Source organism: Marinoscillum furvescens DSM 4134 (assembly GCF_003386095.1).
Taxonomy (GTDB): Bacteria; Bacteroidota; Bacteroidia; order Cytophagales; family Cyclobacteriaceae; genus Marinoscillum; species Marinoscillum furvescens.
In genome coordinates, this window is the sequence record NZ_QREG01000016.1 from 1 (window position 1) to 115,343 (window position 115,343).

The 115,343-nt window shown below is 45.6% G+C and carries 65 protein-coding genes (1 of these 65 running past the window's edge); 19 read left to right on the forward strand and 46 right to left on the reverse strand.

The window, feature by feature from the left end:
• Positions 1-234 precede the first annotated feature (234 nt).
• Positions 235-2,487: a carbohydrate binding domain-containing protein gene (locus C7460_RS15885; protein ID WP_115869114.1), complete on the reverse strand. Its 2,253-nt coding sequence runs from the start codon at positions 2,485-2,487 to the stop codon at positions 235-237.
• 307 nt (positions 2,488-2,794) lie between these two features.
• Positions 2,795-3,958 carry a hypothetical protein gene (locus tag C7460_RS15890; RefSeq protein ID WP_115869115.1) on the reverse strand — a complete coding sequence of 388 codons (1,164 nt, stop codon included), beginning with the start codon at positions 3,956-3,958 and terminating at the stop codon, positions 2,795-2,797.
• Positions 3,959-4,093: 135 nt separating this feature from the next.
• On the opposite strand from C7460_RS15890, the gene C7460_RS15895 reads away from it, so the two are divergent.
• From C7460_RS15895 to C7460_RS15905, 3 genes are all read left to right on the forward strand, one after another.
• Entirely contained in the window at positions 4,094-6,931 is a 2,838-nt protein-coding gene (locus C7460_RS15895) for a glycoside hydrolase family 2 protein (protein WP_115869116.1), read from the forward strand.
• A gap of 133 nt (positions 6,932-7,064) precedes the next feature.
• Positions 7,065-8,258, forward strand: a complete 1,194-nt coding sequence (locus C7460_RS15900) for an HYR domain-containing protein (protein WP_245986404.1) — start codon at positions 7,065-7,067, stop codon at positions 8,256-8,258.
• A 1,339-nt stretch (positions 8,259-9,597) separates the two neighbouring features.
• Positions 9,598-12,714 (forward strand): right-handed parallel beta-helix repeat-containing protein, encoded by a 3,117-nt coding sequence (locus tag C7460_RS15905; protein WP_115869118.1) that lies wholly within the window; start codon positions 9,598-9,600, stop codon positions 12,712-12,714.
• Positions 12,715-12,807: 93 nt separating this feature from the next.
• Here C7460_RS15905 and C7460_RS15910 read toward each other — a convergent pair whose 3' ends face one another.
• Positions 12,808-15,015, reverse strand: a complete 2,208-nt coding sequence (locus C7460_RS15910; protein WP_170148040.1) for a T9SS type A sorting domain-containing protein — start codon at positions 15,013-15,015, stop codon at positions 12,808-12,810.
• Between the two features lie 46 nt (positions 15,016-15,061).
• On the opposite strand from C7460_RS15910, the gene C7460_RS24095 reads away from it, so the two are divergent.
• Both C7460_RS24095 and C7460_RS15915 read left to right on the forward strand, forming a co-directional pair.
• Positions 15,062-15,211, forward strand: a complete 150-nt coding sequence (locus C7460_RS24095; protein WP_221409546.1) for a hypothetical protein — start codon at positions 15,062-15,064, stop codon at positions 15,209-15,211.
• Between the two features lie 149 nt (positions 15,212-15,360).
• Positions 15,361-15,948, forward strand: a complete 588-nt coding sequence (locus C7460_RS15915) for a Crp/Fnr family transcriptional regulator (protein ID WP_115869120.1) — start codon at positions 15,361-15,363, stop codon at positions 15,946-15,948.
• A 401-nt stretch (positions 15,949-16,349) separates the two neighbouring features.
• Here the strand turns inward: C7460_RS15915 and C7460_RS15920 are convergent, their stop codons facing one another.
• Positions 16,350-20,474 carry an Ig-like domain-containing protein gene (locus C7460_RS15920; protein ID WP_221409547.1) on the reverse strand — a complete coding sequence of 1,375 codons (4,125 nt, stop codon included), beginning with the start codon at positions 20,472-20,474 and terminating at the stop codon, positions 16,350-16,352.
• 366 nt (positions 20,475-20,840) lie between these two features.
• On the opposite strand from C7460_RS15920, the gene C7460_RS15925 reads away from it, so the two are divergent.
• The 3 genes from C7460_RS15925 to C7460_RS15935 are packed head-to-tail and all read left to right on the forward strand — an operon-like array spanning position 20,841 to position 22,946.
• Positions 20,841-21,335 (forward strand): GlcG/HbpS family heme-binding protein, encoded by a 495-nt coding sequence (locus tag C7460_RS15925; protein WP_115869122.1) that lies wholly within the window; start codon positions 20,841-20,843, stop codon positions 21,333-21,335.
• Between the two features lie 4 nt (positions 21,336-21,339).
• On the forward strand, positions 21,340-22,527 hold the full coding sequence (locus tag C7460_RS15930; RefSeq protein ID WP_115869123.1) for a lactonase family protein: 1,188 nt from the start codon (positions 21,340-21,342) through the stop codon (positions 22,525-22,527).
• 26 nt (positions 22,528-22,553) lie between these two features.
• Positions 22,554-22,946, forward strand: coding sequence for a Dabb family protein (locus C7460_RS15935; protein ID WP_115869124.1), 393 nt, complete (start codon positions 22,554-22,556; stop codon positions 22,944-22,946).
• Positions 22,947-22,980: 34 nt separating this feature from the next.
• On the opposite strand, the gene C7460_RS15940 is transcribed toward C7460_RS15935, so the two are convergent.
• The 21 genes from C7460_RS15940 to C7460_RS16040 all read right to left on the reverse strand — a co-directional run bounded on the left by C7460_RS15940 (position 22,981) and on the right by C7460_RS16040 (position 63,426).
• Positions 22,981-24,249 carry a glycoside hydrolase family 117 protein gene (locus tag C7460_RS15940; protein WP_115869125.1) on the reverse strand — a complete coding sequence of 423 codons (1,269 nt, stop codon included), beginning with the start codon at positions 24,247-24,249 and terminating at the stop codon, positions 22,981-22,983.
• Positions 24,250-24,256: 7 nt separating this feature from the next.
• A complete protein-coding gene (locus tag C7460_RS15945; protein WP_115869126.1) occupies positions 24,257-25,057 on the reverse strand; it encodes a glycoside hydrolase family 16 protein in 801 nt (266 codons plus the stop codon).
• A 12-nt stretch (positions 25,058-25,069) separates the two neighbouring features.
• Complete coding sequence (locus tag C7460_RS15950; protein WP_115869127.1) at positions 25,070-26,446, reverse strand: family 16 glycosylhydrolase; 1,377 nt, start codon at positions 26,444-26,446, stop codon at positions 25,070-25,072.
• Complete coding sequence (locus C7460_RS15955) at positions 26,434-28,149, reverse strand: glycoside hydrolase family 2 protein (RefSeq protein WP_115869128.1); 1,716 nt, start codon at positions 28,147-28,149, stop codon at positions 26,434-26,436. The genes C7460_RS15950 and C7460_RS15955 overlap by 13 nt, the downstream gene beginning before the upstream one ends.
• On the reverse strand, positions 28,142-29,575 hold the full coding sequence (locus C7460_RS15960) for a sulfatase family protein (RefSeq protein WP_115869129.1): 1,434 nt from the start codon (positions 29,573-29,575) through the stop codon (positions 28,142-28,144). The genes C7460_RS15955 and C7460_RS15960 overlap by 8 nt, the downstream gene beginning before the upstream one ends.
• On the reverse strand, positions 29,565-30,692 hold the full coding sequence (locus C7460_RS15965) for a glycoside hydrolase family protein (protein ID WP_115869130.1): 1,128 nt from the start codon (positions 30,690-30,692) through the stop codon (positions 29,565-29,567). The genes C7460_RS15960 and C7460_RS15965 overlap by 11 nt, the downstream gene beginning before the upstream one ends.
• 28 nt (positions 30,693-30,720) lie before the next feature.
• Complete coding sequence (locus tag C7460_RS15970) at positions 30,721-31,851, reverse strand: glycoside hydrolase family protein (protein WP_221409548.1); 1,131 nt, start codon at positions 31,849-31,851, stop codon at positions 30,721-30,723.
• A gap of 6 nt (positions 31,852-31,857) precedes the next feature.
• Entirely contained in the window at positions 31,858-35,061 is a 3,204-nt protein-coding gene (locus tag C7460_RS15975) for a glycoside hydrolase family 2 TIM barrel-domain containing protein (protein ID WP_170148041.1), read from the reverse strand.
• A gap of 11 nt (positions 35,062-35,072) precedes the next feature.
• Positions 35,073-37,352 carry an FAD-dependent oxidoreductase gene (locus C7460_RS15980; protein WP_115869132.1) on the reverse strand — a complete coding sequence of 760 codons (2,280 nt, stop codon included), beginning with the start codon at positions 37,350-37,352 and terminating at the stop codon, positions 35,073-35,075.
• A gap of 3 nt (positions 37,353-37,355) precedes the next feature.
• On the reverse strand, positions 37,356-38,999 hold the full coding sequence (locus C7460_RS15985; RefSeq protein WP_115869133.1) for a sodium:solute symporter family protein: 1,644 nt from the start codon (positions 38,997-38,999) through the stop codon (positions 37,356-37,358).
• Positions 39,000-39,276: 277 nt separating this feature from the next.
• A complete protein-coding gene (locus C7460_RS15990; RefSeq protein WP_147302982.1) occupies positions 39,277-41,466 on the reverse strand; it encodes a glycosyl hydrolase family 95 catalytic domain-containing protein in 2,190 nt (729 codons plus the stop codon).
• Positions 41,467-41,591: 125 nt separating this feature from the next.
• The gene (locus C7460_RS15995; protein ID WP_115869135.1) at positions 41,592-43,577 is read right to left on the reverse strand and encodes a glycoside hydrolase family 97 protein; all 1,986 of its coding nucleotides are present in this window, start codon (positions 43,575-43,577) and stop codon (positions 41,592-41,594) included.
• A gap of 219 nt (positions 43,578-43,796) precedes the next feature.
• Positions 43,797-47,330, reverse strand: a complete 3,534-nt coding sequence (locus C7460_RS16000; protein WP_115869136.1) for an Ig-like domain-containing protein — start codon at positions 47,328-47,330, stop codon at positions 43,797-43,799.
• 132 nt (positions 47,331-47,462) lie between these two features.
• The gene (locus C7460_RS16005) at positions 47,463-47,933 is read right to left on the reverse strand and encodes a hypothetical protein (RefSeq protein WP_115869137.1); all 471 of its coding nucleotides are present in this window, start codon (positions 47,931-47,933) and stop codon (positions 47,463-47,465) included.
• Positions 47,934-47,960: 27 nt separating this feature from the next.
• Positions 47,961-50,669, reverse strand: coding sequence for a CBM96 family carbohydrate-binding protein (locus C7460_RS16010; RefSeq protein ID WP_115869138.1), 2,709 nt, complete (start codon positions 50,667-50,669; stop codon positions 47,961-47,963).
• A 34-nt stretch (positions 50,670-50,703) separates the two neighbouring features.
• On the reverse strand, positions 50,704-52,410 hold the full coding sequence (locus C7460_RS16015) for an IPT/TIG domain-containing protein (protein WP_115869139.1): 1,707 nt from the start codon (positions 52,408-52,410) through the stop codon (positions 50,704-50,706).
• A 38-nt stretch (positions 52,411-52,448) separates the two neighbouring features.
• Positions 52,449-54,227 (reverse strand): RagB/SusD family nutrient uptake outer membrane protein, encoded by a 1,779-nt coding sequence (locus tag C7460_RS16020; RefSeq protein ID WP_115869140.1) that lies wholly within the window; start codon positions 54,225-54,227, stop codon positions 52,449-52,451.
• A gap of 20 nt (positions 54,228-54,247) precedes the next feature.
• The gene (locus C7460_RS16025) at positions 54,248-57,409 is read right to left on the reverse strand and encodes a SusC/RagA family TonB-linked outer membrane protein (protein WP_115869141.1); all 3,162 of its coding nucleotides are present in this window, start codon (positions 57,407-57,409) and stop codon (positions 54,248-54,250) included.
• A 541-nt stretch (positions 57,410-57,950) separates the two neighbouring features.
• Entirely contained in the window at positions 57,951-58,160 is a 210-nt protein-coding gene (locus C7460_RS16030) for a hypothetical protein (protein ID WP_147302983.1), read from the reverse strand.
• 51 nt (positions 58,161-58,211) lie between these two features.
• Positions 58,212-59,090 (reverse strand): alpha/beta hydrolase, encoded by an 879-nt coding sequence (locus C7460_RS16035; RefSeq protein WP_115869143.1) that lies wholly within the window; start codon positions 59,088-59,090, stop codon positions 58,212-58,214.
• 157 nt (positions 59,091-59,247) lie between these two features.
• Complete coding sequence (locus C7460_RS16040; protein WP_115869144.1) at positions 59,248-63,426, reverse strand: hybrid sensor histidine kinase/response regulator transcription factor; 4,179 nt, start codon at positions 63,424-63,426, stop codon at positions 59,248-59,250.
• Positions 63,427-63,757: 331 nt separating this feature from the next.
• Between C7460_RS16040 and C7460_RS16045 the strand changes: the two genes are divergently transcribed.
• The 3 genes from C7460_RS16045 (at position 63,758) to C7460_RS16055 (ending at position 74,763) form a co-directional block, all read left to right on the forward strand.
• A complete protein-coding gene (locus C7460_RS16045; protein ID WP_115869145.1) occupies positions 63,758-66,208 on the forward strand; it encodes an Ig-like domain-containing protein in 2,451 nt (816 codons plus the stop codon).
• Between the two features lie 63 nt (positions 66,209-66,271).
• Entirely contained in the window at positions 66,272-70,276 is a 4,005-nt protein-coding gene (locus tag C7460_RS16050) for an FG-GAP-like repeat-containing protein (RefSeq protein ID WP_115869146.1), read from the forward strand.
• A 281-nt stretch (positions 70,277-70,557) separates the two neighbouring features.
• Positions 70,558-74,763, forward strand: a complete 4,206-nt coding sequence (locus C7460_RS16055; RefSeq protein ID WP_115869147.1) for a CBM96 family carbohydrate-binding protein — start codon at positions 70,558-70,560, stop codon at positions 74,761-74,763.
• Positions 74,764-74,843: 80 nt separating this feature from the next.
• Here C7460_RS16055 and C7460_RS16060 read toward each other — a convergent pair whose 3' ends face one another.
• Positions 74,844-76,475 carry a tetratricopeptide repeat protein gene (locus C7460_RS16060; RefSeq protein WP_115869148.1) on the reverse strand — a complete coding sequence of 544 codons (1,632 nt, stop codon included), beginning with the start codon at positions 76,473-76,475 and terminating at the stop codon, positions 74,844-74,846.
• Between the two features lie 203 nt (positions 76,476-76,678).
• On the opposite strand from C7460_RS16060, the gene C7460_RS23815 reads away from it, so the two are divergent.
• Together C7460_RS23815 and C7460_RS16070 are read left to right on the forward strand one after the other, a co-directional pair.
• Positions 76,679-79,945 (forward strand): Ig-like domain-containing protein, encoded by a 3,267-nt coding sequence (locus C7460_RS23815; protein WP_170148042.1) that lies wholly within the window; start codon positions 76,679-76,681, stop codon positions 79,943-79,945.
• A 274-nt stretch (positions 79,946-80,219) separates the two neighbouring features.
• Positions 80,220-81,233 carry a LacI family DNA-binding transcriptional regulator gene (locus C7460_RS16070; protein ID WP_115869149.1) on the forward strand — a complete coding sequence of 338 codons (1,014 nt, stop codon included), beginning with the start codon at positions 80,220-80,222 and terminating at the stop codon, positions 81,231-81,233.
• Between the two features lie 19 nt (positions 81,234-81,252).
• Here the strand turns inward: C7460_RS16070 and C7460_RS16075 are convergent, their stop codons facing one another.
• The 4 genes from C7460_RS16075 to C7460_RS16090 form a co-directional block, all read right to left on the reverse strand.
• Entirely contained in the window at positions 81,253-82,572 is a 1,320-nt protein-coding gene (locus C7460_RS16075) for a Gfo/Idh/MocA family protein (RefSeq protein ID WP_115869150.1), read from the reverse strand.
• 11 nt (positions 82,573-82,583) lie between these two features.
• The gene (locus C7460_RS16080) at positions 82,584-83,930 is read right to left on the reverse strand and encodes a 3-keto-disaccharide hydrolase (RefSeq protein ID WP_115869151.1); all 1,347 of its coding nucleotides are present in this window, start codon (positions 83,928-83,930) and stop codon (positions 82,584-82,586) included.
• Positions 83,931-84,024: 94 nt separating this feature from the next.
• A complete protein-coding gene (locus tag C7460_RS16085) occupies positions 84,025-85,155 on the reverse strand; it encodes a glycoside hydrolase family 88/105 protein (protein WP_245986405.1) in 1,131 nt (376 codons plus the stop codon).
• A 5-nt stretch (positions 85,156-85,160) separates the two neighbouring features.
• Complete coding sequence (locus C7460_RS16090) at positions 85,161-86,513, reverse strand: BNR-4 repeat-containing protein (protein WP_115869152.1); 1,353 nt, start codon at positions 86,511-86,513, stop codon at positions 85,161-85,163.
• Between the two features lie 221 nt (positions 86,514-86,734).
• On the opposite strand from C7460_RS16090, the gene C7460_RS16095 reads away from it, so the two are divergent.
• Complete coding sequence (locus C7460_RS16095; protein WP_115869153.1) at positions 86,735-87,895, forward strand: hypothetical protein; 1,161 nt, start codon at positions 86,735-86,737, stop codon at positions 87,893-87,895.
• Here C7460_RS16095 and C7460_RS16100 read toward each other — a convergent pair.
• Complete coding sequence (locus C7460_RS16100; RefSeq protein ID WP_115869154.1) at positions 87,892-88,119, reverse strand: hypothetical protein; 228 nt, start codon at positions 88,117-88,119, stop codon at positions 87,892-87,894. The two genes, C7460_RS16095 and C7460_RS16100, sit on opposite strands and share 4 nt — an antisense overlap.
• A 271-nt stretch (positions 88,120-88,390) precedes the next feature.
• On the opposite strand from C7460_RS16100, the gene C7460_RS16105 reads away from it, so the two are divergent.
• The 3 genes from C7460_RS16105 (at position 88,391) to C7460_RS16115 (ending at position 89,956) form a co-directional block, all read left to right on the forward strand.
• Entirely contained in the window at positions 88,391-88,972 is a 582-nt protein-coding gene (locus C7460_RS16105; protein WP_147302984.1) for a hypothetical protein, read from the forward strand.
• Positions 88,973-89,322: 350 nt separating this feature from the next.
• Positions 89,323-89,670, forward strand: coding sequence for a type II toxin-antitoxin system RelE/ParE family toxin (locus C7460_RS16110; RefSeq protein ID WP_115869156.1), 348 nt, complete (start codon positions 89,323-89,325; stop codon positions 89,668-89,670).
• Positions 89,657-89,956 carry a helix-turn-helix domain-containing protein gene (locus C7460_RS16115; RefSeq protein ID WP_115869157.1) on the forward strand — a complete coding sequence of 100 codons (300 nt, stop codon included), beginning with the start codon at positions 89,657-89,659 and terminating at the stop codon, positions 89,954-89,956. Before C7460_RS16110 ends, C7460_RS16115 begins: the two co-directional genes overlap by 14 nt.
• Before the next feature lie 805 nt (positions 89,957-90,761).
• On the opposite strand, the gene C7460_RS16120 is transcribed toward C7460_RS16115, so the two are convergent.
• Positions 90,762-92,267 (reverse strand): sulfatase-like hydrolase/transferase, encoded by a 1,506-nt coding sequence (locus C7460_RS16120; protein WP_115869158.1) that lies wholly within the window; start codon positions 92,265-92,267, stop codon positions 90,762-90,764.
• Between the two features lie 171 nt (positions 92,268-92,438).
• Here C7460_RS16120 and C7460_RS16125 point away from each other — a divergent pair, with 171 nt between their 5' ends.
• On the forward strand, positions 92,439-93,134 hold the full coding sequence (locus tag C7460_RS16125; RefSeq protein ID WP_147302985.1) for a hypothetical protein: 696 nt from the start codon (positions 92,439-92,441) through the stop codon (positions 93,132-93,134).
• A gap of 164 nt (positions 93,135-93,298) precedes the next feature.
• Here the strand turns inward: C7460_RS16125 and C7460_RS16130 are convergent, their stop codons facing one another.
• The 4 genes from C7460_RS16130 to C7460_RS16145 all read right to left on the reverse strand — a co-directional run bounded on the left by C7460_RS16130 (position 93,299) and on the right by C7460_RS16145 (position 100,368).
• On the reverse strand, positions 93,299-95,461 hold the full coding sequence (locus C7460_RS16130; protein WP_170148043.1) for a right-handed parallel beta-helix repeat-containing protein: 2,163 nt from the start codon (positions 95,459-95,461) through the stop codon (positions 93,299-93,301).
• Between the two features lie 195 nt (positions 95,462-95,656).
• Positions 95,657-97,165 carry an alpha-L-fucosidase gene (locus C7460_RS16135; RefSeq protein ID WP_115869161.1) on the reverse strand — a complete coding sequence of 503 codons (1,509 nt, stop codon included), beginning with the start codon at positions 97,163-97,165 and terminating at the stop codon, positions 95,657-95,659.
• 45 nt (positions 97,166-97,210) lie between these two features.
• Positions 97,211-98,077 carry a LamG domain-containing protein gene (locus C7460_RS16140; RefSeq protein WP_115869162.1) on the reverse strand — a complete coding sequence of 289 codons (867 nt, stop codon included), beginning with the start codon at positions 98,075-98,077 and terminating at the stop codon, positions 97,211-97,213.
• 122 nt (positions 98,078-98,199) lie between these two features.
• On the reverse strand, positions 98,200-100,368 hold the full coding sequence (locus tag C7460_RS16145; protein WP_115869163.1) for a T9SS type A sorting domain-containing protein: 2,169 nt from the start codon (positions 100,366-100,368) through the stop codon (positions 98,200-98,202).
• Between the two features lie 193 nt (positions 100,369-100,561).
• Here C7460_RS16145 and C7460_RS16150 point away from each other — a divergent pair, with 193 nt between their 5' ends.
• Complete coding sequence (locus C7460_RS16150; RefSeq protein ID WP_115869164.1) at positions 100,562-101,965, forward strand: sulfatase-like hydrolase/transferase; 1,404 nt, start codon at positions 100,562-100,564, stop codon at positions 101,963-101,965.
• A gap of 3 nt (positions 101,966-101,968) precedes the next feature.
• On the opposite strand, the gene C7460_RS16155 is transcribed toward C7460_RS16150, so the two are convergent.
• The 10 genes from C7460_RS16155 to C7460_RS16195 form a co-directional block, all read right to left on the reverse strand.
• Entirely contained in the window at positions 101,969-103,180 is a 1,212-nt protein-coding gene (locus tag C7460_RS16155) for a hypothetical protein (RefSeq protein WP_115869165.1), read from the reverse strand.
• Between the two features lie 114 nt (positions 103,181-103,294).
• A complete protein-coding gene (locus tag C7460_RS16160; RefSeq protein ID WP_115869166.1) occupies positions 103,295-105,145 on the reverse strand; it encodes a sulfatase family protein in 1,851 nt (616 codons plus the stop codon).
• Between the two features lie 7 nt (positions 105,146-105,152).
• Positions 105,153-107,477, reverse strand: coding sequence for a sulfatase-like hydrolase/transferase (locus C7460_RS16165; RefSeq protein ID WP_221409549.1), 2,325 nt, complete (start codon positions 107,475-107,477; stop codon positions 105,153-105,155).
• Positions 107,478-107,541: 64 nt separating this feature from the next.
• On the reverse strand, positions 107,542-109,014 hold the full coding sequence (locus C7460_RS16170) for an alpha-L-fucosidase (protein WP_115869168.1): 1,473 nt from the start codon (positions 109,012-109,014) through the stop codon (positions 107,542-107,544).
• Between the two features lie 83 nt (positions 109,015-109,097).
• Positions 109,098-111,470 carry a hypothetical protein gene (locus C7460_RS16175; protein ID WP_115869169.1) on the reverse strand — a complete coding sequence of 791 codons (2,373 nt, stop codon included), beginning with the start codon at positions 111,468-111,470 and terminating at the stop codon, positions 109,098-109,100.
• On the reverse strand, positions 111,467-112,255 hold the full coding sequence (gene budA, locus C7460_RS16180; RefSeq protein WP_170148044.1) for an acetolactate decarboxylase: 789 nt from the start codon (positions 112,253-112,255) through the stop codon (positions 111,467-111,469). Before budA ends, C7460_RS16175 begins: the two co-directional genes overlap by 4 nt.
• A 77-nt stretch (positions 112,256-112,332) precedes the next feature.
• Positions 112,333-113,739 carry a sulfatase family protein gene (locus C7460_RS16185; RefSeq protein WP_115869171.1) on the reverse strand — a complete coding sequence of 469 codons (1,407 nt, stop codon included), beginning with the start codon at positions 113,737-113,739 and terminating at the stop codon, positions 112,333-112,335.
• 1 nt (position 113,740) lies between these two features.
• Complete coding sequence (locus C7460_RS16190) at positions 113,741-115,039, reverse strand: sulfatase-like hydrolase/transferase (RefSeq protein ID WP_115869172.1); 1,299 nt, start codon at positions 115,037-115,039, stop codon at positions 113,741-113,743.
• Entirely contained in the window at positions 115,024-115,155 is a 132-nt protein-coding gene (locus tag C7460_RS24410) for a hypothetical protein (protein ID WP_262511857.1), read from the reverse strand. Before C7460_RS24410 ends, C7460_RS16190 begins: the two co-directional genes overlap by 16 nt.
• A 7-nt stretch (positions 115,156-115,162) precedes the next feature.
• Positions 115,163-115,343 carry the 3' portion of a sulfatase-like hydrolase/transferase gene (locus C7460_RS16195; protein ID WP_115869173.1) on the reverse strand. It continues 1,490 nt past the right edge of the window, so only the last 181 of its 1,671 coding nucleotides appear in the window; its start codon lies off the right edge, out of view; its stop codon occupies positions 115,163-115,165.

Here is a 115,343-nt window from a genome sequence, read left to right on the forward strand (position 1 = left end):
TTTGCCTTAAGCTTCCTTTGGATTCCCAATTACTCAGGACACCCTTGCCTTCAGCTAACGATTCCACTCCATCTGGGCTCGTTCGGGACTTGGTTTAAAAAAAAAACTCAACCTCACCCTAGAGGTAGAGGAAAGTGTGCATGGCACACATAAAAAAGCCCGGAACAGCTCCGGGCCTTAAATTCATGAATTGAGCAAGATGATCAATCCTGGGTGACAAAACCGCTTCTAGCTTTACTCTACATGTAGTTTCAAGCTTTGAATGCCATTTTCAGTCTGAACTTGAATCAGATACATCCCTCTTGAACCAAACGTATTATAAGGAACTATTAAACTTCCAGAAGCGCTTTGGCTAAATATCATCGTGCCCGAAAGGTTGAATATTCTAATTTCAGAAATCACGTTTTCTGGAAGCAAAATCTTAGCATGTTGACCTGACAATGGGTTAGGAAAAGCACTAACTTCAGAAACCATGATCTCTTGATCAGTTTTTCCCTCATCCCCCAATCGCGCACTTGAACCTTCCACCACGCTGAAATCATCTCCATAAGCTACGTTTCCAGCAGTAGCCACATAGAAGAAAATCTTCGCAGTGGTGTTCGAAGACCCTGTGGTAAACGTTACACTTGATTGAGTATATGATAATGAAGTAATCGTATTGCTTATTTCACTTCCTCCGTACTCTTTCACACCTAAACCCACCGAACTTCCGCTCTGTACTTTAGCATTGGCTGAGTAAGTATAGGTAGTATTTGGTGTTAAGCCAGTGATCACCTGAACATGACTTCCTGCCCCGTCTACCTTTACCCCATAGGTACCGCTAGCTGCGTTAGTAACTACCGTCCTGGTACCAAACCCTGTCCATGATGTTAAATCTCCAGTTTCTAGGCCTGGATTTTCTACGAAATTTGTTGGAGTCGAATTCCCTGAGACAACATCGAACAGCGTGGACTTATAGTCAATATTTGATCCGAAATTCCCACCTACCGGACGTATAGCTACTCCAAGTTTGTAATCGTTCGCTACCGCCCAAGCGGTAGATTGAGAAAGTGTCAAGGTTACCGACCCTGAACCAGCTGATACAGTTTGTTTATCGTTAGTAAGCCAGGTTCCGGACGGATCATTTACGATGGCCACCACTTCATTTTGGCTAGAAGATTGATAATTTACCGTAACGTCAAAACTTTCTCCAGTGACTACACTTGCAGGTGAGCTAGCGATTGTAATCGTCGTACTGCCTCCTGATCCACCCTGGCATGATGACGAATAAGGAGTAAATGAATTGCCATTGCCTTCAAACCGAACTTGCGAGCTTGATAAGCCTTCGTTGCAGTTCACGTCATTGTTGTTTCCTTTTATATCTACTGCGTAACCGGTGAATGTCGCATTGCTAAAATCATTGTCTTCAATGATGTTGTTGTCAGCAGCCGTAGAGATTCGGTCGAAATAGCCACTTCTGGCGACCCCAGTAAATACATTGTTTCTGATAATACAGTTGGAAGGTCCAGCAATCGGGGTGCCCTGGTCACTACCACCAGACCAGATATGATCTCCTCCGCTGTTGCTCTGATTGATTTGATTCCCTTCGATCAAAATATTCTCAACCAGTTGCTCCAGGTGGATGGGCTGGGCAAAGTTTTGAGCACCGGTAGTGCCCTTGAATATACAATTGGTAATAGACGCATTGATGCATTCCACAAAGCTGATCTGCCACTTATCTGTTTTTTCGAACGTACATCCGGTGATCAACGAACCTTTTAAGTCAGTGGCGATGTTGACATCATCATTTCCTCCATCGAATTCGATACTATTTGCCGCATTCAGCGTTCCGCCCCCTTTACCCGCGAACGTGCTATTTTTAATTGTAAAAGGATCGATTTCTGGAGCTGGTACCTGGTTCCACTTTCTATTGGCAATCATAATGTGGGGATAAGCATTGTCATAATCCGAGAAAAAATCGCATCCGTCCACATAGAGTCCATTTAGGATATTACCATATCCTGCAAATATGCCCTTGCTCTTGTGATTTTGGACATTTAAGTTGATGCATTTCAGGTCTTTGGAGGATCCGGGAATATTATTTTTACCAGTCCTGATGGCATGTTTCGCATTTCCATTGCAGTTTATGGTCAGGGCTTCAACAGTCACTCCGTCAGCATCAACCTGAATTAGCCCGTTCGGCAAAGAGCCTGTCGCTTTTACTATGGTACTGTTTTTTCCCGCTCCTTTGATCGTCACCGTTTTAGTAATCGTTATTTGATTTGTCGTATTGTAGGTCTGGGCTCCTAACAAAATGGTTCCGTTAGTTCCGGCCGCATTCTGCGCACTAGTGAACGCTGCAGCTAAGTTACCTGCGGTCCCATCCCAAAAGTCATTTAAGTTTACTGTTGCCGAATAAGACAAAGTGGAGGTCAAAAGACAAAATAGCACAAGAACAGCGGGTAAAAGCCCCCTCTGATTGCACTTTAGTGTATCATAATTTTTCATATGTGTATTGGTTTTGGTTAGATTTCAGAAAGCAAACTTGACTGTGACTAAACAGTATTGGGAATAATCTCCATTGTTGGATTCAGTTGTTTACAAAATGAAATTTATAAGTTTACACAAGGAGCTGTTGAGCAATCGTTTTCGCAGTTGGGATTAACGGGGAGTTAAGTCTGACCAATACTGCTCGTGGTGGCATTTGGAAGGTTTTAGCTATTCCTTTCACACAAAGGTTTTCACAGAGAAATTGGAGGGTCTATAGAGCTCAAAAAAGGAAGTAGCCTGAGGCAGATAAAGATAGGAGCACCTATCACAAGAGTGTTACGCAGATAGGAGTCAGCTCAAAATTGACACGCTCCCTACCATTCGCTCTAAATACAGCGACAAAATAATGTCCGTCATTCAGGTATCGATTGGTAAAGGACGCAATTGAATCTGGGTTGGTAAAATACTCGACAGTAGCCATCACCCCAATATCGTGATTGGAAAAAAAGTAAAACTGCTCGGTGCCATTTAGGCCGGGCATGCGCGCTACCACTGCATGGTCGGTATACGTGGCGTTGGTAGCAGTAAAAATAGTGGTATCTCCAAGTCCTCCAAGTCCTTCAATATTCTTGAGCATCAGCTTACCATTGGCTATTCTGACCTTACTTGTATGCTTGTGTAGCATCTCTGTAAATTTCTCTTGATTGTTTAATCGGCCCACGTAGATAGCATTTACTGACTTGATGTCGGCGTAAGAAGCACGGGAGGCATAGCGAATCTCAAATTCAGCATTTGCCTCTGTAAAGTACCTGGCGAGCGAATGGGTTGCGTGCTCAGCCATTCGAGTAGAATAATTGAAATCTACAGGCTCTATCTGCCCCTTTAGCTCAGGTTTGCGCTCTACCAACTCATAATATTCTTCCAGGGAGTTGATCTGGTAATCGCGCGTCCAACCATACCCTTGAGTAATGGTCTTGCCCGTCACCCCAAAAGCATCGCCTATGTAGAGGTTTGTCTGTTGATCATTCCTAAAAAATGGCTTCCAGATCGGTGGCTGATGTGCAGGCAGCACATCCACCAGGAGCATTGCTCCTAATACAACTACCAGCAGGTAGGGCAATATCCCATTGCGCTTTAACGCAACCGGGCTCCACCCTTTCTTACGGGAGTGTTGAAAGGTCACATCGTACTGACCTTTTTCAATCACCAACCTTACCGAGTCATCAGCACCTTCTGTCACATAATAATCGCCAAGCTTTTTTCGGAGGTTGTAAATATTGACTCGCACGCGAGGATTGCTCTTGTCTATGTCCGGTCGTCCATTGAAAAATTCTATATCGATTATCCCTTCTTTCAGTGACCTTTTGCCAATATGAGCTTCCACCAAATAGCGCAACAACCCGGAACTAGTCGGAGCGTTTTTGAAAACGGAACTACTGATAATCTTATCTACCAGGCTTCTTTTGGATTCATCTGACAACACACTCATATCCTCTTGTATCAATCAAAAACAGCCTTTTGAACGGTTATAACTACCGTTAAAGTGGGGTTAAAATCACCAACTAATAACTTCATCTTATTCATTTGTGCTGTTAATTTCATTTTTCAAAACCCAGGCTAAGCTATGCATCAATCTACACGAACATTCCTCCTTTTTGCCTTTGGGCTATTTCTTGGCCAACATACTATATTTTGTCAAATACACGATGCTCAAACGTTTAGGCATTACTTATCAGGCACTGGCAAAGACCACACGGTAAACTGGGAGTTTTTCTGTTCGGACGGCAGAAATAGCGGAAAGTGGTCCACGATTGCAGTACCCTCCTGCTGGGAATTGCAAGGGTATGGTCATTACAACTATGGCAAGGATCCGTTCGAAGAGCGCGTAAATGAATATGGGCTATATAAACATAGCTTTGAGGTACCTGCCGATTGGAAAAACAAAGTGGTGGAGATCACCTTCGAAGGGGTGATGACTGATGCGGAAGTAAGGATCAATGGACAACTTGCCGGCCCCATCCATCAGGGAGCTTTCTATGAGTTTAGCTATGACATCTCGGAATTACTCAGCTACGGAGCAGAAAATGTACTGGAAGTAAAAGTAAACAAGGCCTCAGCCAATGAGTCTATCAACCACGCCGAGCGACAAGCAGACTTTTGGATCTTTGGGGGCATCTACAGGCCGGTATACCTGGAGGTTTTGCCCAAACAACATATCAGTAGAGTAGCTATAGATGCCCAAGCCAGTGGGGAGCTAAATCTGGACATCTTCACTACAGCCAAATCTGCCAGGAGCGTACAGCTGAAACTGCAGGACCTCCACGGAAATGATCATCCGTATCTGAGTGTAGACAAAACGGAACAAACACCAACCAAATGGACTGTGTCAGCCACTGCCACAGGTATTAAAACCTGGGATGCAGAAAACCCCAACCTGTACCAGCTGGTGATCTCACTGCACGACAAAAAAGGCAATACCCTGCACACGACCACTGAGCGCATCGGGTTTAGATCGGTGGAAGTACGAGATGGAGATGGTATCTATGTAAATGGCCAGGCCATCCAATTCAAAGGAGTCAACAGGCATTCCTTTTACCCCTCTTCCGGACGAACGACATCAAAGGCGCTAAGTATAGCGCACGCCCTCATGATCAAAGACATGAACATGAACGCGGTGCGTATGTCACATTACCCCCCTGACGTGCATTTTTTAGACGTTTGCGACTCACTGGGACTGTTTGTGATCGATGAAGTGTGTACCTGGCACAGCCCTCATCTGGATACTGAGGTAGGCGAAAAAATAGTCAAAGAAACGGTAGTAAGAGATGTCAACCACCCTTCCATACTGCTGTGGGCCAATGGCAACGAAACAGGCTGGAACACGGAACTGGATGATGACTATGCCATCTGGGACATCCAACAGCGTGAAGTGATTCATCCCTGGAACATCTTCGGCAAGATGAACACCATGCACTATCCACAGTATCACGTCTTTGCCTATGATGCGTATGCCAAAGACAAGATCTACTTCCCTACGGAGTTTCTTCATGGCCTCTATGATGGAGGACACGGTGCCGGACTGGAAGATTACTGGCAGCAGATGTGGGACCTCCCCAATGGAGCTGGGGGTTTCTTGTGGGACTTTGCTGATGAGGCTGTGGTACGCACCGATCAGGACGGGCGCCTGGATACAGACGGAAACCATGCTGCAGATGGGATAGTGGGGCCATACGGCGAAAAAGAAGCCAGCTACTTTACCATCAAGGAGGTTTGGTCACCGATCTATATAGAAGACCGCTACATACGTGAAGGCTTTACCGGAATATTTCGGGTAGAAAACCGCTACCATTTCACCAACCTCTCCGAGTGTACCATGACTTCACAGTGGGTCAAGTACCCTGGTATAGCTACAGATAGCGAGTCACAGGTGCTGGTAGAGAGTCGGGTAAAACTTCCAGCACTGGAGCCTTTGGAAAAAGGAACATTCGAAGTTGACTTATCCCACAACTGGCAGGCTGCAGATGCACTACATCTGACGGCCACTGACAAGCACGGAATGGAGATATTCACTTGGACTTACCCGGTACAGATGCCAAAGGAGCTGAATACTGAATTGATCAGCCACGAAGCAAAGGGCAAGATAAAATCTAAAGTAAAAGGAGGCACTATCCTGGTGTTAGGAGACAATTTTCAATACACATTCTCCCATGAGACCGGCATTCTTTTGAAAGTAGAGAAAGACGGCAATGAAATCCCTTTTAACAATGGCCCCATCATATTGGAGCATACTGACCAAATAGAATCCCTGGAAGTGAACCCTACAAAAGATCAAGTGGAAATCAAAGTCGTCTATGAAATGACCGACAAGTCCCCTAACTGGGCGAGCCACAAAGAACTCAGCGCAGACATTATCCGCTGGACCGTCTATCCAGACGGATTGCTGGACCTGCATGTGGAGATCAAGGGCAAGAAAATAGTGGAAGGCTTCAAAGGCATTACCTTTTCCTATCCTGAAAGTGAAGTAGCAGGCATGAAATGGCTCGGAGACGGACCATACCGGGTGTGGCGAAACCGAATGAAAGGCACCCGATTTCAGGTGTGGGAAAACAACTACAACAACACGGTGACTGGAGAGTCTGGCTTCATTTACCCCGAGTTTAAAGGGTATTTTTCCAGCTTATACTGGGCACAGGTGAAAGGCAACAACGACAATGGCTTTACGGTCTACTGCCACTCGCCACACACTTTTTTGCGCATGCTTACACCTCAGCCACCCAGCAAAGACAACAAGGACCGAACAACCGTCAATTTCCCAGAAGGAGATATATCATTCCTGAAAAACATTCCGCCAATTGGTACAAAATTTCAAGATCCGATCACCATGGGTCCACAGGGTCATTCAGAAAACTATTTTGGAAATGACGATGATCCGATCGTGATCGAGTTGACTTTTGAATTTTAGCAATGCTGAAGGATCGAATGCGAATCCTGTTGTTACACCCCGTATTTAGCCATAGTTTACCACCCATACCTTTTAGTGTGCTGGCATTACTTTGTCAATATCACATCCGACTATCAAATAATATTCTATGAACATGAACCGACTCAGAAACATAAGCCTGCTGGCAACCATTCTCTTTACCATGACATGTACAGCATGTAAAGACGATGGAAATATGCCTGAAAAGGAACAGGAAATCACCGATGAAATCAGTCCGGAAATTAGCTGCCCGGAGGACATCATGCTCTCGATTGGCGCATTGGATGAGGAACCTACCGTGGATTACAACACTCCAGTAGGCACTGACAACAACGAAGGTGCTATTACGAAGCAAACTGCAGGATTAGCATCAGGAGAAATCTTTCCAGAAGGTACCACTACGAACACCTTTGTGGTCACTGACGCTTCAGGAAATACCAGTAGTTGCAGCTTTGATGTAACAGTAACCCGAGAAGCCACAGATGATGTCACGAAACCCTATGTATATGGCAACATCGCTCCGGAGGGAAAAAAGTGGGTTTTGGTAGAAAACCTATCTGACGAGTTTGACGGCCCTGAACTGGACGGTTCTAAATGGCACAACGACCCTGCTACCGATCCGTTTGGGTGGTATGGTAGACCTCCGGCGCTCTTTGATCCCGAAAATGTAGCTGTAGCCGATGGCAACCTCCGTGTGACCGTACTAGAATATGACCAACCGAAAACAGCTAAAGGAAAAAGCTGGACGCATGGCGGGGCCATTTTGAGATCAAGAGAAAAAGCCGTCCCTGGGCAGTTTTATGAGTGCCGCATGCAAGCCAACGCTACGGTGATGTCTTCTACTTTTTGGATTGCTTTTACCCAAAATTGTAACAACGGCCCCAAACGCAAACTGGAGCTGGACATACAAGAATGTGTGGGCAGAGTGCATGAGGGCACGCACTCCTGGGCTCAGAAATGGGACGCTACCTACCACTCCAACACCTGGAGGCATGCCCGCAGCTGTGATGTAGCAGAAAGTGAAAGTGCTCCTAAAAAGAAAGACCTGGAGGAGAAAAACCATTCCAGATTCTTTGTCTACGGATGCTGGTGGAAGTCTCCTACCGAGATCCTCTTCTACCTGGATGGTGAATACGTTTATACGATCACGCCACCAACGGATTTTGACCTGGAAGGGCACATTACCATGGCGATAGAGACCTATGACTGGAACCCAATAGATGAGAACAACATCCTAAAAACCGGCTCTGAAGACAAACGAACTACAAAATACGACTGGGTGCGCACCTGGAAGCTGGTGGACGAATAAAACGCAACCAACCTAGCTCCTTAAAACATTTTCAGGCTATCTCAATTTGATTTGAGGTAGCCTTTTTCATGCTACCTACAGCCAACTTTTACTCACTGCAGCCAACTTATGGCCGCTGCAATCGTCTGAAAGGGATATACAGCCGACTTTTTGATTCTACAGCCGTCTGAAGCCCGCTTACAACCAACTTTTCCATGCTGCAGCCGTCTTACGGCCGCTTACAAGCGTCTGAAAAGGATTTACAGCCGTCTTTTTCATGCTGCAAGCGTCTGAAGCCCGCTTACAGCCAACTTTTCCATTCTGCAGCCGTCTTACGGCCGCTGCAACCGTCTAAATCGCATTTACAGCCGTCTTTTTCATTCTACAGCCGTCTGAAGCCCGCTTACAACCAACTTTTCCATTCTGCAGCCGTCTTATGGCCACTTACATGCGTCTGAAAAGGATTTACAGCCATCTCACAGCCATTTACAAGCAACTGAGCGGCCATGACAGGCCTCTAAATGACACCAATGGCCATCTGATTAACGGCAATCTCTGGCTTTTGGGGAATTCAATCGACTTATAATTGTAAAATCAAACCTAAAGGGAGTTTACAACCATCAAATTCAAAAATACTTGCATCTAAAATGCTTCAATTTCTATCTGAAGCGAGACGACATCAGACTTTTTGTAAATTCTATCAACTTTCCACTGTAAAATTAAATCTACAGGCATTTTACAACCGTCAAATTTCAATTTACTAGTGGCCAGCCCTTAATTCAAGCTCCTAAAATTCCTTCACTTCAAATCTCAAGACCGACTACCACCGTCAAATTAAAATTCAGCTAACAAAATTGAATTTTACATGTATCTGATCGGCTTTTGCAACCGTCTTACGGTTTCTGCAGCCGTCTTACGGCCGCTTGCAGCCAACTTTTCGAGTTTGATGATGAGTGATTTCGTCTTGTTAACATTAGGTAACACCACCTAACACAGCTTAACATAAGATACATTACTCGCGAAATCAATTCCAGAAATAAGGTCTGTAGTGCCCAATAAGTGCTTTACCCGCCTAGACACACACTGAACCATGCGCTGAACACGATAGCTCCAATGCTGTGCTTCATTCGTCTATTTCATCGTCTATCTAATGACCCGTTTTACCCCCTGTCAGGCCGTTTTTGGCATCAGGGGTATATACTTTTCAATATCGGGTGTAGATCACAATCCTAATTATCACTTCATCAATAAAACATATATTGAATTAAACGTACTGCAATACATCGCGCAAAAAAGAGGGTGTATTTACAATTTTCACATTTTCAAAACCTAATTATTCTTTACCTAAACCAGACTAGAAATGATCAAACAAGCTTTTTCATTCATGTTGCTATCCATGCTGATCGCAACGGTATACGCCACAGACCTACACGTGGCTAAAAATGGCAATGACTCCAATAGCGGCAGTGCTGCAAGTCCCTATTTGACTATACAAAAAGCAGCTAACGTGGCCCAGGCCGGTGATGTGGTGATCATCCATGCCGGCACTTATCGCGAAACGGTCGAGCCGCTCAATAGCGGAAGCTCAGGCAGCCCGATAACATTCACTGCGGCGGCAGGCGAAAAAGTCATCGTTTCTGCCAATGAAGAAATCAACACCTGGACACTCGATGGCAATGGGATCTATCGGGCAAACGTCACGCTCCCGCTAGGCATAGAAGACAATGCGCTCTTTTATGATGGAGACATGATGGAGCTGGCCAGATGGCCAAACAATACAGACAATGACCCCTATACACCGGATGCCAATTACATTTCCGGTGGATCGGCTTCAAGCATCACGTACTCAGGTGTCCCAAACTATGACTGGTCTGATGGCTACATATGGTACCTGGGCGGGCATTCTGGAACAAGCTGGACGCGAAAAATTACGTCAGCCAGCACCTCTCAAGTCAATTTCACAGCCGTAGATATCAGCAAATGGCCCTTCAACCCGCACAACCCTACCATTACCAGAAATGGCCATAAGGGTATTTTCTACCTTTTCAACAGTAAGGACGCTTTGGATATCGAACGGGAGTATTATTACAATGCATCCACGCAAACTGTATATTTTAAAGCACCCGGTACGGTAAACCCTTCAGCGGGTGAATGTGAATACAGAGCAAGGCAGTATACCTTCAAGTTATCCACCAATCATATCGTGATCGATGGTATCCAAACTTTTGGCGGTATTGTTTTGGTCACCGGAAATCACAATACCATTAGAAATTCAACCATCCGGCATGGCATCCCTATTCTGGACGAGTTGGATAATACAGATGCACAAATCGGTAGAGGCTCCGTTACTGTGGAAGGATCGAATACGCTGATCGAAAGAAATCTGATCGAAAATGGCACTGCAAATGGCATATCCATGCTTACCGCATGGAAGGGCTCCACAAACATCGACATTCGTAACAACATCATCAGAAATTTCAACACCCTGGGTATACATGCCGAACCCATTCGAATCAATTGCCCGGGAGCTATTATTGAAAACAACACCATTTATAAGGGTGGTAGAAGCGGTATATATGTCAGTGGGAAAGACGCAGTAGTGGCCTACAATGATGTCTACGATGTAATGAAGATCAACGCGGATGGTGGGGTCTTTTACACGGTAGGGAATGCTGACCGTAAAAACTCAGAAATACATCACAACTGGTTTCATAGCTCTACTCCTGCGCCGCATGCCGGCTACAAGGTGGCGGGAATTTACCTGGACAATCACAGCAAGGGATATAAGGTATACAACAATGTGGTATATAATGTCTCCTGGACTGGGTTGCAAATCAACTGGGACAACTGGTTTCTGGAGTTTTACAACAACTCGATCTATACCGTATCGGAAGGTATGGGCCGCTGGGAAAACGGCTATACTATGGACAGTGTAGTGATTATAAATAACTACGCTAGTGCTGGTCCCTGGATTGGCACTGCTATTCATGCCAAAAACACCATCAATGCCAGTGACCCATTTACAAATCTTGCCAACTTTGACTTTGTGCCTGCCAGTGGCAGTTATCTGGTGGACGCAGGGACAACCATCCCTGGATATACCGATGGCTACTCTGGCTCCGCTCCCGACATTGGGGCCTATGAAAGAGGCGGAGTAAAATGGATCCCTGGAGCTGACTGGACACCGGCAGACGATACCCCTACCGGTACGGTCACTTTTGTAAACGCTCCTACCTCAGTAGTCACCGGAGCAGACCTTCTTGTAGAGGTGAATTACACCGCTTCTACCAGCCTGGAGGTAGTTGCAATCGTGGATTCGCCAACTGGTACCTGGCTAGCCAATGACATCAAAAACGTAGCTTACGGTTCTGGAACGATCACTTTAACCGTAAGTCAAGGTGCTGGCTGGTCGGTGGATAATGACTACAAACTCGGTATTGCCATTCGGCCCATAGGAGGAGACTTTAGCTCCAACATCGATTACCAGTCTACCCTTTTTGATGTGATAGCTACTCCATCGGATTCGTTAGCAATCACCAACGCTCCCTCCTCGGTGCAAACTGGTGACCCCCTGAATGTAACGGTCAGCTACTCGGCTGCATCATCGGCTGATCTCATCGTAGCGGTATTAGCCCCGGGGAGTGGCACCTGGCTTGCTAGTGAAAAGGTGACAATAAACCAGGGTACCGGTGACGCCAACTTTACGATCAACCAGTCGCCAGACTGGGCTGTAGCCGACGGGTATACCCTGCGTGCCCTGCTGCGTGATGTCAACGGAGACTGGACGACCAACAGATTCGTGGTAGACCAAAACCTGAATGTAACCAGTGCGACTTCTTTTGTTTCCTTCCAAAATCAGGGAAGTTTCAATTATATGAGCATACAGGACCCCAACAAAATGTCTGTAGTAGGTACAGTAGGCAACAACGAAAAATTTGAAATCATAGATGCGGGCGGAGGCCTGGTAGCCCTAAAGGGCAGTAACGGGCTCTATGTCAGCTCTGAAAATGGAACGAAAGAGCTGACTTGCACCCGCACCAGCATAGGAGGCTGGGAAAAATTCGAAATGGTAGACTATGGCAACGGAATCTATGCCTTAAAAGGAAACAACAATCAATATCTGAGGAACAACATGCTCTGCACAAGCCCAGGGGTGAGCACCTGGCAGCAGTGGCTGGTGACAGCCGAAAGCAGCCCGGCTAGAACTGCAACCTACAAACAAGCGATCGCCACTGAGCAGCTATCACTATTTCCTAACCCGCTGATTGGTGGCAACCTGACCATAAAAATTCCTGCCGACGAAGGGAAGTCATTTGATCTAGCCATTTTCGATCCTACAGGCAGACAAATCAATGCTTATTCAGGATTGAAAAATGACTTGATCCTTGACAAAAGTGACTTTAAACAGTCCGGAATATACCTGCTCCAGTTCCAGAGCGGGCAGCAACTTGAAATGATGAAATTGATTGTAAAATAAATGCCAGTACCAAAAAAGGAGAGGAAGCCATCGATGGCTTCCTCTCCTTTTTTACAATCAAAAACTCCTCGTATTCCGGGTTTAGATCACTCCTTACTTAGCTATCAGCACCTTTGTAGCCTGCACCTGGTCTCCGATCTGTGCTTTCAGAAAATACATACCAGCATCCAGCGATTGGGTGTTGATCACCAGCTCATCAAAAATCCCTGTTTGTTGATACACCAATTTGCCCTGAATATTCACCAGGTCAATTTGTGTAGCTCTGGTTTGGTCCATACCTGTCACTAAAAGCCTATCCTGAACGGGATTGGGCTGAATTTTAATATTGAGGCCCAAGCCATTAGTTTTCGTCACTACTTCCCGCAATTCTGCACTAAAATTAAACACCTGCATCGTCACCGTACTCACGTGGCCTCCCGCATCTGGAAACGTAACTTCTACCGTATTGTGCGCTTGAAGCACTGAGTACGGAATGGGGATTTCCAATACACCGAAAAAATTAGCTCTATCCTCTTGTCCCAAACCGCGGAAATTGTCTGGAACAGCAACCCTCGTACCATTCACCGTGATCGTTGGCTTCAGGGAGCGACCATGATCTCGCCCTACGCCTACACGCAGCACTGCTTCACCATGTGCGGCAAGCTCTACCTGATCTATCTTGAATGCTATAGGATCTTCGGCTGCAATTTCTTTTAGGTAGGTGTCTGCATAATACTTGGACTCTACCACCTCTTCGTCTATGTTGATCTCAGATGGATAAGTGAAAACCAAGACGTAAGAACCCTCGGGTGCAATCTCCAGAGCGTTATCAAACCCACTGCTATTGGTGACGTTCAGCAGCGGAGCGTCATTAGCAGTGGACCCATTCAAAAACAAATGGCGAACCTCTACATCCGTAGCTTCCTCTGATATTCCTGCCAGGTTTAGGTCCAATTCGTGATGCTCAACATCCAGATTGTGGATCATAACATACGCTTTATTGCCGTCTACATAAGCATCCACCATCATGTCAGGATTACTAGAATAGGTATCTACGCGGGTGCCGTCAATGTCTTTCAACAAGTCATACAGTAGGATGGCTTCCGTATAAATAAAATCCCCCGTGTAGCTTTCGGGTTCGTTTTCCCTTCTCATCATCCGCGACCCATGCACCGACGTGGGGCCCACACTCGGATTGTATTGCCATTCTGCCTTTAGCATAAAAAAAGGCATCGCATAGTTGATTTTGTCTGCACGCTCCATAAACTGCATCATCATAGCCACTGATGACTTTACCTTTAGCCAGTAGACATAAGGTAGGTGTCCTTGTTTGTTGTAATCGTGCGTTTGCGCATTGTATTCAGATATCATGGTGGGCTTCACCTCACCAAACTTTAGCATGCTGTATTGCTCTAGCATGTCCAGTGTGGCCTCCATGTTGCTTCCCTTTCGGTAAAGCGACTTCCCCCCAAAGCTGGGAAAATCATAGAGGTGGATGGTCCAAAAATCCATATCCTCCCCTGCCACATCTATAAAGTGCTTGTCGCGCTGGTGCCATCGCTGGAAATTGTTTTTGTCAAAATCAGGAAAAGCAGCACAGTATCCTCCCACCTGTACATCCGAGTGGAGCTTGTGGATTTCTCTGGCCACAGTACCGTGAAACTTAAAAATTTTGGTAAGGTCATGGGGTTGCTCGGCAGTGGTCACCAGGTCCCAAAGAGGCTCATTGGTCACTTCCACAAATTTGGGCTTCGGTTTACCCGTCACCCCACCTGTACCGTAAAACTCTTTGATATAATGAGCCAAAAACTCTCCTGAGGCCGTACCAAACGGCTCCTCTTCCGTGTCTGCTTGAGAAAATGCCCACCCTTTATTGGTGGTCTTTCCATCCGGGTAAAACGGGTGTACCTGTGTACAAAGGATTTGTTCGTCCTGATCTTCGTATGGATGGGCCCATGTGGCTCGGGCATAGCTATCCCTATTTTGCTTTCCGTAGGCAGCAATACTGGTAAGGTCTGCATACCCCGGCCTATTGGGATCTTCGGTGATGCTGTTTCTCAAGTACCAGGAAATAGTCCCTGTATTTCTACCGATGTGTACATCCCGGTCCCGCAACAAATCACCAATTACATTATCCATTTTGTTATTGGTATTCCAGTTGTTTTGATTGACCGTACTGTGAAAGTTGACAAACTTATGCCGGTCAAAGGATTCAATATTTCCAGTTCGGTGCTTGACATTTAGGTTGACATTTAATTTTACTTTCTGGGCCATAAGCTCCAGTGTCAATAGTACGAATACAGCGAGTAGCGAATATCTCATGTACATAAAGTTTAGGTTTTAAAATATACCCAAAAAGTGCCTCTCCATGGCAAATGGCAATGCATGCCGCCTGGTAGGTGAGGTCACCTATTGCATAGTTGGGATTTATTCGTTCGATAAAACTACCGACAAAGACACCGGAGATTGCAAGAGGCCCGAGACTTTACAACTAGACAAAAAATGGACAGTAGACTAAACAGTCACTTACATTGGACTAAAAGTCATTTCAGGTCGGGTGGAGTGCAGCACAGCCTTTCGCATTTTCGACATTCTATCACTTCAGGTTCATGTGCTTTTTTCTATCTTCCCGGCCGATACCCGTTCGTGATCCAATAAATTAGCGACATGTCTCACGCGCTTCTAAAAAATCATTTCAGCAAACATCTGGACCTGACTCAGGATGAACTCGAACAACTAGTAGCTCCCTATCAAATCAGGTCGATAGCAAAAGGTGAATACCTCTTGCGTAGAGGTGATATTTGCAGGTTTGAGGGATTTGTCACTAGCGGCTGCTTGAAAATAAGCACTACCGCCAGCAACGGAGAAGAAAAAGTAGTTTACTTCGCCGGTACCGATTGGTGGGTGATGGAGCTAGACAGTTTCACCAATCAAAAAGCATCTACGCTTGATATAAGGGCTATAGCCGACAGTACTTTGCTTTTGATATCGCATGCTCAGAAGGAGCAGTTGTACAAAGATGTACCCGTTGCTGAGCGACTTTTTCGGCTGATGACCCAAAAAGCTGTGGCGGCCTGGCAACGCCGGGTCGTTCACTACCATACCCTGACTGCCGAAGAACGCTACCTCCAATTTTTAGCTACCTATCCAGACTTAGCAAAACATATCACCAACAAGCAGCTGGCCAGCTACCTTGGCATTACTAAGGAGTTTTTAAGTGTCATTAGGAGGCGTATCTCCAGATCAGGTGATTAATTAGGGTTCACTTGTTTATTCCTTTTAACCCGGATTTGTCATTAGCCTTTCTACTACGGACTCAAATTACTTCAAAATCAGACATTTACCACTATGTTGGTTCGTCACCGTAATGTTGAATTATGCCTCCTCACCTAAATACCTGATTTTCTTGCACTTTAAGCCCTCGACACGAAAATCTAATGACAATTCCGGGTTTAAGTCCTCAAGCCGGACGGGACTAGCCGTCCGCGCTCTTAACTTTTTGGCTTGATCCAAAACCTAAGGAAAAAGATCAAGGACTGGCCGTCCGCGCTGTGAAATATCCTATCAATCAACTTTGAACAGGATCGCCTATACAGGTAATACCTACATCAAAGTGAAAGACGTGTAAAGCTCGGGCAAGGTCCTGTCGATCACACTCATTCCTTCACGAGCCTGACTGAAACCTCTTCTCCATCAGCCCTGATTTTTGCGACATATACGCCCGTTGCCAAATCGGCTATAGAGAAACTATGACCTCTAACCTTGCCTATGTCCTTTACCAGCAATCCTGAGACGCTATATACGCTGACCTCCACATACTCAGACGCCACTCCAGTGATGTTCACTCGATCTGATGACGGATTGGGGTAAACGCTGAACTGAGGATTTTCTGCAGACAACAAGGACTTCTCCTCGGTGGTAACCGTGACTTTCACTACATCCGTAAATGAACCGTCTACGGAAGCTACCCGAATTTCCGCCTCTCCTTTGGCAATTGACTTCACCAGCCCACTTTCGTTTACGGAAGCCACCGAAGGCTTAGAACTACTCCAGGTTACTTCCTGATTGGTTGCATTTTTAGGAAATACTGTAGCGGTAAGTTGTTTTTCTTCACGCTTATCTACGTCCAAAACAAAATCCTCCTCATTGATTTCCACCCCTGTGACAGCCACTTCCAAGACAACCAGGTGAACAAAATCCGAGTATCGGCCATCGGCTGAAGTAACCCATATTTTCACCGCTCCGGGAGCTACGGCTTTTACCATGCCTTTGTCAGATACCGTGGCTACGCTTTGGTTTCCACTTTTAAAAACGAAATCCCCTTCCCAATCATTGAGGCGTTCCACGGCCAGCTGTAGGGAGTCTCCATCATCCAGGCGAGAAGCACCCGGGGTGATTTTTAGTTTTCTGGCCTGCTGCCCTTCCGGGAAAAAGCCTTTATAAAAGCCACTACCCATTACGGACATCCACAGTCGTGTAGGGTCATGTAGGTCAAACTCCACCTGAGTGATGACATCTGGCTGTCCCAGGTTATGATTGCTCTTGGTCCAGGTCTGACCTCTATCCAAACTGATGTATACTCCTGGGTTTTTGGTAAGCTTGCTATTGGTTAATACCAGTAGGTTGTGATCAAAAGGTGATACGTCAAAATTATCAACGAAAGGCGCATCAAATAGCTGGTGCCAGGTAGCTCCATAGTCATCACTGTAAAAGAGGCCACCCCCATCTAGCCCTGCTGCACGTCTGCCACCTGTAGCATACATCCTTCCTGTATGGTCAAAGTGAACGTTGTTTATACCTTCCAGCTTGTCTGAAACCACGATTTCCTGCCAGGTTTCACCTCTGTCTGTAGAGTGAAAAAGCCCACCATTGGACTTCACCTCTGCATTCCACGGTGCGGCAACAAACAGTGATTTGCGAGCATCATCACGCGGATCAAACTCGATATCCCGTACCCATACTTTTTCGGGCATACCAGAGTTGGAAGGTGCAAATTTGCGACCTCCATCAGTAGATTTATGAAAGCCCCCTTCTTTGTCTTTGTCAGGTCCATCTGTACCACTTCCACCACCAGCACCAGCTACTTCTGTCACGCCAAAATACATGTATTCAGGGTTGATGGGGTCTATACGCAAATGATTGGTACGCATCCATTCCGAAGCCTCTGTAGCTTTGCCCCAATCCACGAACGTTTCACCCCCATCCGTGGACTTGTAGATTCGATCCAGGTGTTTCTGACGCATGGAGGTCGTGTATACTGTCTTTTCATCCCACGGATGTGTCACCACGGCAAACACACTTTCCTGGCTACCATCCAGGTATTTGACAGCTTGTTTCCCATTTTCACCATCGAGAGTGGTTTTCCATAGGTGATGCTCTCCAGAGCCTAAATACAACACCCCTTCGCCCAATCGTTTGTCCTGCCACAAGCATTGACCTGGTAGGTTACTGTTGCCATTCCCCATGATATTACCATTGGCCGTATAGGTTTCATCCACCTGCTCAAAGGATACGCCATCGTCTGTGCTCAGCAAGGTATTGTGGGCAAACAAGATCATAATATCTCCGCGGCTGTTTACCGCTGCGTACCTAAGCGAGCGTAAGGGATAGTTATTGCCCCACTGCTGTGTAAAAGGTGCGTGCCCCATGACCATATTGTCATGGTAGGGGTTGTCTCGCGATTCCCAATAGGCTTTATCAGCTTCCCATGCTGGCTGAAACTCCCTGGCTATATTCTTCCAGTGCTGGCCCCCATCTTTGGTCTGCCACAATCTTCCGGGTGTAATGGAATACTGAATTTGCGCATCATAAAACCCTACATACAGCACATCTTCCCTGCTTGGATCTACATTTAGCGAATTGAAATATTGCAGGGCATTTGTGGGTTTGGTCGGATACTGCGACTTGGCCTCTGCCGCGGTAATACCAAACCATTTGGCGATGTATTTATAGTAATTGTCAGCAACTCCTCCTGAGAGCTGATTGATATCCAGGTAGAGATCACCATTGATATTGATCCAGGTTTCACCATCGTCCTCAGACCTGAAAATACCGCCATCATTCCTTGTGCTATTCCCATCTGGATAGTAACGCACCTGATCAGCCACATACAACACAAACTTCCCTGAAGTAGCATTGTAGTAATAATCCATGTTCATGACGGTATTGTTGTCCAGGTTTCCCTCACCAATATCCGTCCAGGTAGCTCCTCCATCTACAGACTTGTACAGCCCATACTGCGAGCCCGCAAAAACCACATCAGGATTGGTCGGGTGTACGATAATACGAGCAAACTGTGCTTTGGCATGAATCCCATCAGAAAGTTCCTGCCAGGTTTGTCCGGCATCAGTAGTCTTCCAAATCACCCCCATGTTGTTGCTTTCCACACCTCTGGGATTGCTCGCGTTGGCGTCCTTGACAGATCCCCACAGGTGCTGCTGGCCTCTGCAATGATTTCCTGCTCCTACATACCAGGTATTGTCATCTGATGGATCTATGGCTACTGTAGATACTTTTCTATACCACGACCGGGTATCGTTGCCTTCTCCATCACCGTCATACCAGGGGCAGTGCTTGATGTTTTGCCACGACCTCCCCGTATCCCGGCTGACCCACAACCGTGAACTCTCAATGGCAATAGCAAAAGCTGCTGTTTTGGTGGAATAAAAGGCATCATATATTCTGAAAAATTCCCCAGAACCATCCACATCTTTTACTGTGGTCCAGGTCTTACCATTGTCTTCTGTCTGATAGGTATTGCCCATATCCGGGGAGGTGAGACAAACATCCGGAAGCAACGGGTGATACCGCAGGAAGTTCACAAAACCCGAATTACCCGGCCCAAACTGCTCCCACTCCACCTTGTTGCCGGACTCCATACGTTCAGTTTTCACCTGATCTTCAAACTCCTCCACATACGTTTTGGTAGTGAAACTCCATACATCCCCTGCTGTGACCGTCCCCAAACTGTCGATTTCATCTACGCGCCAGTAATAAGTCGTGCCATTTTCCAAAGTGGGTGGTAGGTATTGATTTTCTGAGGTTTCGCTTAAGACCTTATTCTGCGGAGACGTATTCGTCCCAAAATAGACATCATGCTTTACGGCACCTTTGCCGTTTTGCCAACTAACCCGGGTATTGGTAGGTACGCCAGTCGCAGTATGGACCGGACTCGGACCCCAGGATTTTGGAGATTCTACTACTCTTATCAGGCTGACATCATCGATATGCAGGTATGCACCCTCTGATATAAAAGGGATCACAATAAAAGGGACGATTCCATCCATTGCTTTTCCTGTAGAAAATTCTACCTCTACAAGCTTAAAGCCATCTTTGGCTCCAGCCAAAATGGGAACTTTCTCCTCATAGAATTTAGTGCTACCTGTGGCAGAAACTCCCTCATGGATTCTTACCGTAATCGACTCATTGGAACGATCTATATCTGTTTGATAATAGAAGGAAAATTTATATGTGCCATCTTCTAATGCCGGGAAGCTCTCTAACCGAAAGGTTGGTTCAAAACTGGTACTACCGTAATTTTTATAGACAATTTTTAGGGAGCGCTCACCACTATTTTTTACTGACTGGTCCGTTTCGAAACCAATGAACGGCCAGGCACGCCATAGCACACTGCCATTGTAGTAATAGTAGTCACTATTGGCTCCACTAATAGTCCCATTTTCCATACCCGGATCAGGCACAAAATTCGCCTGACTTGTTCCGTACAATGTTGATAGAATAAGGCAAATAAAAATGATCACTCGCATCTTTCTGGTTTTCACTAATCAAAATAGTATTCGTTCAGCTAAGTTAAAAATAGCATCTCCGAGCTATGGACGTATATTCTATCAGAAATGAGGGGCGTTTTCGATTAACCCTCATTAGCTCAATAATTCTCCAACAGGCTGAGTGCCGCATGCATCCTCAAAAGTTTATAACGTGTGGCCAGCTACCAGGGCATTACCAAGGGTTTCTTAAGCATAATTAGAAGCCGGATCACCAGGGTAGGCGATTAATTAAACTAGTTTAATTTTTTTGATCCGTCTTTCTAGCAATTTTGAGGTACAAAATTCAAGTCATGATATTGGCTTGGCCCAACCGAGCTAGAGATAACTATTTATAAAACAAACAATAACCAGTCACAACTCATGAAAGCTACCCTCTTCACCTGTATATTAGGTTTCTGGCTGTTGTTGGCAGTTCCTGGGTTCGGTCAAGACACCCTTAGTGGGCAACTTCCAGGAGATCTCACCGCGGTGCAAGCCAAAACGATTATTTCAGCCGCAGAGCAGCATGCCATGCAGTTGGGAATCACAGTAAACATCGCCATAGTAGATGCCGGAGCTAATCTGAAAGGATTTTTTAGGATGGATGGCTCTTATCTGGGCAGCATAGATGTAGCCATCAAAAAAGCGAAAACAGCTCGGTATTTCAACGCTGCTACAGGTGATCTGGGCAAGATCACCCAGCCAGGGGGCGATATCTATAATATCGAGCACTCTAATGGTGGGTTGATTACCTTTCCCGGAGGAGTACCTATCAAAAATGCCGACGGTGTGATCATAGGTGCTATTGGAATCAGTGGTGGTAGCATTGAGCAGGATGAGCAGATAGCCGCTGCTGCTGCAAAATCCATATTATAAGCATATGAACAAAATCATTACACTCCTTCTACTCCTAGTCTGCACGATTTACGCTCGCGCTCAGCCACAATTCGAACTTCAAGAAGTGTCTACTGTGGCCACCTCCTACAATACTGTCACATCCACCGTACACGATACAGGAGGGGGCATATTCCTATATACTGCCGGTGATGGAAACGAAATAGATGTATTTCAGGTAAACCAATCGGGAGTACTTGCCCTGATCAAAAGCTATGTGGTCACCGGAGGCGCCAAAACCGTCCGAGGCCTTACCACGGCCCAAGTGGAGGGTAAAGATTTCTTATTTGCGGGATTGAAGGGTGGAAATGCTGTAGAAGTTTTTGAGATCGCTAAAAATGGAACACTTAATAGTGTCTTTGTACTTCAAGACACGGATACCACCTATCTTGGCATTGTCATTACTTTGCAGGTAGTTCACATGCAGTCTGATTCGTACCTTTTTGTAGGCGGACTGGAAAAAACTCCGGGGCTCAGCGCATTCAAAATTCATGCGGATGGCCAGCTCACGCACATCCAGTCGCTAGCGGATACAGAAAAGATCTATACCGATGGGATCATTGGTATGTCCATCCATACCATAGCAGATAAAACATACCTCTTCACTGGAGGCTTTCAGGACAATGGACTGAGCAGCTGGAGGGTGTATGAAGATGGGCGGTTTGAAAACCTTTCTAATATTGGCGATGATCGCACCCTGTTTTTAAACGGCACCTACCCGGTGATTTCTGCTACCAAAAAAGGGTGGAACTATGTGATTGTAGGTCACAGACACCACAGCTACTACAAACCAACCCCCTGGGTGAAGGACCGGTATTCCTACTATTACCATGGTGATGCCGTGAGTGTATTTTGGGTGAACCCCAAAGGAGAACTCGTGCCCAGATCAGCTACTATTGATGATACCCAAACCCTCACAAAAGGGCAAACCCGACTGCACAAGCTATCCTATAATGATGAATACGACATCATAGCTGTTGCCACCAGAGATGATCAAAGTCTCCAGCTTTTTATGCTAAACGAAACCGGAAGGCTGATACCTGCGGGCAACATCATAACTGGCTTTCCCATCTACTATGGGCTTAGTGGCCAAAAAATTGGTGACGACTATTTCCTATTTGCCGGGTCTGTGGAAAACAACACCCTGAAAGCCTACCAACTAATTGAAAACTAACACCTTTTACTAATTCAGTTTTACCGATGAAATCTAATCAAGCAATATTCCTTAGTCTTATTTTTACTTGCATACTCCTTTTCTCTTGTGAAGCAGACAATAGTGAGCCCAAAGAAGTACTCCGCCATGTCGTGGCATTTACTTTCAAGGATAGCATCACTACAGAAAGGCAGCAACAGGCTATTACCGATTTCAAAGCCCTAAAAAATCAAATCCCAGGGATTCTATCGTTTGAAGGAGGCGAAGATGTAAGTGTAGAAGGCTTTACGAAAAACCTAACACATTGCTTTATCATCACTTTTGAAGATCAGGCTGCACGCGATGCCTACATCCCCCACTCCGCCCATCTGGAGCTGGTAAAAAAGAACAAGCCCCTGATGAACGATCTGTTGGTATTGGATTTCTGGGGGAAAGACTAAAAGGTATTAAATGCATCTAAATGAAAACTAAATATCACCTACCTTCCGGATGCTCTCGAAGATTGCCCAGTCCTTGCTTGAAGTACACTTCAGGCTTGTGCCACACACCCGTTTTCTTAAATCCTGGCTCATGATAATCGAGGCTCAGGTCACAGTCAAAGCGGGCGATGATCGAATGCTGCTTGCCTTTACTGCCTGCATTGATAAAATGGCTCAGTCCCCACCGGATGCCCCTACCTTCTTTGGTGTCTGTAAAGGCATCTGGCGTGTAGGGACCTGCAGCTATGGGTGGCAAAGAGATCACCGATGCAATCTCAAAATTCACCCCATCTGGAGCATACTGAATGGTTTCTCGTTCATTGCCGTCCTTGATGACTATGGTAGCTACGCCACTTTTGAAGGGAAAGTAAGTGGTCTCATGCCCGGAGGTCATCACTGGGTTTAACGGATGCTTCTCGAATGGACCTAAAGGATCTTCTGCTATGGCCAATCCATGGCCTACGGCATATTTGTCCCTGATATCGGGCCACTTGTTGTAGGCGGCTTTGTAGTACAGGTATATTTTACCATCGTAAACGATCGGCTGTGGATCGTGTGTGGCATCCTGATCCCACGCTCCTTTTTTCCCGAAAGGGATCACCTCACTGGCCTCGTGCGTCCAGGGACCGGCAGGTGAATCTGCTGAAGAAACGGAAACCGGGCACCAGTCGCCACGCAAACCACTAGGCTCATTAAAAGCCTGATAGTACAGATAATATTTCCCTTTCCAAATCAAAATATCTGGTGTACAGACCGATCTCCAACCCGGGTTGGGCTTGTCCGGCCGCTTGATGGCCACCCCCTGCTCTTCCCAGACAAAACCATCTTCACTGGTGGCATACCATACTTCAGCCAAGTCCCAATCTGTAGACGGAATTTCATCGGTAGCCTGTGCCGCATTGCTCCATCCTATTGGAGGTACTTTGGTGTGTCGCCTGGTGTAGTAGACATAATACTTACCATCCACTTTTATGGGTCTGGAAGGATCCCTGCGTGAAATGGTACCATCACCGCCATTGTAATCAAAGCCCTTTAGGCGGGTGTACTTAAACTGGCTAAACAGTTCGTTATCCTGCACACGGGGTGCAGGATAATCGAACATCCGCTCTGACGCAGTACTCAACGGAAACCCTGGGCGCTCTTCGGGCAGTTTATGAGGAAACACCTGATGAGCAGTTGATTCATTCTGATCGACCGCCTCCTTGCACGAGACAAGAAGCAAAACCAACAACCAGGATGTCAGAGATATTTTAAATACATGCATAGCTTTATTATTTTTTCTGGTAGTACCTCACCCAGTCTACTTTCATGCTGGTGCCGTCTATGGCATCTGCCACCGTTCCATGCCACTCGATGATTGCCAGGCTTAAAAAGATAGGAGCTTCACTAAAACTAAATTCATTGGCTACCCGGCGGAGCTCCTTACCATCCATATAGAAGACCAGCTCTTCTTCGTCCCACAGCATGCCGAATGTGTGGTACTCTTTTGAGAAATCAATGTTTTCGAAGGTAAAAGCCTCTGGATTTCGCGTGCTTATTTTCTTTCCACTTTCCGTCAGCACCAGATCTGTATGATTGTGTATGTTGGTATTTACCATATTAGGATAATGCCCCTCATTAATATCCAGCTCAAACCGCTTACCTCCAGCTGGTGGAGCTCCCTTTGTCATCAGCCAAAAGGAGTTGTTGGTAGCTTCAGCTGCGGCGTATTTGTAGCGACATTCGAAATACCCGTACTTAAACTTCCTTTTGGTCCAGATACTTGCTGAAGTCCACTCCTGTCCTGCTCTGTTTTCTTTCTTGTTTTTGAGGTACAATACACCGTCCCTAACTTCGGCATTTTCACGCCACCTGCTGCATAATATATGTCCACTTGGACCATTCTGTGCTTCCCAATTTTCGTCTAGCTGTGCATCTGGATAGTCAAAATAATCTTCCCAAACGAGTTTATATTTTTTCTTCACCACACGTGGCACCTGTGCCGATACACTTACAGTGGTCAGGAAGAGCATTGTACCAAGTAAAAGTATGAGCGGACCGTTTATGGACTTTCTGTTTTGCATAATCATCATTAGTTCAGGGAATTAGTTTTTCTTCTGATAGTATCTCACCCAATCTATTTTCATGCTGGTCCCATCTATGGCATCAGTGATTTCACCAGCATGATCCAATATGGCCAGGCTTAGCCAAATGCTCAGCTCCTTGTGGCATTGGGTGTTTGGAATGGTGCGTATCAGTTTATCATCAAAGTAAAAACTGATGTTCTCGTCGGTCCACTCCATTCCGTATCTATGATAGTCTTCCGCGAAGTTGTAATCTGTCTTCACATCATAGCCTCCAATTTCTTTCCATGCTCCATCTACAAAAGCTTCGATTTTATAATCTGAAATAAGCCCGTTCCAGTTGCTGCCACTTTGCCAGCCATTAACAAACTGTATGTGGCCAATTTCCTGCTCTGCAGGCCAGGCAAACTCCAGCCACTTTTCCCCTTCTTTTTGAGACACCCAGCTGGTAGCGGTATTGCCATCGGCCACATCAGCGACCTTAAAATCATCTCGTAACACTCCACTGGCGTTGATCGTCACATCGTCATTTTGTGCAATATTGGCTAATCCATCCACTTCAGCGTCGGCTGTATTTGAAAGGAGATTTTCGGGATAGCAATTTTCATTTGGACTATAAACTCTAAACTCTCGAATGTGAAAGTGAGAGGCATTATTCGATACCAGACGAATGCGAGAGGTTTTGACTGGCTCTGAAAAAGTGTGGGCGTACGCCGGGGAAAGCCCTTCGGTATAGGCCAGTTGGTCATTCTCCGTTTTTCCATTTTGCCAATGGTGCCGATTGGTGTTTACTTCATTGGGGAAGTGGCCTTCATTGACATCCAACTCACAGGTCAGTTCCGGACCCGATATAGGCACAGAAGTGGAAAAAAGCCAAAAGGAGTTGTTCGTACCACTTGCACCTGCATATTTATATCTGCACTCAAAATACCCGTATTTGAAAGCTTCTTTAGTCCAGATGTTGCCACAGGTCCAGTCCTGACCACCACGACTTTCTTTGATGGCCTTAAGCTCCAGCACTCCGTCCTTTACTACGGCATTTTCACGCCACCTGCTGCACGATATATGACCACTTGGTCCATTTTGGGAGGTCCAGTTTTTATCCAGATCGGCATCTGCGTAATCAAACTCATCTTCCCACACCAACGTATAGTCTGACAAATCCATCAACTGATCAGGTATAGGAAGCTGGTGAACATAGGTGGTATCCGGGCAGGTTACTCCAGGTTCGTCTGTTGGTTCCTCGTCTTTGGGTGTTTCATCTATTACTTCCTCATCTTCAGGCTTAGGATCATCATGCTTTGCACTACAGGCTGCGGTATGACTAAGCAACCCAGCCAACATCAGCACCCTCCATATCATCCTGCATTGCTCTATACCATGCGTTATTCCTTCCATGATTTTATTAGTTTTTTGTATTGGTAGTATGCTTTCTTCCTATTCCTTCGTTCGTCTACGAGTCCCCATTCTCTAAACCCAGACTCAGGCGTTCCTTTATAATTGCTCCGGTAGTCATTGTAGCTCCAGATAGCGACTCCTGTGACGTAAGGCAAATTCGTAAGCGCTCGTATGTAGCCCATTAGCTCTGGGCCCAACTCAGCATCTGGTGCCGGCCCAATCTGAGCCTTCCCTATCTCGGAAATGAAAATGGGTTTACCAGGAAATCGCTCATGAGTCAGCTTCGCATGTTTCAAAGCATCTCCATACGAGTTGATGGAGATAAAATCCACCTTTCCATAGGGTTCATTGCCTATTGCCCCATTACGGTAGGTGGTGAGCGAAACGTAGGTTTTAAGCCTTGTTGTATCCAGGATATCCAGATAACCCAGCATGGACTGGATATACTCAAATTGCTCCGTGGTGAGTACCTTTTCCGGCCAGGGCACGTTTGGGTCTCTTAGCTCATTGCCTACGCTGTAGGCTACCACACTAGGGTGATTAAAGTCCCGCTCTACCATTTCTCTTAACCATTGTTTGGTCAATGGATTGTCAGGAAAAGTCTGTGGGTCATCAGCTCCCCAAACGGGTATTTCTTCTACGAGCAAAAAGCCTATGCTATCGCAAAAATCCAACAGGTTTTCTGCCAATGGAGCATGCATGAGGCGTGCAAAATTGCATCCCAGACTGTACTTAATATCGAGCATGTCCTGCCTTACGAGATGATCTGGCTCAGTATTGCCAAAGTCCGGGTGATCGTGAACCCGATTAACACCATTCATGCGAACGGGATTATTGTTCAGGTAGAATTGCTCTCCACGTACTTCAAATTTTCGAATGCCGAATTTATCTACCACCTGGTCCATGACATTTTCTCCAGAAACAAGAGAAGTCTCTAGCTTGTAAAGGGTTGGGCGCTCGGTATCCCAAAGCTTAAAATCTGCAAGCCTGGTTTCGAAAGTGGTCTGTGCAAAAGCTGTTGCATTTGCCGGAAGAACAGCTTGGATAGGATTAATGTCCACCCCTTTGATAGAAGGATCAATCCGTACCTGACGATCACGGGTGCCATTGTTTTCTAGTTTGAACTTTAGGGCAAAGCGGATGATTTCTTCTTCAAAATCTGGCTCTGCGGAAATGTACTGATACACCAATCTGACTTCTTCATTGACCTTGAGCGTCACATCCCTGCTGATACCACCCCATGCCCACCAGGCGCCTCGTTTGTAGGTATTGTCTGCCATGACCACCAACGAATTGGCTTTTGAGGCATCGACTTTATCTGTGATATTGAACTCAAACGGTGTATAGCCTCCTACATGTTTTCCCAAAAACTCACCATTGAGCCAGACTTTAGCGGTCTCATACACCGCATCGAAGTGGAGTCTTATTTGCTTCTGATTCCATCCTTCAGGTAGGGTAAAAGTACGCTGGTAGTAGCCTTTACCTACGTATTCGCTGTATCGTGCTCGGGTATCCCAATTGCCTGGAACCTGCAGTGTATCCCAGACAGCATAGTCCATAGCCATTACTTCCTTTTCCGTCAGAGAATTGTCCGCCAAAAACCGCCACGTTCCGCTAAGCGATTGCTCACTTAACTGCTGTGACTGAGCTCTGTAGGAAAAAGCAATCAAAAACGTGATCCATATCGTCCACTTACTATCCATCTTTGAGCCCATAGTAAGTGTACCAATAGTTTACCCATGCACTCAAGGGTGCATCTACATCAAAGCCATCCCTCTCCATGACCTTTTTGGAGTAGTTGTAGGAGCCCTGCTTCGCTTTCTTTAGGTCTGCCAGCGTTTCACCAACAGCATTTTGTTCAAACTCCAGTAGCGACTCCTGTAGCTGATGCTTTAGCTTTTCTTCAATGCCCGCATATGTTTTTTGACCGCTGAGGTTTTGGTATTCACAAGGGTCAGAATCGAGGTGATACAGTTCAAACTCCGGCCTGGAATCGGCCATAAACTGATTGTAAGGCTCTGATAGCTGTCCCAAGCTATCGAGGTAATGATAGAGTGTAAAGGCGGGGTACATGGCTTTTTTGTAGCTGGAAAGCTGCATGTAGGGTTGTTGGGGAAGTCGGTTCCAAATCAGTTTGTACTCCCCATCCGTGATGCTCCGTATGTCATCCACCGCATCTCCTGCCCTGCCTCTAAAACCAAAGACAAACTCCCTTTCAGTTTCATCCAAAAAGGACTGTCCGTGCATGTAATCTGGAATGTCCAGCCCTGCGAGCTCCAGGGTAGTGGCAGCCACATCTACCAGGCTCACCAGCTGGTCATCCACTGCTGGTTGAAGGCCCTGAGGCCAGCGAACGATTAAGGGTACCTTGAGTCCACCTTCATACAAAAACTGCTTATCTCTTAAATGCGGGCGGCCATGATCTCCGAAAAACATCACCACCGTATTCTCAGCGAGACCATCTTCTTCCAATCTCTTCAATACCTTTCCTACCTCTGTATCCAGCAACTGAATGTCTGATAAATAGGCTGCCCAGTCGGCCTTCAGCAACGGATGATCAGGATAACAAGGCAACTCACCTATCTGCTCTGGATGGATCAAATGCCCTTCATCCATTTCGAATGGGCGGTGCGGGTACTTAAATTGGACTTGAGCAAAAAAGGGCTGACCATCAGCATCACGCCAGTCCGTGCCATCGTACTTGATATCGGTACTAAAGTTGTAGTCCCGCTTTCCATTTTTATCAAATCCCTTTCCACTGGCATTTGTGCAGAAGTATCCAGCCTTTTGCATAAGCGACACGATGGTGGACACGTGATCAGGCAATGGCTGCATGGTCATAGTCCGATGCTGCAAAGCATTTATCGTGGAAGGATACATGCCCGTAATGAAGGATGACCGGCTAGGCGAACAGATAGGCGTATTCGCGTAAGCTTTCGTGAATTTAACCCCTTGGTGTGCCAAAGCATCCAGATTTGGGGTCTGAACGTCAGAATTGCCATAGCATCCCAGGTCCGGACTCAAATCATCAGAAACGATCCATAGGATATTGGGCTTTGATTTCTCTTGTTGAGCACAGGAAAAAGCAAACCAGGCAGCCAACAAAAAGAAAATCAAACTAACGCGCATGCTTCGTGATTTTCAATGGAATTTGAATATTAAAAGAATGTCGAACGTTATTCGCGTCAATGGTGTCTGCAGCACAAAGCAGCGCCACCGGTTCGCCATCTTCTATAAACACTTGTGGTCTTTCCAGGTGATCAAATTGATAGCTACTGCCGTCCTCATTGGTGACCGTCCTATCGGAAATCTCAAAATACTTTGCCTGATTCCAATTGATACCGTCCTCGGAATCGTAATGAACCAGTGAGAAAACCCGTTTGTGATCGATGTGCTTGATTCGTTTTACGATTGCCCGATAGCGCCCATCAGCATACCAGATATACGGATCTTCAGCTGGAAACCGCTCACCTTCGAAAGTAAATACCGGATCCGGATACTTCTTGAAAGGGCCTGTAGGCGAATCTGCAATGGCCACCATGTGTACTACTGGGCCTCCGGCAGGGAGCTCATATTGCTTGCCCACAGCTTTGTAAACCATCAGAATCCTTCCATCTGGCATTTGGCAAACCGAAGGATTGGAAGTCATCAATGCATCATGCGCGGTAGAATCCCCTTCTGTAATGTCCAACACAGGTTTGTCAAACCTTGTCCATGGGCCGTTCGGGTTGTCTGCCACAGCAACTCCAATTCTCTGATTATTTCGGTGCATCCAGTTGATCCTTTGTTTTCCCGGAACACTCACAATTTTCTCATCACCAAAATTGCCCATGTGATACAGGTAGTATTTCCCATTGATCTTGTGGACAGTTGGGTTGTGTGTACATGATCCATCCCAGTACTCTGGTCCGCGATCCGGGAGGGTAATGTCCTTATGCTCAAAAGGACCGAATGGGGAATCCGATAACGCATGAGCAATCACCGAATAGTTTACCCACTCCCAGCCAATATCTTTTGGCCAAACAGAGTAAAACATGTGGTACTTTCCATCTTCGCCTTTTACCAGGGAACCGCCCCAAATGCTGGCAGTATCACTTACAAAAACTGACTTTGAAGCTACTTTCCCAAACTCAATCTGATAGTCAATTTCTTTTTCTAGCTCCTGGCTGACATCCTCTTTCTGTATTTTCTGATTACAAGAAACAAAAAGTAAAATGAGGCCAAAAAAGATCGTAATTCTTATCATATACTCTTGATTAGGAGATTTGATCCGTTTAATCTTCTGTTGTCTTCACAGGAATTTGGACATTGAAAGAATGCAAGACACCGTTTTCGTCTTTTACATCTGATGCGCAGAGCAAAGCCACAGGTTTTCCATCTTCGATGTATAGCTGAGGTCGTTCCAAATGCTCTACTTCCTGAGTCGTGCCATCTGCCCAGTTAATTTTTAAGGTAGAAACCAGAGGGTTATCAGCTAATGTCCAGTCATAGCCATCTTCAGAATCGAAGAGCACCAGTGCACGTCCAGCATCCGTAAAAGCACCGTGCATGTCTTTGACAATTGCTCGATACTTGCCATCCTGGTACCAGATAAAGGGATCCTCTGCTGGAAAATCATGCCCTTCGGCCTGGAATACTGGCTTATCATGTTTTTTGAACGGGCCTGTTGGGCTATCTGAAGTAGCCACACAATGCACTACTGGTCCACCCCACACGCCGGGTTTCTTTTTCATCACCGCTTTATAAACCATCAGGTATTTGCCATCCGGACCTCTGGTAATGGACGGGTTGCTGGTAATCAAAGCATCCAATGCATCGTCATTGGGACTGACATCTATCAATGGCGTATCAAATCGCTTCCAGGGGCCATTGGGATCGTCTGCCACTGCTACACCAACCCTTTGGTTGTTTCTATGGACGGGGTTTAATTTGATTGTGCCAGGTGTAGAGTAAACTTTTCCATCTCCTGTATTGCCCATGTAGTAGAGGTAGTATTTCCCTTCAAACTGATGAATCGTCGGGTTATGCGTACACAAGCCATCCCAATACTCAGCACCTCTCACGGGTAGGGCTACATCCTTGTGCTCAAACGGACCAAAAGGACTGTCTGCCACAGCATGCGCAATCTCCGAATCGGTTTCCCAGGCCCAGCCAAGCTCTTTTTCCCAGCGGGAGTAAAACATATGGTATTGACCATCGGCACCTTTGATCACTGATCCTCCCCAAATACTCCAGATGTCATCTTCAAACTTTGAGTGCAAAGCCGGTTGGCCTAGTTTCAATTTAAACTCACTGGTAGCCGGTTGGCCATTCGATGCTTCTGATTGCTGTTGCTTTTGGGCACACGATGCAATCATCACAATAGCCATCAAAAACAGTACAATGTTTCTTAGTTGTTCCTTCATAGTTCCTTAATTTGAAGCACGAGCCGTCCATACAGTTGACCACTCGCTTTCCTGCTGATTGGTATTTCGTTTTATCTGAAAATAAACCTTCTCCTCATCCGCTAAATCAATCGACATCATCCCACGGACATTTGACGTGAACGTCTTATCCAGATTGTCAGGATCCGTACCATACCTCACCGTATAGTCTCCGTCAGTAAAATCGCTCGAGTATCCGATCACTAGCTTACCATCTGTAATGAAGGCATCCCAGATGATTGGCGGCAAAACCTTTTCCGACAAGGACACCTTCACCGCTTCCGAAGGCTTGCTATCTCCTTTGTCATTGACGGCCACAAGGGCAACTTCGTATGCTCTACCTGTTTTGAGCCCCGTGATATCGATAAAATCAGCAATCGTCTTTTCTGACTGCATTGACTCTGTACCCTCCGTATACGTCACATAGTATTCGGATGCATTGGGCACCTGATCGAAGAAAACCCTGGCTGCATTTTTGCCAGCTATCACCTCCCTGATCTGCGGAGTGATGGCGCGCTGAAAAGAAATAGTCTTTGCCAAACGCGTATATCCAGTAGGCGTCTTTAATCGGAGCGTGAGGTCAAGAATATCAGTCGGCAAATCAGTCCAGGTAAGCTCCCCAGACCATTCTTCATCGTCAGGAGTAATGGTCGGTAAATCCAAAGCATTTTGATAAACGATCTTTCCAGAGGTATCTCGGAGCTCATATTCCAATTGATAGTCCCGTATGGTATGGCTCGGGTAATCACTAGCCCCGCGAACCGGCATACGAACTTTTACTGTCCCGTTTGTAAAGTCTATATCAGATACTTCCAGGTCTTTTACTGGTGCGTGCTCACGCTGTATCCGGTCAAACAGTCTTCTTTTTTCTCTCCAGGTGGTGATCACTCCCCACACTCGATTTTCTTCAGCTGTAGTACCGGCATAGGCACTTCTGTAGTCATTGAACGTCCACATGGAGGTTCCAATCACATACTCATTTTTGTGACGGTAGTGATTCATCCACTCTGAAATCTCCGGCACGTCCACATCCTGACCTGTGGTAGGGTATGGACCAAATCCAAACTCGGAAATAAAGATGGGTTTGTCAGGCCACTTAGTTCTTAGCGCATCCAATATCTCCTGAGGTTGACCTTGCCAGGTGTACATGTTGTGCATGATCAAATCCGAAAAGGTATTAGGGTCGGTCTCCGGCGTATATTCCTCTTTTTGTCCTGAGTTGCTCACACAAGTCACTAGCCGGTATGGGTCCAGCTCCTCTTTCACATATTCAATCATCTCCCGGCCATATTCAAAGTGGTTGTTGAGCTCATTGCCCACACTCCAGCCAATAATACTTGGGTGGTTGATATCGCGCTCGATCATTCCTTTGAGCCAGTACTTTGCCAGGAGGTAGTTTTTTTCAGCCACCTCCACGCTATGCTCTTCACGCAGCATGACGTATGGCTCATCCAACATTAGGATTTCCTCTTCTTCCGAGTTGAGCTTTACTCCTTTCTCTCGCTCGAGCTTAGCTACTGGATAGTAGTTCGCTCTAAATTCATCATTGTCCAGATCACGCACGTTGATTTCTTCAAAAAGCAGGATACCCTTTCTATCGCAGAGCTCGATGAGCTTTTCGTTTTGATTACCGTGCATGATGCGCATAAAGTTGGCGCCGGACTCCTTCATCAGATCCACGTCTCTTTCCAGGACTTGCAGAGGTTCAGAAGAGCCCCAATAGCGGCTTTCGCTTACCCGATTGAAACCGGCCAGGCGGACAGGCTCTCCATTGAGCAGCATCTGCGAATCCGTAAGCTCAACCTTCCGGATGCCGAAATGATCTGTTTGTGAGCTTAGCATTCGTCCATTTTCAGATATGCGTGTTTGCACCTGATAAAGCTTCGGTTTGTCGAAGTGCCACAGTTCCACAGTCTCCGGTGTCAGAGTAGTTTGCAGTTCGATTTCCTTTTTTGAGTTCGGATCGAGAGTAATGGAGCCTGAAAGGGTTGCAATTTCTAATTCATCCAATACGCTGGAGCTGAGATCAATAGATCGTTTCTCTGTGGCGCTATTTTCAATTGTAACTTTCAATGTCAATAGCGCTGAACCTGTTTCCAGATTTGGCTCCGCATGCATGTACTGATAATCGATTCGTACGTCATTGGCTTGTGTGAGTGTCACATCGCGGATGATCCCACCCCAATTCCAGGTGGCCCCTACTATGGCACTGTTGTCAGCCTGTACAGCTATCACATTTTCCCCGTCGAAGTTCAGCGCATCGGTCACATCAAACTCAAAAGGCGTAAATCCTCCACGGTTCATCCCGATATACTGACCATTGAGGTACACTTTTGACAAGTGGTACACACCTCCAAACTTGAGGTAGTAGCGTTTGCCGCTTGCTTGCTGCCAGCTGGCGGGCAAATCGATATGCTTTCGGTACCACCCGATTCCGGTGTAGTTGGAAAACCCATTGATCATGCCCCAGTGTCCTGGCACGGTGAGGTCATACCATTCTGAGTCATCAAAATCTTTCAAATAAACCTGATCCGGCTCTGACTTGGCTCTCAAATACTTCTCTTCAGAAATTTCACGAAACATCACAGCATCGGCAGCCACAGCTCCACTCACAATGGCCGTAAGCTCTACATAATTATTGTCTACCTGATTGAAATCATAAATCCCAAGACTCACCCATTCACCGCACACTACCCGTTGGCTTTGGTATTTGGTGGTGATGCCATCCGCATGACGTATGTTATACTGTGCGGTCAAGTGAGACGAAAACGGGTATTTGGTAAACACTTCGTAGTACCCTGATTTCTTGAAATTTGGAAAAAACCTGACGTAGGAGCTATCAGCTTTATTACCACCCTTGAGATCGGTGACACTGAAATAATGCACCCGGTAGTCTTTTCCGTGAAACTTAGAGCCTCGGGCTTCTTCTGTAGAGACTTTCCAGGTTCCTTGCACTTCTACATTGTCATCCGCATTGTCTACCACCAGATCGCTCTCGGTTTGTCGGATGTTCATGTAATTGGAGCCCTCACCGTAGATCGTATAAAACTTCCAGATGCCATTTAAGCTCACTTCCTCCTCAGCAGCTGGTACAGAAGCGGTGGACTGGCCATTTTTGCACGAGGCAAAAAGCATCCCTATCAGCAATAAAGCTACAACCAGAAATACGTTTAGTTTATAGAACATCTTCATGGCACAGCTAATCATTTAATAAGTATTTCAAAAATGGAAGCAGGTACAAGTGCTGAAGGGTGTTCGGCCTTGATCACCAATCCTTTCGTAGTGAAACCTTCCTCAAACTTCCAGGTATTGACGGTCTGATAATTGCCTTTCTGCTCAAACAGCAGCTGCCCATCGAGATCAAATACCTGATAGTTTCTCAGTGTAAAAGGCATCACGTTTTCAGGGTGTCCCATCAGCGTAGACTCCATGGCATGATCATAATCCGTATCGAGGAAAAGCCTCAACAACTCGAGCTTTTTGGGCTCATCCCAGCTGATCGTAAGTGTTGGGGATGGGTCTGACAAATCGGCCACCCAGGCATTTGGCTGCAGCCACGGTCTGGCAATGCCATTGGAGAGGTTTTGTGCATCAAATACCTCCAGTGCCGGACTAATTTGCATGGCCAGGTTTTTACCTTCAGGTCGTCTTTTCGGTATCCAAAACTCAAAAGCATCGATACCAATACCTTCGGGTGGTGATTGTTTCCCCGTATTGGAAACCGCCTTATTTTCTCCGTTGAATACCGTAACAATACCTGTATAGCGATGATCGCTTTCCAAAACGGATACTCCATCATTAGAAAGGAGCGTAATAAATGCGTACTGATCCCCTGGCAATGTCTTTTTAAAAGCCACCGAAACTTCCTGCTCACCTGCCTTGAGTGGGATCATTTGTGTTTCGAGCGTCACTTCAGGAGTATAGTTGCTCGGCATTTCTGCACAGCGCAGTTGTATTTCCAGGGTTGTGTCCTTTTCGGCTTTAAGCTTTAGCTGAAACTTATATGCTTGCTCAGCCTTTAGCGGTAGCAGTTGAGCTACTGCTGTTTGAAGATTGAGCCAGCTTTCTCCCTGTGGTATTTCAGCAAGTTGCAATGTAGAACTCGCTGAGACGTTAGCTTCCGATATGAGATTTTTAGCTCGGTCTACAGCTACTCCCGGAATCCCCTGCCCTATTTCATTGAGTGCATTCTGTAGGTCTTTGATTCTACTTTTATCCAGAAGGTCTTTAGGCTTCAGTCCATCTTTGGCACACAAGGCAGCAGCCATTCCCACGGCATTGCCTCCACTGCCGCAAGTAGCCATCACCCGGGTAGACCCAAAGGCCACGTGCGTCGCACTGATAATTCTGCCCGCCAGAAAGAGGTTTTCTATGTCTTTGCTCACATATGAGCGGTAAGGAATCTGGTAGACCCCCTTGGAGTGCCACTGGGTACAGCCCGACTGATCGCTGTAGATTCCGTCTGCAGGGTGCAGGTCTAGCGCCCAACCTCCATGCGCTACGGCATCCTCAAAAGTGCGCTGCTCTATTACATCCTGCTGCCGCATCATATACAACCCTTCGAATCGGCGACTTTCCCGCTTACCAGGCACAGTAGCCACCCACTCCAGCGTGAGATCATCTACATCTTCAAACTCCCCGGAGTTTTTGATATGATCCCAAACACCATAGATCACTTTCCAAAGTTCCCACTTGATTTCCTCGGTTTTATGAACGGTATCCGTGCGCCCTCCGTACTCAAACCACCAGAAGCGGCATCCCATGTCCGTTTTGCTAATCAGCTTGTAGCGTGGGATTTGTTTGATATCATCCAATGCATAGGAAGGTGGAATGTACTTCACCGGCTCTCCGGCACTTTTGCTGTAGAAATACATCGAGTGGCCGAGTAGCTCACCATAGTTTTGATCGGGAGCAAAAAGCTCCCCAAATTCCTCTTTGGTTTCGGCTCCCATACGAAAGCTGGCCCCAGCTTTGAAAGCCACCAGTCCATCCCCCGAGGCATCACAAAAGAGCGGGGCTTCCAGTACGTATTTGGTGGAGTTTTGCGGATTAAATGCTGTAGCGCTTTCAATGTTTTTATCATCCTTTTTGGTAACGTCATACACGGAGGTATTCAGTAGCAACTTGATGTTTGGCTCCTGTATGACCTTATCCAGCAGAATGGTATCAAAGATGACCGCATTGCCTTCTTTGTTTTTGTACATATTCTCTACCAGGATCTCATCCATCACGGCACCTTCGCGAGACCAACGATTGTTATTTCCCATATGAGAAGTAGCTCCGAGTATCCACAGCCTTACTTCTGAGGATGCATTGCCTCCCAGCACTGGACGGTCCTGTACCAAAATGGTCCGGGCACCCGACCGGGCAGCAGTAATCGCCGCGCAAACTCCGGCCAATCCTCCTCCTACTATCACAAAATCACCCTGAAGGTGCTCAGTTGCCAGCTCTCTGGTGCCTGATTGAAATGCTTCTTGTATCATTAATTAGTGTCTATTTCTGTATATGATATATGCTCCTAAAATCAATATGAGTGTCCCCATACCTGCTACGAGCAACAAGTGTTGCAGACTGATAATGGCCAGTACCACCATCAGTACCCCGGTGGCAGCAATGCCCATCCCGATCACACGCCCGCCGCGTTTATTGCCACTGGCTTCCACTTCCGGCTCTATTTCCTGACTAGCTCTAAAGTCATCATAAGCCTGAGACTCTGAAGTGGACCAGGAGCCCATACGGGCTAAAACCTCCTGTAGTACCAGCAATAAAATGGGGATCCCAACTCCTGCGGTCATTTCCATAGCTCTATCGAGTTTGAAATCCAGCAGATGAGGCATGATAAACTTCAAAAAACCATTGATAGTCAATGATAGGAGTGTGATCGTTACCGCAGATCTCCCCGATAGGCTCCTGGAAAACAACGCCCAAATGGGTGGTAAAAACATGGCCCCGCCTGTCACTGCTGCTAAGCCCATCACCACTTCTACAATTCCGCCCATGTTAGGCACCAGCAGTGCGACTACTATCGTAATCAACCCCAATACCACGGTACTGATTCTCCCTACTCGAACCAGCTGAGCATTGGTAGCATCCGGAAAAATGGCTTTGTACAGGTCGTTGGATAATACGCCTGCTGAAATGTTGAGGGTGGTATTTACCGAACTGGAGGTAGCAAACACCATCCCACCCAGCATGAGCCCCAGCATACCTACGGGAAGTACCTCTTTGCACATCAGCAGGTAAGCACCTTCGTCAGCCAGCCCGGTGAGTTCGGGATTGAGTGCCTTATAGATCATCGGTGGTAGCATCCAGATGACCGGGCTAATGAGGTAAAGCCCTCCGAAAAGTAGTCCCACTTTGCGTGCTTCTTTTGGCGAACCAACACTCGTATAGCGCTGTACATAGGCCCAGTTTCCCGCAATAAAAAACAGGTTATACAAGCCAAAGGCCACCATAAACCCCCAGGTGTATTCTGAGTTGGTCAATGTAAAAAAATGCTCCGGTGCCGCTGCTACAAAACCACTGACTCCTCCAATTTTGTCTAATGACAAAGGCATCACGATAAGCACGGCGGCAGTAAGTACGACAAACTGTAATACATCAGTGACTATCACCGCCCACAATCCACCCACAGCGGTATAAATTAAAATTAGCACTCCCAAAAAGATTATGCTGGAGGCAATCGGTATGCCTGTAGAAACCTGAACGATTTTGGCAACCGGGTACAAAAACGCACCCGTGGTAAACATGCTGATTCCCAGAAAAAGGTAGGTATATATCTTTTGAGTGTTTGGCCCCAGCCGCTCAGTGATAAACTGCGCCGCTGTGATGGCATTCGTCTTTTGCCACCTGGGAGCTATAAAAAGACCAATAACGAGTCCTGCGATGGCCATGGTCCACTGGATGGTGACCGCCACCCAGCCACTGGAGTAGGCTATAGACCCCCACACTACGAACGTGCCCGCTGAGAAAAAACTCATAAACAGTGACAAACCGCTCATCCACCAGGGCAAGGCTCCTCCAGCGGCAAAAAATGACTTTACGTTCTTTCCCGACTTGGAAAAACTCATCCCGCAGGTAAATACCAGCAGGGTAAAAACCAGAACAACACCTATATCTAATCCGCTCATTTTCAATAATTCTCCAGTAAAAATCCCTTTTTGATGGCAAAGAAGAAACGGAAGGAAAGAATTTATTACCGGAAACGTTTCCGAAAACGTTTTCCTTTTCCGGAAACGATTTCGGTGAAAATGAGCGATTGGAATAAGCTAGTTCAGGCTATTGACTTTGAATCTACATAATGCCTGATAATGTAAAAAACCTACAGGATAGTCCCGTAGGTTTTCATATCAACCGAGTTTACCGCCAAACAATTTTTTAACTTTTATGGTGGTCACATATGCTGGATTACCAATTAGGAAATTCTGGCACCTCCCACTCATAAACCTGATCATAGCTCTCACCTTCCTTGACACCATACAGGTTAATTTCTTCTTTAGGGTGAGGGATAACCCGAATTTGAGGTGACACATGATTTCCTGCTCTAGATACACAGATTGAAGCTCCTTTTTTAAGATCGATTTCAAACTGACCATCTTCGATTTTTCTAATGGTAACAGTTTCTCCTTCATCCGTTTGTTCAATATTTTCCCAATCGTCTACCTTTAGCATGCACGGGTTTCCTGAGAGACTTTTTATAGTTACCCACTCCGTTTGGCCATTTTTCCTTGAAGCACTTACCAGAAATCCCCCTTCCGCTCGCAAATCTTGAAAAACTGCATCCTGAAAGTCATCAGGAGTGGCAGGAAATACGCGGATTTTTCCTCCCCAACTTTGGAGTACTAACTCAACGATCGCCGAAGCAGCACTTAATGGTGTTTCTATCACCGGGTTTCGACCTTTACCTTCCATATAAAAAGTATTGGGAAGGAGCATTGCCGATTGAATATTGCCATCTAAAAATTGCTGAAGCATGCTATTGGCATCATTTCCTCTACCTAATGCGGCATACAGAGAGGCCGCGCCTGTATAGGAATATCCCACCAGACCTTTGCTATCACCTATTTTGTGCCAATGCACCACAGACTTATCTACCAGTTCCTTCACTTCTGGTTGATCTGGATCCAACTGAAATAGTGGGTATAAACCTAGTAAATGTGAGTAATGGCGATGAGACATATCCACTGGCTGCTCACTACCAATCATCAATCCGTTTTCATCTTCGGGATAAGGGATTAGATCGTCTAGCAATTCTTTCCAATCTCCGATAAGCTCTTGATTGGTATTCGAACGATTACTGGTTTCGATGAGCGTAGTGAGTAGCCACCGAACCAGGGACAGGTTGTAATTTGTATTTACAAACGACTTAAAACCATGATATTCTGGCGAGCCCATTGCGCTTAGCTCAATCTGCCCTTGCTCATTGGTTATCATTTTGGTTTGATATACCTCCAAGACCCTTAGCGCTTTCGGTAGCCACTTCTCGGCTATGGCATCATAGTCTCCACGATAGCTATAAATCAACCAATAATTATGTAAAGCCCATGCAAAATCTCCAAGATCTGCACCACTCTTCTTTGCCAACATAAAGTCAAAGTTGTCATCTATAAGGGCTATGAAATTCTCTGCCAGATCTACATGATTTGTGGCATTAAAAGGCCAATAGGTAAGCTGTACGTTGAGGTTCCACCATAGTCCTGGCCAACCCGTATTCTTAAAAAAAGGACCAAGCAAATCCAATACAGGACCGTCTTCCCGAGAGCAAGCCGCCATCTTGTATAGCTGAATCCAATAGAAAGATTCCATACGCCCATCAGGGATTGATAAAAATGACTTCTGAAAATAGTTGTGCCACCATTCACGATGGGCATCTATCAGGACATTAAAGTCTGTAGCAGCAACTATGTTTACGGTGTTGGATGCTACCAGAGCGGATACATTGGTGGCCGGAATCTCATTGGCCACCGAAACATACATTATTGATTGAGTCGTATTCTCTGCCTTTTCCAACCATGCTGTGGCATAATCTCCTCCAGCCAACAAGGGCTGCTCACATACCTCCACACCATTCACTTTTTTTAGTATCGGTCTAGGATTGAGCTGATAGTCCCCTATATCTTTTCGGGTATATATTCGTGGTGAAAAAGGCAATCCAGGCATCCATCGCCACATATAATCAGCCTGACTCCCATTAACTTCTTCGGTAGAATGTACCTCAATGACATTTATCATGTGCTCATAGGGCGTAAATGCTCTAAAGGTGATTTGTCCCAAATCAGTGACAATAACACCTCGTACTTCAGCATTATAAAGATCCTGACGAACGTCAATATCTCTAATTTTTCCCGCAGGATGCAGCGTCATACGTCCAATATCAAGCCGTGAAAAATCGTATAGATCCGCTCCTTTGGTAGCCATTGATGTCTTTTTATTAGGTGCTTTTCTATGATCGGTCACATCCTGACGTCCAACATGAAAATCTAGTCGATTTTCATCCATATTGGCATAGATCATCATGCCTACCATGCCATTCCCTACAAAGGCTCCTTCATTCCATTGCCCGGGTATTTCCTCCCAAACAAGGTCATGCTGTGACATAAATTCGGGCCAGTCAATACCACTTTCTTGTGCGACGCTAATGTTAACCGCCAGAAGCATCAATAACACCAAACTTTTAAAAGAAAAATTTCGCAAACTTTTTCGCATGGGCTTACACACAATTGTTATATATCGGTATTATCCTTTTCAATGTGCAGAGCGAACCCCTCATTGGCTCCAAGCTCCGTGGTAAAGTTGTCTTCCTGCGTCCATCGCACTTCTTCAATTCTCACGTGGGTCCGGGTATCTACAGACTCATCGTCGGTATAAACCTTCGCAGTATAGCTTGTATCCGAAAGCAAGAAATCCAAATCAAAAGTTACTGTTCTGGCTTCCGGTCCGTTAATTCCACCGACGAACCAATCATTACCTTTTCTGCGTGCAATGACCCCAATCTTCCCGATCTCACCTACCAGCACTCGGGTTTCATCCCATGTGGTAGGGACATTGTCAAAAAATTCCAACTCCGGCTCATTGCCAATAGTTTTGGTGTCGCCCCACAGTCCATCCAGTTTCTCGGGAGATGCTGGGGCTTTGTCATACCAGTACAAAAACTGAAGCGGACTGAACAAACAAACAGTTTTGGCTAACTGGGAGGCGTGAGACCCCATTTGTTCTACCCGACTATTGTAGTAGCACACTGTATTGTCCGCAGCACCCGCCAGCATGCGCGTAAACATGGTAATCAGTGTATGTTCATTAGATACACTGGTTTCATCCCCGGCAATTCCTTCTTGTGTCAACAGGTTGGGGTAAGTCCTTGAAAAACCAGTAGGACGATACTCATCATGTACATCTACAATGAGTTCATATTGTGCTGTCTTTTTGATAGCGTCATGCAGCCAGGCGGTAGCATCCTGATCTCCTACTCGCACAAAGCCATATTTGATCCCTGCTATTCCCCATTCTTTGAATAATGGAAGTAAATCATCTAATTGTTTTTCCAGTGCTCGCCTGTTCACATAGAGCATTACCTTGACGCCACGTTCATTAGCATATGCGGTGATCTTTTCCAAATCGAAAGGCCCCTTGGATCGGTTAGGGTCGAGGGTAAGAGTGGTAGCATCCGAATTATCGTCCATTTCATTGCCATACCAGCCAGCATCAAAATGTACATACTGCATGTTATGAGCTGCTACAAAATCAATGGCTTGTAATGCCCCTTGAGTAGTTAGGGTTGTTTCCCTTAACACCTTACCAGGAGTGATCCACGAATCATCTTCCAACTCATTAGGGTCATTGAGGTTTTGGATCAGGTAATTATTTTCCAGTAGCTCCCCATAACTTTCCCCCATCATGATCACTCTCCATGGTGACTGAAAAGGCAATTCTTTTTTGACTTTGTTGATGCTGCTTCTTCCACTTTTTAATGCTCCGGTGATCGTATCCTGCTCGGTTTTTTCTAGTCTTCCATCCAATGACGATAATATGGCTAGCGATGATCCAGGATTCGCATTATAGCTCAACCGTGCATAGTCGACTAGTTTAGCTTCGGCTAAAGCTATCTTGAGGTCCTGTCCGTACTCTATGAGCAAGGGTCTCTCCGCGCCATTCTTCAATTGACTGATGGGTATTTTTTGATACTCACCCTGAGCGGTTAGCAGTCCTGGTTTCCTTTCAGGTGTAGACCAAACTTCATAGTCCTGATCAAATTGATAACTGATAAGTTCGTCATCCAATCTAAGAAATTTTAATCCGCGCTGTTCGGGGATTTCGTAGGCAAACGCCAACCCCTCATCATAGGCTCTGATGATCATTTTCAGTTTAGCCTCGGGGCTTTCCAACATGACCGTAAGCTCATTATAAACGTCTGGAATAAGGCTTCGTTCACCAAATCGCGTGTTCCAGGAAGATTTCTGAGCGTGTTCCTCCACTGCCGTAACTTTATATTTACCACTAAAATCCAAATCCTTGGACAGCAAGTCGATCTCAGAGGGCTGGATGACTTTCTTACCTTCCCTCATGATTTGAAAAGAAATGCCGTCACCGTCTTCAGGGTATAATACAAAGGCATTTTTACCATTTGGAGATTCGACTTTTAGAATGGTCACTTGCTTTTGCTCACACCCAAAAAGGCACCACAATAAAAAAATACTCAATATTCGATTCATCACTTTACGTTGATTTTTGAACAACTCTGATGCAAGTCAATAGACCATTATCAGCACACCTTTACGGTTATTTATAATACAGCTCGACTGTCGGCTCCAGACAAATTGCTCCGGTGCAGACATATTTGGCTCCCAATACTTTTATTGGGTCATGCGTTATATAATTTCACTTCAGTGGCATGCCAATTGCGGTTTGCATGCTTCCGGCTTACCAATGCCTTATTGTTTAATAATTTTTTTCCGTTGGATTTTACTTTCGTCGGCTAACAACTCCACGAAATACACACCAGTGCGCAATGAGCTTACATCTATTTTTGCACCGCTCTGCTGGCATGTCCCCTGCAATTGAACAGCACCCGCAATGTCTAATATCCGATAGTCCATATTGCTTGTAACTCCCTCTAGGAAAAGCACATTTTTGACAGGATTGGGAAACACCACTATCGCATCTTCTTTCATTGCATTGAGCGGAATAGCTACTTCACCCACCGTGATATTTACGATCTCCGATTGACCTACATCACCATCATCATCTATTGCAATAGCTTTCAGCTGATACTCACCCTCGGTGGCATTGAGCCAAACGGCTGAGTAAGGTTCTGAAGAGTCTTCACCTAGCTTGACATCACCCCGGTAAATCTCCACTCTCGCTATAGCGCCATCCGTATCTGTGGCAGACACTTCCACTTTGATATTCTCACCTATTTCAAATACTGAACCTTCGGCAGGTGAAGTGATAGATGCAGATGGTATTTCATTTGGTGGAGGTGTCACGCTTATGTACACTGCCTCAGAAGTTACCTTACTCCCGATATTGTCGGTTGCTACAGCTGTCAGGCTATATTCGCCTATTTCAGCATCACTCCAGGTGATCGAATAGGGAGCACTGGTAGCTTCACCTATTTTCACATCATCACTAAAAAACGCTACCAATTCTATGGTACCATCACTGTCGGTGGCTTCTGCTTCAATGGTGATGGCTTCTGAAATTACAAAGCTGTCACCGGCTGAAGGTGATGTGATAGACACAACCGGCTCTTGATTGGATGTTCCTTTGAAAGAGATATCCAAAAGCGGCTTGTATTGATCTTCTGCTCTTTCTCTTGAGTGAAAATCAATCCCTGTAGAGGTGGTTTCCGGGTCTGCTATCACAAATGTTACGATTCCATCAGTACTGTTCTCTATTTTCACATAGTCGGTTACATCCCATTCCACGTAGGTATTGGCCTGCGACGAAGTAATTGCAATGTTGGCTACTTCACTACCTACCGTAGGTTGGTTACCGTGGTTGAGTACCAGTTCCTCCCAGGAATCATCATATACCCGATAAACTGATCTAGTAGAGGACGATGCTGCCCTCACACTCAATTTCAGTTTAGCTGATGTAATAGGTCCAAAAACTCCTCTGATATCAAACTTGTAAAAGGCATACCGGTGATCCACCGAACTCCATTTGGTTACTGTCTTCACATCGGTACCGTAATTTTGGCCTGAGTTACCGCTATGAACATACGTATCGGCAATCGCCACTAATTGTTTGCTGGAGCTGGCCTGTTGATTGGCATTTACCGTCACAGTCACTCCTGCTGAAAGTGTACTGGCCTTGCTATCATCGGTAGCTTTTGCGAAGAATTCATAGGTGCCTTCAGCGAGATATTCTAAGTCCAGTTCGAAAGGTGCTGTATCGTCTTCTCCTATTTTATCCTCACCTAGAAAGAACTCCACTTTAGAAACTTTCCCGTCCGAATCTTCGGCCGAGGCAGCTATTTGGAGGCTTGCTCCCTCCGTAAGTACGGCGCCTGTAGTAGGCGATGTGATGGACACATCAGGAGCCTCGTTTCCTTTTACGAAAAACACGCTAAAGCTATTCAGACTGAAACTATCATCTTCTCCTGCTATATAAACTCGAAAGGTGCTTACCCCTGGTGCCAACTTAACGTTTTCCGAAACGGTAAAATCAACATAGGTAGTACCACCCCCAGTAGCTGGAAGGGTAACTTCCTCAGTCAGGTCCAGGCCTGCCCCGGCGAATTTTACTTTTCCACCACCGCTTGCTGAAGCATAGTTCACGGAAATTCCATAAGTTCCGGATTCCGGAATATTCAAGGTATAACTTACCCATTCTCCATTTTGTAAATTGGCTAGCGCAAAGTCTTCACCACTCACCAGCTGAATATCCACGTCATCTGTACGATACTGCCCTCCAGAATTACCTTCACTAAGATCATGATAGGTTCTGCCCTCTCCTGAGATAGGGAAATGATCGTAGTTCTCGGCCTGGATAATTATTGGATCGCCAGATTCAAAGCCAAATACTGGAATGCCATTCTGAATACCTGTTATGGGATCACCTGCAGCCCAAACAGGGCGTCTAAAGCAAAGTGCTCCCCACCCGGGATGATCCAGACTAAACCCGATCTGCTCATATCCTGCCTCTTCTATGGCTACATCCAGGCCTCTTTTTGTCCATTTGGCGTCTTCGCCTATCCCCATTCTCACATCAAAGTGCGCCCAGGCTTGTTCATAAACAGGCCTTTTCCCCGGAAACCCACCTCTACTAACATCTTCAAAGTTGGAAGAAAAGTGAGGATTCATGGCCTTAGAGTACCATCTTCCCGTTCTATCAATTCGCTGAATGAATTCAGCGTTTTCACCCGACCCCACATTAGGGTCTGGCTCCCACGGAGTGGGTTGGTCTTCAAAAGATCTAATGTAAGACACATTGTATCTGGACATGTGCTCATATCCTTTCAGCAGTCTATTGTCTAAAAAATTCCAGGCATCATCGCCCTGATTCCAGGCTACTTCTGCAAATCCTGATAAAATACCCAAACCAAAATAAGCGTGCTGCTGATCACGACTGGCCTCCTGGCACTGACCATTTTCCCAGATAAAATGCTCTATTGCGCCATTGTATCCGTAGTTTTCTATGGTGCCTTCGGATCCTACATATTCGTAGCTTGAAAAGTACTGGTTATCATCTATGAGCCTACCTGAGGGTGAAGGGCCCGTGGGCAGTGGTAAATCATCCGTGCGTCCTGGCTGGCTAGTGAGGTATCTGTAAGCACGATCATACATTTTCCTGTTGTCCAGAAACACCCCCATAATGGCCATGGCACGGAATGAAATTGCATCCTGATTTCCATGCCGACCCGAATCTCCGTTGAGTATACGCCAGTAAAATGACCCAACGGTTTCCGAATTCACTTCTTCAGGAATTGCTGTAGAGGAATATCCTGGATAGACCAGCATATCCTGAAATGCTTTGATATCGCTAGCAGTCCATCCATCGTAAGTGCTTTTAATGATTTCGGCAGCTTCTACCATTTTCCACGCAAAAATTCCAGCATCGAGAGGGATACCACCCACATAGGTAATGTTTTTCCAGGCATTGAAAATCTCCACACATTTGTCTGCATGACGAGTATCGCCAGTGATCGCCCACATGAGGGCGTTGTGGTATGCGGCATTGGCATCAGAGTGATAAGCACCACTATTTTCGCCATTTCGAGTAACCCGAGTATTGGATGAACTCCCCTGAACTTTATAATCATAAGATGCCAGGTTAGTAGCTTTTAATTGCTCAAACGACGTGGCATAAGGCTCTACCCCTGCTTCCACCATGTAGCGCATGCGATCCAGATCAGACTGCTTAAACAGGCCTCCCGGATGAATGAATTCTTGAGCAACCCCTACATGTGGCCATGCAACCACGAAGCTTGCAATGAGTATGACGTAATTAATAATCCGCATATAATTCTTGATAGTCGTTTTTATTCCAATAATGGTTCTTAACCTATGTTATACAACTTTTTTACCAATAGAAACTTATGCAACTAGAGTCCGCTTGAGGCGGCTCTAGTTGCAGTATTGATTGAAACCGAATTATCTGGTTAGATCAATGGTAATTGTCCACGTGCCGATCCCATCCACACGGCTGCTGGCTTGTGAAGTAGAAAAGCTAATTACCAGCTGCTCTAATGACGCTGTAACAGTGACCCCCGTAATGTCCAGTTTAGCTCCTGTAGCAGCAACGATAGAGGCATTGGATACTGTACCGTCTTCAGATACACTAAAAGAACCGCCACTGATATAGCTATCCAGTCCGCTAGTAGCATCTGGTACAAATCCAGCCGTACCGGTACCCACAGAGCTGGATACCGTGATACTTGGATCTGTGATACCTGCATCTGCAGGAATGTTATCTGTCGAAAAACTCCAGGTACCTTCTATTGCTTCCAGCACTTGCTGGCCCTGACTAGTAGCGACATCATCTTCTCCACAGCTGGTCAAAAGCAGTACACAGGCTATAACCGCGCAGAATGACTTGATACGATTTATGCTTAATAGATTCATTTTTTCTGTAATTGTTAGTTGTAGAAATTATTTGATCACTTTCACAGATCTAACCTCGTCCTGTGATCCAATGTGCAGTAAATACTGCCCTTTAGGTAGCGCCGAAAGATCCAAATCCAACGTGCGCTGAGACTTAGCTGTAGTCTCCAGTACCAGTCGTCCATTCAGGTCGAATAAGTAAACTCGATCGATTTTCTTGTCACTAGATATCGTCAACTTGTTAAGGAATGGGTTCGGATATACGGCCAGGTCTATTTGCTTGTCTGCACCAGTGACCAGCACTGTGGTAGACAGTCCCACTGTGTAGGTCTTTTTGGTTTCTCCATCTTCTGCCACCACTTCTACTAGTGCATATTCCACTTCCCCGGGGGTAAGCGCTGATGGCAGTTGAATGCTCACCACTGAATTGGTATCACTAGGGATAGCCACAATCGCGGGCACATCCAGTGCATCATGCTCATAGCTATAAGCAAACTGATTGGATGAAAAATCCTCCAGGGTATCCGAACCAACAATTATCATTGATAAGGTAGGATCGTCATTAGGCTCCAGTACATTCCAGGCTATTTTTATGGTTTTAGTCACTGTAACATCCTGAGCTGTAACAGTAATCACTGTAGTATCACTTACAGTAGCTGCTGGACTTACCTCAGCAACCGCACCTTCGAAATTCACCTTTGGTGTCACTGTAGGCACTGTAGTAGTACCAAATGGCAGGTCAACTGTATAGAGGATCTTGATCGGATTGAAAAAAGGAATCATCTCTCCATCCACTAGCAATTCCGCGAGTGAAGCATCTCTGTTGGGGTCGCCTTCTTCCCAGATCAAGTGATAGATCACACTGTCCATTTCTGTATCTCTTACGATGACCAAAGTGGTATCTCCCTGAATAGAGGTTGCATTGACTACTTCTACAGTGGAAGTAGTAGCGAGTGCGGTACCTGAAACCGCAGGCACGGGATCGGCATAAGGCACTTCGATGTTGTATACAGTCTTCTGAGGGTCGAAATCAGCAGGAGTCTCGCCATTCACTTTAAGATCGGCTAACTGCAGACTATCGGAAACACTGTTTTCTATGGTCACATCTCCAAAGATTAAAAGCTCAGGTGCAGCATAGCCATCTACATTTTCCTTAGCCCATATATCGAACGTATTTACAGCCCCTGACACCAACTCCGAACGAGCTGCTATCCCAATGCTGCCGTTTTCCTGATTCGCATTGAAGTAATCGGTAACATTTACCGCATATCTCACGCTATTGGTGCTTGCCGAACTTGCATCAAATGTGCTAATCACCTCCAGGGTATCAAATCCATTATTTGGGGCATTAGCATATGTAATAGTAGACTCGTCCCAGTTAGTAGGGTAGCTCAAAAACTCAATTTTACTACCGGCCTTTCGAAGCGTAAAGCTTAGTTGGACACTGTCTATCGTACCCACTACATTGCCAGGCATATCAAACTTCATCATGCCAGCAAACTCATAGATATCATTTCTACTTAAGCCGCTAATAGCTTTATCTGTCCCAAAGTTTGAGGCTTCATTGTTTTCATTGCCCGTACGAACTTTAGAATCCTGAGTAACACTTATGGCCTGGGCAAAAGACACATCTCCATAGATCAAAAGTTCTGGTGCAGCATAGCCATCCACATTGTCTTTAGACCAAATATCAAACTCTGTAGTAGATCCTGAGATCAGCTCTGATCGTACAGCCAGATTGAGGCTGCCTTCATCCATATGAGCCAGGAAGTAATCAGTAATGTCTGCTGAATGCCTTACCGAGTTATTCGCGGCTCCACTAGCATCAAACGTGCTAATCACACTAAGTGTGTCAAATCCATTATTGGGAGCATTGGCATAAGTAACGTCTTCTTCATCCCAATCTGACGAATACTCAAGAAATTCAATAGCATTGCCGGTATTCTTTCTTAGGGTGAATCCGATATGTACACTATCAATTCTACCAACCACTTTACCTGGCAAGTCAAAACCCATCATGCCGGCAAATTCGTAGATTTCATTTCTACTCAATCCACTGATGGCCTTATCCGCTCCAAAGTTTGCAGCTTCGTTGTTTTCGTTTCCGGTACGTACTTTGGCATCCTTCGTAATAGCTACAGATTGAGCAAGTGCTACATCTCCGTAGATCAATAGCTGAGGAGCAGGATAGCCTTCTGTATTGTCCTTACTCCACATATCAAAGGTATTCGTAGCGTTCTCTACCAATTCGGATCTAGACCCTATACCGATACTTCCCTCATCTTTATGAGCTACAAAGTAGTCAGTGATATCTACCGAATACCTTACCGTATTGTTCGTCGTACCATTCGCATCGAAAGAACTGATTACAGTAAGTGTATCAAAGCCATTATTGGGTGCATTGGCATAAGTAATTGTAGACTCGTCCCAATCCGTCGGGTATTCCAAAAACTCTATCAAACTGCCATTTTTACGCAGTGTAAAGCTGAGGTGCACACTATCTATGGTACCTACAACTTTTCCAGGCAAATCAAACTTCATCATGCTGGCAAATTCGTAGATACCATTTCTGCTCAAGCCTGTAGTGGCTTTATCGAACCCATAATTCGAAGCCTCATTGTTATCATTTCCGGTGCGAACTTTGGCGTCTTGCGTGACATTGATTGCCAAAGCTGGCTCCTCTTGCGCTTGTGCTGTCAGGAAAGTACCAACAAGCATCACAACGACTAACGTATATTTCTTTATGAATAATTTCATGCTTAGTATTTTTCTGTGTACTTAATCCTTTTGATCATTCGAATCTTAAATTGTAGGCATTCATAGCTTCTACAGACTCAAATGTCCCTATCCAGTCTATGTCGTAGCCAGTCAGGTCATTGCCTGTTTGCTCCTTATAATAGTCTGGGTCAAAGCCCGCCATTTTGATTTGAAAAATCTCATAGGTTACCTCATTCAGATCCTCTGGAACTTGCTTGTGAGAATTGTCCCAGTTATTCCAGTAGTACAATCGATCACCAGCCTTTGTAGAAGCGTCTTGTGTGGCATCACTTAGCTGAAACTCACCAAAAGCAAAATCCCGAACAAAAGATCCTACAACTTCCCCGTCTACTTTTCCTACAGGAGGCCTGTCTCTTTCACCAAACTTCACAGCGAAAATTGGGTAATCCTTAGAAATGGTTACAGAGTTTCTATGATACGGATGCTTAGGATCTCCAGTAATGTTATTTCTCGGATCATCTACACCTACTCCCTGTACGGGGAACGTATTCATAAACAAATGGTATAAATCTGCTCTTCGATCGCCTGTAGTTTGTGCAAACTCTACTTTGATTTGGCTATTCGCTATTTGGTAGGTACCACCATGCGTAGGCAGCCAGTCATTTTTACGTTCATCATCACCCGGCTCATTATCAAACTCCCAAAGGAATTTACCTACCGGAAACGGATCGTAAGACTTGAGTGTCGCTACGCTCTCAAAAGAACGAATCCATTGCACATTGAAATTTGATTCACCAGAGCTCTTGGCAATTTGAAATTCTATATCGGTAACTAGTGTTTCAGCTGTAACATAATCACCCTCCGTGAGGTCATAGTAGTAAATATCACCGTCGATTATGCCGGTGTAGGTATTTGCTCCATCTCCAAAGGTTCCGAGACTAGACACCAAGCTCAACTCAAAATCAGCCAACCTGGTCATTCTTATGGCCAAAATCGGAAATTTATCCGGATTGAAAACTACTTCTCCTTCGTAAGCAAGGGAAGCCTGATTGCCCCCTCCAAAATCGACAACTAACGCTTCATCAGCTAGAGAAAGGGATGCATCGGAGCTCCAACCTTCCGCACTTTCCACGAACTCATTAGCAAAACCAAAGAATGGGAAGGTAAAGTCAAACGAACTTTCAACAGCCTCAGGTCCAACCTGTACCTTCAGCGGGCCTGTAGATCCTCCATCGGGCACCACAGCTACAATCTCCGTATCAGTAACAGACACCACCACGGCTTCTACATCTTCCTCGGTACCGGTAAATGAAACTGACACCTCAGACTTGCTAGTCCCGAAATTGGAACCGGTAATGGTCACCTGATCACCAGCCTCTCCTACTTCTGGAGATACCGCCGTGACCGAATGTGAGGTAGCCACTGTAAATGACTCTTCAGATACAGCCTCCTCACCGAAGATGACCACTGAGAGGGTACCCGTAGTGGCACCCGCTGGCACACTAACTACCAGCAAAGACTCTGATGCCTGCTCTACCGACGCTTCTACACCATCGAAAGATACTTTTACCGAGTTGGTTTGTGATGAAAAGTTTTTTCCTAATATCGTTACCACCGTACCTACTCTGCCTTCATTAGGAGAAAAGGAGATGATTTCTGGCGCTGTGGAGGGCGGCTCAGGGCTATCCTCAGTACAACTGATAATAGTCACAATCAGCCCAAGGCAAGAAATAAGCATCAAGGCTTTACCCCACCTCTTCTTAAGTTTATTTGTCATCATTTCGAAATTGTTAGGTTATACATTTATTAATAAATCGACTACCATTCAGGATTTTGTGTCAGGTTGTAATTAAGCTTTATTTGATTTAGCGGTATCGGAAAGAGGTAATTCTTTCGACTGAAATTCCTATTGAAGGAAGGGTTGAGTATTACAGCTTCACGCACACCCACACCAGTTTCTACGGCTTTTACACCATAGGCATAAGCTGATGGATCATAGAGTCCATTAGACTCATATTCTGTACCCTCGATCACCGGACCTAGCACGTCTTCGTTTAGTTCTTGCTCGGCTATTCCCCAGCGCTTCAGGTCGTTAAACCGACTGTTTTCGGCATACAACTCTATAGCCCGTTCACGACGTATTTCTTCCAGTATGTCCAGGTCATTGGCAGCTGCCAATGCATTACTGAGTGGAGCCACTCCTGCTCGATTTCGCACTTGATTGAGCGAAGCGTCCAAATCAGCATCTGAAATACCACCATCTCGTTCATAGAGTGCTTCCGCATAGATTAAATAAACCTCGGCCAAACGAAGATGCGGCCAGTTGTAAGACTCTTCTCCAGACAGCCTGTAAACGCCATAGTTGTACGATCTGAATTTACGGGCTTTTACGCCAGCTCCACTAGCGGCTCCAGGAGCACCAGATAAAAACACTGACCCGTCTTCAGGAACCAATTCTCCGAAATAAGATATCAACCTGAAATCTCGATTTTTAAATTCATCAGAGGTCTTGTTATATCCTTCAAAAAGAGGTGATTTATCTACTGGCAAGCCATCTGCGCACAAAGCCAAATCCATCAATTTTCTACTGGGTGCCAGTCGATCATAAACCGTATGGCTAGTACCTGTACCTCCTGTTCGCAAATTCCGGTCATAGATTGACTGAATGATAAACTCCTTGTTTGATGCTTTCGTGAGACCGGCCGGATTAGACTCGGCATCCTCCAGATTGAAAAGAAACCAATTACTCAAACTGTCCAATTCCTCATTGTAATTCCACAGCTCATAGCCGCCATTATCCATTACATCGCGGGCCTGAGCGATCGCTTCTGTCAACATCTCGTTGACAGAAATGTAGCCCTCGGGCTTTTGAGAGCCCGCACCGGATGACTCGCCATCACCATCTGTAGAAGTTCCCACATACTTTTCCCAGGTCGCCTCGTAGAGCATTACTTTGGCTTTAAATGCCTTCGCTGAATATTGCCCGATCAGCCCTTTGTTTTCATCCCCCAGGCTTTGCTCTGTAGGTAGCGAAGCAATGGCCATATCCAAATCTTTAATGATTTGGTCCACCACCTCGTATCGGCTATTGCGACTGGCAAACAGCTCTGGAGAATCCAGATCTAAAACCGTAGTAACAATCGGCACTCCACCAAATCGCTGGAGTAAAAAGAAGTGTTGCCATGCTCTGAAAAAATGGGCTGTAGCCACGTACTGTTCTATTGCTTCCTGATCACCAGCAAACTCTTCTGCCTTACTCAATAGAATATTGGCATTTCTGAGGTAGTAATAGGCATTAGTCCAATACTTATCATCGTTTGGAATGGTATTGGAGCCATTGCCTATTCCATCTCCAGGGTCATAACCCGTGAGATCACTGCCTAAGTCAAAAAAATCAAAAATAGAGCTACCTCTGTTGGAGCGTAATGATACCATACCACTATGAAGGTCAGTGGCTGCGGCTTCAAAATGCTCAACTTCAGTAAAATATACCGTCTCTGTCACCTGATCGAGCGGATCCAAATCAAGAAACTTGTCCTCGCAACCCATGGCAACGAAGACCATACTCCAGGCTATCAGTTTATTATACAATTTCATAGTATACTATTTATATTATGTTAGAAGGATACATCTAGTCCAAATGACCAGGTGCGGTTATATGGGTAAGTGGAGTCGGTACTCTCTCCAAACTCAGGATCATACCCATCTTTCAGGCTTGTTAATTCAAACAGGTCATTACCTGAGAAGTATATTCTTACCTTCTCCATTCCGGCTTTGTTGACAAGCTGAGTAGGAAGCGTGTAGCCCACCACCAATACTTTAAGCCTTACGTATCGATTGTTCATCATCATAAAATCTTTATGATCCCAATTCCACTCGCCACGCTGTGTATTGGTCGTAAGTCTCGGGTAAGAGGCATCAGGGTTAGACTCTGTCCATGTTTGCCCCATATATGCAGTAGTCTGATTGGTCCAAATTCGATAGAAAGGGTACTTCATCAAGCCTGTTCTCACCACATTTTGATCCATGACCCCTTGAAACATCGCCTGAAAATCGAAGCCTTTCCAAGAAGCGCCTAGATTCAAACCGAATGTGTAATGAGGTGCAGAATCTCCCATGTATTTCAGGTCTTCTATCGTAATTTTACCATCCCCATTATGATCGATAATTTTGGTATCTCCAGGTCTGAGCTCTGAAGCAGCTACTACACTGGGGTCTGCGTCGCGTGTTGGGATCTCACCCAGTCCATCTTGCGTATAAGTTTCATAATAAGCATCTACTTCGTCCTGGCTCTGAAACAATCCGTCCGTAGGGTATAAGAAATACGAGTTTAGGGGATATCCAACAAGTGGTTGATTTCTACCTTCAGATGGTATTGGAGATCCTTCAAATTCTATTAGTTCGTTTCTACTATCACTGATGTTAAAAGATGCATTGTACTGAAGTGAGTTCACTTGATCTTTCCAACCTATGACTGCTTCCCACCCTTTGGTCAGTAGGTTACCACTATTGGACTTAGGAGCATTTCCGCCCAATACATCTGGGTAGACGACTTCTATCAGCATACCGTCATTTTCCTTGATGTAATAGTCCAATGATCCGGTGATTCTGTTATCCAGAAATGTCAAATCAGCTCCCGCATTAGTCATTTTTACACGCTCCCAGGTTCTTGTATCGCTGGTCAGCCCACTTACTCTGGCTGTAGTCCTCAGTGTAGGTGGCACGCCTATTGGCAACGTACCCTGACTGATAGTGGAGACATAATCATACAGTCCTATACCTACAAAATTTCCAAGTTCACCATAGCTTCCTCTCAGTTTGAAAAAACTCACAAAAGGCACAGCTTTCATAAATGCTTCATCTGAGATCACCCATCCCAGAGAAACACTTCCGTAATTGGACCACCTGTTTTCAGGAGAAAATCTGGAAGAACCATCTCTTCGACCAACTAGTTCTAGCAAATATTTTCCATTGTAGTCATAGTTAAACTTGGAGACATACGAAAGCAGCCCCCAATGTGACTGACCACCAGCAGTGCTTACCGCATCTACAGGTGCTACATTGATGTCATAGACTCCCTGGTTTTGAATTCCCTTACGCTCTGCATACAGATTGCGATCTTCCTGAAGGTCTGCCGTGATACCCGCCATTGCCTTGAGGTTGTGCTTATCAAAAGACTTTTCATAATTGAAGAATGAACCATAGTTCATATAGTTTCTGTCGTAATTTCTGGCGGCTATTAATGGAGTACCATTGATACGCTCTGCAGACGGGTTACCATCCCAGGTGTAAGGCTGAACGGTCAACCGGTAGACATCCTCTCGCTGTACTCTTTTGTTAAAAGACATGGTAGCGTTTGCCGTCAGTCCTTCCAGAATTTTGAATTCTGCACCAAGATTGATTTTGGTTAAGTCTTCTGTAAAGTTTTCTCGACCTCCATCGGTAGTGGATGCCACGGCATTTCTATTTCCCGACACATTAAAATTCGCATACCAATGGCCATCTGGAGTTTTGGCTGGAAAAAATGGCGGGTCAAATGCCCCTAATTCACGGCTGAGCCCGGATGAAGGTCCGGAGGTAACTGTCCGCTGATAGGTTATACCGCTCGTCAGTGAAAGCCTGCTATTGATGTCGTAATCATAATTAAACCGAATATTGTATTGTTTCTGACCATCGTAAGCCGTCTTAAGTGCTGTTTGATTGTCAGCAAATGCACCAGATAGGCGGTACCGGGATTTTTCAGAGGCGCCTGAGACACTGATATTGTGCTGATGCGAAAAGCTTGTTCCAAACAATTGATCAAACCGATCATGATCTCCAATATAGACATCTCCCCAGAAGACAGTTGGGTATATCCCCGACTTACCCTGCTGCATTCGCTCCAGGTTCTCTTTAGAGAGCCACCCCCAATAGGTGGTATTGGGTGCATCTTCTACTCCCGCGTCTAGCCACAGAGTAGCGTAATCTACCATAGACGGGCCTGGAGGTCTTATTCCTATTGTATTGATTCGAAAGTTTGCATTGTACCCAACTTTCATTTTACCTTCACCTCTTTTGGTGGTTACCAGAATCACACCGTTGGCAGCTCTACTCCCATATATGGATGCCGCCCCATCTTTCAATATACTCACAGAAGCTATGTCATCGGGGTTCATCTGATAGAACTCCCGGGCACTCATCACGGGTACACCATCTATTACCACTAAAGGCTCTCCTCCATTTACAGAAGTAGCACCTCTTATCTGGAGGTCTATACCATCGTCTGACCGGCCACCAGGTCTGGGAGTGGTCCTGGTTACTACCAAACCGGGAGTCTGCCCTTGAAGGGCCAACGCTGGGTTGGTCACTGCCCGATCTTTAAATGCCCGTTCGGTCACCTGCTCTACCGCCCCTGTCAGCGTTTGCTTGGATTGCTCTCCGTATCCTACAACAACCACTTCCTCCAGGGCTTCCACATCCAAAAGCAGCTGAATATCAAAATTAGTTCTATTATTTACCGCTACTTCCTCGGTGGTATATCCCACGTAGGAGATTACTAAAATTGCATTTTCACTTACACTCAATTTAAATTGGCCATCAAGGTCGGTGGTTATTCCATTGGTGGTGCCTTTTTCAATTACTGCAGCACCCGGCAAGCCTTCGCCATACTCATCAGTAACTACCCCACTGATGCTCACCTCTTGAGCGTTTACAGAGATAGAACCAAAAAGTGCCACCCACAATAGGACTACACTTCCTATAAATGGTCGTAATTTCCGTTGATTCGTTTGTTCATACATATTGTCTTCCGTTTTACTTTAGTTGATCCCAATGCCCCTATGTGAGAAGCATTGAAAATTTGGGCGTCATAGGTAGGTTAGTAAACCATGACCTTTTCTTGTGCAAATCGTATTTCAAACCTATTGAGTAAGGCATAGATGGAGTTTAGATATCCGGTCAAATACGATAACAATAATGCACTTTTGCCTTTCTACCTTATTTTTATAGCCTTTTGATAACTTTCTCCTGACAGATTTCTGAGTTTGTTCCACCATCGCTTACTCGGGAAAGATGCGGCAACTAACCACCCCAATCAATACCTGAAAATACGCTGCCCTATATTGTCATTACACAGCGAATCAATCACAAGCGAATTGGCAATTTTGGAATTGGCCTGAGCTATGCACCGAACATCTATAGCTTATCCCATGTTGTTAGCTGCGCTCAATATGATATGGTCATGAAATGATATGACGCAATCAATTAGTGGACCTCATGAAAATGATTGGCTAGTCTCACTTAGTATTTCAAGATGCCATGCCACCACATAGCGGATTGGCATTACTGTATACAGCGTGAGGTTCTATCGATCTCACAAAGTGAGTGAAATTCCTTTTGATAGCGAACACTATCCTCCGAACAAGCAGTAGATCCAGCGATGTATTCGCCAGACTTTACCAGTGTGGCGGGCTGTGCCATGGATTCCTCTTGATTTGCACCATAGTACAGCATTCCTAAAAAGAAGATCAGCATATTAAAACTGCTTTTCATTTGACTATATGAATAAGATGCATTTAAGATCCAGATAAGATTTCAGTGTGGTCACAAACTCTTTACCCATCGAATAAATAGTTCTTTCCAATTTTCCACCTCACCATTGCCGACAGCCAACCCAAATCCATGACCACCTTTTGGGTAGAGGTGCATCTCCGCAGGAATATGTTGACGTTCGAGGGCACAATACATTTCTATGCTGTTTTGTACAGCTACTATTCGATCATCTGCACAATGCGCGATGAACGTTGGAGGTGTCTCTTCCGACACATTAAGCTCACTTGAATATTCACGATAGAGTGACTCACTTGCAGCATCCCCCAGCAGCCTTTCTCGTGTTCCCGGTTCTACAAAATCAGAATTGAGCATGGATATCACCGGATACACCAACGTCATAAAATCTGGATGAGAGCTCGCATCAGTATATCTGGTGCCTACCAATGATGCGAGATGCCCACCTGCAGAAAATCCCATTACCCCAATCTTATCCTGATCTAGTCCCCATTCTTCTGAGTTTTCTCTTATTAGTGTTATAGCCCTTTTGGCATCCATTAATGGTGACAAATGGGGAACTTCATTGGAGTCTTCATCAGGCAATCGATGCTTTAGGACCACCCCCGTGATGCCATATCCGTTGAGCCATTTGGCCACATCAGTGCCTTCCTTATCATATACCAAACAGTAATACCCTCCTCCTGGAATGATTAAGACTGCCGTACCTGTGCGCTGTGCTTTCGTAGGCAAATACACTTCTATTGTAGGTGTTACGATATTCCTCACTCGTCTATAATCATCCCCATAAGAAGTTTCTTCTTTTGCTACAGAAACGGCATTAGGAATATCATCTTGCCAAAGGGGTATCACCACTGACTGGGAGTGTCCATAAATGCTGAGGGTGAGCAGAATCGCAAATAAAATACTTCGCATAATTAAAAAATGTCTTTGGGTTCACTGAAAATTCACTACCCAAAAGTATTTGCACCGCTCCTGAGACGCTTTCAAAATCCTTTCAAAAACGATAAAATGCAGGTACTTTAAGTTTCATTAACTTCCGTACTGCGGCTAAAATGTCAATTATGAAGAATCATTCTTCCGCTGCATCGATGAACTCCCGGGGAGTTTTGTTAAAATGCTCTCTAAAGGTTTTCGAAAAATATGCACTCGAATTGAATCCTGTCTTGTAGGCAATTTCCTTTATGGAGTAAGCATTTTGTTTGAGTAGGTCGGCTGCATATTTGAGCCTAATCGTACGAATAAATGCGCTTGGCTTTTGGCCGGTAATGGAGCTGATCCTTCTGTAAAAATAAGACCTGCTGATCCCCAACTCCGTGACCAACTCTTCCAGGCCAAAGTCTGAATTGCTAATATTTTCCGTGACAATTTTTATGGCTGAATCTACCAACCTTTCATCCAGTGAATTACTAGTAAAATCACTTGCCGGGCTCAGACTAGCCACTGAAGCAAACCTGTTTCTGAGCTGCTTGCGTGTTTCCATGAGATTATGCACCCTGGCTTGTAACACTTGCATGCTAAAAGGCTTTGCCAGATACGAATCTGCTCCAAGTTCGTAGCCCTCTATCTTGTCTTCCTCATAGCTCCTTGCTGTCAATAGGATGACTGGAATGCTCACGGTCTGATCATTTTGCTTAAGCTCGCGACACATCTCAAATCCATCCATCTCAGGCATTACTACATCGCTGATAATCACATCCGGACAAAACTTTATGGCTTTTTGCAGCCCTACTTTTCCATTGTTCGCTTCTTTCACGCGGAACTTATCTTCAAACCCCTTCCTCAGATGCACACGTAACTCCTTATTGTCTTCTACTATCAGTATGGTTTGATTTTCGCCAGTTTTGGCACTTTTATGTTCAGCTTCTGCCTCTTCGCTTTTGGTCGGCACAAGATCGCTGGTTACTAGTGTATACTCAAGTGATTTCAAAGAATCATTACTTGCAAGGTGTTTGGACCGATGCTTCGAATGGTTACCCCATGCAGAAGAAGCCCTTTCTGTCACCAATGGCAACCTTACCACAAACTTCGAACCCTTACCAAATTCACTTATTACGCTAATTTCTCCGTCATGCTGCTGTACGAGGCTTTTCGTATAATTTAACCCGATCCCAGTACCTGTATTGGTAGAGCTGATATGAAAAAAACGGTCAAAAACCAGAGCCAGCTCCTCCTTTTTCAAACCAATACCGGTATCTTCCACTTCAATGATGACAAAATCCTTTGGATCCGACTTACCAAGTAATCGCTTCGCTTTCGACTTCCCTTTTTCCTGGAGTATTCGCACGATAATTTTACCACCAGGATCTGTAAACTTGATAGCATTCGATAATAGGTTAGACACAATCTTTTCCAGCTTATCCGGGTCAAACCACATATCTGTGGAGGCTAGCTCCGTTTCAAAGTGCATCTCCAGCCCTTTCAGTTTGGCCAAATCTTCAAACATGCTGTAGGAATCTTTTACGGACCGCACTACGTCTGCTTTCACTGGGTCCAATGGAGATTTGCCAAGGTCTACTTTCCTAAAGTCCAAAAGCTGATTGACGAGGTTGACCAATTTCATCGAACTGCGCTGAATTGTCAACGCAGATTCATAAGGTTTTTCATTTGGGTCCAGCTCTGCAAGTAGTTTGTCCACCGGATTTAATATCAATGCAAGCGGTGTTCTAAACTCATGAGAAACGTTCATAAAAAACTCCATCTTGTTGTGATCGAGTTCACGTCTTCGTATTTCTCTCATGGTCCGTGAATAATAACGCAAGATTATCCAGGTAATCAATGCCACTACCAGACAATAAACCAGGTAAGCATAGACCGTGCGCCACGGTGGAGTCGCTACATGGATATCCAGAGCCGCCACGCTGGAGTTGTCCCAGTTGTCATCTAAAGTAGCCATGACTTCAAACCTGTAATCTCCACTAGTAAGGTTAGAAAAGGTAGCCGATCTATTTTCATTTTCCACATAGACCCAATCGTCACTTACTCCGAGCATCCGGTGGGCGTACTTGACGTGCTCCTGGCTGAGGTAATGCAATGCCACGAAATCAATCGTCAAGAATCCTTCATTGTATTTGAGGTTTATTCCCTCAGTTTGATTGAGCGGTTTTTCCAACAAAACCCGATCAATTAGCGTGTCTCCCACGCCTATTTCTGTATTTAGCACACGCAAACCGGTGATCATAGGATCTACGGCCACATGATTGAGTACTACATCATCCGGATGAAAGATATTGAGACCATTGATCCCTCCTATAAATATTCTACCATCGTGCTTTTGAAATATGGACTTACTTTGAAATTCGGCACCTTGAATTCCATCCTGCTCACTAAAATTAATTATGCGACCCTTTTCCGGGTTTAACCGGGATAAACCGCCTTTGGAGGTAAACCAGACCGTACCATCCAGCTCCACCGTTACCCCGACCACTAGATTGTTGGCCAACCCACTCAATACGTTGTACGAAGTAATCTTACTAAAGTCTTCATCTACTCTATGCAGCCCAGTATTGCTTCCTACCCAAATATCCCCATCTGGTCCTTGCGTAATATGCGTGATTCGCATACCCTGAAACGGCACCTTGTCAAAAGGTATAAAGGGTAATTCTTCAGGATTTTCGTAATCGAACCTATTGAGGTCCACAACTGCCAGGCCTGATGTGGAGCCGACTAGCAACCTATTCTGCTTATCTATAAACAAATGCTGAACCCTGCTATTTGGAAGACCAGCACGCTCTATCAGTTGATTGGTAAATCGGAAAAACTTGTTTTTGCCGGGATCAAAATAATTTATACCGGATTCAAAAGTACCGACCCACAAGCCCTTTGACCGATCCGGAGCTGCGCAAATGATCGTGTTTTCTGAAATCGAATGCTGATTTGCTTCTTCCTTTAGGTATCGGACGGCTTTTTCAGTCTTGGGATCAAACCGGTTAATTCCTTTATCCCAGGTACAAGCCCAAATACCCCCTTCTTTTCCCTCGCACAGATAAACTATTTTGTCCGATGAGATGGTATGTGGATTATCATCATCACTTCTAAAGTGTCTAAAGGTGTTTTCATGTTCATCATATAGGGTGAGTCCACCTCCGTCTATACCTATCCAGACTCTATCCTTTTTATCCACAACTACCGCCTGCGCTATCGGTCCACTGAGTCCATTGGGTTCCTCTCTACTATGCGTCAAATGGACAAAGGCGGAGCGCGCTGCAGATAACTTACAAAAGCCCTTATTATAGGTGCCTATCCAAAATATCTCATTAGAGTCCTCGTAGGTAAAAGCGGGTTGGTTGTTGGGCAGGGAGGAAGGCTTCTTCGGATCATGGGTAATGTGATCTCGTAATCTGAGTTCGCTATCCAACACAAATAGTCCATACCCATCTGAAGACAACCATATATTTCCCCGTGTATCACATAGCATATGAGACACAGCCACCGTGTTTCCCAGTTGAAGATTCAGCACAGTAAACGAGCGAGACGATGGGTCAAACTTCATCAAATGTTCCAGATCATTTCCAATTAGGATTTCTCCGTCAATGGTCTCTATCAAATGAAATGGCCACTGATTAATCTCCGTTGATGTCTTTTCGGGTAATTGAAATGTTTCAAACTTTTGCTCCGCCTGTAAGTAATGATGAAGTATTCCCCTACCTGTCACCATCCAAACATCACCCTTTTCACTTATAACAATATCATCTATTTCACTACCATCTATCTTGTTTGTAGAGTCCGTAAACCTGAGCTGTTTCACTGTATTGCCCAAACTATCAAAATCAAACCGAATGAGGCCTTCTTCGGTACCCACCCACAGCCAGCGTGTCTTCGGATCAAAAGCAAGTGCCCGGATATGATTCTGAGCAGAATTATCTTGAAGGTTAAAGTCGACTCTTCGAAAGGTGTTTTTCCCTTTTGCCAGGAAATTCAATCCATTATTGGTACCTACCCACAATCTGCCTACATGATCCTCAATCAATGAGGTGATTCTGTTGTTGCTAAGTGATGTGGTATCCCCGTTGATGTTTCGATAGATTTCAAACCCGTACCCATCGAACTTGTTGAGTCCGTCATGAGTACCTATCCACAAATACCCTTCAGAATCTTCAAGAATTTCTATTGCCACACTACTGGACAACCCCTCCAGTGTGCTGTAGTTATCAAATTTCAAACTAGGTACCTGGCCATTGAGCACAAACAGATTAAAGAACCCAGCCACCAACATCACTAGTTTGAACCCCCTCATTGATCTATCAATCATCAGAATTTCTCCAATTTAAATAAGTATTTAATCCCGACAGTGAATCCATACCATACCAGGCGCCACAGCTGCATGCCCAATGTCCTGCATCGAAGAAGACACGATTCTTAATGATCAGTTAGTCAAGTGGCCAGTTAGATCACAACGATAAAACCTATATAAGAGACCTCCAAGCCCAATCGGAAAAGTATCATTTATTTATGCTTTTTGACTGGATTTTTAAATTCTCCCACCCATACCCCAAATACTTTTGTTGATCAGCCAATACAAAAGTGCAACCGCTCACCGGGCTGATTTTTCCAAGACATAAAACACTCACAACGACAACATAATGAAGCGAACGCTCACAGCATTGATCATATGCATCTTATCTCAATCACTTTTCGCCCAGCTTGGCTGGCAAAACGACAACTGGCAAGTCATCGCCAATGGATCGTCTGGAGGAAGCACTACGTTTAATGAATCAGGCACATTTACTGTGTCGGACTTAAAACCAAATGGAGAATTCTACAGAGCAGACCTGGCCATCCTCAAGGATGTCGTTTTATCCGAATCCGAACCCTACCTTTTTCTAAAAATAAAACTCACAGATGGAGTGCTTTCTCAAGACAAAGCCTTGTTTCAGTTGCTGGATCTAGAGGTAAATCAATCGGGAAAAGCAGAAGGAGCCAGTATATCCGGTGCATCGTCTACACAATTTATCACATCAGAAAATGATCAGACATTTCATCATATAGTGTGGGATTTAAGCGCAGTATTGGGTGATGACTTCTATGAAGGTAACGTTATTCCCTTTACCAATCTAAACTGGACCAATGGAAGTACCACTCCCGGTTCGAAGCGCGGAATTTTTGGTTTTAAACTAATAGTAGCTCCCTCATCAGAAGCCATTCCAGCATATGAAGTGTATAAGATCTCTACCTATGCCAATGTAGAAGCAGGACTCAATGATACCTCTACAGCATCAGAACGACCCGTAGCTGAGGATGGCGAATACCAGCAGATTATTTTCTATGGCCAGTCATTATCCATGGGATGGGAAGCACCTCAGGCGATCACCACTCAGCCAATCGATGGAAATTTCATGTTAGGTTCATCACCGCTTATGCTTTATAGCAATCAGAGTCCTACGCTGAACCCACTCGTGGCCAGTCGCTGGCAACATGGCGGTGAGCAACCTGTAGTGAGTTGTGTCAATGCTTTTGCCACCAGGTACCGTGACCATACAAATGCTCAAACCAAATTCATTGGGATGCAAGCTGGAGAAGGCGGCCGCACCATAGAAAGACTATCAAAAGAGTGTACCAACGATGGTTTTTATCAATCTACTTTTCTAAAAATACTTGACAACACACTTGCCGCTCTGGAGGGCTCAAATGCTACCGTCCAATGCCCGGCGATCGTATATATGCAAGGAGAATACAACTACAAAGAGGTAGATGCCTCTGGGCAAGGTCTTACGCCAGGTACTAATGGCACTACAGATAAAGATGAATATAAGCGTCTGCTACTAATCCTAAAGGATAATATGCAGCATGACATCATGAGCACTTACGGACAGACGGAAAAACCAATATTCTTCATCTACCAAACAAGTGGGAAGTATGTAAGCAACGAAGAGCAGGAGATCTCCATGGCGCAATATGAATTCGCCCAGGAAAATAGCGATGTGATCCTACTAAATCCGCATTATGCTATGCCAGATTACAATGGAGGTCATTTGTCTACAAACGGCTATCGCTGGTATGGTGAAATCGTAGGGAACATATTATATGATGTACTTGTGGATCAGAAGGAATACAAACCAGTAATCCCCGAAAGTTTCGACATCAGTGAAAATACAGTGGCCATTCAGTTTCACGTGCCTACACCTCCTTTGAACTTTGACACCTTACTCACTCCAAAAGTTTCAAACTACGGCTTCCTCGTAACAAATAAGAATCAATCAACGAACCTTATAGAAAAGGTAGAAATTATTGGAGAAAGCCAGGTAAAAATAACCTGTACAGAAAACTTATCGGGAAGTATAGAAATAAGCTATGCTGGTAAGTCCGTAACTGGCACCGGCAACCTCGCAGACAGCTATTCAAAAAACGCTTTATATACCTATTTCGACGATTCTTCGAATGCTAAAAAAGAAGATTACACTCCAAAACAAGCAAATGGTGCTCCATTATATGGAGAAAGTTACCCGCTAAAAAACTGGGGCGCTGCATTTTATCACGTAGAAACAGTACCCAACAATAACCCAACAGGCAGCATCCTATCACCCAAAACTGGCAGCACCTTTTTAACAGGTGACAACATAAAAATAGAGGCTGATGCCTCTGACCCGGATGGTCATATCACCAAAGTGGAGTTTTTTCGAGATAACACCAAAATCGGTGAGGATACCTCAGCACCATACACTGCTACATGGCTGAACGCTCCCGCCGGAGACTATGAAATTAGTGCAATCATTTATGATAACTATGAAGGTACCGACACGGCTTCAGTTATAATCTCAGTAAAGGACCCTACCACTCCTCTGAAAGCCCAGACTGCTGACCAGGTAAAAGTCTATCCCAATCCTTTTTTTGACTCACTAACCATTCAGATAGCAGACTTGAAAGGTCAGCAGGAATATCTGACTATTTACGATGCTGCCGGCAAAGTGCAACACAGACAAAAAATTGATAGCCTAAAAATCAATTTAAACATGACTTACCTCAAATCAGGTCTCTATTTCCTGGAAGTGGGGCAACACAAGGCTGCGAAAAGGATGACACTAATCAAGCCCTAGGTCTATTACTACCGATCAAGCAGACTTTTGTAGCGAGTGTGACCATCCGAAAATTGATCCAAAATGAACGCTTCATATTTCAAAAATACCTTGACGCTATTTTCGGCACTCCTATGTTGTACAGTAACAGCCCAGCATTTTAAAGACATACAGACACAATCAAAACTTTCTCAGTTTAAACATACAAACGGTATAGCGGTAGCTGATTATGACCTGGATAAGGATCTGGACATTTTCGCTACGGTAGTACAGCACGACAATCAAAATGGTTTCGGCGCAAAAAGCTTTCTAATCAAAAACAATGGCGATGGTTCCTTTTCGGATGCCACCGCTATATCCGGGATCGATCATTCGTTTGACTACACGGGTTATTATGAAACCTCCGATTTTGGTATAAAAATGGGTGCCTCGTGGGGAGATTATGACAACAATGGCTACCCAGACCTATTCCTGACCAGTACTTTCTATAATCGACTTTACAGAAACAATGGTAATGGGACTTTTTCGGATGTTACCGCCGAAATGGGGTTTGAAACCACAGACGAGTGTATGAATACCGGTGCGCTGTGGTGGGATTATAACAATGACGGATATCTGGATATTTTCATTACAAAACTAGAGGGGTGCAAGCAGAATCGCCTTTACAGAAATGACATCAACAAGTTCACGGAAGTAACTCAAGAAACCGGAATTGGAGGAACCAGTGCCAATAATGCCTCCTGGATGAGCCTTCCCGTAGATATCAATGAAGATGGCTGGCTAGACCTGTTTGTAATCAATGACTACCACCAGGCAAATGCGCTCTATATAAACCATGAGGGTAAAACCTTCAGCGAGCAGTCCGCCAGCTACGGGCTCAACCTCCCCCAAGAAGAGTCAATGGGTGTAGCCATGGGTGATTTTGATAACAATGGGAAATGGGATTTCTATATCACCAACGTGCTTAAGAGTAATTTTTATGTAAATAATGGCCAGAACCATTATTCCGACCTGGCTGCGGAGTACCACATCACCGAAGCGGGCTGGGCCTGGGGGACTCAGTTTGCTGACTTTGATCACGACACAGACGAAGACCTCATTCTAGTGAACGGATACGGCACAAATACGGCCAATTTCCTGTACAAAAACATGCATGTAGAGCAGGGCAAAAGCTTCATTGACATCACCAGTGAGGCAAACATTGACAAGCCATCAGACAGTAAAGGTGTCGTTGCTTTTGACTATGACAATGACGGTGATCTGGATGTATTACTATCCAATACACTAGACGGGTTGCATTTCTATGAAAATGACCTGATGACAAACGAGAAGCCCGGTACCAATTGGATGAAAATACACCTGACCGGGGTGCAGTCAAATAGTAACGGAATAGGTACAAAAATTGAACTCTCCACGGGTAGTGATACACTTTACAGATTTCACCATGGGGCCAACTGCCTTTCACAGAGCTTACTACCTGAGCATTTTGGTCTTGGCAACTCTACGGAAGCTGACTTTATTCGAATCAGTTGGCCATCGGGAGAGGTGGACACGTATAACAATGTCCCAGCCAATAGTAGCATTTACGCCACGGAAGATGACGGCTATGTGGCAGTAATAGATGGCTTTACTAAAATAGCCGGCTGCACAGACCCTAACTCGTGCAATTACAATCCAGATGCCACGCTGGAGGATGGCACATGTGTATACCTCACTTCTGAAAAGATTACAGGTAAGTCAGTCTCTGGAATCCTACGTGAAGAGGTCTATTCCTACCCCCACCATTCGGAAAGCACCTATAATTGGGAGATCATAAATGGAGAAATTCTTAGTGGACAGCACACTTCTACAGTCACTGTAAAATGGGGCATCGGCGATCAGGGGCGTATTAGTGTTACGGAGATGCGCGAATGCATCAGCCAGCAAGTACATCTGGACGTGACCATGTCTAACACAGCAATCCCTAATGACAAATCCGTAGCTCGACTGTGGAATGAAGCCCTATTGCACGCCATCAGAAATGACTATGCCAGACCAACAGTACATGCACGCAACTTATTTCACGTGAGTGCAGCTATGTATGATGCATGGGCCTCCCTTTATGGAGGAAAAACCTACCTTTTGGGCCAAACAAGACATGGGTTTAGGTGTCCATTTGATGGTTTTAACTCACGTATAGAGCAAGAGACTGCAGCGAAAATGACCATCAGCTATGCGGCATACCGAGTGCTTCAGCACAGGTTTAAAAACTCACCACATGCTTCTCAAACATTGGAAATGTTTGACCAGTTGTTTGCTATGCTGTCTTATGATAAAGCATTCGAATCAACAGACTACAGTACGGGAGATCCTGCAGCTTTAGGTAATTACATCGGGAAAATGGTCATTGCCTATGGCCTGCAAGATGGATCCAGTGAAGCAACAGATTATGAAAATACGTACTACACTCCTGTCAACGCCCCCTTAACACCCAACTCCCCCGGCAACAGCACTTTGACTCACCCAAATCGCTGGCAACCGCTAAAACTCGATGCATTCATAGACCAATCTGGCAACCCTCATTCAGGCACGACACCAGATTTTTTGAGCCCTGAGTGGGGCCAAGTTTCGCCATTTGCTCTTCAGCCAATTCAAAAAACCGAACGATCAAGAAACGGCCAAAACTTCAACGTATTTTTTGATCCGAGCAGCCCACCTCTTTTGGACACGCTAGCAAAAACGCTGAGCAGTGAAGCTTATCAGTGGGGGTTTGCTTTGGTAGCTATCTGGAGCTCCCACCTGGATCCAAACGATGGTGTAATGTGGGATATTTCTCCTGGCGGGTTAGGCAACCTTCACCTGAAAAACCTTCCTGGCAGCTATTCCGACTATCCAAATTTTTATAAGCTTTTGGATGGTGGTGATAGGAGTACGGGACATGAAATGAATCCAATAACCAACAGCTCCTACGAGCCCCAGCTAGTGCCGCGTGGTGACTACACCAGAGTGCTCGCCGAGTTTTGGGCAGATGGCCCCGACTCTGAAACACCCCCTGGTCATTGGTACGTGCTTTTAAATTACGTCAGTGACCACCCTGACTTTGTCAGAAAACTAGAAGGTAAAGGCCCCGATCTTTCGCCACTTGAGTGGGATATAAAAGCCTACTTCACGCTTGGTGGCGCCATGCATGATGCTGCCATCGCGGCCTGGAGCATAAAGGGGTTTTATGACTACATTAGACCTATTAGCGCCATTAGATTCATGGCAGATTTAGGCCAATCCACAGACTCTACGCAAGCGAACTATCACGTAGGTGGCATCCCATTAATCCCCAACTACATAGAATCGGTAAAACCTGGAGACCCTTTGGCCGGACACCATAATGAGCATGTTGGAAAAATCAAAGTCTATGCCTGGAGAGGACATGATTACATCCAGAATTCACAAGCAGACCAGGCAGGAGTAGGCTGGATATTGGCAGAAAACTGGTGGCCGTATCAGCGGCCATCATTTGTAACTCCACCGTTTGCAGGGTTTGTATCTGGTCATTCCACTTTTTCGCGTGCGGCAGCAGAAGTATTGACCCTTCTCACTGGTAGTGAATATTTTCCCGGAGGTCTTGGTCAATTTACTGCTAAAAAAGATGAATTTCTTGTTTTCGAACAAGGGCCTAGCCAGGATATAACGCTTGAGTGGGCCACATATAGAGACGCTTCGGATCAATGTAGCTTGTCCCGCATTTGGGGTGGCATCCACCCACCAGCTGACGACCTACCCGGCCGTATTATAGGAGAATCCATTGGCATTCAAGCTTTCAAGTATGCCCAATCATTTTTCAATTCGGCACCCTTGAAATCTGATCGACGCACTGAACAAGCGCTTCTTGTGTACCCCAACCCCCTCAAACAAAGTGAAACTTTGTACATCCGTAATGCAGCCAAAGATGCTCCTGTCACCCTGTACAATTCTATTGGTCAATTAATCTCAATTCAGAACCCTCATTATGATGAAAGTACCGAAACTCATGCGGTAAACTTAGAGGGTTTACCTACTGGTGTGTATCTTCTAAAAATTGGCTTGAAGCGCTCAAAAATTTTCATCAAACAATAAGGCTTCACCGCTATTTTGGATTGACTTTATGGGACACGATTCCTATGAGCCAACCAACCTCCTACTGGCACAAATCCGACCAATCATTAGCATATTTTCATTACAAAAAGAGCTCTAACCCTTCGTTTTAAAGAGTTTTCAAAATAGTGCCTAATATTTACAATATCTGCACTTTCTCTTATACCCTTCCTTTTAGGTATAGCGTAATTTCAACAACGTTATTCCAGTGTTTGATGCTAAATATCCGGAATAATAATGTTGTAAAACCTAATTAAATAACTATGAGAAAAAGTTACAGATTCAAACTGTGGGTAGCTATGGCTCTCACACATCTTTGTCTTTTTTATGGTCATGCACAAACCGACTATGTAGCGGCACATGACACCTATGTAAACAGTACCTCTGCGAATACGAACTACGGCTCGAATACTTCCGTGGTGACGAAAATCAGCGGAAACACCCGACATGCTTTTTACAAATTTGATCTCAGGGACATAACCGGTACGGAGATATCCTCGGCTATACTTAAGCTAAACGTAAAAAGTGTATCTGCTACCACGACTCGTTCCATATACACGGTATCCTATGACCACTGGAATGAACACACCTTGACCTGGAACAATCAACCAGCTATAGGTTCGGCAATTGCCAGCACCAGTATCTCGGGTTCGGACGATGAAAATTATGTCACATGGGACATCACATCGTATGTCAATACCAATGTGCTGGCTGATGGACTCATTACCATTTTGGTGAGTGACCCCAATGCGGACGGAACTGGAGTTGATTTTTATACCAAAGAAAATGGCACCAAAGCTCCAATTCTTACAGTCACACCAGCTGGAAGCACACCTCCTCCAACTGGCACTGCATTCATTCATCCAGGCGGGCTCTTCAAGCAATCCGACCTGGATAGAATGAAATATATGGTGGAGGCCGGAATAGAACCCTACGCCACTTCTTTTGAAGAACTGAAAGTAAATTCCTATGCCTCTTACAACTATGTAGTTCAAGGTGACCCATCCTTCACGCGACTGGTTAGAAATGGGGAAAACAGTAGTGCCTACCATGGTGATGCGAATGCCGCATACCACAATGCCCTGATGTGGGCCATAACTGGCGATACTCGTCATGCAGATAAATGTGTGGAGATTTTCAATGCCTGGAAAAACCTCACCTTTGTTGGAGGCATACCACTAGATGCTGGAATCTTTGCCTGGAAAATGGTAGAAGCAGCGGAAATCATCAAAAGTACCTATAGCGGATGGCTCGCCACTGACGTTCAGGCATTTCAAGACATGTTGGTTTATCCGGGATATTCAGACACGGGTGTTCCTGCCGCTGTAAATTCTACAACGGTAGGGTCATTCTATTGGAGAATACTTAATGGTGATGCTGGAAGACATGGCAATCAAGATGCGATAGCCTTCAGAGCCATGCTGGTTATGGGTGTCTTTTTGGACAATAGAAAAATGTACGACCGGGCATACCTGTATTTCACCAGCCAGCCTGGACGTACTGATGACATTCCTATGCCCACAGGGCCATCACCTTCTGGCAGCCAAATTTCAGACAATCAATACTACACACTGTACAATTATGTAGGCTCTCAAGGCACCATAGACAACTATGGATACAATGGAGCAATTGAGCACTATATCTTTGAAAATGGACAATGTCAGGAGGCCAGTCGTGATCAGCAGCACGCCTTTCTTGGACTAGGTATGCTGGCAGGTGTGGCTGATGTAGCCTGGAATCAGGGCAATGATGTCTGGAGTGTGCTGGACAACCGCATGCTCAAAGGATTTGAGTACATGTCTAAGTACAACACATCCTATTTGGAATCCTATCCGGATCAGCCATCTCCATGGGAACCTACAGTTGCCAGCGGAGAATTCATTCAGCGACTCGATCGCACAGGGAGATGGTATTCTAAGGCTATCAATCCCTATTTTGACTCCAATTTCAATGATGTAAGCCGTGGAGTATTTCCTGGCAAAAGACCAGTATATGAGCAGGCTTGGGCACATTTTGATGTACGCATGGGCCTTGGTGATTCGGCTGTCTGGACTAAGCGAGGTAGAGATGTGGCCATTGCCGAAGCTGGGTATGAAGGCTTAGGGTTTAGCCTCGATCACCCAGGTTGGGGGGCACTTTGCTTCAGAAGACCTATCTGGGCTGCTGGAGACCCTATCAGTGGATTTTCGAATGACGTTCCCAATTTCAACATTCATAACCTACCCGCAACTGTAGAGGCCGAAAACTATGACTTCTTTACAGCAGATGGAGAAGGGCGCACCTATCATGACCTCACACCTACCAACACTGGTGCAGAGTATAGGACAGATGGTGTTGACATTGAAGTAGCCTCAGAGGGTAGCTATGCTCTCACCTCTCTTGAGTCTGGAGAATGGCTAACTTACACCTGTAATGTAGCCCAACCAGGCACCTATCAAATAGATGTAAGGTATGCGGCATCTGCCGGCACAGGAACTATCAAATTTGCGTCAAATGGTGCAGATATCACTACTGAAACCTCATTGCCAGCCACAGGAGGAATGACCACCTGGGCCATACATACGATTTCCAGCAGCGTAAACTTAGGGCCCGGCCTAAATGTCATTCGAATCTATATAGGAGGAACAAGCAATGCCTATAAGCTCAATAGCTTCACTACGACTTTAGTACAGGCGAATCTGGCCCCTTCAGTATCCATCACCTCACCTACCACAGGTTCTTCCGCCACAGAAGGCGACAGTATGGTGATTACAGCTACTTCGTCAGACAGTGACGGTACGGTAGATAAAGTGGAGTTTTTTGTTGGCACCTACAAGCTAGGCGAAGATACCGTGGCTCCCTATGAAGCTACGTGGAATTATCTGCCTGCTGGCACGCATAACATCACTGCCATCGCTACTGACAATTACGGTGAAAGCAATACATCCAGCGTTGTAAACCTAACAGTGAACGCTTCTGGTACCACTCCACAAAACTCCACCTTGATCAGCAGTGACGATAGCTATGTACATACTGGTAATTCGGGCACCAATTACGGTAGTGATATCTCAGCAGTAACAAAATGGAGTGTATTGGATCATCGGTACGCATTCTACAAATTCAATCTTTCATCTATCAATGGAGCTGTGTCTTCAGCTACTTTGAGGCTAAAAATAAAAGGAATAGGGGGCAACTCTATACGAGCCGTCTATCTGGTAGAAGACGACTCCTGGACTGAATCTACAATTACACACAGTAACGAACCATTGTTTGGTGACGAATTGGCTACTATTAGCCTATCCACTTCTCAGGGAGGAACCTATGTGGAGTGGGATGTCACTGACTATGTTGCTATAGAAAATGGGTTGGATCAAACTGTAACCTTCTGCGTGCGAGACACAGCGCTCACCAATGTTGGTATAGATTTTTACACGAAAGAAAGTGCAGGAAATGAACCTCAACTTCAGATCACCTATAAACCAGGCAGTGGTGGGAATGCTTCGCCTTCTACGTCAATTACCGCACCATCCAACGGAGCAACATTCACAGATGGAGATAACATTACCATTACTGCAAGTGCTTCGGATACTGACGGCACTGTGAGTAAAGTGGAGTTTTATCAAGGCACTACCAAACTCGGAGAAGACCTTACTTCCCCTTACAGCTATACCTGGAACACAGTAGGAGCTGGAAACTACGACCTCACCACAGTAGCTACTGATGATTTGGGAGCAACCAGCACCTCATCTATTGTAAGCATCACAGTAAATAGTAGCAGTGGACTAAGTGTCGGATCTATCTATCAAATCACAGCCAGACACTCAGGCAAGGCCATGGAAATAAAGGATGCCAGCAATGCAAATGGCGTGGAGGCCGTTCAAAACCCATACACCGGAGCTACCAATGAGCAATGGGAATTGGTAGATGGTGGATCAGGACTATTTAAACTTAAAGCCGTACACAGCAACAAGTATCTGGAAATTAAAGACGCCAAGTCCGACGATGGCATGGAGGCCGTTCAAAGTAGTAACAGCTCTTCCAATAATCAAAAATGGGACCTCTCAGATTTGGGTAATGGCTACTACAAAATAGTCAATCAAAACAGTCTCAAGGCATTGGGTGTCCTGGATGGGAAAACTGGAAATGGAGAAAAGGTAGTTCAGTACAATTATTCTGGAAGCAATTCTATGCAATGGGATTTTCAGCTGGTTTCATCTGGATCTAGAAATGGAGTGGAAACCCAGCAAGAGATGACGCCTACTGTTAGGGTCTATCCAAATCCAGTTTCTGAAGTCTTGCACATTGAGTTGCCAGCAATAGAAGAATCAACGTTTATTAACGTTTTCAATTTTGCAGGTCAACTCTTGATGAATCAAAAGCTAGAAGATACCAGTACCGAACTTCAAGTTCAAGACTTACCAGCTGGTATTTATCTGCTGGAAATCAGAAATCATCAGGAGGTGATCGGTCGAGTAAAAATCCGTAAATAAACGATCGCATAATTAAAAACAACAATAAAGGACCCCACAAAACCGGGGTCCTTTATTGTTTTCGACAATCTCAACTCACTTCAAATTCCAGCAATATGACTGGTGAGATTATCGTCTCTTTCAAGGCCCATTTTCTTTCGGATCCTATGCCGGGATATATGTACGCTATTGACCGAAATCCCCAATAGGGAGGCCATTTCCTTACTATCAAAATTGAGCTTGATGAGGGCACAATGCCTGTGCTCTGTGGGGGTAAGGTCAGGATGCCGGGCTCTCAACCTTTCGTAAAACCTCGTATCCACTTCTATGAATCGCTTGTTGAAATGCTCCCACATATCCTTGTTCCCCTTGGATACCCGTGCTTTCATAGCCCGATAAGTGCCAGGTGATTCTTTTTTCAGCTCCTGCAGCAGCTCTTCCACCACTCTATCCTTTTCTATCATCTGCAAAGTATTGGCCGTGAGTTCTTTGCTTTTCACTTCCATAATGGCTCGTGCCTTCTCTCGATCATGCTCGGCCTCCATCTTAATCTGCTCTTGCTCTAGCCTGGAGTTTCGCAACTTTTTGCGCATCCTCAAGATCACTATAGTCACTATGGCTGCAAACAGTAAAAACCCAATCAGTAGCTTTAGCCTGGTCGCCGTGGTTTGGTTGCGCTCAATAATTAGATGCTGCTGGGCGATGAACTGATCTCGGGCGCGTATTTTTTCATCATGCTTATCTCTTATTCCAAAAAGCTGATTGTTGACAGCCGTTTTCGCGTTGAAAAGACTGTCAGTGATCGCTAATGCCTGCACCTGGTATTTATACGCACTGTCTGTCTGCCCAAGGATATGATAGGTATCAGACAGCTTCTTTAGGATTTCCACTTTAGAGTCACCATGAGACTTGGACTTTTCCTGGCTTTCCAAACTATAGCGATAGTACCGATTGGCTTCCTCCAAATCTCCTCGCTGGTAATACATATCTCCCAAAAACAGACTCGTGAAAATTCTGTAGCTCAGAGATCTCTGCACGAAAAACGCATGAGCCTTACGCAAGTATTGCTCGGCGAGCTGCAGTTTATTTTGTTTTAAATAAATAATTCCCTTTTCAGCATCTATGAAAGCGGTATTGCTCGCTTCGATATTCTTTTTGACTTTTACGGCCAGACACAAATCCAAATAGTCTAGTGCCTTTTCGTAAAACTCGGCCTTCCGATGTGTTACTGCCAGGGCATAGTAGATCTGGTTTAAATCAACCGCTACGAACTGGTTCTCACCAGAAAGCAATTGACTCAGTTTCAGAGCGGTTTCGAAATTTGCAATGGCGTCATCATATTTTTCATAAATAGAATAAAGACCACCAAGGTCTTCATAGATAGTAATCAGGGAGATGGTGTCTGCTATTTCCTCAGCAAGTATTTGTGCGTCCCAAAGCTCATCAAACGCCCGATGATAGTGCCCTTTATTTTTGTAAATATCTGAAATGCTCACCTGGCATTTGATCACCGCCACATCCCGAGAAAGAAATTGAAACTGTTCCATAGCCTGACGGTAGCTATTTAAAGCGCTATCTGGATATCGATCGTGAATTTCTTTTGCGGTCCTATAAAGCTCGTATGGGTCGGTATCTACCACATTGGCTAAAGCAACCACTCTTGTATAACTAGTCAAAATGCAAAATCCTGAAAAAATGAGCACGCTGCTCCAGGAGTTTTTGAGTCCTTTCATCTTCACAATAGTCTAATATTCAAAACTACCTCATCTGCGTGGAGACTAAGTAATTGTAAGGTCGGATTTGCGCCACAGTAAAGTTCTTGTAAAGTGAAATTTGAGCTTCTCAGCACACCATCAGACTACATTTGAAACTCCTTGTGATTCTCGTAGGACAAAAGGAATGCTAAACATTACAATCAACAAAAAATGATGATACTATGATTAGACTTATGCTCTGCTTTCTAGCAGTACTGTGCTTTTCCCAGGCGCATTCCCAGGCGCTGGGCTATGCTCAAAACAGAATAGCCATCAGTGCAGATGGCAACAATCAGCCAGACCCTGACACCTGGGGTGGCACCGTGACTGCAAGCGCACCAGCAGCTGATGCTGGCCAAACGTTCACATACAATTCTGCCTGGCAAAGAGGGGATGAAGATGACTGGAGTGCAACACCTGCTGCGTTGGCCATGCTAGCAAATGCCGGGTTGGAAAGTAAACTAGTACACTACTCGTACAACAATTTTATCGGCTCTCCCCCACACACCTCGTCGCGCAATGTCATGAAAGAAGGTGTAGACGGAGCATTGGAGCGCTGGACAGATTTTGACGCTTCTGTTTTCTATGACGTCTCAGCCGACAATGAAGCCGCCATCAATCATCTGGCCGACCAAATCAAAATATCAACGGAAAGTGACCCCTTGTACTTCATTTCTATGGGGCCATCTGAATTTCTATACCAGGCATTAGAAAAAGTAAAAGCTGATGGCAAAGAATCGTCTATCAACCACTTTCACATCATTTCGCACAGCAACTACAACGACAACCATATACGTAGGGAGCATCACCGAAGGATCGAACATATACTGAATGACTTTCCAGTAAGTGAGGGTGTAAACTATACGCGGATCAAAGACCAAAACCAGTCTTCAAACCTTCATAATGGCTGGAGTTCTTCTAAAGTAAACGGTGCTAAAAACTGGTCACCCTATCATTTTCTACGCGATCATTTTGATCAGGACTGTGTCTTTTTGTGGGACATGCTCAATGCAGATGCCAGCCTAAGCAAGCCTGATATTTCGGACGCTGGTATGGTTTGGTATCTATTAAACGATGATCAGGATGGCAACCCAGGCAAACTGAAAACAAAATTTATCAATGGTATAAAGCCAGGAAGCAATCCCGAACCCGATGGCTATTGCCCGGCCACAGAAATCTATGAAACAGATGGGCTCCTTGTCTTTGAAGCAGAAAGAATAGCGCTAAAAGGCGATTGGAAGCTCGGTACAGATGAAGAACATGCCTCCGGAGGAAAATACATCTATTACGATGGCCCTAACAACTACCAAAATCAAGCAGCCAAAAATACCCTTTCCTATAGTTTCAAAATCAACACTCCCGGCTCTTACACCTTCAAGTGGTTCGTTCGACAAAATGAAGAGGAGCGCGGCAAGGTTGAAGGCAAGCAGGGAACTGATCTGAGCAATGATGCCTGGATCAGGTTTTCGGATGGCATAGGCTACTGGGGCTCTACGCAGATTACTGATTTCATCAAATTTTACGGTCGCAGCGATCCAGGCTTTTGGTTACATGGCATAGGTGAGAAAGACCATAAGCACAACTGGGTGAATGTGAAAATCACCGAACCAGGCACCTACACTATGGAGATTGCCGGACGCTCTCATGGCTATCAAATTGACAAAATAGTCATGGCCAAAAACATCAACAACTGGGGCTCATATACAGAAAAAACAGAAGCTCAAGCTCAGAAATACTGGTCTGAAACTGGCACCATAGATCCTACGTGTGAAAACCTGGTAGTAGAAGGCTGTGAAACCATACTGGCCAAAGATTTTACCAACCTAAATGTAGAGGGCTATGACCCGACCTCACTGGAGTGGAGAGTAAGTGTGACCTGGGACGGTGAAGCCAAACAAGTCATAAAATGTGATGGCACCAACGGGACCACCAGACCTGCAGCAGCAGAGGTAGTGTACGATGGCACTCCACAGGGCAATGCCACATTTATAGTACACGCCATGCAGGAGCCTGATGGCGAAAGCACCTATGAGGTCTATATCAACGGGACCAAAGTAGGAGAAAAACAGAGCACTTCCTCTTATGAAGAGACCCATGACATAGCTGATGAAAAGCTCAGGAATGCAATAGAAGAACTAAAAATAGAAACCCAAGCCCCTTTGAAGCCAGGTGACGTAATCATGGTTACTTCCAATCAGGTAACCAATGGCAAGGTCCCTGAAGGCGATAAAACCGCTACCGCCCGGGGAAGATGGCATGCTTTGGAGCTATGTGTAGATAAAAGCGAAGCTCCCATTAAAGAAAAAGTCGGCTTTACTTCCCCTCCAAAAGCCGTATCTAATGAAGCGCTTGAAATCCAGCTTACGCTTAATTACAGTGCCAATGAACAAAGAACGCTAAACGTAGAGCTTCAAAAACCTGATGGCTCATACATCACTGACCAATCGGTTACTGTAGAGAGAGGTTATGGTTCTAAAGAGGTAACCATCACACTGGAATCAAACCTTGCCGTGGCTGAAGGTTATAAATTAATAACCGCTATGCGCCCAACGGGAGGAACATCTCAGGACAATATTACCACGAGTGAGGTCTTATTTGATGTAGTAGATGGCGAAGTTCCTCCTAACGAAGACAATATCAGTTTTGTGGATGTGCCCTCAGAAATATCCACCGATGACCTACAGATACCAATACGGATTAACTACTCAGCCACTACTGATAGAGATGTAAATATTGAGGTAAAGGACGCAGTATATATCACCAACTCATTCATCACTGTTCCCGCATGCACAAATGACACCACCATCATCATCAATTTCGAATCTAAATTAGACGTAAAAGACGGCTATCGGTTCATACTTGCCATTCGTCCAGTGGGTGGAGATTGGACTACCAATATCGCGAAAAAAGAAGTGTATTTCAATGTGGTCTCCTCCCCCAGTACGATCGCAACGGTAGCCATAGCTGAAGATTCAGTAGGCGTGGCTATAGACCAATCAATCAAACTTACCAGCTCTACTACTCCAGAAGGAGAAGGCATAACCTGGTCCTCTTCGGACGCATCCATAGCTACGGTAGATTCTGAAGGAAACGTCACAGGGATTACTCCAGGAGAAGCTACCATCAGAGCCGTCATTTCCAACAGCAACTATGACGAATGTAGTGTAACAGTCATAGAAGCCGATGTAGAAGACCCAAAAATACTCTCAGCTACTTCTCAATCACCAGTAATTTTGTATCCAAACCCCGTACATGAGCATTTAAACTTCATCAATGAAGGCAAAACGGAAAAGGTATTTGTCTACGACTTATCCGGCAATTTGCTCCTTCAACATGAGCCAAGGCAGGGTGTAAACTCCATATCTTTTGCAGAACTAACTACAGGAGTATATCTGGTAAACTTTAAACAAGACCTTGAGCATCGCTATGTAAGGATCATAAAAGAATAGGTAATCGGTAAATCGTCCACGATTATCCTTTGCCCCTGTCTGTAGCATACAGCAGGGGCTACTTCATTTTGGTTCTGGTATAGAAAAACAGACACCACCTCTCCTCAGCAACACCCCGTCTTACTTGCCCCAAACGAATCCTCCTACCTGGCAGACCAGTAAGCAAAAACAAATGGCCTTCACACGTTTCCGGAAACGTTTCCGAAAATATTCTCATTTCCCGGAAACACTTTTAGTACCTATCTTTAGCTTCTACCAGACTTCTTGAAAGCTTATGAAACATGTCACCATCAAGGATGTAGCCCGAGCTATGGGCTGCTCAGTATCTACGGTTTCGCGTGCATTTAATGACAAATATGACATCCATCCCGACACGCGAAAACGCATCCTCGATATGGCCGAATCCATGGGCTACCGCCCCAACCCAATAGCTCGCAAGCTCATCAAGCAGCGGAGCTTTAACATAGGTATGATCGTGCCAGAGTTTGAAACGGCATTTTTCCCTAAAGTGATCATGGGTGCCCAGGAGGTATTGCAAGCACACAACTACCAGATGATAGTAATGCAATCCAACGAATCGTGGGAGACAGAGCTCAAAAACGTGAAAATGCTGGTGGACAACATGGTAGACGGGCTCATCATTTCGCTTTCATCGGAAGATCAAAACCTGGACTACTATCAGGAGCTCTTGTCTCGCAAAATGCCCATTGTTTTTTTTAACAGAGTGGCTGACGAACTGAATGCCTCCAAAGTGCTTTTTGAGGATTACAACTGGGCCTTTTTTGCTACAGAGCATCTCATCACTCAGGGCATAAAAAAAATCGTGCACCTGGCCTCTCATGAGAAACTAAGTTTTGCCAAAAACAGAATTCAGGGCTTTCGTGATGCCCATTACAAGTACCGACTAGACCCTGGCCCTACGCTCAACTGTGGCTTTTCTGTGGAAGAAGGCGAGCGTGTTGCCCAGGAGCTGATTGATAAAAATGATATCCCTGAGGCCATTTTTGCGGCAAGCGACCTAAGCGCCATTGGTGCGATCAAGACTTTTAAAAGAAATGGCTACCGCATACCTCATGACCTTCGGGTAGTGGGTTTTTCGGAATCCAGACTAGCAAGTTACATAGAGCCCCCACTCACGTCTGTAAGTCAGCCTACCACACAAATAGGCAAAACCGCTGCAGAACTGCTCATTAAGGAGATAGAAAATGAGGTAAGTGTTCCGCAAACGGTCTTGCTAAATGGTAGATTGAATGTAAGAGCCTCATCTATGCCATCTATCCAGGCATAATCCCGAGGCTTTCATTGGACTATTTCAGTTCCCAGCCCGGCTCGTAGGCCCGGCTCCAGTTTTCATTCACTTTGGCATCATCGGTCTTGCCCGTTTTTGGGTCTATCGCAAATGACTTACCACTTCTGTAGGCCAGGTTTGCCAGTAGCGCCAGGTGGTTACTCTTAGCTGCATCTGCAATAGGTGCACGCAGTTGTTCCTTGCCTCTGATTGTCTCCAGCAGATTCACCACGTGGCGTGTGGTAGTATCTCCACCACCGCCCAGGGCCACACCGCTTTCATTGCTCACCTGACCACTGTCTTTGATGAGCTTGCCTCCACGATCAAACGCGCGGTACTTGCCACGGTCTACATATACCGTACCCTCGGTACCATAGATGATCGTGCCCCGGCCACCTCCGTAGGTATTGTAGCCATTTCGGCTTTTGCCGTCCCAGCAGATGGTCTTGTCACCCTCAAACTCAAACGTGGCGTACATGGTGTCGTACATCTCCCAGCCATCGTCAGTATAGTGCTGCTTGGTAGCGTCTGCATGTACTGCTTTGGGGAAGTCTACCCCGAGTGCCCAGCGCCCTACGTCCAGCTCATGCACGGCATTGTTTCCGGTCTCGGCAGTGCCCCACTTCCAGCCATACCAGTGCCAGTTGTAGTTCCAGATGTCATGGTAGTACTCCTGACGTGGTGCAGGCCCCTGAAACAAGTCCCAGTTGAGGTCTGCCGGTGGTGCCTGCTTTACCTGATGGGGTACCTTTCCTCGTCGGTTGCTATAAAAAGCTACTGCCTTGTAGGGCTTACCGATCAGTCCTTCATGGATGTCTTTGATAATACCTATGGTATGGCCCGATGAACGCTGCTGATTGCCCATCTGTACGTGCATTCCAGTGCGCTTTTGGGTGTCTACCAAAATTTCACCCTCTCTGGGGTTGTGCGAGCAGGGTTTTTCTACATACACATGTTTGCCAGCATCCATCGCCATGCATGCAGCAGGGGTGTGCCAGTGGTCTGGAGTGGCTACAAACACCACGTCCAGCTTCTTGTCCTGCAGCACCTTGCGGATGTCCTCCTCGGCTTTGACTTTGTAGTCTATCTTATCCTTTATGGCATTGAGTGCATTGGCTACCTGTGACTGCTTAGGGTCACATAGATAGAGCAGCCTGGTGTTGTACTCAGCGTCCAGCGCCGGATAGTAGCCTGGCACACGTCTGCCTAGTCCCATAAAACACATATTGATGCGGTCATTGGAACCGAGGATGCTGTTGTAGCTGGAAGCACTCATCGCAAAGCTCAGGCCTGCAGTGGCGAGTGTTCCTTTTTTAATAAAGTCTCTTCGTGTTGACATGTTTAGGTTTCTTATAGTTCTCGGATTTTAATACTTCTATAGCTCACTTCATTGCCATGGTCTTGCAGCAGGATGAGGCCTTCTGGCCAGCGGCCAAAGTTTTCCCATTTTTGATACTTACTATAGTTGACCAATGCAGCAAACATCTGCGAAAAACGATCGTATTCTACTACTTTTTCATTGTTTAACCAATGTTCTACCCGACCATTTTTGCTCACGATGCGCGCTTTTTGCCACGTATTGGGGCCTTTCAGCCTCCAGTTTGAATGCACCTCTTTAGCAATCAAATCATATAATGAACCTAACGTCCGGTTGCCCATCACGCCTTTCTTGGCATCAGGATGGCGCTTGTCATCCAATATCTGAAACTCGCAGCCTATGGCCGATCCAGCGCCTTTGTTAAGCGTGGGATCTACAAAATACTTGATACCACTATTGGCTCCTTCGGTAAACTTAAACTCCAGCTCCAACTCAAAGTCCCCATAGTTTTTAGTGGTGACAATATCACCGGGACCTGTAGACTCTCCACCATCAGTAGCCTCCACGGTAAGGATGCCATCCTTTATCGTCCACCCACTTTCAGGGAATTCATCCAGTTTGGCTCCTCGCCAGCCATTGGTGGTTTTTCCATCCCATAGCAGTCGGAATCCTTTGCTTACTTCCCAGTCGGTGAGTTGGTTTTTGAGGTAACTGATCTGCGGCACCTGAGGGTGCGGGTCCAGCCGGTGAGCAGCTACATTTTCAGTAAGAATTCGAATGTTTTTCCACTTCACTTCATAGCCCGCTTTGTCATCACCAATACTGTGTACCTGCAGCCCAATAATCCCTTCATTGGTCATATCATCTGCGAGCCAGCTCGCTTGCACGCCATTCACATAGGTGCGGATATCGCTGCCCAGGCATTCGATGCGGATGGTGTTCCAACGCCCGAGCTGAAATGCTGAAGGTATCGGATTTCTACTCAGAGGATACAGCCAGTTGCGCCGGCCTTCGTCAAAAATCCCTCCGGTCCAGGCGCGATTGCCATCCGGGTCAATCTCACACTGGTAGCCAAACACCCGGTCATTTTCTTTGCGGATATTGCTTCTAAACTGAATGCCAGAGTTGAGGTCATTGGGAAGGAAAACCTGTAACTCGAGGATGAAATCTGAAAATCGCTCTTTGGTGCATAGAAACGTGTTGGGTGTATTGGTCACTGCTTTCCCTACAATCACACCGTCCTCTACTTCGTAGGTAGCTTCTCCGCCATGGGTTTCCCACCCTTTTAGGTTTTTTCCATTGAATAAAGGCTGCCACTCCTGGGCATTCGCCGAAAGCGTAAGCAGCATCAAAATAACAGGAATTAGGTTTTTCATCATTTGTGGTTTAGTCTAAATAGAATGACCTCTGGCTTTTTCTTGAAAATTGAGCCAGAGGTTTATTAAAGTTGTGAACAAAGGTTTTCCAGGCAGATCAGTTTTGGTACAGCTTGTACACTTCTGACCCTGCGCTGAGGAAGGCTCCGGTACCATACACCTCCGTCTTGTCGGCCCAGGCTTGCCCGGGAGCAGCGCCTATGGGTTGCACATAGCCCAGCATCCCCTCATCGGTGACATAGCTGGTAAGTGCCTGCCATGCACGCTTTACAGCGGGTTCATAGTCCTCCCGGTCCAGTATGCCCTGATTGATACCCCAGGCCAGGCCGTAGGTAAAAAACGATGTACCGCTGGTTTCTGGTGTAGGATAAAACTCGGCTCCCAGTAGGCTCATGGCCCAGTGTCCTTCTTCGGTCTGGATCTTCAGTAGGGTCTTGGCCATTTTTTTATAAAGATTCAAAAAGTACTTGTACTCCTTAGTACCTTCTTCCAGCTCATTCATGATATTGACCAGGCCGGCAAATACCCAGCCGTTGCCACGCGCCCAAAATACCTTCGTGCCGTTATCCAGCTTCGTTTTGAAGCGCTCATCCCGGTAGTAGAGGCTCTCTTTTTTGTCAAACAAAAAGTCTGTAGTGGCCTTAAACTCGCTCATCATAAAATCCAGATAGGCCTCTTCACCCGTCTCTTTGTAGAGCTTGGCCCATACAGGTGGCGCCATAAAGAGCGCATCGCACCAGTTCCACCGGTCCTGATGAAAAGGTGTCCTCCAGTTGAGCTGCGTTTTGGCTGGATGGAAGCGGATATAATCAAACTGCTTGATGGTAGGCTCCATCATGGACTCGTCCCCATATTTTCGGTACAGGTCCACGTACATCTGGCCTATGGTGTGGTCATCAGCAAAATACTTGCGGTAGTGCAGTTTCCACTCCTGCTCCTCGCCTACGCTTTTGAGCCATTCATAGTACTTGTCTGTATCGGCCATTTGGGCCCATTTCACCATCCCTACATAAAGCGCTCCGTTGGTCCAGTCTGCGATGTGGTGGGGCTTGTCTGCAGTGTAAGGCTCCCGAAAGTGCTCGATTTGCCAGTCAGCAACTTTTTGCATTACCTGTTTTACTTCATCAGGTTTTATTTCCTGTGCAAAGGCCCCTCCTGTTGTCGACAGGCAAAGTGCCAGTACGATCAGCCTTGTCCATTCCATTTTCAGCTGTTTTAGTCTATTCATTGTGATCATTTTTTTGGTTTTTCTAATACATATCCCATGATGCTGGTCTCAAAACTTTGGTAGTGAGTCCATGGCTTTCCGCCCAGCCACAGCACCACCTTATACCCGTCTCCTGCCACGATGATGGGCCGGATGTTTTTATAGGTGGAGTTGTCAGTCAGCTGCTTCCACTCTATGCTTTGGGTATCATCTTTGGGTTTTACCCGTGCCATGTAGATTTCATGCACGCCTTTCTCTTCTCCAGTATTGGGGTCCACTGGGGTGGAAATGATCACCCTGGTGGGATCTTCAGGATCTAAAGCAATGAGCCCGGTGTAGCTCGCTTCCCGAGGGTATAGCCCTACACCGGCATAGGCAATTTCACGGTCTACCCACTTTTTGCCGGTCCAGGATGCCAAGCGGAAGCGATTATCGGAATTCTCCAGAAAAAGCGTATAGCCAATGTGTGGATTCCCTTTCTTGTCTTTTTCCAGATCGCAGGTCCACGCTGCATCCGGAACACTACCAGAGCCCTCCGGCTTTTCTTTGGTTTCACTGCCTACATATACTTTTTCAGCTTCGGAAGTTTGTAATGGCCCCTGAGCGATGCTCTTGATCTTTTCGCCATTGGCACGGTAAAAGCTCTCCCCATCGAAAGTCGCATAGTAGATGCTATTGCCATACACCCGCGGGTGTCCGTCTGTAAACGATATGCCGATCTGGTTATCGTTGAGCTGCATGTAGCGCACATAGGGCCTTTGTTTTCCTGCCACTTCATCCTTGATCAGGTGCGTGGTATGGCCCCAGGTGTTGCCACCATCTGCAGAGGTGATGTAGGTAGGGTTTAGATCTGGCCCATTTCGATAAAAGTTATAGAGCAGGCCTTGCTTTTCTATGGTGTAGAGGTTCATATAAGTAACCCCTCCCCAGCTGCTGCCATCGGGCAGATCAAAGTCATGCGTGTAGACCTGGCGCTCGCTCCACTGCAAGTAATTGTCCGGCGAAGAAATGCTGTAATAGTGCTTATTTTCCCGACCATGCTTGGCCCACACCGCCAGCAGACTGCCATCTTCGCGCACATAAAAAACCGGGGAGTTGTGATCATCTACCTCAAATGCTTTATCCAACACTGCCACCCCTTCAAGTTCATTTTGTTCCAGGTCGTAGACACCCACACGGATATCTCCGCTTACTCCGCTGATGGTACCTATAATGAGCTTCCCTTCATGAATAATCACCCGAGGATCTTCATACCAGCACCATCCTCCATCCTCCATAAAGGTGATGGGCTGTTGGTCTTGTTCTTTGTACTGTGCCCGTGCCGCGGTGAGCACCACAAGCAAAAGACACAGGACTACCATTTGTCTTCTTATTTTCATGATTGTTTATAAGTAAATGTTTCTATGCTATCCCCCACCTTTTTGAAAGGTCTGGAGGCGTGTGGAGCTGTCATTCGAGAGCTCCTTATTTATTCGTATAGACTAACTTATCCCTTCACTGTGCATTTCACTGCTTTTTACCTAGTTTTACGCTTATCTTTACCGTAAAAAGTAACCGACAATACCTTGTTTTTCAGTGAGTTGTATTTACCAATGATTGAATGATCAGTTCCCAGCAAAAAACCGAAGCACTACAACGAATACTAGATAGCAAGACCTTCAAGAAGGCCACTACCACCCATGTCTTGCTCAAACTTTTGGCTGATGCTACGCTTTCGGATAAGGAACTCACCACGGTGACCATTGGCATGGAACTCTTCGGCAAAAAATATGATCCTGAAAAGAGTGATGTCAACATTCGGGTAAACATTTCGCACCTGCGTAAACGACTTAAAAAGTACTATGCTGATGAAGGGCAGTCTGACCCCATCATTGTGTCCATTGCTCCGGGGCAGTATCAGGTCTCTTTTACCAAAAAAAAGTCTGAAGATCCGGTCAAATCTCGCTATGCACTTCCAATAGTGACCGCTATCGCCTTGCTGGCAATAGCAGCGGCAACATACTTCTACACCCGCCCTTCGGATGCGGTGTGGACCTCCTTGATTAATAACCAAAAAGAAACCGCACTGTACATAGGCGATGTGTTTGGATACCGGGGGCCAGGGGCATTTGGCGCCTACGAATGGCACCGTGATGCGCGCATCAATTCCACGGAGGAGTTTTACGAACTGGTAAATACTAACCCGGAAGTATACGGAGAGCTTAAACCGGGAGGCTACAGCTATGTAGTTTTCGAAAACTCAGCGATTGTAAAACCCTTTACTCGCTATTTTACGAAGCGTGATTATGATTTTTCGCTGCGGCCTTCCTCCGGCTTTACCACCAAACTGATCCGGGAGCAAAACACCATCTACACAGGTCCGGTATATATCCAAATGCAGTTTGTGGAGGTGTTTAATCAACTGTCGAAAAACATACACCTGGAAGTACAGATGATGCCCGAAAGACTTTTCGCTATTTCCTACACAGGAGATGATGGTGAGCCCAAACGCATCGATTTGAATAGCACAACAGGCAGTAGCGAATATGCACTGATCGGTGGGTTTGATGGCCCCAACAACACGCGGCACTACATGTTTTTCTCCAATCACGGCATGGGCCTGACGTCTTTAGTGGATTATTTTACCAATGAAGATTCACTGGCTGTATTTTCCGAACGTCATTTGGAAGAATCCTCAGAGTTTGTGGCGGTGTATTATGTGGAAGGTCAAAACCGTACCAATATGCACATGGAGTTGCGCTTTTTGGACAACAATCGCTAAGCATTGGAGACTTCCGCCTGTGGGTTGGAGACTTCCGCCTGAGGTTTGGCTTCTTCCGTCCGAGGGTTGGGGCCTTCCGCCCGTGGTTTGGCTTCTTCCGTCCGTGGTTTGGAGGCTTCCGCCTGAGGTTTGGCGTCTTCCGTCCGAGGGTTGGGACCTTCCGCGTGTGGGTTGGCTTCATCCGTGCATGGGTTGAGACCTTCCACGTGTGGGTTGAAGTTCACCAGCTAAGGTTTGGGGTCTTCCGCCAAGGATGTAGTCCTGCTTTGGCTTCTAAGTGTAGGTATTTACAATTGTTTAAAAACCATTATCTTCGAAGGGTTCAAGCCGGATTTTGTGCCTAGGTGTGCTATATTCAAGATGTTAGCGTCAATTCTGACTCATATGAAGCATATTTCTTATCTGATATCAATTTTAATCCTAACTGTTAGTTGCGGAACTGATAACCAAACGAACCACGAATGGATAAGAGCGTACACTCAAAATATTTCCACAATGGCAAAACAGGTTGTAGAGGAAACTGGCAACAGAAATAGCGACTTGGAGATACTTGACAATATCAAAAAATATCAGAACGTCACATCTGAACTCATTTCGGAACTCGATAACGGAAACAAACAAGCCGTCATCAAGAAACTCCAAGACCATATTGACACGCTGAGAACATCTTCAAATAGAATTAGTGAATACTTTTCAATTTCCAATACAACGTCAGTAGAGAACATAAAAATCCAAATAGCATTATTGGAACAAGAAACACTCAACTCATACACTAGCCAGATCGGATCAACTGACATGATGTTTGACCAGTTGGATATTTTCTTCGTTCCGGATGAATACCTGATAAACAAAAACGAACCTGTCAAGGGAACAATCTACATGGGTGCAACAACTTCTCGATCAGAAAAAATGAAAATGTTTATTAACGGCTCAGATATACCGATTATATCAGGAGGTGGTCGAGTTGAACTACCCTATTCCGCTGTAACGCCTAACTTTGAATTCAAAGCCAAGTTTTTAGAAACTCGCTTCAACAACGAACTGGAGAAAACAATCAAACTGAAGAGCTCTAAATGATCAAAAGGCGCCAATCGAGTAGACGGCCCCACCAGTCATAACTGATGGGGTGCGCCTTTGGAGTGCCAACCCAGTCACATCACCGTACGTACGGCCGGCGTGTAAAGCTCACGCCGACCTGTCGGCAAAGGCAGGTATACGGCGGACTAGGCGTCCCTGTTCATTGGATCGATCTTGTAGCCTTCCCATTTTTAGGACTGATCAAATAGACTAATTCACTAAGTATTTACAAAATTCATTCTGGTAGTTTTCATTCTTTGTTTGCTGTTTCAGATACTGAACGTAGAAAATGCACTTACCGAAACCTTTTCCCATTGCATCATGTTACCTAATTAGCTAACTTCGTTCGTATGAGCGAAAGTAGTGATGTCAGAAAGGTAATAATCTTTGGTGAGCACTTTTGGGAGTTTTACAACGCTCAAACTCCCAAGATCAAGGAACGGATAAACTGGACAATTAAACTGATTAAAACCGTTGAACGTGTCCCAACAAAGTATCTCAAGAATATTACTGGAACAACTTTGTATGAAATGCGGATGGTATCAGGCACGAACATCTACCGAATTTTCTGCTTTTTCGACAAAGGTAAATTGGTTGTGGTGTTGAACGGGTTTCAAAAGAAGACCCAGAAAACTCCGCAGAACGAAATTAAACTAGCTCAAAAGCTACAAAAACAGTATTACGATGAGCAAAACTAAAATTATTGATTTTGATGATCACCTAAATTCTGAATATGGTGAACGAGGGACTGAATCTAGAGAAGCCTTTGAAGAAGGATTTGAGGCTTTTCGATTGGGGGTTATGCTTCAAGAACTGCGTAAAAACCAAGGCATGACTCAGGAACAACTGGCTCAAAAGTGCGGAACAACTAAGACGTACATTTCGAGAATTGAGAACAACGCAAGCGATATTCGTCTATCAACTCTCATGCGAATCGTCAGAGAAGGTTTGGGCGGACACCTGAAGCTCAACGTAGAAATATAAACACGAAAGCACGGTCGAGTAGACGGCCCCACCAGGCGTCACCGTTCACTGAATATCAGTGGTTCGCCATTGCGAAATCTTTTTTCGGTAATAGGAAAGCTCCAAATAGTCTGATCGCCATTCGCCCAGCAAAGCGTAAAGAAATCCGCACCAATTGGGAGGAGCGTAATGGCAATAAGAATTATAGCAGAAAACTCAACTCGATAATTTTATCAAGGCAATCAATCAGCTTACTAAATTCCTAAAACCGGACGAACTACCGATATCGAAGGTGTACGAGTTAAAATTATCCGAGACTACCTGCTCTTCTATCAGATTCCGTATTGAAATCTTTACACTTTGATAGGGCGTCCTTGATAATTGATTTTGTGCTTGAACACCCGTTTAAGCTAAATGAATCTCTTTTTGGTATTTAAACCAATTCATTAAACCTCAGTTTTCGTTAATTATCTATGATTTTGAGGTTTTGTGACAGGCCTCGAATAAATTTCTATCAGAAATTCAGCTTAAGAAAATCATACCTGAATCCACTGTTTGACCGCAGGGACCGGGTCGCCGGTGCGATTTGGATTCATTGCAGTAACTAGCTGAATTTCAGGAATTTATTCACAGCCTTGATTTCTTTTGTCCACCGTGGACTCGGTTACTTTCTTGATCAAGCAAGAAAACGGTCCGCCGCTGCGGTAAGAGCCAGCCCGGCTCGAGGGCTTAAATGAATAAACAAGTAAGCCCTTGATATAGCCGACAAGACCCTGCTATACTTCAAATAAAATAGATGTACCATCTATCTCACCACTCCTTCTGTCTACCCTTTTACCTTGAGCATTTCGCTAATGTCCAATGGATCCTCATAGTGCTGTTGAAGTTTTAGCAGTTCGGTAGCTAGCTCCTGCAATTTTTCGGCATATGCCGGTTCATCGGCCAGGTCGTTGATCTCTTCGGGATCATTTTTCAGGTCAAACAAGAGGAATTTTTCAGCTTTGGGATAAACGATCAATTTAAAGTCGCCTTTGCGCACCATGCGCTGAGAATCTACATACGCTCCATAAATGGCGGGGTAGTTGCCAGCAGTCTGCTGCCGTGTAGCCAGGGGCACCAGGCTATTGAACTCCACATAGCCCGGTTTTTTAATCCCTGCCAATTCCAGTGCCGTGGGCATCAGGTCCTGCAAGTACACAGGCATCTCTAGCTGCTGATTGGCCGGAATGCCAGGGCCGGCGATAATCAACGGTGGCTTCACACTATGCTCAAACTGGCTTTGCTTGCCGATCAGCCCATGCCTACCCATAGCCAGCCCGTGATCTGAAGTGAAAAAGATGTAAGTGTTTTCCAGCTTGCCGCTGGCTTCTAAGGCATCCAGAATCTGCCCTATCTGCTCATCCAAGTGACTGATGATGGCGTAGTATTCTTTGATGTGCACTTTGGTAGCATACTCCGTACGTGGAAACGGAGCCAATGCCTCATCTCGCAGTGAAGGTCCGTTACCGATCAGGTGCTGGTAAGGATACTCCGGCATCCAGCTTTCGGGCAGAGAAATATCCGCCAAATCGTACATGTCCTGGTACTCCTGCGGTGCCTGCCGAGGATCGTGGGGAGCATTGAAAGCGATGTACATAAAAAATGGATTCTCACGCTGCTGAGCACTATCCAAAAACGAAAGCGCATCGTCACGCACTACCTCGCTCCAGTGCTTGCCCCCTGCCCAAAATCCACCAAACTTAGGATCTGTAGGTGACCAGCTGGTATCATTTTCATCGAGCGGGCGATTGTAACCCACCGGCATAATTTCTTCTGGAGTCACCTCTCCATTGGCCACTTCATTGGCAAAGAGGTCTACCATCTTAAAATGGTCCCAGGCATCTTTTGGCATACCAGGACGAATGTGCTCAGCCTGACCGAAGACCTTTCCGGCTGAGGCGTCTACATGCCACTTGCCTGTCATGTAAGTATCATATCCATTGGCTTCCATCAGCTGCCCCCAGGTCTGCGCCAGCGAATCCCCCTTTTGCCAGTGCTGACGAAAGTTATTGACTCGCCAGAGCGAGCGGCCAGAAATGAGCATGGAGCGAGAAGCCGTGCAGATGGCACCATTCCATCCGCCCATATTATAGGCATTGGTAAAAGAGGTGCCTTGGCGCACCAGACGATCGAGGTTGGGAGTATAGATCTCCGAATTGCCCAATGCCCGAATGGAGTTGTAGGTCTGGTCATCGGTGAAAAGAAATAGGATGTTGGGTTTTTGAGATACTTCTCGCTGACTACACGAGACAAGTACACCAAATACCAGGGCTGCAAGCAAAATTTTTTTCATAGGTATTTCAAAATATTAGTTCTAAGGTATCGCCATTCGGCAAAACCAAATTGAGCAATGGTTTGCATCTCGAAAAACAAGTAGCCAGAAGACAAACCTTTGCTCGCAACTCTATTTCACTTAAGTGGTAGCTTACCCTTGATTAAATACACACGAAAAATCACCGCATGTATGAAAACCTGTCACTTACTCTACCTACTCTTATGGTGCCCACTTCTTGTCTTTTCTCAGCCAAAACAAGAGCTTGAAAGCATTTACAAAGGCTCGTTTGCGGATTTTTATAAATCGGTGAGCTCTCAAATAATGATGTATCCTAATGATGAATCCGGTGTTTTAGTTTTGGTCTGGGTGGTGAAAAATGGAGTGATCGAAGACATCTACCTCCCCAACCCGCTTTCCAAAACTCAAAACTCGTCAGTGATCGCTGCGATTTCGTCTACACGTGACAAGTGGTCTGCTAGCCAGACCAAGAAGGCTTTTATTCTCCCGGTTATATTCTCGAAAGTCAAGCGAACTGAAATGTCATTTCCCGACCACTTTTTACCTCCCTTGCATATCATAAGTTTTAGTAAAACCACCGTGAAAAACCTAAACACTGGAGCTACTGCATCAAGCATCAAACATGCTCAAGAGCCTTCAGAAGCGTCTTTGGCTGGTAAAGCTCAAAAACTAATAACTAAAGGGAAATATAAAAAAGCCCTTACTCCATTAAATGTTCTGATCAAGAGGTTTCCACTTACAGAGGAATACCGCAACATGCGCCTGGCGTGCTATCAGGCCACCAACAAAATTGACGAAATCTGTACTGAAGCAGTGTTTATGAAGCTCATCTTCCAGATGGAGCCAATTCATGAATGTGTGAAGTAATTGGTGCTCAACTGCTGACACCTAGTGCTTTTCTGGCGTAGCTCCAAACAACAGAGAAAAAAGCTCTATCAAACACTAGCATTCGATCAAATGGCAGTAAAGTGATTCAAAAAACGCCACCGAACCAAAAATCCGGTGACGTTTGTGATTTCTTAAGCTACAGCTTACCTATTGACAACTATATGCCTTGCCACACTGCCTCTGCCGATCTGACATCTGAGCAAATACCACCCGGGTGCTAAGCCAGAAACATCGAGTACCAACTCATCAGTAGCGCTATCCAGCATACGCACATTCACCCTTCTGCCGAACACATCTGATAGCATCCAGGCGTCTACACCGTAAGCACTAGTGACCGTCACCTGATCAGACGTTGGGTTGGGGTATACTTTTAGTGCGACAGAACGGCTACTTAACACTTCTTTTTCTTCTTCCTCTTCTTCCTTGTTGCCACTATCAAAAAACTGTAGCGGATATGCTTCCCAATCAGCACCTGCCACCCAGGCAGTGGTACCGGACTCATAAGCTCCTATATCCGGGGCAGCACCCTGATATCCATCAGTAATACCCGCTATCACTTTACCTCCATCGATAAGACCAGACGAGTTGCCAGGCATAAAGTCCTGCGCCGAGTAGTCTACGAATGGATCGTTCGGGTCTATTTTATTGGTTTCGGTAGACACGTGCGTACCGATCCACTCTCCGCTATTCGCATAGTTGTTTTCGATCACTATGTCATCTATGGTGTAATTGGTACCATTAGGGCCAGCCCATCTGCCCATGGCAGACTCTGCTTCGTAGATTGAGTTATTGTAGATATCGATGTTCCAGTTGTCCCAATTAATCTGAATACCAGTCCAGGTAATGTTCCAAACCATGTTGTGATGTACCGTATAGCCCTTGCTGTGATTGTCCAGATAGATCCCTGCTGCACGCCCATCCGCATACTCCGGCCCTGCGGAATCATGAAACCAGTTGTGATGGATGACAGTGTTTTTGTCACTTTCTTTCCCTACTGTATAAAAAATACCCGCGTCATTATTGATGCGCATTACATCGTAGACATCATTGTAGGCTATCTCACCGTTTGATCCACTGTTATAAATCCCATCTCTACCTGCCAAATACAGTGTATTGTTGGTAATGGTCATCTGGGGGATACTGCTCCGGATCAAGTTCGAGTGAATACCAACGGTGTTAAACGACCTGATGATGTTGTTATGAATGGTATTGCTGGTACTGTTTTTCCAGGCATAGAGGCATGCCACTCCGTTGGCAGAACCAAACTCGATTAAATTCTGCTCAATCAAGTTGTGACTTCCCTCGATCGTAATGGAACCCCTGGCATCCTGTGCATCCGAATTGTCCAGCTCGTCGAGCGCATTGTGACCGTACTGTATTACACAGTTTCGCACCTCACAGTAGTTTCCGGCAATTCTTACTGCCCCACCAAACACATGAAGGTCTTCCACGGTGATGTAATCATGCGTGAGCTCAAAGGTTTCTGTTCGTGCACTGACCTCTACAGCTAATGTGTTGGGGTCGGCACCACTGGGAGCATACAGGTAAAGCTCATTTTGCTCTTCATCGTAGAACCATTCTTCTTCGGCATCCAAAGCTGCCAATTTTCCAAAGAGAAAAAACCGCCCCCTATTTTCATTGCGAATCACTGTAGGATTGTGTGGATTAAATGGCCATTTATCTGGAAGTTCAGGAAAGTCTACCCTACCAGCAGAAGATGCCGTAACTGGCCGGGTCCAGCTGGCACCAGAGTGTGCTCCCAGATACCAGATATAGCCACCAGACCAATCTGCAGCAGGGATCGTAGATCGCTCAATATGTGATCTGGAGCCATTATCTACCGGTTCGGCATCAATGGTAAAAGGGTCCTGATCAGTGTTGTTTGGCCATCGAGCCACGTCCATGGACTTACCCCCTACATAGAGTGCTCGAAAGCGCACGGGAAGTGTCATTGTAGCCGATGTTTTATAAATAGGCCCGTCATGCACCTCCCAAGCTGTAAGTGCTTCGGTGCCAGTTACCACTACCGGGTCTCCGGCGAATGCTTTAAATACAATTGGACTTGCGGCCGTTCCAGAGTTGGTGGTTTTCACCCGTTCCCGGTAGACGCCTTCTTTGATGTAGCAAACATCTCCTGCCTGTAAAACCGTAGCGGCTTTACCAATAGTGAGAAATGGCTCATCCTCAGTACCAGGATTGCTATCATCTCCATTCTTAGCGACATAATAATCTGTAGCGAAGAGACTGATTGCACACAGACAACCAATCACTACGAAGAAAAATCTTAAGCTTGATACTATCATCATTTGGTTTAGGTAAAATGAATGGTGAACTGCTATCAAATCTACTGCTGATGCAAGCATCTGTACCACCCTAAAATATGTTTGAGAACAGGGGTGTTTTATAAAACACTGCTTCGAAGACTCAACAAATACTGGACAAAATCATCGAAAAAATACCTCTAAAGCTATGTAACAGCACCGTATAAACTTTGAAGCGAATCAATCTTTCAGAACAATTCTATAGACTAGTGCTGCATCGCCAGCCACAGGTTGCTGCTGAGGCTGGCGCACCTTTAGCCCCTTTTTGGTCTGCTTCCATTCTATTTTTTCATCAATTCCCAGTACGGTTACTTGATTTACCTTCAGTGTGGTTGGTTTAAGAGCTGTTAGCAGTCTATTTGGTTCCTCCTCATCCCAACCAAGCTGAATGGCATAGACGATATTTCCTTTTCGGGTGTAGCGAACATCTTTGGCATTGAGCTCATCCAGCCCGCCTTTTAGCGCCCCAAACTCATTCCAGTTGTCATTTGGCCGCTTTCGGATCTGTGTAGGACCTTCCCCATACACTATAAAAGGACGCGTACCATAGATCGCCTCACCGTATCTATTCATCCACACGCCTATAGCCTCCATAGCTGCTACCTGCTCTGCTGGCATGGTACCATCTGCCATGGGGCCGGCCGAGAGCAGCATGACACCATTCTTACTTACTACTTCAGCTAAGATTCTAATGGCTTTGCTGGGGTTGATAGCTGTGCGCCTGGCCTTATTGTAGCACCACGAGCTGCCCAGTATAAAATCAGTGATCCATACCTCCTCTTGAATATCGGGCATCGTGGCACGCTCCACATTGACCACCGCCAGTTCTTGAGGGAAAAAATGCCCTTTGGTATTGACAACTACTTCCTTGTTGCGAGCCTTGGCCTCATCAAAATAGTGTTTTAAAAAAGCTTTGCGGTGAGACTCTTTGACAAAACGCTGCCCAAAATCCATCCAGATGTAATCCGGACAATGTGCCTGTATCACTTCGTCTAGTTTGGCCAGCCACAGGTCATTGGCCTCCTCATAGTGCATGTTACAGTACAGTTTACGGTAGCGCTCCTCTTGTGGTACCAGCACCGAATCATATACCAAACTGTAGTTGCTTACTGGCCGTGTCCAGGTATTTTCCTGTTTGGGATAAAACATCATGTGAAAGCCATGATGAAAGGTGGTCATGTACTTTAAGCCTCTGCTCTTTACCTCATCTCCGATCTGTTTTACCACATCGATTTCTGGCCCCATTTGAGCTGAATTCCACTCGTTTACCTGACTATCCCAAAGAGAAAAGCCATCATGATGCTCAGCAATGGCCCCAATAAACCGGGCACCCATGTTTTCAAACATATCTACCCATTCCTTTGCATCGAAATGCGGCGCCTTCCACAGCGGAATAAAATCATGGTAGTGTGCCGTATCACCGTAGGTGGTATTATGATAATCATAAATATCCTCACCCCAACCTACACGATCTGGCGTATAGCGCCACCTGGGATACCACTCACTTCCCCATGCCGGCACCGAATACACCCCCCAATGAAAGTAAACTCCCAGCTTGGCGTCCTGAAACCAATCAGGTGCAGCCTTATGCGTTTTGAGCTCTTCCCAGCTAATGCTTTCAGTGGACTCTTGAGCATATACACCAAGAGCCATGCAGAGCGACAATCCTAAAATTATCGATTTCCTCATATGGTAAACTTTGGGAATCCTATCATTTCTTAACTAGTACTGAGTCTACTTCACCAATCTCCAGGATCTCACCCAGTCGTAGTAGGTGGTACGGTCTGATTTGCTCATGTTCATGCCACCGTCTGCTGGCACAGGGTTCCAGTCATAGGTCTCCGTCACCATCTTGAGGTACATGGGCAGGTCAAAAGCCGCCGCTGGCTCCACCGTGCCTACATGCTTACCGTCAAGGAAAAACTGCACCTCAGTAGGGCTTTTCCACCAGGCACCAAACACGTGGTAGTCGTCATAACATTTGCCTCCGAGTGGTGCCTTATTGCCCTTGATACCTTCGGGCTCATCACAGGTCACCTGTCGGCTGTGTGTATTGGAGTTCATTTTGGTATTAAACTCCTGAGCCCAGGCAGCATCAGTAGTGATGTGCCCCACACTCTCTTGTATATCGAGCTCAATCACACGTCGGTCACATCCTTCAAGTTGCCCTTTATTGTTGATTAGCCAAAAAGTAGATGACATAAAGGTCTTGTTGGCTTTCATTCTACACTCAAAGTACTGGCCTACGCTTGCCGCATTGCGCGATTGAATGTGTCCACCTGCATGGGTAAATTCTCTCCCCTTTAGTGTTTCAGGCTTTTTCAATTGATAATTGGTGATCGCCAACTTACCTTTTTTCAGGCTTACGGTATTGGCTTTAAAAATACCTGGAGGACGTCCACGCCAGCCCTTGGGATCCGCATTGATCCACTTATCTTCATCGAGGGACTTACCGTCAAATTCGTCCGAAAGCTCGGGAATGAGCTCCCACTGGAGGCTGGCCACTTCTTCATTAGCATTGAAGGTGGGTCGGTCTTGAGCAGTAGCAAGTTTGAGACAGAAAATCACAAGGATCAGGATAAATACAAATCGCGCTTTCATTATAAAAAGTTGTTTTGACTGGGAGATAAAGCAATAAAAATGCAAAATGGAGATTTCGTGCGTCCTTTGTCTATGCAAAGGTTTGTGCAGGAAACCTCCATTTGTTTGTGGCAGAAGAAATTCTACTGAACGATTAGTTTTTGTCGCGAGATGGCATCATTCCTTTGCGAAACGAAATTTACCATGTATACCCCTTTATTTAGGTTGTGCTTCACCTTATTGACTCCAGCAACGGCTGGCTGCTCTAGCAGCAGTGCGCCCTTTGCATCGTATACTTTGATGCTGCCTACTTCATTGGCTTTTACTTCAAAGGTGTCCTTCCCCGGATTGGGGTAGATCACAAACGACCCACTGGGAGAACTGCCTAACACCTCGCTGGTGGCTATAGGCTCTCCGTATGTCACACGCAGCACGGCACTTCCTACTCCTCCAGATTTGCCATCAGGAAAGTTTACGGTTACCTTGTTTTCAGCCTTGACTAGTGCTGGATTCACATGAATGATTTTGGTAGTGGCATAGTCATCACCGGTGATGCGCTCTGCGCAATCTTCTAGCTGTACATTGAGCTTGCTACCATTGAGAGTAATCTCCACGTCTTTAGGATTGTCTTTATTTCTACTCACCCCCACACGCAGCGTAGCACTTCGCACCTGCTGCAGGTCGTCGATGTTGATGACGAAATCCTTGCTACCTGTAAAGGTCTGCCCCCAGGTGGTGCTGTAGTATACTTTTTCATCCAGGTCTTCCTCTTCAGGAATAGAAGATTCGTAGTTGACAAACACCACACCAGAACCCTGTGCTGTCAGGGTCACTTCGGGCAATGTAGCATACGTTTCTTCTTTAAATTCAGGCCTAAAGTCTACTTTGCGTCCGAGCGTGCGTACCAGCACATCTTTTACCTTTCCAGAAAATTCATCTACTTCCAGGTTCACGTTCGCCTCGGTATTGCTTTGGTTGTGCAGTACCACGATAAGCTGGTGATCATTTACAAAAGCAAAGCTTTGAATATCTGGATCATCGTTCCAAAACTCTACCCTCCTGCCTTTTACATCTTTGAAAAACTTGAAATAATCGATCAGTCTGGACTCCACCCATTTCGAACTGGATTTCTGGAAATTTTCTTTTACCAATAGGCTAGAGTAATATTTTGGATCCCACCCCGATGACTCCAATAGGATAAAAGGCACGGCCTTTTCCACGATATGTGGGCTGTTCATAAAAGTAAGCGTATTGGCAATAGCCCCATTTACCATGATGAAATTATCAATGTTTCGCTTCTCCATTTCGTACTCAAAACCCGATCCCGGAAAATATTGAGAACCCAGCTCTTCATAAACTTCTTCTTTCTTTGCTGCATCGGTAAAGTACGCTCCATGCTCAGACCCAACGAATTTGAATTCTTTTCCATATTTGTTGTGCATGAACGCGGCGATCCCATCAAACACCCCTTCTAATGGCAATCCAGAGCTTATTGACCCTACGAAATCATTTCCATCCCAGCCCATGTAGTCATAGGTATGAAAAGAATAGAAGTCAAGTTCAGCATTCGTACCATCTATGAAGTCAGTGAAATTGGTCAAACGATCATATTCTCTGCGGTAGTAGTAGCTCACAGAGTTGCACGGTCCGCCTACTTTCACATCCAGTCCCAGCTCATCTACTTTATCATTTACGGCTGTATGTAAGTCATAAAACCTCTGCTCACCACCAAACCTCCAGTCAGGCTCATTGACAATCTCATAAAAATCTGGTCGCTGAAAGTCGGTAAAGGTGTATTTCAAAGCCAAGGCTGCCAGTTCTGCCGCAGCATCGATGTTGCCTGGCATAGCCTGATCACTTCCATCAGGAATATATAGGTCCATGAAATCAGGATAAGCATTGTGTCGGTCGTGGAGGGCTAGTCCCTGCTTTGAGCCATACTTTGCTTTATAGGCTTCCAGACCATTGTCATTAGGATTCTGTTTGTTGATGAAATACTCCACATCGATATAACCAGGGCGGTTGGGATCTTCCTGAATGCTATTCCCCCAGCGCTTTTCACTAAATACCAGGCCCAGCCTTCGGCCAAGTGTCATGTCCAGGTTGTCCAGGTATTCAGTTTCCTGCTCGGGGGTGAGCACCTTTTTCATTTCGTTTACGTTTGCCGCCAGGTTAAAATACTTCGAGCGGTCCAACTCCTTGTGCCCTTCGATACCCCGTGTATGTGTCGGATTGATTTTTATAGAAACTTGCTGCTGAGCAAACCCAAGGGTACACATCAGCATCAATGTAATCGATAATGATTTTTTCATAAATAATTGTTTAGTCTGATTGAAGCAATTCTCTAATCAGCTACAAGCTAAAGTGGCTTGTTCAATTGATTGTAGGCAAAGGGTTGCTCAGAAGGCTCTGCAAAGCACCTCTGTTCAGTTTTTGTTCAGTTCAACCGGGGATGATGAGAGTAGTCGAAACATTATCTTGTGCAATTAATCCGATGTGTAGTCTATGAAAATCATTTCGAAGAAACTGCTCCATTTGATCCTCGTGCTTACGCTATTCCCAACTCTGGTATTTGCGCAGCACACCAACATTGTTCTGCTATTTGCTGATGACGCAGGTTACCATGATTTTGGCTTTCAGGGCAGCAACACATTTCCTACTCCTAACCTGGATGTACTTGCCCGGGAAGGAGTGGTTTTTGAGCAAGCCTACACCACCGCTGCTGTGTGCGGGCCATCCCGTGCCGGTATGCTCACGGGGATGTACCAACAGCGCTTTGGTTTTGAAGAAAACAATGTACCAGGCTACATGAGCCAATCGTCTAAACTAATGGGCGATGAAATGGGACTCCCCCTACACCTGCAAACCATAGCCGATCACCTCAACCCACTGGGCTACCGCTCCTTACTACTCGGAAAATGGCACATGGGCAATGCTGATAAATACCACCCTTTAAAACGTGGCTTTGATGAGTTTTATGGGTTTAGAGGTGGTGCCAGAAGCTTTTGGGCGCTCAGCGACGAAGAGGCTAAAAAGCGTCCCGAGGATCGCTGGGAACACGGTTTTGGCAACCACGAAGAACCAGAGGAATACCTCACAGATGCAATAGCTCGTGAAGCATGTGATTTTATAGCTCGCAATCAGCAAAACCCATTTTTCATGTATGTATCATTCAATGCGGTACACTCACCACTCCACGCAAAGGACGAAGACCTGGAGCAAATCAAAGGACTCACCGGCAAGCGAAAGACGCTGGCCGCCATGACGCTGGCAATGGATCGTGCATGTGGGCAGATTCTGACTAAGCTGAAGGAGCTGGGACTAGAAGAAAACACACTGGTAGTGTTTACCAATGACAATGGAGGTCCCGTAGGCACTATGACCAGCAACTACCCACTCAGTGGGGCCAAGTCCAACAACCTGGAAGGTGGCATCAGGGTACCTTTTGTAATGAAATGGCCAGGTGTGGCACCAGCCAATTCGACTTTCTCCTTTCCCATCAGTACGCTAGACCTGCTCCCTACTTTTGTAAATGCAGCCGGAGGCAACGCTAAGCAGATTAATGGACTAGACGGAGTAGATCTGCTCCCTTACCTCACCAACACTGCCACTGGTCGCCCGCACAAAACTCTCTACTGGAAAAAAGAGAACAGAGGAATAATCCGACACGAAGACTGGAAGCTTATTCGCTACCCCGACCGGCCTGCCGAGCTCTACTATCTCCCTGATGATGCTGCCGAAGAAAACAATCTGGCCTATGAGTATCCAGATAAAGTACGGGAGCTTTTCAAACAGCTATGGAGCTGGGAAAGCCAACTAGAGCGCCCGCTCTTTATGCTACGCAGAGAATATGAAGTAAAAGCACTGCAACGCATGGACGAGCACCGCGAGCCATTGGTGGATGAGTGAGGGCTACCAGGTAGTTGAGTTCAATCGAACTCCCAACCCTGCGGTCAAAGACCAACTAGGCACGGCATATTCTGCATAGATATTATTTTGATATAGGCTTTGGTTATACCAGCCCGTTGCATCAATCCTGAAATAGATGTTTTCACTCGGTATAAAAATCAGACCTGCGCTAAGGGCTCCTCCTAAATGAAATACCCCTCTACTTCCAGAAGTTGTTTCTGTTTGTTTTCTCCCGGTAAAGGTTGACACACGTTCGGTAGCACTATATCCGTCTTTCATATACCCTATTTGGGTCTGTGCTCGCATTACCCCCTTCAATTGCCTTTTGCCGAAGAAATATTCAACACTCAAAGGAACTTCTACCAAGTTGTATCGATGAAGAATGTAATCTTGCCCTTGAATATAGAATTCTGGGTAAAACTTGTGGTCATGGTGTGTGAAAAACACCCCAACCCCAGTTGCTAACCGGTAATTGGACCTGGCTCTCACTTTAGTAAACCTTAACCCAAAAATATCCGAATGAATTTTGGAGGTATAAATACTTTCATCCTTCCTCCCCAACTGAGTATAAAAAAAGCGAATCCCCACGGACGGCTCGATCATTAGATAATCGTTTTCGCGATTTTTACTTTCACTACATTCTGGACACACCAGTTTGTTGTACTTTTTTACTACGCGCACCAAAGAGTTATAGGTATAGGTAGCGCTTTCCACATAAAGTGTCATCTGATCAAAATCCTGAAACAAATACAGCAAAAGTCCTTTATAGTCACTCATAAACTTCTTGAATGTCTTACCCGTTTCTTTATCCACGATAGTGACTTCATTATATTTCAATTCAAGAATTTCACCATTCGAAGTGACGAAAAAATAGTCGCGCACCTCAAAATCCAGCAAATAAAGATTCATAGGCCCTGTAAGTATGCGTTCCAAAAAAACACTTTTAGGCACACCAGTGATATCAACTTGGGCAGCTTCATAATGAAGGCCTTCAGTAAAGCCAAAGCCATCAATTTGTGAAGAAAGATAAGTAACTGGCTTTGCTTCAGGTGTAGCCTTAAACTCACAGCTGTTTACTACCTCCCCAATTAAGGTTCGTTTGATCTCACCTCTGATCGTATCTCCATTTTGTATGATATATCCAGGATCGAAAAGTTTCTGGGCAGATGCTGCAAACGAAAGAAGTAGTATTGAGGAAAGAATATTAAATCTCATGACGGTAATTAAAAGCAAGGCCTAAAAATAATAGAATTAACTACATCACATACCACTCCTCGATTGAAAAATAACTTTTGCGCTTTCCCATTTCCTGTCACGGCCACCCTATACTCAATGTGTCAAATATTCCAACCGCCATTTCACTTGATTATCATCGCGAACAACAGGGTTTAGACGGGATGCTTCTACCCTTACAGCAAAACCATACGGAGCGGAATTCATGAGGGTGATAGTATTGAGCATAAGTAGGGCTTCCGTAGGGTTTTCTGATTTGCACAAGGCTTCCGTCATCGCTTTTTCGGGGTTTTGTCCTTTGGCTACAGCCAAAAACTCCGCGGCACGAATTCTATTGAGCAGTTCGGGATCGGTCTGTTGCATAGTTTCAGCCTGATCATAAAATAGTTCTGCGTCTGTCCCAAATGTACTGCAGGCGATGAGCGCCCAGTAGCGTTCCCAGGGGTCCTCACTTGCCAGCGCTTTGGCCAGACGACTCTGCACCTGATCAAATGGCTGCAACATCAAATCCGCAATCGCTAAATAGCGTTGGATCTGCTTTTTATTTTGCTTCCCAAATGTCACGGGATCGGTAAGCGCATCCGACAGCAAGACATGTTCTGGATAGAAGGATAGGTCGGGCATGGAGGTCACCCACTCGTGAAGCTCATCTCGCAAGTCCCGAAGCGTCTTCGCAAACTGAGGGTCTTTAGCCAGGTTTTTGGTTTCATAAGGGTCCTCCTCCACATCAAACAGCATCTCTGCCGGCCGAGGCTCAAAAAAGGCTGTCTGGGCATGATCCAGTTTCCCATCCAAATAGAGTGATCGCCACTCTTCATAAGCCAGCTGCTTATATCGGTAGTTGTTCTGCAGCCCATCTATGGTAAATGGCTGATAACTTCTGATGTACTTGTACTTTCCTTTTCGCACTGAGCGGACCAGGTCGTATTTTTCATCAAACCGGTCGGCATACCCATAGGTGATGTTTCGCTTCGCTAGCTTTTTGGCCGACACAGCTTTCCCCAGAAAGGGTTTTCCGTCCATGCCAGCAGGCACCTCCACTCCAGCCAAATGCAAAACCGTGGGCCCGAGATCCACAAAACTCACAAATGCATCGGTTTCCCCTCCAGTGGGAGCAGCCACCAAATGCTGATACTTTTTTGGCACATACACTACCATGGGCACGTGAAGCCCGGTCTCGTAAATGTATCCTTTGCTGCCTGGCAGCACGCCTCCATGATCTCCATAATAGAAAATAAACGTATCATCTAGCAGCCCGTCAGCTTCCAGCTTTTCTACCACTTCGCCCAGTTGAGCATCCATCTGCTGGATTTTATCACGGTAATAAGCATTGGTATATCGAAAAAGCTCCGTATCCGGATGGTTGGGTTGTACCTGATAGGCATCCGGATTTACTTTAGTAGGCTGCTGCATGTCCTCTTTACTAAAATGCAGTCTGGATTCATGGGTAGTACCTATGTTGTGCACATAGAAAAAGGGCTGATTTGCCCCTCTATTCTTCCAGGACGCTTTTTTAGACGATTCGTCCCATACGTTATCACCTTTCACAAAATTGTAGTCTTCCTTGGCATTGTTGGCGGTATAGTATCCTGCTTTTCGCAGGTATGCAGGAAACATCTCCACACCATCGGGCATAGGCGCCGGCTCCTGATGCCGGTGAAACTGCGTGCCTGTACGTGGGCCATAACAACCCGAAATGATGGCCGACCTGGCCACACTACAAACAGCCCCGTTAGAAAATGCTCTGGTAAACTTCACGCCTTGTTGGGCCAGTTTTTCGATATGAGGTGTCTCCACTCCATTGTCATCAAAAAGCTTTAAATAATGCTTGGAGTTATCCTCCGAAACAATCCATACGATGTTTGGACGCTCTTGTGCGCTTACTGACCACTGCAAACAAACCAGGCACACGAGCACCATCCACTTCCCCATAGTTTTACAACTCATTCAAATATTACTTTTTTAGGACTTTAAAAACCTCCACTTCGTCACCCCGGTACAGTCTTAAAAAATAGGTACCGCTTTTCCATTCCTTACCAATATACTTCATCTCCAGGCTGTGCACGCCGGTAATCTGCTCTATTTGCCTGCCCGCTTCATCTACTACCTCTATTTGATCAATTTGCCCCTTTAGCCCTTCGATGTTGAGTTCGTTTTCAAATGGATTTGGAAAAGGGTGTGCTAGTTTACTCTTTTTTTTTGCACCCAGGGCAGGCTCCTCTGGTGTCTCCTGAGCAGTGTACACTACACATACATCGGAGGCCCCATTGGCCAGTGTAGCATGGATCCCAGCACTACCTTCAGCCAGACAGGTCACTTCGCCAGTAGCAGACACCGTGGCTACCTCGGGGTTATTGCTGGACCAGGTAATGGGTTCTGCTCCTGCCTCTGCTGTAAGCTGATAGCGCTCGCCGGGCTCTACCTCCATGCGGCTTTCAGCTATTTTCACATGAGCTACCTTAGGTACAATCTCTTCAGGTATGTTGAGCTTTTTATCATCAGCACCAAGTGCAAAATCAGTGCGGTTCCATACATTTTGCTGACTCCAGTCTGTCTCTATGCGCCCATCTCCCAGTACGATATTGCCAAGCTTTTGGCGGAACCATTCTGTCAGTTCTTTGTAAGCCGGATCAAACGACACATTGCTTCGCTCTGCAGGATCTACGCGCAAGTCATACAGGGCCAGGCTCGCCTCTTCAAAAGAGGCATTGAGCGCCCATTCAATATTTTCGTTAGGGGCGTATTGCTTGCCCGGTCTACCCCAACCTTTGCGGGTACGCATAGAAAAGGCAAAATCTTCCGTACGCATATAAGCCCTGGGACCACCTACGCTGTTGATTTCTCCGATGATGTATGCTTTGGGCACATCATCCTCCTGCAGTCTGGCGCCCATATCCTGACCATCCAAAAATTCATACGCTTCGTTAGAAAGATCAGCACCTGCAGCAGCAAGCATCGTAGGCACAAAATCCACATATTCGGTAAAGCCTTCGTATACTTCACCCGGAGGGTATTTGGTTTTATCTGATGACACTACTATAGCCGCTCCGTGATTGGAGAGCTGCCAGGGAGTGAATTTTGCCTCAATCCCCTGCTCGCCCAGATGCCAGCCATGGTCGCCAGTTACGTACAGTATGAGGTACTCCTGGCCATTGCGCTCACTGTACGCTTTGAAAGCATCTATAGCCTCCCCCACTAAATGATCGCCATACGCACAAAACGCATAATAATCCCGTATAGCTTGTTGCTTTTCTTCATAGCTCAGCCCATCGATCTGTAGTTGTTCGTAAAGGTCCTTCATCTGGGCAGGCAGCTTATCCACCTCACTCTGGTCAAACTCCGGAATGGCATAAATCTCGTCTTTAAACTTATCTCTGTACTCCTTAGGAGGCATCACAGGGGTGTGAGGAAAATGAAAAGACAAGCTCAAAAACTGAGGTTGCGAAGGCTTGGCTCCCTGTACCGTTTTACCCGCCAGTGTAGTATAAGTTTTGTCCTGATTTTCAAGGTAATTTTTAAACTCATCCAACACATACCCATCTAGCGTTTTGCCTGATTCCTGGGAGTTTACTCCTCCGATTATTAGGTTTGGATTGGATCTGGTATATGAAAAGAGCAGGTCTAGCTCCTCTACAATGGCGGCCTTATCAGCCGCATCCTGAGCCGTGAGCCCACCTTCCCGCTCGGTATAGTAGTACTTCATGCTGCCATCGGGGAAATGAAACTCATTGCGAACACCAACCTTCTTTCCTCCTTCCCAAAACACATTAGAGAACCAGTCAGAAAAGCCAAGCTTAGCCAGATCGTTTTTGTTATCGATTTTGAAATCGTAAAATCCGAGATCGTTCCAGGTGACTCCCGGACCCCATTCAAATATGCGGTAGCCACTCTTGCCCATTAGTGTAGTGCGATACCCCAAATCACTCATCAGCTCAGGCAATGTTTTCGTGAAATAGTCCACCTGATCGTGGGTTTGCTCGAATCCATAAATACCAGTGTGATGCGGGTACTTGCCAGTGATCATACTCCCTCGAGAAGGCGCACATGCCGGTGAATTGCAATAGTTATTGACAAAAAACACTCCTTCTGCCGCCAGTGCATCCACATTGGGTGATGACACCATACCTAGCGGGCTATCACTAATTCCTGTCGTAGTTTTATTAAAAATACCATTGGAGTCCATGCGCTGATCGTCGGTGAGTATCCAGAGGATATTCGGACGATCTTGCGCTGTAGCTTGCAGCGATATCACTAAGAGTAGGGCTAAAATTAATCTCATAAACATGCTATTTTCAGCGCTTAAAATAGGCCTTTGCCCTCGATAAATTTGAGCAAGCGTTTGTCTAGCTTCCTTCCAGGGTAAGCTTCAGCGCAAAAGCGTGTTTACCCACCGGGTTTGTAGGCAGTTTAACGCGGAGCCCATCACCTTCCTGCTGCCAGCCTTGTAGTTCCCCATGTCCCAGCAGTGAGATTGACGATACCTCTTTATCTAACATGCCTTTATCTTTTCCGAGAATTCTGATGATCAGCTCATTTTCCGGCCAGGCAAGCACAATCGCATAAAGTACGCCATCTTTTTGTGTGAAACGAATGTCCTCTGCAGTTGCATCTGGATTTTGATTTTCACTCAAATGCCCTTCCACAATTTCTTGTGGACCCTCGCCATATATTCTCCAGGGTCGTGTGCCGTAGATCGCCTCTCCATTGATTTTTAGCCACTCCCCCATTTCCATGAGGCGTTGGCGAACGGGCTCGGGAATAGTACCATCCGCCCGTGGAGGAATGTTGAGCAATACACAGCCATTTTTACTCACCACATCCACCAAAAAATCTATGAGCCGGTTTGTGGATTTATAGCGTGGATTTTCTATATACGACCAGGCTTTCCAGTCCATAGAGTCATCCGTCAGCCACGGAAAGTCCTTTTTTTCGCTCATGCGAGCACGCTCCAGATCAAGTACAGCTGAACCTTTCGCTAAGTCTTCAAACTTATAGGTACAAACTACCTCACGATCCCATTGCTCAGCTCTATTGTAATAGTTAGCCAAAAACTGTTTCCTATACTTTTCGCCGATGATGTCCATTTTGTTGTCAAACCAGATCATGTCTGGCTGGTAGTTGTCCATCAGCTCATTGAGTCTGTCTAGCCACTCCTGATTGAAGGCCTCGTCTGGCAAGGGGTCCGTCGGTTTGTTTGCCATCACAAAGGTGCCCTCAGGTACTTTAGGGCCATACAAGTCCGCAAATTTCGGATCTCCAGCATCTGTGGTGGTATCCCAGGTTGGGTACCAGGCATACATCCAATGGCGGTGATAGGTCACCAGGTATTTCATACCCTCAGCCCTTATGGCTTTTTCCATCTCGCCTACTATGTCACGCCCAGGCCCCATATCTACAGCATCCCACTCGGTAAGCTGACTATCCCACATAGCAAAGCCATCGGCATGCTCTGCCACGGGGCCTGCAAACTGTGCTCCGGATGCTTTGAATAACCTGGCCCACTCCTGAGCATCAAAATGCTCAGCGGTAAACATGGGGATAAAGTCTTTGTAACCAAACTCATCCAGTGGCCCATAGGTAGCCTCATGATGAGCTCTCACCGGATGATCTTTTACGTACATCCAGTGCGAATACCACTCCGTCTGATGGGCGGGTACACTGTAAGGTCCCCAGTGAAAGTAGATCCCAAATTTGGCATCCTGAAACCAAGATGGTGTTTCGTGCTGCTGAAGGGATTCCCAGGTAGGCTCGTATATTTTTTCATGTTTCTGGCAAGAGAACCCCAGCACTACAAGTGCTATGTTGATGTATCTCATAATCGTTTTGCTTCGTTCTGCATACTAACTAATCCTCGTCAGGAAGTGGATTATTTGAACTGAACTATTTCTAAACGCTACCCTTATTTTGAAATCTTCAATGATTGAGTCATACCATCAAAAAGTAAAACCAATGTGTGGTTGCTTTTTAGATACCAGGGACTAAGGTCTTCCCAAACCAGCTTATTAGCTCCTTTCACTCCCTGATGAACGTAATAGTTTACCAGTTCGTCACGGTCATCATATAAGGCAAGGTGTATTTCTCCAGCTTTTGGTATGGTGGCGAGCACATGTTTTGTACTTCCTCGGACTGGATACTCCAACCCTACTTTTGGAGAAGTCATTTGAAGCATCGATGGTAAACTATTCGTGCTACGATAGTTGACTACCAACTCTTCATCAAGCTGTACCATTTTCGTAAGCTTTTGCCAGTCCATTTTCTGTACTCTGGCATACATCTGAGGTCGATAATGGGCCTCAGACAATCTGGCATAATTTAGCCAGCATTCTGTAGCTTCACGCATTGTTTCCTGTAGTTGAACCTCCAAAGTAGAAGGTTGATGAGTAGTTGTCATGCGCTCCATCAGCACGGCTGCCTTTATCTTATATGCATAGTATTTTCCTAGCCAGGCAAAGGCCTTCATATCATTTTTTACTTCAGGAAGATCATAGCCTACACCTTTGATCTGGTCAACTCTGGTCAACACCTGATCTCCCCAAAGCATGAGGCTGTCTGCAATTTGTAATGGACCTACACTTCCCGATTTACCTGCCACAAAGTCTTTGGGGGATAAAATGCCTGTGTGGGGCATAGGGCGCGGTACGCGGAAGAAGGGGGTGAACCGGAAAGTTTCGCGTGAGGCACACATTTCTGGAGCCCAATGCCTGTCCCCTGTATGAAAAGTAAACCGGTTAACCTGAGGAATGACCTTTGAAGCCGTTTGCCAGACATCCATCAACAACTGTTCATTTTCCACCTGATATCGGGTTTTCAACAAAGAAGCCAAATGTTTATTCGGAATAGAGTTGTCATACCCCAACCTTCCCCAAAGCATGAATTTATACCAGTGCTTGTCCAGTTCCATAGTACCTTGTATGGATGGATTTTTATCAGAAAACACTCTCCCAAACACATATCCATCTGCACCCATATGATACCCGGCGGTAATTCCATCGGGGAGATTGGAGATGAAGGTCCTAACATAATCAGGATCACCCCATCGATACACGAATATGTCATCATTTCGCAAGTTCCACCAACATTTGAGGTTACTGGCTTCAAGTCCTTTTTTTAGTCCTCCGATGAACGGAGACTCTTGCGGAGACGAGTAGATTCTTGCCTTGACATATTTAAATCCGACATCAAAAGGATCTGGATACTGCGACCAGTACTTCATGATCTGATCAAACTTAGAATACCATACACGATGTACAAAATTCACTGTCCGCTCTGGGTGGTCTTTTTTATAGTCAAGAATACCTAACCCATAAGTCTCCCAAAGCCATCGCTCGCGTTCATCAGCTACATCCTTACCTTCACCCACTTCCATTCGCTCGCCAGCTGTAATGCCTATTCCTTTTACTTGCGGATAGGTTTCAAGAAACACTCGTATAGCCTCCCTGTAGTAAGCTTTAGTGGCCGAATTATCTATATCATCTGAAAGCCCATACTGGCCATATGTACCGTTTGTATAGATATTCCAGGTATACAGGTAGATGTTCACCCCTCGGCTTTTCGCATAGTCAAACACCTGATTCCAAAACGCAATTTTCTCATCGATGGTGATGGTTTTCACCTTTTTCAGATTGGAAAGCACATTTTCGGTAAGTCCTCCAGCATCTCCCCACTCCCCTACAGGTCCCTGAGGAGTGAGAGTAGTCACGTATACATCGTCGAGAGCCAGTTCGGGATAGTTTGGCAATTTTGTCATCACCTGAAAAGGATTGGGAGACCACAGGGAAAGCACATTGTATCGATACCTTGCCATGCGATCAAAAAAAGCACGCCAAAAGGTCATATCCCACATATGGAGAATGTTGCGCTGGGCAGCATCTCCTGTATCATCATAGCTGGGTGCACGTGCATCTAAAGGAATATTGAACTTCAAGCCTCTGTTATGCAGGTAGGGTGTGCCTTGTTTTCCATTTAAATGCTCTAAATCTTGCTGTGTGTTAATCCATTCGGCCACTTCCAGGGCCCCATACATTACGCCGAGCTCATCTCCAGATATTTTTACTTGCCCTGCGGTGTAGGTTAGCCTGTAGCTTTGCTCATCTGCTGCTGGCGAAACCTCGAAATGTACACTTATCTTCTCCTGCTGTGCAGTAAGGGCAGAGGCTATCTCCGCTATCCCAAATTTCACCAGTGGCGAGTCCGTATCACCCGACACACTGGGTTGGGCGCTAACTGCACCAAAGATGAGACCTACAAGAATATATGTGACTAACCTCATCATTTCTTTTCGTATTGGAAACGTTTATCAAAATCACCTTCGAGATACTCCTTTTGACGAGGCAATTCGAACTCATAAGCATAAAGTTCGTCTACATGTACTTGCAAGCTAGATGCTTTAAAGTCCATAACATGGCCAGCAAACTGCTCATCATCAGACACAAAGTGCAGGTGGTATCCAGCCACGTTGATATCTCCGATAAAATCCGGACTAAAAAAACCGACCATGGTTCCTGAAAAATTTGATCTTTCGAAAATTGGTCGATTTGGGATCAAAACATCCAGGCCCGTATCAAACGGTTTATCCTGTTTGTGCAATCCACCACACTTCATGTAGTCAAACTCACCGGAAATTTTAAAAGCGTAAAAGATGTTTCGAGAAGGTAAACGAGCATTGATAGCGGCACGCAGTTCGTCATAGTTGCTAGCCTGTACCTCAAAGGTGTGGTCAGCTTCAAAAAATGTAGCGTTTACATAGGCAATTTTATCCTTTGGTTGTGCTATAGTCACCTTACCATCCTCCGTAGCACGATACAGCTTTCCGTCTAGCATGATCAACTCACCATCCAATCGATCAAAGGAACCAAGTCCGAGATCTCCATTCTGGTATAATCGCTCGGCAGTTAATTCTCCATCGAAAATCCGGTTTACAAAAGCATACCATATAGAGTAGTGATAAAACTTATCTTTGGTCACTGCAGTATTGCTCGTAATTTCCTGGTTTGAACAAGGTTTCTGACAAGCAGCCAACATGGCGCTCAGACAAATCATAAAAGCGAGTTTTTTCATAGCCATTTCTTTCTTGTGGTTAGGATTTTAATTTAAGGTTGGGATTTAGGCACACCCCCTGCTTCACAGAGTTAAATTCACTTTTCCCCTCTACTCGCCCGGTCTATCCACTCTTGACGCTTTTGCTCTTCCTTTTTCACATTTTCGGCGTGAGGATCATACCACTTGGCAGGTACGGTATTTTCATTCCAGCTAGCATAAAGCTGCTCCAACTCAGATACCTTCTCAGGCATCTCTTCAACGAGGTTGTTTTGCTCATAGGGATCTTGCGACAGGTCAAAGAGCAGCCTGGCATCTTTATAGCCGGATTTTACCAACTTAAAATCCCCAGACCTCACAGCATAGCCCGCTCCGTCAGAGTACCTCCAATACAGGTTTTCATGTGGCGCCCCTCCTTTTTTACCGGTTAGATAGGGTAAAAGGCTCACTCCGTCCAGCTTTTTTGGCTCCGGGTGCTTCACTTGGGCTGCCGCCAAAATAGTTGGGTAGATATCCAGCGCTGATATAGGATGGTCATACACCTGCCCGGCAGTAATGGCCGCCGGCCAGCTGATAGCAAATGGCACGCGAATGCCCCCTTCAAACAGCATCCCTTTATGCCCCCTGAAAGGGTGACTGCTGGCACCATTGAGTGCAGCACCATTGTCGCTATAGAAGAAAATAAGCGTGTTGTCATACTGACCCGTTTCTTTGAGTTTCTGGATCACTTGCCCTATGCCCTCGTCCATAGCGCGTACCATCGCTGCATATACAGCACGTTGCCCATCTTCTATATGCTCGGTTTGCTTCAAATACTTCCTGGTAGCATGCAATGGCGAGTGTGGTGCATTATATGCCAGGTACATAAAAAAAGGATCGTCCTTTTTCGCATAACCGTCAATGTAGTTTACTGCTTCTCTGGAAAAATCATCAGTGAGGTAAGTCAATTCCTCCTGAGGGACCAACTGACCGTTTCGCTGCACACCATGAATCGCTCCTTTCTTGCCAGTGTCACCCCAGTAGCTGAGGCCTCCACCGATGAACCCAAACCAGTCATCAAAGCCCTGACTGATCGGCCAGAACTGAGCTGAGTCACCCAGGTGCCATTTTCCAATGGCGCAAGTCTGGTAGTCGTTTTGCTGCAAAAGCTCCGAAATCAACAACTCCTCCACAGGAAGGCCGTCATCCACCTGCGCATCATTGTACGGCAGGTTGTTTTCATGCCCAAAGCGCTGCTGATATCTACCTGACAACAGGCCAGCTCTGCTTGGGCTACAATACGGATGCGAAGCGTATCCCTGCGTAAAAATGACACCATCATGGGCCAGCGCATCCAGATGGGGTGTAGGTATATCCGTACAGCCGTTGAATCCTACATCGCCCCACCCCTGATCATCGGAAAGTATGATTAATACGTTGGGTTTCCTGCTTTGTGAATAGGCTATCACACTTGAAAACATTATGAGAAGCAATAATGCACGTTTTATGGTTGATTTTTTATTCATTTTATCTGAGGTATTTTTCTAATGATGGGCTTAGGGTGAGTTGATCGCCAGTTTGCTGCTGCCAGGTCTGAAATTGGGATACCAGCGATTCTATTTTTTGCTGAGCAGCTTTACGCTCTATGAGGTTAGTCGTTTCCCAGGGATCACGACCCAAATCGTACAACTCCAGGTCGCCAGATTTTGGGTGCCAGATGAGCTTGTCATCTCCAGAAATAATTGCACGCTGGTCATCAAACATGGCCAGGTAGATACTTTTCCTTGAGTTTTGCCCCGTTTTGATCACCGGTAGCAAGCTCTCAAATACCAGGTATTCTGGCTGACGAATCCCCAGCAGCTCCAGAAGTGTCGGGTAAACATCCTGTAAGTAAACCCGATCGCCCAATTGTTTGCCCTCAGGAAGTCCTGGAGCCTTGATGACCAGTGGGGCCGTCACACTTGGCTCATACAAGCACACTTTGCCGGCCACTCCATTTTCACCAAAACTGATCCCATGATCAGACATAAACACGATGATGGTGTTTTCGTAATCACCAGATGCCTTAAGAGCCTTTATGATGTCACCTATCCGCTCATCCATGTGGGTCACCATTGCATTGTTTTGTTGCCTTCGTTTTTTCATCGATTGCAAGCTCATCGGCGCATTCGTGTAGTTGTAAGCCACATTTGGATTGAGTGGACCAGGCCTTACACTGGGAGGCAGCGGGATTTCATCTTCAGGATACAGGTCATAGTAATCCTCATTTGTTTGCCGGGGCACGTGCGGAGCGTTGAATGCCACATAGAGAAAGTATGGGTTTTCCGAATCATAGTTCTCAATAAAGCTTACGGCCTCCTGTCCGGTAATGTCCGTCACATGTCCATCTTCTGTATAGTAGCTCTTGAGCTGCCCAGGCTGTACACTTCCCACATTATCAAACAACTGAACCACGGGCTTTCCCCAGGCATGCCATTTTCCGGTCATATAAGTAGCATAGCCATTCTCCTTGAGCACCTCAGGCATTGATCTGGGAGCGTTTTTCTTATTGATTTTTTGGGAGTCCCAAAGGTACTTTCCATAAAAAAGCATCGTGCGGCTCGGCACACACACTGCCGGGGACCAACACCCCATATTGTATGCTGCAGTAAACGAAACGCCCTCTTTCACTAACTGATCCAGATTAGGAGTAACCATATTGGGATACCCAAATGCCTGCAATGCCTGATTGCTCTGGTCGTCAGATTCGATGAAGAGAATATTTGGCTGTGCCTGGATCCAATTAAGAATAAACAAGCAAAATATGACCGTTATACTTCGTTGCATTTAGCTATTGTTTCTACTCGAATGTTTATTTCTGATTCATCATCACTGTCTAACCCGCCTACCATCAGGCAGGCCAGGAAAAAAACCAGTAACGCAAGGGTCAGTAGCTTTCTCATTGTATGATTACTTAGGTTCTATAGCCACGCCACGTTCGGCCTCACTGTCTGAGGTATAGCGGAGTACTCTTGGCGCTTCAGAGCCTCGGGCGGCTATTATTGATTGCTTCCACGCAGCTTTCAGGCGATTATACTGTTCAGTGTAGCGTTGGTCTCCTATCAAGTTGGTTGACTCTTCCGGGTCATCG

Coding starts and splice junctions, on each gene's coding strand:
- C7460_RS16030 (WP_147302983.1), bottom strand. CDS start 58,160: ATGAAAAGCAGTTTTAATATGCTGATCTTCTTTTTAGGAATGCTGTAC.
- C7460_RS16115 (WP_115869157.1), top strand. CDS start 89,657: ATGAGCAAAACTAAAATTATTGATTTTGATGATCACCTAAATTCTGAA.
- C7460_RS15925 (WP_115869122.1), top strand. CDS start 20,841: ATGAAAGCTACCCTCTTCACCTGTATATTAGGTTTCTGGCTGTTGTTG.
- C7460_RS16025 (WP_115869141.1), bottom strand. CDS start 57,409: ATGTATGAACAAACGAATCAACGGAAATTACGACCATTTATAGGAAGT.
- C7460_RS16190 (WP_115869172.1), bottom strand. CDS start 115,039: ATGCAACGAAGTATAACGGTCATATTTTGCTTGTTTATTCTTAATTGG.
- C7460_RS15975 (WP_170148041.1), bottom strand. CDS start 35,061: ATGAAGATGTTCTATAAACTAAACGTATTTCTGGTTGTAGCTTTATTG.
- C7460_RS16135 (WP_115869161.1), bottom strand. CDS start 97,165: ATGAGGAAATCGATAATTTTAGGATTGTCGCTCTGCATGGCTCTTGGT.
- C7460_RS15930 (WP_115869123.1), top strand. CDS start 21,340: ATGAACAAAATCATTACACTCCTTCTACTCCTAGTCTGCACGATTTAC.
- C7460_RS15980 (WP_115869132.1), bottom strand. CDS start 37,352: ATGATACAAGAAGCATTTCAATCAGGCACCAGAGAGCTGGCAACTGAG.
- C7460_RS16010 (WP_115869138.1), bottom strand. CDS start 50,669: ATGAAATTATTCATAAAGAAATATACGTTAGTCGTTGTGATGCTTGTT.
- C7460_RS16035 (WP_115869143.1), bottom strand. CDS start 59,090: ATGCGAAGTATTTTATTTGCGATTCTGCTCACCCTCAGCATTTATGGA.
- C7460_RS15890 (WP_115869115.1), bottom strand. CDS start 3,958: ATGAGTGTGTTGTCAGATGAATCCAAAAGAAGCCTGGTAGATAAGATT.
- C7460_RS15950 (WP_115869127.1), bottom strand. CDS start 26,446: ATGGAAGGAATAACGCATGGTATAGAGCAATGCAGGATGATATGGAGG.
- C7460_RS16110 (WP_115869156.1), top strand. CDS start 89,323: ATGAGCGAAAGTAGTGATGTCAGAAAGGTAATAATCTTTGGTGAGCAC.
- C7460_RS16015 (WP_115869139.1), bottom strand. CDS start 52,410: ATGATGACAAATAAACTTAAGAAGAGGTGGGGTAAAGCCTTGATGCTT.
- C7460_RS16105 (WP_147302984.1), top strand. CDS start 88,391: ATGGCAAAACAGGTTGTAGAGGAAACTGGCAACAGAAATAGCGACTTG.
- C7460_RS16175 (WP_115869169.1), bottom strand. CDS start 111,470: ATGATGAGGTTAGTCACATATATTCTTGTAGGTCTCATCTTTGGTGCA.
- C7460_RS15935 (WP_115869124.1), top strand. CDS start 22,554: ATGAAATCTAATCAAGCAATATTCCTTAGTCTTATTTTTACTTGCATA.
- C7460_RS15960 (WP_115869129.1), bottom strand. CDS start 29,575: ATGCGCGTTAGTTTGATTTTCTTTTTGTTGGCTGCCTGGTTTGCTTTT.
- C7460_RS15940 (WP_115869125.1), bottom strand. CDS start 24,249: ATGCATGTATTTAAAATATCTCTGACATCCTGGTTGTTGGTTTTGCTT.
- C7460_RS16155 (WP_115869165.1), bottom strand. CDS start 103,180: ATGAGATTTAATATTCTTTCCTCAATACTACTTCTTTCGTTTGCAGCA.
- C7460_RS24095 (WP_221409546.1), top strand. CDS start 15,062: ATGGCAAATGGCAATGCATGCCGCCTGGTAGGTGAGGTCACCTATTGC.
- C7460_RS16040 (WP_115869144.1), bottom strand. CDS start 63,426: ATGATTGATAGATCAATGAGGGGGTTCAAACTAGTGATGTTGGTGGCT.
- C7460_RS15910 (WP_170148040.1), bottom strand. CDS start 15,015: ATGAGATATTCGCTACTCGCTGTATTCGTACTATTGACACTGGAGCTT.
- C7460_RS16090 (WP_115869152.1), bottom strand. CDS start 86,513: ATGAAAATAAGAAGACAAATGGTAGTCCTGTGTCTTTTGCTTGTGGTG.
- C7460_RS15965 (WP_115869130.1), bottom strand. CDS start 30,692: ATGATAAGAATTACGATCTTTTTTGGCCTCATTTTACTTTTTGTTTCT.
- C7460_RS15990 (WP_147302982.1), bottom strand. CDS start 41,466: ATGTCACAGCATGACCTTGTTTGGGAGGAAATACCCGGGCAATGGAAT.
- C7460_RS16185 (WP_115869171.1), bottom strand. CDS start 113,739: ATGAATAAAAAATCAACCATAAAACGTGCATTATTGCTTCTCATAATG.
- C7460_RS16060 (WP_115869148.1), bottom strand. CDS start 76,475: ATGAAAGGACTCAAAAACTCCTGGAGCAGCGTGCTCATTTTTTCAGGA.
- C7460_RS16145 (WP_115869163.1), bottom strand. CDS start 100,368: ATGAAAAAATCATTATCGATTACATTGATGCTGATGTGTACCCTTGGG.
- C7460_RS15900 (WP_245986404.1), top strand. CDS start 7,065: ATGAACCGACTCAGAAACATAAGCCTGCTGGCAACCATTCTCTTTACC.
- C7460_RS15970 (WP_221409548.1), bottom strand. CDS start 31,851: ATGAAGGAACAACTAAGAAACATTGTACTGTTTTTGATGGCTATTGTG.
- C7460_RS16005 (WP_115869137.1), bottom strand. CDS start 47,933: ATGAATCTATTAAGCATAAATCGTATCAAGTCATTCTGCGCGGTTATA.
- C7460_RS15985 (WP_115869133.1), bottom strand. CDS start 38,999: ATGAGCGGATTAGATATAGGTGTTGTTCTGGTTTTTACCCTGCTGGTA.
- C7460_RS16075 (WP_115869150.1), bottom strand. CDS start 82,572: ATGTCAACACGAAGAGACTTTATTAAAAAAGGAACACTCGCCACTGCA.
- C7460_RS16085 (WP_245986405.1), bottom strand. CDS start 85,155: ATGAATAGACTAAAACAGCTGAAAATGGAATGGACAAGGCTGATCGTA.
- C7460_RS16045 (WP_115869145.1), top strand. CDS start 63,758: ATGAAGCGAACGCTCACAGCATTGATCATATGCATCTTATCTCAATCA.
- C7460_RS15945 (WP_115869126.1), bottom strand. CDS start 25,057: ATGATGATTATGCAAAACAGAAAGTCCATAAACGGTCCGCTCATACTT.
- C7460_RS15895 (WP_115869116.1), top strand. CDS start 4,094: ATGCATCAATCTACACGAACATTCCTCCTTTTTGCCTTTGGGCTATTT.
- C7460_RS16050 (WP_115869146.1), top strand. CDS start 66,272: ATGAACGCTTCATATTTCAAAAATACCTTGACGCTATTTTCGGCACTC.
- C7460_RS15955 (WP_115869128.1), bottom strand. CDS start 28,149: ATGGATAGTAAGTGGACGATATGGATCACGTTTTTGATTGCTTTTTCC.
- C7460_RS16000 (WP_115869136.1), bottom strand. CDS start 47,330: ATGCGGATTATTAATTACGTCATACTCATTGCAAGCTTCGTGGTTGCA.
- C7460_RS16120 (WP_115869158.1), bottom strand. CDS start 92,267: ATGAAAAAAATTTTGCTTGCAGCCCTGGTATTTGGTGTACTTGTCTCG.
- C7460_RS16095 (WP_115869153.1), top strand. CDS start 86,735: ATGATCAGTTCCCAGCAAAAAACCGAAGCACTACAACGAATACTAGAT.
- C7460_RS16130 (WP_170148043.1), bottom strand. CDS start 95,461: ATGATGATAGTATCAAGCTTAAGATTTTTCTTCGTAGTGATTGGTTGT.
- C7460_RS16020 (WP_115869140.1), bottom strand. CDS start 54,227: ATGAAATTGTATAATAAACTGATAGCCTGGAGTATGGTCTTCGTTGCC.
- C7460_RS15915 (WP_115869120.1), top strand. CDS start 15,361: ATGTCTCACGCGCTTCTAAAAAATCATTTCAGCAAACATCTGGACCTG.
- C7460_RS16170 (WP_115869168.1), bottom strand. CDS start 109,014: ATGAGATACATCAACATAGCACTTGTAGTGCTGGGGTTCTCTTGCCAG.
- C7460_RS15995 (WP_115869135.1), bottom strand. CDS start 43,577: ATGAATCGAATATTGAGTATTTTTTTATTGTGGTGCCTTTTTGGGTGT.
- C7460_RS16080 (WP_115869151.1), bottom strand. CDS start 83,930: ATGATGAAAAACCTAATTCCTGTTATTTTGATGCTGCTTACGCTTTCG.
- C7460_RS24410 (WP_262511857.1), bottom strand. CDS start 115,155: ATGAGAAAGCTACTGACCCTTGCGTTACTGGTTTTTTTCCTGGCCTGC.
- C7460_RS16165 (WP_221409549.1), bottom strand. CDS start 107,477: ATGAGATTAATTTTAGCCCTACTCTTAGTGATATCGCTGCAAGCTACA.
- C7460_RS16125 (WP_147302985.1), top strand. CDS start 92,439: ATGAAAACCTGTCACTTACTCTACCTACTCTTATGGTGCCCACTTCTT.
- C7460_RS15905 (WP_115869118.1), top strand. CDS start 9,598: ATGATCAAACAAGCTTTTTCATTCATGTTGCTATCCATGCTGATCGCA.
- budA (WP_170148044.1), bottom strand. CDS start 112,255: ATGAAAAAACTCGCTTTTATGATTTGTCTGAGCGCCATGTTGGCTGCT.
- C7460_RS16070 (WP_115869149.1), top strand. CDS start 80,220: ATGAAACATGTCACCATCAAGGATGTAGCCCGAGCTATGGGCTGCTCA.
- C7460_RS16140 (WP_115869162.1), bottom strand. CDS start 98,077: ATGAAAGCGCGATTTGTATTTATCCTGATCCTTGTGATTTTCTGTCTC.
- C7460_RS15885 (WP_115869114.1), bottom strand. CDS start 2,487: ATGAAAAATTATGATACACTAAAGTGCAATCAGAGGGGGCTTTTACCC.
- C7460_RS16150 (WP_115869164.1), top strand. CDS start 100,562: ATGAAAATCATTTCGAAGAAACTGCTCCATTTGATCCTCGTGCTTACG.
- C7460_RS16160 (WP_115869166.1), bottom strand. CDS start 105,145: ATGAGTTGTAAAACTATGGGGAAGTGGATGGTGCTCGTGTGCCTGGTT.
- C7460_RS23815 (WP_170148042.1), top strand. CDS start 76,679: ATGATTAGACTTATGCTCTGCTTTCTAGCAGTACTGTGCTTTTCCCAG.
- C7460_RS16055 (WP_115869147.1), top strand. CDS start 70,558: ATGAGAAAAAGTTACAGATTCAAACTGTGGGTAGCTATGGCTCTCACA.